This window comes from Pseudomonas sp. ATCC PTA-122608, assembly GCF_001952855.1.
Classification (GTDB): Bacteria; Pseudomonadota; Gammaproteobacteria; order Pseudomonadales; family Pseudomonadaceae; genus Aquipseudomonas.
This window is the reverse complement of the sequence record NZ_LPNO01000011.1, coordinates 1-115,343: the sequence shown is the minus strand read 5'-3', so window position 1 is coordinate 115,343 and position 115,343 is coordinate 1. Positions and strand designations below refer to the sequence as shown.

Annotated in this window: 92 protein-coding genes and 2 riboswitches (1 of these 94 running past the window's edge); of the genes, 39 read left to right on the top strand and 53 right to left on the bottom strand. The window is 60.7% G+C overall.

The features are described from left to right. Positions 1–64, top strand: partial view of a sodium:solute symporter gene (locus tag AU074_RS11960; protein ID WP_076014897.1) — the 3' portion only. The gene continues 1,469 nt to the left of window position 1, outside the view; 64 of the gene's 1,533 nt are visible here — the last part of the coding sequence; its start codon lies beyond the left edge, outside the window; it ends in the stop codon at positions 62–64. 2 nt (positions 65–66) lie between these two features. Here the strand turns inward: AU074_RS11960 and AU074_RS11955 are convergent, their stop codons facing one another. The 6 genes from AU074_RS11955 to AU074_RS11915 all read right to left on the bottom strand — a co-directional run bounded on the left by AU074_RS11955 (position 67) and on the right by AU074_RS11915 (position 12,804). Further along, complete coding sequence (locus AU074_RS11955) at positions 67–1,965, bottom strand: FAD/NAD(P)-binding protein (protein WP_076014896.1); 1,899 nt, start codon at positions 1,963–1,965, stop codon at positions 67–69. A gap of 33 nt (positions 1,966–1,998) precedes the next feature. After that, positions 1,999–3,450 (bottom strand): MFS transporter, encoded by a 1,452-nt coding sequence (locus AU074_RS11950; RefSeq protein ID WP_076014905.1) that lies wholly within the window; start codon positions 3,448–3,450, stop codon positions 1,999–2,001. A gap of 5 nt (positions 3,451–3,455) precedes the next feature. Continuing rightward, positions 3,456–3,650, bottom strand: coding sequence for an MbtH family protein (locus AU074_RS11945; RefSeq protein WP_076014895.1), 195 nt, complete (start codon positions 3,648–3,650; stop codon positions 3,456–3,458). Next, positions 3,643–5,076 (bottom strand): thioesterase domain-containing protein, encoded by a 1,434-nt coding sequence (locus AU074_RS33235; RefSeq protein ID WP_159442633.1) that lies wholly within the window; start codon positions 5,074–5,076, stop codon positions 3,643–3,645. The genes AU074_RS11945 and AU074_RS33235 overlap by 8 nt, the downstream gene beginning before the upstream one ends. Further along, a complete protein-coding gene (locus AU074_RS11920) occupies positions 5,000–10,576 on the bottom strand; it encodes a non-ribosomal peptide synthetase (protein WP_076014894.1) in 5,577 nt (1,858 codons plus the stop codon). Before AU074_RS11920 ends, AU074_RS33235 begins: the two co-directional genes overlap by 77 nt. 410 nt (positions 10,577–10,986) lie before the next feature. After that, positions 10,987–12,804: a sigma-54-dependent Fis family transcriptional regulator gene (locus AU074_RS11915; RefSeq protein ID WP_076014893.1), complete on the bottom strand. Its 1,818-nt coding sequence runs from the start codon at positions 12,802–12,804 to the stop codon at positions 10,987–10,989. 338 nt (positions 12,805–13,142) lie between these two features. Here AU074_RS11915 and AU074_RS11905 point away from each other — a divergent pair, with 338 nt between their 5' ends. The 6 genes from AU074_RS11905 to AU074_RS11880 are packed head-to-tail and all read left to right on the top strand — an operon-like array spanning position 13,143 to position 19,069. Next, entirely contained in the window at positions 13,143–14,237 is a 1,095-nt protein-coding gene (locus tag AU074_RS11905; protein ID WP_003218524.1) for an ABC transporter ATP-binding protein, read from the top strand. Next, positions 14,237–15,334 carry an ABC transporter ATP-binding protein gene (locus AU074_RS11900; RefSeq protein WP_076014891.1) on the top strand — a complete coding sequence of 366 codons (1,098 nt, stop codon included), beginning with the start codon at positions 14,237–14,239 and terminating at the stop codon, positions 15,332–15,334. Before AU074_RS11905 ends, AU074_RS11900 begins: the two co-directional genes overlap by 1 nt. Beyond that, positions 15,331–16,197 (top strand): carbohydrate ABC transporter permease, encoded by an 867-nt coding sequence (locus AU074_RS11895; RefSeq protein ID WP_010173085.1) that lies wholly within the window; start codon positions 15,331–15,333, stop codon positions 16,195–16,197. The genes AU074_RS11900 and AU074_RS11895 overlap by 4 nt, the downstream gene beginning before the upstream one ends. Positions 16,198–16,207: 10 nt before the next feature. Continuing rightward, positions 16,208–17,008: a carbohydrate ABC transporter permease gene (locus AU074_RS11890; RefSeq protein ID WP_003218530.1), complete on the top strand. Its 801-nt coding sequence runs from the start codon at positions 16,208–16,210 to the stop codon at positions 17,006–17,008. 10 nt (positions 17,009–17,018) lie between these two features. Then, entirely contained in the window at positions 17,019–17,291 is a 273-nt protein-coding gene (locus tag AU074_RS11885) for a DUF2160 domain-containing protein (RefSeq protein WP_010173082.1), read from the top strand. 35 nt (positions 17,292–17,326) lie between these two features. Further along, complete coding sequence (locus AU074_RS11880) at positions 17,327–19,069, top strand: ABC transporter substrate-binding protein (protein WP_076014890.1); 1,743 nt, start codon at positions 17,327–17,329, stop codon at positions 19,067–19,069. Positions 19,070–19,209: 140 nt separating this feature from the next. On the opposite strand, the gene AU074_RS11875 is transcribed toward AU074_RS11880, so the two are convergent. From AU074_RS11875 to AU074_RS11845, 7 genes are all read right to left on the bottom strand, one after another. After that, a complete protein-coding gene (locus AU074_RS11875) occupies positions 19,210–20,850 on the bottom strand; it encodes a BatD family protein (protein WP_076014889.1) in 1,641 nt (546 codons plus the stop codon). Further along, complete coding sequence (locus tag AU074_RS11870) at positions 20,847–22,589, bottom strand: tetratricopeptide repeat protein (protein ID WP_076014888.1); 1,743 nt, start codon at positions 22,587–22,589, stop codon at positions 20,847–20,849. Before AU074_RS11870 ends, AU074_RS11875 begins: the two co-directional genes overlap by 4 nt. After that, on the bottom strand, positions 22,586–23,674 hold the full coding sequence (locus AU074_RS11865) for a VWA domain-containing protein (protein WP_063029404.1): 1,089 nt from the start codon (positions 23,672–23,674) through the stop codon (positions 22,586–22,588). Before AU074_RS11865 ends, AU074_RS11870 begins: the two co-directional genes overlap by 4 nt. Further along, complete coding sequence (locus AU074_RS11860; protein WP_010173073.1) at positions 23,667–24,161, bottom strand: DUF4381 domain-containing protein; 495 nt, start codon at positions 24,159–24,161, stop codon at positions 23,667–23,669. Before AU074_RS11860 ends, AU074_RS11865 begins: the two co-directional genes overlap by 8 nt. After that, on the bottom strand, positions 24,158–25,090 hold the full coding sequence (locus tag AU074_RS11855) for a DUF58 domain-containing protein (RefSeq protein WP_003218540.1): 933 nt from the start codon (positions 25,088–25,090) through the stop codon (positions 24,158–24,160). The genes AU074_RS11860 and AU074_RS11855 overlap by 4 nt, the downstream gene beginning before the upstream one ends. A 5-nt stretch (positions 25,091–25,095) precedes the next feature. Then, a complete protein-coding gene (locus AU074_RS11850) occupies positions 25,096–26,055 on the bottom strand; it encodes a MoxR family ATPase (RefSeq protein WP_003218556.1) in 960 nt (319 codons plus the stop codon). 310 nt (positions 26,056–26,365) lie between these two features. Continuing rightward, a complete protein-coding gene (locus AU074_RS11845; protein ID WP_076014887.1) occupies positions 26,366–26,722 on the bottom strand; it encodes a hypothetical protein in 357 nt (118 codons plus the stop codon). 468 nt (positions 26,723–27,190) lie between these two features. Here AU074_RS11845 and AU074_RS11835 point away from each other — a divergent pair, with 468 nt between their 5' ends. After that, complete coding sequence (locus AU074_RS11835; RefSeq protein ID WP_076014885.1) at positions 27,191–32,050, top strand: NAD-glutamate dehydrogenase; 4,860 nt, start codon at positions 27,191–27,193, stop codon at positions 32,048–32,050. A 194-nt stretch (positions 32,051–32,244) separates the two neighbouring features. On the opposite strand, the gene AU074_RS11830 is transcribed toward AU074_RS11835, so the two are convergent. The 3 genes from AU074_RS11830 to AU074_RS11820 all read right to left on the bottom strand — a co-directional run bounded on the left by AU074_RS11830 (position 32,245) and on the right by AU074_RS11820 (position 35,109). Then, positions 32,245–32,931 (bottom strand): GntR family transcriptional regulator, encoded by a 687-nt coding sequence (locus tag AU074_RS11830; protein ID WP_076014884.1) that lies wholly within the window; start codon positions 32,929–32,931, stop codon positions 32,245–32,247. 17 nt (positions 32,932–32,948) lie between these two features. Next, positions 32,949–33,653 carry a FadR/GntR family transcriptional regulator gene (locus tag AU074_RS11825; RefSeq protein WP_003212959.1) on the bottom strand — a complete coding sequence of 235 codons (705 nt, stop codon included), beginning with the start codon at positions 33,651–33,653 and terminating at the stop codon, positions 32,949–32,951. A 145-nt stretch (positions 33,654–33,798) separates the two neighbouring features. Next, complete coding sequence (locus AU074_RS11820) at positions 33,799–35,109, bottom strand: C4-dicarboxylate transporter DctA (protein WP_076014883.1); 1,311 nt, start codon at positions 35,107–35,109, stop codon at positions 33,799–33,801. 232 nt (positions 35,110–35,341) lie between these two features. Between AU074_RS11820 and AU074_RS11815 the strand changes: the two genes are divergently transcribed. Continuing rightward, a complete protein-coding gene (locus AU074_RS11815) occupies positions 35,342–35,971 on the top strand; it encodes a DNA-3-methyladenine glycosylase I (protein WP_076014882.1) in 630 nt (209 codons plus the stop codon). Here the strand turns inward: AU074_RS11815 and AU074_RS11810 are convergent. From AU074_RS11810 to AU074_RS11770, 9 genes are all read right to left on the bottom strand, one after another. Continuing rightward, complete coding sequence (locus AU074_RS11810) at positions 35,968–36,369, bottom strand: cupin domain-containing protein (protein WP_076014881.1); 402 nt, start codon at positions 36,367–36,369, stop codon at positions 35,968–35,970. The two genes, AU074_RS11815 and AU074_RS11810, sit on opposite strands and share 4 nt — an antisense overlap. A gap of 84 nt (positions 36,370–36,453) precedes the next feature. After that, positions 36,454–37,887: a PLP-dependent aminotransferase family protein gene (locus AU074_RS11805; protein ID WP_076014880.1), complete on the bottom strand. Its 1,434-nt coding sequence runs from the start codon at positions 37,885–37,887 to the stop codon at positions 36,454–36,456. A gap of 59 nt (positions 37,888–37,946) precedes the next feature. Further along, the gene (locus tag AU074_RS11800; protein ID WP_003210776.1) at positions 37,947–38,714 is read right to left on the bottom strand and encodes an SDR family oxidoreductase; all 768 of its coding nucleotides are present in this window, start codon (positions 38,712–38,714) and stop codon (positions 37,947–37,949) included. 19 nt (positions 38,715–38,733) lie between these two features. Beyond that, positions 38,734–39,801, bottom strand: a complete 1,068-nt coding sequence (locus AU074_RS11795) for a phosphotransferase family protein (RefSeq protein WP_076014879.1) — start codon at positions 39,799–39,801, stop codon at positions 38,734–38,736. A 130-nt stretch (positions 39,802–39,931) separates the two neighbouring features. Beyond that, positions 39,932–41,788, bottom strand: coding sequence for a pilus assembly protein TadG-related protein (locus AU074_RS11790; RefSeq protein WP_076014878.1), 1,857 nt, complete (start codon positions 41,786–41,788; stop codon positions 39,932–39,934). A 90-nt stretch (positions 41,789–41,878) separates the two neighbouring features. After that, positions 41,879–42,829 (bottom strand): 2-hydroxyacid dehydrogenase, encoded by a 951-nt coding sequence (locus AU074_RS11785; RefSeq protein ID WP_076014877.1) that lies wholly within the window; start codon positions 42,827–42,829, stop codon positions 41,879–41,881. 130 nt (positions 42,830–42,959) lie between these two features. Continuing rightward, positions 42,960–43,496: a cysteine hydrolase family protein gene (locus tag AU074_RS11780; protein WP_076014876.1), complete on the bottom strand. Its 537-nt coding sequence runs from the start codon at positions 43,494–43,496 to the stop codon at positions 42,960–42,962. Positions 43,497–43,712: 216 nt separating this feature from the next. Further along, positions 43,713–44,309 (bottom strand): TetR/AcrR family transcriptional regulator, encoded by a 597-nt coding sequence (locus AU074_RS11775; protein ID WP_076014875.1) that lies wholly within the window; start codon positions 44,307–44,309, stop codon positions 43,713–43,715. Positions 44,310–44,361: 52 nt separating this feature from the next. After that, a complete protein-coding gene (locus AU074_RS11770; RefSeq protein ID WP_076014874.1) occupies positions 44,362–44,745 on the bottom strand; it encodes a tautomerase family protein in 384 nt (127 codons plus the stop codon). 252 nt (positions 44,746–44,997) lie between these two features. On the opposite strand from AU074_RS11770, the gene AU074_RS11765 reads away from it, so the two are divergent. Together AU074_RS11765 and AU074_RS11760 are read left to right on the top strand one after the other, a co-directional pair. Continuing rightward, entirely contained in the window at positions 44,998–46,275 is a 1,278-nt protein-coding gene (locus AU074_RS11765; RefSeq protein ID WP_076014873.1) for a serine/threonine transporter, read from the top strand. 80 nt (positions 46,276–46,355) lie between these two features. Next, positions 46,356–48,002, top strand: a complete 1,647-nt coding sequence (locus AU074_RS11760; RefSeq protein ID WP_076014872.1) for a SulP family inorganic anion transporter — start codon at positions 46,356–46,358, stop codon at positions 48,000–48,002. 45 nt (positions 48,003–48,047) lie between these two features. Here AU074_RS11760 and AU074_RS11755 read toward each other — a convergent pair whose 3' ends face one another. Then, on the bottom strand, positions 48,048–48,542 hold the full coding sequence (locus AU074_RS11755) for a DUF934 domain-containing protein (protein ID WP_003210798.1): 495 nt from the start codon (positions 48,540–48,542) through the stop codon (positions 48,048–48,050). Continuing rightward, a complete protein-coding gene (locus tag AU074_RS11750) occupies positions 48,526–50,184 on the bottom strand; it encodes a nitrite/sulfite reductase (RefSeq protein ID WP_076014871.1) in 1,659 nt (552 codons plus the stop codon). Before AU074_RS11750 ends, AU074_RS11755 begins: the two co-directional genes overlap by 17 nt. A 450-nt stretch (positions 50,185–50,634) precedes the next feature. Between AU074_RS11750 and AU074_RS11745 the strand changes: the two genes are divergently transcribed. After that, on the top strand, positions 50,635–51,714 hold the full coding sequence (locus tag AU074_RS11745) for an ABC transporter substrate-binding protein (protein WP_076014870.1): 1,080 nt from the start codon (positions 50,635–50,637) through the stop codon (positions 51,712–51,714). Positions 51,715–51,720: 6 nt separating this feature from the next. On the opposite strand, the gene AU074_RS11740 is transcribed toward AU074_RS11745, so the two are convergent. Further along, complete coding sequence (locus AU074_RS11740) at positions 51,721–51,939, bottom strand: DUF2970 domain-containing protein (protein ID WP_076014869.1); 219 nt, start codon at positions 51,937–51,939, stop codon at positions 51,721–51,723. 47 nt (positions 51,940–51,986) lie between these two features. Continuing rightward, a complete protein-coding gene (metH, locus tag AU074_RS11735; protein ID WP_076014868.1) occupies positions 51,987–55,697 on the bottom strand; it encodes a methionine synthase in 3,711 nt (1,236 codons plus the stop codon). 164 nt (positions 55,698–55,861) lie between these two features. Here metH and AU074_RS11730 point away from each other — a divergent pair, with 164 nt between their 5' ends. The 3 genes from AU074_RS11730 (at position 55,862) to nfuA (ending at position 59,901) form a co-directional block, all read left to right on the top strand. Continuing rightward, positions 55,862–58,153 (top strand): fatty acid cis/trans isomerase, encoded by a 2,292-nt coding sequence (locus tag AU074_RS11730; protein ID WP_076014867.1) that lies wholly within the window; start codon positions 55,862–55,864, stop codon positions 58,151–58,153. An 81-nt stretch (positions 58,154–58,234) separates the two neighbouring features. Further along, on the top strand, positions 58,235–59,257 hold the full coding sequence (locus tag AU074_RS11725) for an acyltransferase (protein WP_076014866.1): 1,023 nt from the start codon (positions 58,235–58,237) through the stop codon (positions 59,255–59,257). A 59-nt stretch (positions 59,258–59,316) separates the two neighbouring features. Next, positions 59,317–59,901, top strand: a complete 585-nt coding sequence (gene nfuA / locus AU074_RS11720) for a Fe-S biogenesis protein NfuA (protein ID WP_003210817.1) — start codon at positions 59,317–59,319, stop codon at positions 59,899–59,901. Between the two features lie 1,217 nt (positions 59,902–61,118). On the opposite strand, the gene cobM is transcribed toward nfuA, so the two are convergent. The 5 genes from cobM to fabF form a co-directional block, all read right to left on the bottom strand. Next, positions 61,119–61,865 (bottom strand): precorrin-4 C(11)-methyltransferase, encoded by a 747-nt coding sequence (cobM, locus tag AU074_RS11715; RefSeq protein WP_076014865.1) that lies wholly within the window; start codon positions 61,863–61,865, stop codon positions 61,119–61,121. An 83-nt stretch (positions 61,866–61,948) separates the two neighbouring features. Beyond that, positions 61,949–62,341 carry a cobalamin biosynthesis protein gene (locus AU074_RS11710; RefSeq protein ID WP_076014864.1) on the bottom strand — a complete coding sequence of 131 codons (393 nt, stop codon included), beginning with the start codon at positions 62,339–62,341 and terminating at the stop codon, positions 61,949–61,951. Then, positions 62,338–63,036, bottom strand: coding sequence for a CbtA family protein (locus AU074_RS11705; protein WP_076014863.1), 699 nt, complete (start codon positions 63,034–63,036; stop codon positions 62,338–62,340). Before AU074_RS11705 ends, AU074_RS11710 begins: the two co-directional genes overlap by 4 nt. A gap of 11 nt (positions 63,037–63,047) precedes the next feature. Further along, complete coding sequence (locus AU074_RS11700; protein WP_003217883.1) at positions 63,048–63,236, bottom strand: CbtB-domain containing protein; 189 nt, start codon at positions 63,234–63,236, stop codon at positions 63,048–63,050. 95 nt (positions 63,237–63,331) lie between these two features. Continuing rightward, positions 63,332–63,548: riboswitch (cobalamin riboswitch) on the bottom strand. A 36-nt stretch (positions 63,549–63,584) separates the two neighbouring features. Continuing rightward, positions 63,585–64,853, bottom strand: coding sequence for a beta-ketoacyl-ACP synthase II (gene fabF, locus AU074_RS11695; protein ID WP_076014862.1), 1,269 nt, complete (start codon positions 64,851–64,853; stop codon positions 63,585–63,587). Positions 64,854–64,966: 113 nt separating this feature from the next. Here fabF and AU074_RS11690 point away from each other — a divergent pair, with 113 nt between their 5' ends. The 5 genes from AU074_RS11690 to AU074_RS11670 all read left to right on the top strand — a co-directional run bounded on the left by AU074_RS11690 (position 64,967) and on the right by AU074_RS11670 (position 72,278). After that, the gene (locus tag AU074_RS11690) at positions 64,967–65,485 is read left to right on the top strand and encodes a helix-turn-helix domain-containing protein (RefSeq protein ID WP_076014861.1); all 519 of its coding nucleotides are present in this window, start codon (positions 64,967–64,969) and stop codon (positions 65,483–65,485) included. Then, positions 65,482–65,684: riboswitch (cobalamin riboswitch) on the top strand. It overlaps the preceding gene by 4 nt. A 92-nt stretch (positions 65,685–65,776) precedes the next feature. Further along, positions 65,777–66,838 carry a cobalamin biosynthesis protein CobW gene (gene cobW / locus AU074_RS11685; RefSeq protein WP_076014860.1) on the top strand — a complete coding sequence of 354 codons (1,062 nt, stop codon included), beginning with the start codon at positions 65,777–65,779 and terminating at the stop codon, positions 66,836–66,838. 3 nt (positions 66,839–66,841) lie between these two features. Then, complete coding sequence (cobN, locus tag AU074_RS11680) at positions 66,842–70,624, top strand: cobaltochelatase subunit CobN (RefSeq protein ID WP_076014859.1); 3,783 nt, start codon at positions 66,842–66,844, stop codon at positions 70,622–70,624. Beyond that, positions 70,624–71,622 (top strand): ATP-binding protein, encoded by a 999-nt coding sequence (locus AU074_RS11675; protein ID WP_076014858.1) that lies wholly within the window; start codon positions 70,624–70,626, stop codon positions 71,620–71,622. The genes cobN and AU074_RS11675 overlap by 1 nt, the downstream gene beginning before the upstream one ends. Further along, positions 71,547–72,278, top strand: a complete 732-nt coding sequence (locus AU074_RS11670) for a VWA domain-containing protein (RefSeq protein WP_256576879.1) — start codon at positions 71,547–71,549, stop codon at positions 72,276–72,278. Before AU074_RS11675 ends, AU074_RS11670 begins: the two co-directional genes overlap by 76 nt. 38 nt (positions 72,279–72,316) lie before the next feature. Here AU074_RS11670 and AU074_RS11665 read toward each other — a convergent pair whose 3' ends face one another. Then, the gene (locus AU074_RS11665) at positions 72,317–73,360 is read right to left on the bottom strand and encodes a DUF1853 family protein (protein WP_076014857.1); all 1,044 of its coding nucleotides are present in this window, start codon (positions 73,358–73,360) and stop codon (positions 72,317–72,319) included. Positions 73,361–73,504: 144 nt separating this feature from the next. Here AU074_RS11665 and AU074_RS11660 point away from each other — a divergent pair, with 144 nt between their 5' ends. From AU074_RS11660 to pepN, 6 genes are read left to right on the top strand one after another with little or no spacing between them, the layout of a single operon-like run. Next, positions 73,505–74,395 (top strand): NAD(+) kinase, encoded by an 891-nt coding sequence (locus tag AU074_RS11660; RefSeq protein ID WP_003217892.1) that lies wholly within the window; start codon positions 73,505–73,507, stop codon positions 74,393–74,395. Then, complete coding sequence (locus AU074_RS11655) at positions 74,392–75,366, top strand: metallophosphoesterase (protein ID WP_173860375.1); 975 nt, start codon at positions 74,392–74,394, stop codon at positions 75,364–75,366. Before AU074_RS11660 ends, AU074_RS11655 begins: the two co-directional genes overlap by 4 nt. Beyond that, positions 75,363–76,238 (top strand): rhomboid family intramembrane serine protease, encoded by an 876-nt coding sequence (locus AU074_RS11650; RefSeq protein ID WP_076014855.1) that lies wholly within the window; start codon positions 75,363–75,365, stop codon positions 76,236–76,238. Before AU074_RS11655 ends, AU074_RS11650 begins: the two co-directional genes overlap by 4 nt. Before the next feature lie 15 nt (positions 76,239–76,253). Continuing rightward, a complete protein-coding gene (locus tag AU074_RS11645) occupies positions 76,254–76,514 on the top strand; it encodes a YeaC family protein (RefSeq protein WP_003217900.1) in 261 nt (86 codons plus the stop codon). Further along, a complete protein-coding gene (locus AU074_RS11640) occupies positions 76,511–77,341 on the top strand; it encodes a DUF2797 domain-containing protein (RefSeq protein ID WP_076014854.1) in 831 nt (276 codons plus the stop codon). The genes AU074_RS11645 and AU074_RS11640 overlap by 4 nt, the downstream gene beginning before the upstream one ends. A 13-nt stretch (positions 77,342–77,354) precedes the next feature. Further along, a complete protein-coding gene (gene pepN / locus AU074_RS11635) occupies positions 77,355–80,012 on the top strand; it encodes an aminopeptidase N (RefSeq protein WP_076014853.1) in 2,658 nt (885 codons plus the stop codon). A gap of 121 nt (positions 80,013–80,133) precedes the next feature. Here pepN and AU074_RS11630 read toward each other — a convergent pair whose 3' ends face one another. Continuing rightward, positions 80,134–81,189, bottom strand: a complete 1,056-nt coding sequence (locus AU074_RS11630; protein WP_076014852.1) for an aldo/keto reductase — start codon at positions 81,187–81,189, stop codon at positions 80,134–80,136. 184 nt (positions 81,190–81,373) lie between these two features. Here AU074_RS11630 and AU074_RS11625 point away from each other — a divergent pair, with 184 nt between their 5' ends. From AU074_RS11625 to AU074_RS11610, 4 genes are all read left to right on the top strand, one after another. After that, entirely contained in the window at positions 81,374–82,090 is a 717-nt protein-coding gene (locus tag AU074_RS11625; protein WP_076014851.1) for a YafY family protein, read from the top strand. Between the two features lie 51 nt (positions 82,091–82,141). Continuing rightward, entirely contained in the window at positions 82,142–82,483 is a 342-nt protein-coding gene (locus tag AU074_RS11620; RefSeq protein WP_076014850.1) for a nuclear transport factor 2 family protein, read from the top strand. 22 nt (positions 82,484–82,505) lie between these two features. After that, positions 82,506–83,639 carry a cell division protein ZapE gene (zapE, locus tag AU074_RS11615; protein WP_076014849.1) on the top strand — a complete coding sequence of 378 codons (1,134 nt, stop codon included), beginning with the start codon at positions 82,506–82,508 and terminating at the stop codon, positions 83,637–83,639. 91 nt (positions 83,640–83,730) lie between these two features. Continuing rightward, the gene (locus AU074_RS11610) at positions 83,731–84,222 is read left to right on the top strand and encodes a GNAT family N-acetyltransferase (protein WP_076014848.1); all 492 of its coding nucleotides are present in this window, start codon (positions 83,731–83,733) and stop codon (positions 84,220–84,222) included. A 97-nt stretch (positions 84,223–84,319) separates the two neighbouring features. Here the strand turns inward: AU074_RS11610 and AU074_RS11605 are convergent, their stop codons facing one another. The 4 genes from AU074_RS11605 to AU074_RS34050 form a co-directional block, all read right to left on the bottom strand. After that, complete coding sequence (locus AU074_RS11605; protein ID WP_076014847.1) at positions 84,320–84,535, bottom strand: hypothetical protein; 216 nt, start codon at positions 84,533–84,535, stop codon at positions 84,320–84,322. A gap of 150 nt (positions 84,536–84,685) precedes the next feature. Next, positions 84,686–86,935, bottom strand: a complete 2,250-nt coding sequence (locus AU074_RS11600) for a TonB-dependent siderophore receptor (protein WP_076014846.1) — start codon at positions 86,933–86,935, stop codon at positions 84,686–84,688. A gap of 155 nt (positions 86,936–87,090) precedes the next feature. Further along, the gene (locus AU074_RS11595) at positions 87,091–88,833 is read right to left on the bottom strand and encodes a phosphoethanolamine transferase CptA (RefSeq protein WP_076014845.1); all 1,743 of its coding nucleotides are present in this window, start codon (positions 88,831–88,833) and stop codon (positions 87,091–87,093) included. 155 nt (positions 88,834–88,988) lie between these two features. Continuing rightward, positions 88,989–89,165: a DUF6026 family protein gene (locus tag AU074_RS34050; RefSeq protein ID WP_159442632.1), complete on the bottom strand. Its 177-nt coding sequence runs from the start codon at positions 89,163–89,165 to the stop codon at positions 88,989–88,991. Between the two features lie 244 nt (positions 89,166–89,409). Here AU074_RS34050 and gnd point away from each other — a divergent pair, with 244 nt between their 5' ends. Genes gnd through AU074_RS11580 form a run of 3 tightly spaced genes read left to right on the top strand, consistent with a single transcriptional unit; the run spans position 89,410 to position 92,758 of the window. After that, the gene (gene gnd / locus AU074_RS11590) at positions 89,410–90,417 is read left to right on the top strand and encodes a phosphogluconate dehydrogenase (NAD(+)-dependent, decarboxylating) (RefSeq protein WP_256576881.1); all 1,008 of its coding nucleotides are present in this window, start codon (positions 89,410–89,412) and stop codon (positions 90,415–90,417) included. Beyond that, positions 90,414–91,937 (top strand): glucose-6-phosphate dehydrogenase, encoded by a 1,524-nt coding sequence (gene zwf, locus AU074_RS11585; RefSeq protein ID WP_076014843.1) that lies wholly within the window; start codon positions 90,414–90,416, stop codon positions 91,935–91,937. Before gnd ends, zwf begins: the two co-directional genes overlap by 4 nt. Beyond that, entirely contained in the window at positions 91,934–92,758 is an 825-nt protein-coding gene (locus AU074_RS11580; protein WP_076014842.1) for an HAD family hydrolase, read from the top strand. The genes zwf and AU074_RS11580 overlap by 4 nt, the downstream gene beginning before the upstream one ends. Before the next feature lie 137 nt (positions 92,759–92,895). Here AU074_RS11580 and AU074_RS11575 read toward each other — a convergent pair whose 3' ends face one another. Continuing rightward, positions 92,896–93,156 (bottom strand): hypothetical protein, encoded by a 261-nt coding sequence (locus AU074_RS11575; protein ID WP_063029505.1) that lies wholly within the window; start codon positions 93,154–93,156, stop codon positions 92,896–92,898. A 342-nt stretch (positions 93,157–93,498) separates the two neighbouring features. Here AU074_RS11575 and AU074_RS11570 point away from each other — a divergent pair, with 342 nt between their 5' ends. Beyond that, on the top strand, positions 93,499–94,827 hold the full coding sequence (locus AU074_RS11570; protein WP_076014841.1) for a sigma-54 dependent transcriptional regulator: 1,329 nt from the start codon (positions 93,499–93,501) through the stop codon (positions 94,825–94,827). 167 nt (positions 94,828–94,994) lie between these two features. On the opposite strand, the gene AU074_RS11565 is transcribed toward AU074_RS11570, so the two are convergent. From AU074_RS11565 to AU074_RS11535, 7 genes are all read right to left on the bottom strand, one after another. Beyond that, positions 94,995–96,308 carry a transporter gene (locus tag AU074_RS11565; RefSeq protein WP_076014840.1) on the bottom strand — a complete coding sequence of 438 codons (1,314 nt, stop codon included), beginning with the start codon at positions 96,306–96,308 and terminating at the stop codon, positions 94,995–94,997. A 49-nt stretch (positions 96,309–96,357) separates the two neighbouring features. Then, a complete protein-coding gene (locus AU074_RS11560) occupies positions 96,358–97,104 on the bottom strand; it encodes a hypothetical protein (RefSeq protein ID WP_076014839.1) in 747 nt (248 codons plus the stop codon). A gap of 37 nt (positions 97,105–97,141) precedes the next feature. Continuing rightward, entirely contained in the window at positions 97,142–97,822 is a 681-nt protein-coding gene (locus tag AU074_RS11555) for a C39 family peptidase (RefSeq protein WP_076014838.1), read from the bottom strand. Positions 97,823–97,884: 62 nt separating this feature from the next. After that, positions 97,885–98,640, bottom strand: a complete 756-nt coding sequence (locus AU074_RS11550) for a hypothetical protein (protein WP_076014837.1) — start codon at positions 98,638–98,640, stop codon at positions 97,885–97,887. Between the two features lie 72 nt (positions 98,641–98,712). Next, entirely contained in the window at positions 98,713–99,261 is a 549-nt protein-coding gene (locus AU074_RS11545; protein WP_076014836.1) for an adhesin, read from the bottom strand. Then, positions 99,261–99,719 (bottom strand): hypothetical protein, encoded by a 459-nt coding sequence (locus AU074_RS11540; RefSeq protein WP_076014835.1) that lies wholly within the window; start codon positions 99,717–99,719, stop codon positions 99,261–99,263. Before AU074_RS11540 ends, AU074_RS11545 begins: the two co-directional genes overlap by 1 nt. A gap of 319 nt (positions 99,720–100,038) precedes the next feature. Further along, a complete protein-coding gene (locus AU074_RS11535; RefSeq protein WP_076014834.1) occupies positions 100,039–101,034 on the bottom strand; it encodes a FecR family protein in 996 nt (331 codons plus the stop codon). Between the two features lie 151 nt (positions 101,035–101,185). Here AU074_RS11535 and AU074_RS11530 point away from each other — a divergent pair, with 151 nt between their 5' ends. Next, on the top strand, positions 101,186–101,455 hold the full coding sequence (locus AU074_RS11530) for a PepSY domain-containing protein (RefSeq protein ID WP_076014833.1): 270 nt from the start codon (positions 101,186–101,188) through the stop codon (positions 101,453–101,455). 41 nt (positions 101,456–101,496) lie between these two features. Here the strand turns inward: AU074_RS11530 and AU074_RS11525 are convergent, their stop codons facing one another. Next, complete coding sequence (locus AU074_RS11525; protein WP_076014832.1) at positions 101,497–106,617, bottom strand: dermonecrotic toxin domain-containing protein; 5,121 nt, start codon at positions 106,615–106,617, stop codon at positions 101,497–101,499. A gap of 170 nt (positions 106,618–106,787) precedes the next feature. On the opposite strand from AU074_RS11525, the gene AU074_RS11520 reads away from it, so the two are divergent. After that, positions 106,788–107,825 carry an Ldh family oxidoreductase gene (locus AU074_RS11520; RefSeq protein WP_076014831.1) on the top strand — a complete coding sequence of 346 codons (1,038 nt, stop codon included), beginning with the start codon at positions 106,788–106,790 and terminating at the stop codon, positions 107,823–107,825. A gap of 40 nt (positions 107,826–107,865) precedes the next feature. Here the strand turns inward: AU074_RS11520 and AU074_RS11515 are convergent, their stop codons facing one another. Further along, on the bottom strand, positions 107,866–108,186 hold the full coding sequence (locus tag AU074_RS11515; protein WP_010172915.1) for a YqjD family protein: 321 nt from the start codon (positions 108,184–108,186) through the stop codon (positions 107,866–107,868). 176 nt (positions 108,187–108,362) lie between these two features. On the opposite strand from AU074_RS11515, the gene AU074_RS11510 reads away from it, so the two are divergent. Further along, positions 108,363–108,614 carry a hypothetical protein gene (locus AU074_RS11510; RefSeq protein WP_003217960.1) on the top strand — a complete coding sequence of 84 codons (252 nt, stop codon included), beginning with the start codon at positions 108,363–108,365 and terminating at the stop codon, positions 108,612–108,614. Here AU074_RS11510 and AU074_RS11505 read toward each other — a convergent pair. The 3 genes from AU074_RS11505 to AU074_RS11495 form a co-directional block, all read right to left on the bottom strand. Then, the gene (locus AU074_RS11505; RefSeq protein WP_173860373.1) at positions 108,589–109,512 is read right to left on the bottom strand and encodes a LysR family transcriptional regulator; all 924 of its coding nucleotides are present in this window, start codon (positions 109,510–109,512) and stop codon (positions 108,589–108,591) included. The genes AU074_RS11510 and AU074_RS11505 overlap by 26 nt on opposite strands. A 56-nt stretch (positions 109,513–109,568) precedes the next feature. Beyond that, the gene (locus AU074_RS11500) at positions 109,569–110,858 is read right to left on the bottom strand and encodes an MFS transporter (RefSeq protein WP_076014829.1); all 1,290 of its coding nucleotides are present in this window, start codon (positions 110,856–110,858) and stop codon (positions 109,569–109,571) included. Between the two features lie 67 nt (positions 110,859–110,925). Next, on the bottom strand, positions 110,926–112,314 hold the full coding sequence (locus AU074_RS11495; RefSeq protein WP_076014828.1) for a M20 family metallopeptidase: 1,389 nt from the start codon (positions 112,312–112,314) through the stop codon (positions 110,926–110,928). Between the two features lie 119 nt (positions 112,315–112,433). Here AU074_RS11495 and AU074_RS11490 point away from each other — a divergent pair, with 119 nt between their 5' ends. Both AU074_RS11490 and AU074_RS11485 read left to right on the top strand, forming a co-directional pair. Further along, on the top strand, positions 112,434–113,318 hold the full coding sequence (locus tag AU074_RS11490) for a LysR family transcriptional regulator (protein ID WP_076014827.1): 885 nt from the start codon (positions 112,434–112,436) through the stop codon (positions 113,316–113,318). 109 nt (positions 113,319–113,427) lie between these two features. Next, positions 113,428–114,354 (top strand): carbon-nitrogen hydrolase family protein, encoded by a 927-nt coding sequence (locus AU074_RS11485; RefSeq protein ID WP_076014903.1) that lies wholly within the window; start codon positions 113,428–113,430, stop codon positions 114,352–114,354. Positions 114,355–115,343 lie beyond the last annotated feature (989 nt).

The following is a 115,343-nucleotide window of genomic DNA, read 5'->3' as shown; positions in this document are numbered from 1 at the left end:
GTTGTTTGAGATGGCGGCGCCGAGACGGCAAGTTACAGCCGATGCGACACCGCTGATGAGCTGAACCTAATTGCCCGATGTGCCCGGGGCCAGTTCCTTATAGATATCCCTGGCGACATCGTTGGCATCCATTCCTAGGCCTTTGCCATATTGCCCGGGACGAATAATGCCCACCTGCATGAACCAGCGGGTGTGCTCGGTGGGAATCCCCAGGACATATAGGTCTTTTTCCGCGCACTCGTGGCGGTCCAGCGGGTGAAATGGCGACTCGCTGATGGCCACGCCTCCAGTGTCATAGGGAGGGCCACCGACATTGACATAGCTGTGCCAGATACCGTCTCGAATCAGCTGGCGAGTGAGCTCGGAGCGATCGTTTGCGATATCGGTCTTGGGAATGCGAGCGTCAATCAGATTATCCACCTTGACGTCTGAGCCGGTGACGCAGGCCGAGGAAAAGACAAACGTGCCGGTGCTCTCGTCGGTAGTGACTTCAGTGCGTGGCCCAATGATATGCAGCAGGCCTTGTTTCAGGAGGGCCAGCAATTGCTGGGACCGGTGGATCGGCGTGCCAGCGCTGAGGAATGACAAGGGGTGGCTGGCATGGGCCACGAAGTCTCTATGGGACCGGGACTCAAGTCCGGTGAAATCGACGGCCAGGCGCTGAATGGCCCGAGTATCTCGAAGTACTTCCATGGCTGCCTTGAGTGGATTGATCACGTTACCTTGCAAGGCTTCCTCCAGGTCGCGCGCCACCAACGCTGACAAGGCCTGTTCAAAGGCCTGGGGGCTGCCGAACTCGCGGTCGATGAAGGGCCATGCCTTGCGTTCCAGATCCAGAAGCGGTGTTGTCTCTAACGCGAACTGCCGCAAAACGTGCTTGATAAGTCCCAGTGGGTCACTGAAACGGTTGACTGAGCTTGAGACTTGCTCGACGAAGTCCAGGCTCGCGGCATGTCCGTATTGTTGTTCGATAAGGGTCCGAAAGTAGACCAGGTTTACCTCTGCGAGAATCCATGGGTAGATGTCCCGCTTGAAGTCCAGCAGGCCGGAACAACGCAGCCCGAGGACGCGCTCGCTGGTAAATAGAATGGGGGTGTAGGAGAAATTCACGCTGCGCTGCTGGAGGCCGCGTACCGGGATTGGTACTCCGCTGCGTGACCCGGCAACGATCAGCGCGGGTTCCCTGCCCGATGCCAGGTACTGCAGTCGATTACTTGGCAGGGTTGTGAATACACCGCCCCGACCGACTGTCAACATCATCAATACATCGTAAAACGATAAGCCCAGCCCCAACACGCCCACCCTGTCCCCGGCAGCGATAGTGCTCAACGGCATCTGCGCGGCCGGTTGCGCTGGAATATAGGTCAACGCTGGATGCCGGTCCGCAAAGTCCTGCAGTTGCCGTTGATCCGGTCTCGGGATTTGGCTGGCGTGCCCCGTGCACAGCACCACTTTGTTGGCCGGCAGTTGGGCGCCAGTGTCGAGTTGAAGCCGATAAATGCCTTGGTCTTTTTGCAGAGCGTTCACCGTTGACTTAATCGCAATAATCCGCAGGTGAGAGGGCAGCTGTTCCTGCGTCGCCTGGAATACAAATTTAAGGTATTGGCCATAGACCTTGCGTGCCGGGTAGAACACATCACCCACGTGGATACCCGCTGGTTCCAGCACCTGGCTGTAGATCCACTGCTTCATGGATGGCCCATGTCCCGCCCGGGCAGGCCCATCGTCGGGCGCTCCCGAGAACATTGCGATTTCATCGATGGAGTTGTCCATCAGCAAGCAGTCGGGCTGATCCGTTCGCCAGATTTGCCCGCAGCCAACTTCGGTGGCGTCAATTGCATAGATATCGACGGGACGTTTCTCGCCATTGTGCACCAGCAATGCCACCAGTCTTTCAATCACTGTGACACCTCGGGGGCCTGTACCGATCACGGCAATTGCGTAGGGGGTTTCTTCCAGTTCCATGGGAGCGCTCTCCAATCGGGGCATCTACTGTCGTTACTGTGAATCGTGGCGCTGCGTTCTGCGCCTTATCAATACGGTGATCCATACACCTAGGCCAACACAAACCAGCAGCAGCGATATCAACGCGAATAATGCGACTTGCAGCGCCTGTCCATAAGCAACGGGCCCCGAGTCGGTGCCAAGGGCTGAAAAAAACAGGCCGCCCAGTAACGCTACGCCAAAGGCAGAACCAATCTGCAGGGTGGAGATGATCAGCCCCGACACAAGCCCGGCCTGTTCCCGTGTCGCTTCGACGAGAATGACGCGGGTGATGGAGGGCAAGACGATGCCGTGTCCGATCCCGGCAACCAGCAAGGCTGCATATTGTTCAGCGCCAGGCAGAGTGCCTGTTCCAACCTGAATGGCCAGTGCACCAAAGCCGCCGCACATGAGCAGATAACCGATGGGAACGACCCAGTACCCACTGTGCTTGACCAGTATTGGTGTCAGCAGTGGCCCGACAATAAAGCCGCAGGCGAAGGGAATCAGCAGCAGGCCCGCATCCATTGCACTCCAGCCCAGGCCGGCTTGCAGGTAGATGCCAAATGCGAGGAAAAACACCCCGTCGGTGTAGAACAGAAAACCTGCGATCAACCCCAGCACGATCACCGGCTCAGCGAAGACCTTCAAATCGATCAGTGGGTCGCCGCCACGTGCAGCGACCTTTGATTCGACGCGAATGAACGCCCATAGCAAGGGTACGCTGAGCATAAGGGTGATAATCGTCCAGGCGGGCCAGCCTTGTTCGGCTCCTTGGGTGAGTGGGTAGATCACCATCACCAGGACTGCTGTTAGCAGTGATACGCCGACCAAGTCCAGCCTGGCATGCCGACTGGCGCGGCTTTCCGGCACCCAGAAATACGCGGTCAATAGCACGATTGCGCCAACGGGCACATTGACCAGGAAAATCGCGCGCCAGCCTAGGTCAAGCACGTTGAGGTCGATCAGTACGCCACCGCCCATCTGGCCGACGATCGCCGCTACCCCGAAGACGAAGCCGTAGACGGCGGTGATCCGGGTCTGATGTTCAGCGCGAAATACCGCGCGGATCGAGGCCAGTACTTGTGGCGCCATGATTGATGCCGAGAGGCCCTGGAGCACCCTGCCAGCAATCAATGCATCGGGGCTGTGGGCTAGGCCGCACAGCATTGAGGCGCATATAAACGTACCCACCCCGAGCAGGAAAAGCCGTTTGCGACCATAGCGGTCACCCAGCCGTCCTCCGGTAATCAAGCCGACGGCGTATGCGCAAGCATACGCGGACACCACGAGTTGCAACTGGGCGTCGCTGGCGTGCAGGTCGGTCCGTATCGCGGGCAGTGCGAGGTTGACGATGAAGTAATCCAGCGGTGGCAGAAAGGCCCCAAGTAGCAGGGAGAACAGCGCGAACCCGTGGGCTCGCCCCCAATTTGCGCTGAGGTCAGGGCCGGTGCGCGTGCCCGCCATATCGTTCACGCGGGGTCCTGCGCGTTCATTTCATGCCATTCGCGGTCGGTGAAGTCCAGGCAGTCCTGACGCGGTGCGGGGCCGAACGCGGTGGTCCAGCCCTCCGGCCTGGGCAATGTTTTCGGCCAGAGTGAATGCTGATTTAAGCTATTGGTCAGCACGAAAAAGTGTGCGTTTGGGTCGTCAAAAGGGTTATCCATGAGAGTTTTCTCCTGAGTGGGGTGGCGTTTCATGATGAAAACGCTGCAGGTACCGCTGAATCTCACCGGCAATGATTGCTGCGGGACCAAGGCGCAACATCTCTTCATGCCGGCAATCGAGGGTTTTGATCTTTAACGCGCGACCTGTAAAGGCACTCCACTGCAATTGGGCGCGATGTTGGGAGGGCGTCGTATGGGATGAGGAAAAGAATAGGATGTCGATGTCCAGTTGCGTCGGCACATACGTCTTCATCAATGCCTCGTGGTAATGACTTATTTGCGCCTCGCGAGAGGGGGACGCGACGTTGGTGCCGTTGTTTGGCGAAATGGATAATGAGTTCTGCATATCTTTGTTCTGCGGGCTGACGTCGAGAATCGCCAGCAGCCCGACGTGTTCGCCCATGGCTCGCAGTTGCGCAGCGGCGCAATAAGCCACTAGCCCTCCAAAGGACCATCCTAGTAGATGGTAAGGCCCGCTGGGCTGAGCCCGTTGTATATGCTCGATGTAAAACGCAGCGGTCGCCTCGATACTGGGCAGTGCGTGATTAACATCAGCCAGCAGGGGGGACTGTAGGCTGAACAATGACTGCTCTTGCGCAAGATGGGAGGCGAGGCTAGCGAAACTCCAGCCGTGGCCTTCCTTGGGATGAAAGCAGAACAGCGCAGGTGAACGGTTGCCGATGTGCAGTGGCAACAGCACATCGGACAGCTCAGCAGGAGACCGGGGTGAGGTGTTGTCGCTCAAACTGATGGCGACCAATTCAGCGAGGGTCTGAGCCTTGAACACGTCCGCCGGGCAGAGTGAGTAGCCTGCGGCTTTTGCCAGGTGCACCAGTCGCACGGCTCGGATGCTATCGCCACCCATATCGAAGAAGTTGTCGTCCGGGCTCTGAGGGGCAGCGTCGAGCACCTGGGCAAAGAGCGCTGCAAATGTTTGCTCATGTTCGTCCATGGCCCGTGTCGCAGGCTGGGATACCGGGTTTGCCGCGGGCAGGGCGCTCCGATCGATTTTTCCGCTGGGGCCTACAGGCAGGTTCTTCATCATCACAAATACTGCGGGGACCATTTGACGAGGCAGACGTATTTCGAGGAACCGTCGCAGCGCCAGTTCTTGCACATCGCAGGCCCCGTGGCATACCACGTAGGCTACGAGACGCGGTTCGCCCTGGCGGTCGGTATCGAGTATGACGACCGTTTTTGCGATGTCAGGGTGTTCGGCCAAACGTGATTCGATCTCCCCTGTTTCTATTCGGTGCCCCCTTAACTTGACTTGGCCATCGTTGCGCCCGAGGAACACCAGGCGGCCGTCCGCCGCCCATTTCCCCCGGTCCCCGGTGCGATACATCCGGCTACCGGAGGCGCCAAAGGGGTTGGCGATAAAGCGTTGCGCCGTCAGGGCAGGGCGGCGGTGGTAGCCGCGTGCCAAGCCGGTACCCGCGATAGATTTCCCCTGCCATGCCGGGCGGAACGGGTTGCAGCCAGTTATCCAGCAAATACACCTGGGTGTTATGAATTGGACGGCCCAAGGTGGGGCGCTGGCCGTTTGGCAAGGGGCAGACCATTGACCAGACCGTGGTATCCGTAGGCCCATAGAGGTTGGTCAAGTGCGCGCCGGTGTGTGTCAGGTAGTCGGCCAGATCGGGCGCTAGGGCCTCTCCGCCGCACAGGATGCTCAAGGAGGCGGATGGCGTCCAGGCTGCCTCGCGCAACATCTGCCAGGTGGTGGGGGTTGCTTGCATGACGGTGGCCTGGTGTTGCTCGATGGAGGCCCGCAATTGCTCGGGATCACTGACTACTATGGCCGGAATCAGCACCACGCGGGCACCGTGGAGCAGCGGCAAAAACAGCTCAAGGACGGAAATGTCGAAGGAGACTGGCGTGCAGGCCAGCACCACATCGTCTTGCGTAATGCCAGGCTGGGAAGCCATGGCATCAAGGAAGTTAGCCAGCGCCAGGTGTGTGATCACCACGCCCTTGGGGTTACCCGTCGAGCCTGAGGTGTAAATGACGTAGGCCGGATGCTCGGCGCGTAACGATGGCAGTGGCTCAGGGCTGGGTAGATGAGTCGTTTCGGGGCGAGCTAGCGCCTCGATTGACACCAGCGTCAGGTCCCCGGCGGCTTGGGTCAGCCGTATTGAGGCCGCGGCGTCAGTGATGATCAGCGCGGGTTTGGCATCTTCAATGATGTAGGCGATCCGTTCCGCGGGATAACCTGGGTCGAGTGGCAGGTAGGCAGCTCCGGTTTTGAGTACCCCAACCAAGGCGGGCAGCAAATCACCACCGCGAGCCAATGCAATACCCACCAGCGCTCCAGGCTTGGCCCCGGCTGTACGTAATCGTCGGGCGATGAGGTTGGCCCGGCGGTTCAGTTGGTCATAGGAAAGGACGCCGCTGGCGTAGACGACGGCTACGGCATCCGGGGCCCGCCTCTGCTGTGCCTCAAACAGGTCTATGAGCAGGCCTCCCGGCGTCGGCCAATCGGTGCCATTCCAGTCCAGGACCAGGCTCTGGTGTTCTTCCTGCGTCATTATGGAGGGGGTGTTAATGGTTTGCCGTGGGTCATCGCAGAAGGCTTCGAGCAAGAGAAGGAATCGCTGGCTGAGGCCGCGAATGGTGGCGTGCTCGAAGAGCTCGGTGGCGTACTCGATTGTGCAGGTCATGCCCGCTGCGCCACTATTTGGTGCCAAGTCTTCTTTGAAGTCCACCACCAGGTCGTATCGCGCTGCGCCTGAGGTGACGGGCCGCAAGGTGCTGGTCAATGTCGGCAGGTCCAGGCTTGGCACCCGGGAGTCCTGAAGAGTTAGCAGCACCTGGAACAGGGGATGGTAGGCCATTGAGCGTTCCGGGTTGACGGCTTCGACGACGTGTTCGAATGGCACTTCCTGATGGGTGTACGCAGCCAGGCTGGTTTGCCGTACGCGCTCCACAAGCTCGAGGAAAGCGGGGTCGTCCCGCGTGTCTATACGCATCACCAACGTGTTTACGAAAAAGCCCACACTGTTCGCCAGATTTGCCGCTGCACGACCTGCGACCGCTGTCCCCAGGAGAATGTCTTCACCGGACCCCATTCGGGTCAACAGCGCAGCAAAGGCCGCCTGCAGCAGCATGAACAAGGTGCTGTGATGGGACCTCGCCATATCGATCAGGTGGGCATGCAGCCGAGGGGTGATCTCGAACGACAGCACGTGCCCCTCATGGCTGCGCGCCGCGGGCCGGGGGAAATCAGTCGGCAGGTTCATCAGGGAGGGAGCCCCGGATAGCGCTTGGGTCCAGAAGGCTAGCTGGCGCGCCAGTGGGCTCTCAGGGTCCGATGCGTCTCCCAGGGATTGGCGCTGCCAGATTGCGTAGTCGGCGTATTGCACGGGCAACTGTTCGAGAGGCGCGAGACTTGCGCCTGCCCGTGCTCGATAAAAGTGTGACAACTCATCCAGCAAAGGGTTGATTGACCAGCCATCCACGGCGATGTGATGCACCACCATTAGCAGCACATGGTGCTTCTCGTCCTGGCTATACAAGCGGCATCGAAACGGCAGATCAGTTGCCAGGTGAAAGGGCTGTTCGATCAACTGCTTGATCAGCGCGTCGAGAGCCTGGTGCTCGCACTCAAGGTGAGTAAAATCGATCGAGTAGCTTGCGGCAGCCAAGATCTTTTGCACGGGTTCTCCCGCTTCATCGACGACCAGCAAGGTACGCAGTACTTCATGGCGTTGCAGCAGGTCTGAAAGCGCGTCGCTCAGGGCCTGTGTGTCGACCCGGCCCGTCAAGTCAAAGGCAAGCGGAACGTTGTAAGCCGCATGGGTACCTTCGATCTGGTTCGACAGCCACATGCGATGCTGGGCAAACGATAGTGGTACTTCAGCCTTGCGCGGTTGTGCGATCAGCCTCTCTGTCCGGGCGTCTCCGTACTCCAGGTTCTCGGCCAGTTCGTCAAGTGTGCGCGCCTCGAAGAGAACCCGGATCGGAATCTCGGTTCCAAATTGTTCGCTGAGGGCGTTGGCCAGGCGTGTGGCAGACAGCGAGTCGCCACCCAGGTCAAAGAAGCTATGGGACATGTCCACATGTGACAGGCCCAGTATCTCGGCCACGATCTTCAGCACAGTGGCTTGTTGCGCAGACGTTGCCAACGATGAATGGGTGGCCAGACTGAACACCGGGGGAGGAAGGGCCTTGGCGTTGAGCTTGCCGTTGGCGGTCAGAGGCATCTGCGCGATGCTTGAGATCATGTTGGGTACCATATGCGCCGGCAGTTGCGTGCTGACCCAGGTACGCAGTTCCTTGTTCAGGGCCAGGTGCTGACTGGCGGCATTTGGATTATTGGCCATTCTCTGTATGGCCTGTCGGCTGACAAAAACGTTCACAGGCGCTTTGCCTTGTAGCGCGTGAACCTTGAAAAATACCGTATCGAACCGGCTTTTTTCGTTGCTGTTCCAAGTGCTGATGGCTTGGTATCCCAATTGTTCTGCGAGCACATGCAGCTCTTCCGGTTCAACGCTTTCCTGCACCAACGTGGATACCTCAGCAGACGACGGATCGAGTCGTTGTTCCCATGCCCTGGGTTGGGAAAGCCTGCGATTGGGAATGTCCTGTACACGAAGGAAGGGGAGCTGAGCAGTGTTCAACTTCTGGGCGAGCCTGGCGAAATTGTCGACCTGCGTGACCCATGGGAGGCAAGGGATATGCTCCAACGAGATCGTTGGCGTCCCTGACTTATAAATGATCACATCATATCGGTAGTGCATCAGTTCATTGGCGGTGCGGCTGCGCTTAAGCCGGATATCTACGCCTGCCACGTCTCCCAGTGCACGCTCAAGTTGGGTAAAGAACTCTGGGCGCAACAGCAGTTCGTTTTCTCGGAATATAACGTCTTCTATAAGTGCTTGTGCTCTTTTCGAGAAAAGCGCTTCGCCAGGATACTGTTCCGCCACAATTTGACTTGCGAAGTAGTTCAGCAAGGATAGGTTTCTGATATCTCCAATAAAAATTTTTCCACCCGGTTTGAGCAGGTTCAAACCGCCCACAATAACCTCCTTAAGGTAAGTGTCGCTAGGGAAGTATTGAATGACAGAGTTAATAATTAGTGTGTCAAAAAAATCGCGAGGAAACCCCTGCGTGTCGTGCGCGGGCTGGTGATGAAAGTGTACTTTTTGTTTTAGCTCCGGCTGATCTTGTATTGTCAGCTTCAAGTGACTTATTGTCGTCTCGGATAAGTCGCTTGCGTAGTACGTAGTGCAATGTTGGGCAACTTCCTGGAGCAGTAATCCAGTGCCCACACCTATTTCAAGTACGTGTTCGGGGTGCAGTGCCAAGATGCTTTGAACCGTCAGTTTTTGCCATTCGAACATCTGCGTGAGAGGAATGGGCTTGTGGTCATAGCTGCTGTTCCAACCGGTAAAAGCACTAGTGTCATCCGCCTCGTCAACCTGGCTGTAGGTTTCTTCGTATAACGAACGCCAGGATTGTATGCGCTCTGCTTCACGGGTGCTGTTGTCGACTTCTGCATGGGGCACGATATAGCCGATCAGGCGGACCTCGCCCTGTGCGTCAGGATGCGCTACGACGGCGGCCTGGCTGACCTTTTCATGCTTGAGCAAGCAGGCCTCAATTTCACCCAACTCGATCCTGAATCCGCGAATCTTGACTTGCTGGTCGGCCCGGCCGAGGTATTCCAGCGAGCCGTCGGGCAGGTAGCGGGCCAGGTCACCAGAACGGTACATACGTTCACCGGGCGCCTGGAATGGGCACGCGATGAACCGTGATGACGTTAAGCCGGGCTGATTGAGGTAACCGCTGGCGACACCCGATCCCGCGATATACATTTCTCCTGTCTCTCCCGGTCGGACGGGTTGCAGGGCAGGGTTGAGCAGGTAGACGTTCCAGCCTGGGATAGGCTCACCAATAAAGCTTTTGCTCTCTTCATTCGACACGTCCAGGGTGACATCACGCAACGTGACATGGACGGTGGTTTCCGTAATGCCATACATATTGACCAGCCGTATTGCCGTGCCGTTGCGCTCGCGCCATGCGCGCAATCGGCCGGTCTCAAGGGCTTCGCCACCGAAGATCAGGGCACGCAGGCTCAAGGGGGCAGCGGGCGCCGTTTCACTGGCCTGCGCTTGGTCAAGTTGATAGAACGCTGAGGGTGTTTGGTTCAGTACGGTCACTTTTTGCGCCGCGAGCAACCGGAGAAACGCCTTGGGTGATCGGCTGATCGAGTAGGGTACGATCACTAGCCGAGCACCGGTGAGCAGTGCTCCCCAAATTTCCCAAACCGAAAAATCAAACGAATAAGAGTGAAACAGTGTCCATACGTCGCTGGACTGCCATTGATAGTGCTCGTCAGTTGCCTGCAGTAGCTGCAACACATTGCGGTGGGGAACAATCACCCCTTTGGGGTTGCCGGTAGAGCCGGAGGTATAGATCACATAGGCGGTATGTGGCGGCAATACCCGGTGTGACCCGGAGCTTTGCGCAAGGGGGCTTGCCATTCCGGGTGGGTCGTTGATACAGATAAAATGGCTGTCGGGTGCGATCGCCTTTAAAGTTGCAAGCGTGGAGCGGTCGGTGACGATGCAGGCGGGGTGGGCATCGCTGATCATGTACCCGATCCGTTCTGCGGGGTATTGCGGGTCGAGGGGTAAGTAGGCCGCGCCACTTTTCAGGATGCCAATAATGGCGCTGACCAAGTTCGCCGAACGGGGAAGTGCCAAGCCCACCAGATTGTTTATGCCTATACCTGCGGATGTAAGGCGGTAACCCAGTTCATCGGCACTTATATTGACTTGGCTGTAGGTCAGCGAGCTGTGCTCATGGATCAATGCAATGTTGGAGGGTGCTTCTTCGACACGCCGCTCAAAGAGCTGCGTCAAGGGTGAACTGTGAGGGAGTGTGCAGTTTTCAATATGCTGTTGAACGGTGGAATAGGGCACGTTCTTATCCTCCTTGACGGTATTCTAGATAAACGCTTCAGTTCCTGTATCAGTCAGTCGCTTATCAAATTTTGCATATATATGCTCATGCAAAATATATGAAACCATAAATTGTGGTGGCAGCCGGTTTCTCTCTTTTAGATTTATTGGATTCGATGAGTAATGATCTTTACCCTGGCCCCCAATGCCGTCAAGGTCAAGTGTGGAAGCAGTCAAAAAAAGAATTTTCCTTCACGAGCGTCGGAACTAACTGAAATCCTTAGAGATAAAGAGAGGGTTTTACTTATCCTAAAAATTAAAAACTACTGAAGGACCTTTGTTGCAGCGCTGTGAACATGGTTTCCAACAAGAGCCATATCCTGAGTTTCACTGGGTCGGTTCCCACCGGTTTAACCGTGTTCCCGATCAGGTCATTGGTTCTGGCGCAGGCGTTTGTATAAGGTATTACGGCTAACCCCCAGCTCCCGAGACAGAAGGGAGATATTCCCACCCACCGCCTTCAGCCGCTCATTCAAGTCCAGACTGTCATCCACTGCATCACACACCGGCACCACCCCATTCAAATCCACAAAAAAATCATCCGGCAAATGTTCCACTCGAATCGGCTGCTCTTCCGCCATGGCCAGCGCCACCTGCAACACGCTGCTCACCTGGCGCAGGTTCCCCGGCCACGGATGCTGTTCAAACAAGGCCAGCACCTCATCACTCAAGCCCGCCCACTGGGTCGGTTCGCGATGCTGTTGCCACAGCTGCTTGAACAACGCCTGTTTATCAGTGCGCTCCCGTAGCGGCGGCAGTTCCAGGGTCAGGCCACCGATGCGGTAATACAGGTCTTCGCGAAAACGCCCGAGCTGTACTTGCTCCCGCAGCGAGCGGTTGGTGGCGGAGATGATCCGCAAATCCACCGGGTACAACTCGCTGCTACCCACCGGTTGCACACAGCGTTCCTGCAATACCCGCAACAGACGGGCCTGGGTCGGCAGCGGCATGTCGCCGATCTCGTCGAGGAACAACGTGCCTTTGTCTGCCTTGCGGATCAGCCCGATGCTGCCTTTCTGGTTGGCGCCGGTGAACGCGCCTTTTTCGTAGCCGAACAGTTCCGACTCCACCAGTTCGGCAGGGATCGCTGCGCAGTTGACGGCGATAAACGCTTGTTGGCTGCGGGAACTGGCCTGGTGCAGGGCTTTGACGAACACTTCCTTGCCGACGCCGGTTTCACCGTGGATCAGCAACGGGATGTCTTTTTCCAGCAGGCGCTCGGCCTGACGTACCGCCTTTTCCACCCGGGCGTCGCCAAAGTGCAGGGTCTTGAGGCTGATGGCCGTGGGGGCGGGTTCGCTGGTTTTTTTGGTTTCGACAAACACACGGGCCTGGACCGGCGCCTGCCTGGGCCGTTTCAACAGGCATTGGAAGCGGTTGCGCCCGGCGGCTTGCAGCGAGAAGGGCAGGCCTTCGGGCTGGTTGAGCAGTTCCAGCAGCGAGACCTTGAACAGGCTGTCGATCAGTACCCGCGACAGGCTGATGCCCAGCAGGTTATCGGCCCGGCGGTTGGCTGACAGTACCTGGCCACTTTCATCAAAGATCAGCAAACCCGCCCATTGGCTATCAAGGTTGTTCAAGCCGGTATTGAACGTCAGCTGGAAATGCTCACCGCGAAACAGGTTGAGGATCAGCCGGTTCTCTACGGTCTGGCTCATCATCTTGACCATGCCGAGGGTATGGGAGGGCGGCAGGTAGCTGTCGCTGGAGACATCCAGCACCGCGATGATTTCCCGCTGCGCATCGAAGATCGGCGCCGCCGAGCCGGTCATGAAGCGGTTGGCCTTGAGGAAGTGTTCGTCGTGTTCGATATGCACCGCCTGGGCACAGGCCAGGGCGGTGCCGATGGCATTGGTGCCGCTGGAGCGCTCCATCCAGCTGGCGCCGGCGCTGAAGCCCCGGGCCAGCGTGGGTTCGATAAAGCGTTGGGTGCCCCAGGATGTGAGCACCTGGCCCTGGTTGTCGGCGAGCATGATCAGGCAGTTGGAGTTGCTGAGGATGTTCTCGTAGTAGGGCAGCACTTCCTGGTGGGTGGTTTGCACGAGGGAATGCTGGCTTTCCAGCAACTGGCTGACGCCTTCTGCGGGCAGTTGGTCGAAGCTTGGCGTGCTCTGATGATCCAGGCCATAAGCCCGGCAGCGGCGCCAGGAGTCCTGGATGATGGCATCGTGCGCCAGCGGTGTGCTCATGGCGGTGACCCTGTCTTATTGTTGTTTTGGGCTCTATCTCTATCTATGTAGGAGCGAGCTTGCTCGCGAAAAACTTCAGGGCGCCGCGTTCATGCTGGATGAGCGCGTTATCGTTGACGTTCTTCGCGAGCAAGCTCGCTCCTACAAAGTGTTGTTCAGAACTGTTCATTGTCAACCCGCCGATTGTTCAGTTGTTCAGCCTGATCTGTTCATTTTTGTTCAGAGGCGAATCGGCTTTTTACCTAACCCGTTGACCGGCCTGGGTTTTGGGTTTTTGGCACGGAACTCGCTCTGTGTTGTTCCTGCCAGAACCATTCCAATAATAAAAAGGTCGTGTCATGTCATTGACCCTGGAGCACGTCACTCGCGTTGTCGAAGGCCAGACCTGGATCGACGACGCCAACCTGCGTTTCGAAGCCGGTTCCTTCAATGTATTGCTGGGCCGCACGCTCTCCGGCAAGACCAGCCTGATGCGCCTGATGGCCGGCCTGGATAAGCCCGACAGCGGGCGCATCCTGATGAACGGCGTCGATGTCACCCAGAAGCCGGTGCGTTTGCGCAACGTGTCGATGGTCTATCAACAGTTCATCAACTACCCGACCATGACCGTGTTCGAGAACATCGCCTCGCCGCTGCGCCAGGCCGGTGTGTCTGCCGAGCAGATCCAGAGCAAGGTTCTCGAAACCGCGAAAATGCTGCGTATCGAGAAATTCCTCCAGCGTCATCCCCTGGAACTCTCCGGCGGCCAGCAGCAACGCACGGCCATGGCCCGGGCGCTGGTCAAGGACGCCGAGCTGATCCTGTTCGATGAGCCCCTGGTGAACCTGGATTACAAGCTGCGAGAAGAACTGCGCCAGGAAATGCGCGAGCTGTTCAAGGCGCGCCACACCATCGCGATCTACGCCACCACTGAACCCAACGAAGCCCTGGCCCTGGGCGGCACCACCACGATTCTGCATGAGGGCCGGGTGATCCAGAGCGGCAAGGCGGCCGAGGTCTATCATCAGCCGCAAACGGTGCTGGCGGCCGAGCTGTTTTCCGAACCGCCGATCAACCTGATGCCCGGGCGTATCAGTGGCAACGAAGTGAGCTTCGCCAACTTCGTGCACTTTCCGCTGAACGTTGACCTGCGGCCCATCGGCGAAGGCGAGTTTCGCTTTGGCGTGCGTCCCAGCCATATCAGCCTGGTGCCGAGCAACGACGATGACCTGGAGCTGGCGGTGACCGTAGAGGTCGCCGAGATCAGCGGCTCGGAAACCTTCCTGCACGTGCGCAGCGAACACTTCCTGCTGGTGCTGCACTTGCCCGGCGTGCACGAGTACGACGTCGACGCGCCGATCCGCATCTATATCCCTACCCACAAATTGTTTGTGTTCGATGGCCAGGGACGTTTGGTCCAGGCTCCGGGCCGACGTGTCGCGAGGGTTGCCTGATGGCCGAGATCCATTTGCAGAACCTGGCCCACAGCTACAGCTCAAAGCCAAACGGCCCCGAGGACTACGCGATTCGCGAGATGAACCACGTCTGGGAGCAGGGCGGCGCCTACGCGTTGCTCGGGCCGTCGGGCTGCGGCAAGTCGACCTTGCTCAACATTATCTCCGGCCTGCTCAGCCCGTCCGAAGGCCAGGTGCTGTTCGACACCAAGGTGGTGAACGAGCTGACCCCGGAAAAACGCAACATCGCCCAAGTGTTCCAGTTCCCGGTGGTGTACGACACCATGACCGTGTTCGACAACCTGGCCTTTCCCCTGCGAAACCAGGGCATGGCCGAGGCGAAGATTCACAGCAAGGTGCAGGAAATTGCCGAGGTACTCGACCTGCAGAACCTGCTGGGCAAAAAGGCCCGCAACCTCACCGCCGATGAAAAACAGAAAGTCTCCATGGGTCGCGGGCTGGTGCGGGATGACGTGTCGGCGATCCTGTTCGATGAACCGCTGACGGTGATCGACCCGCACCTGAAGTGGAAGCTGCGGCGCAAGCTCAAGCAGATCCACGAGCAGTTCAACATCACCATGGTCTACGTGACCCACGATCAACTGGAAGCCTCGACCTTCGCCGACAAAATCGCAGTGATGTACGGCGGGCAGATCGTGCAGTTCGGTACGCCCCGGGAGTTGTTCGAGCGGCCGAGCCACACCTTTGTCGGCTATTTCATCGGCAGCCCGGGAATGAATCTGATTGAGGTGCAGGCAGAGGCGGGCGGTGTGCGCTTTGCCGGGACACATCTGGCGTTGCCCGAGGCGTTGCAGCTGCGTATTGGCGAAAAGCCCTACAAGAAGCTGCAGGTCGGCATCCGCCCGGAATTTATCCATGTGTGGGATGAGCACAATCCCGACGCGCTACAGGCACAAGTCACGCATGTCGAAGACCTCGGCACCTACAAGATCATGACCCTCAACCTCGATGGCGCACCGTTGAAGGTGCGCCTGGCCGAAGACAAGCCGGTGCCCGAGGGCCAGGCGTCCATCAGCTTTCCTGGGCAATGGTTGATGGTGTATGCCGATGACTACTTGCTGGAGGTGCAGCCATGAACAAGGTGCAGAACAACAAGGCCTGGTGGCTGGTATTGCCGGTGTTCCTGCTGGTGGCTTTCAGCGCGGTGATCCCGATGATGACCGTGGTCAACTACTCGGTGCAGGACATCTTCGACCAGTCCAGCCGCTACTTCGTCGGCGCCGACTGGTACAAACAGGTGCTGCTGGACCCGCGCCTGCATGACTCGCTGCTGCGCCAGTTCATCTACTCCGCCTGTGTGTTGTTGATCGAGATACCGCTGGGCATCGCCATCGCCCTGACCATGCCCACCAAGGGTCGCTGGTCCTCACTGGTGTTGATCGTGATGGCGATTCCGCTGCTGATTCCGTGGAACGTGGTCGGCACCATCTGGCAGATCTTCGGCCGCGCCGACATCGGCCTGTTGGGTTCAACGCTCAACGCCATGGGCATCAGCTACAACTACGCGGCCAACACCATGGACGCCTGGGTCACGGTGCTGGTGATGGACGTGTGGCACTGGACGTCCCTGGTGGCGTTGCTGTGTTTTTCGGGGCTGCGGGCGATCCCGGATGTGTACTACCAGGCGGCGCGAATTGATCGGGCGTCCAGCTGGGCAGTGTTCCGACATATCCAGCTACCGAAGCTGAAAAGCGTGCTGCTGATCGCGGTGATGCTGCGCTTCATGGACAGCTTCATGATCTACACCGAGCCGTTTGTGCTGACGGGCGGCGGGCCGGGGAATGCCACGACCTTCCTCAGTCAGACCCTTACCCAGATGGCCGTAGGCCAATTCGACCTGGGCCCGGCGGCGGCGTTTTCCCTGGTGTACTTCCTGATCATCCTGTTGGTGTCCTGGCTGTTCTACACCGCCATGACCCACTCCGACGCCAACCGCTGAGGCCGCCAACATGAGCAAGCGCAAGCTGATCCCGCTGCTGGTCTACATCCTGTTCCTGCTGGTGCCTATCTACTGGCTGCTGAACATGTCCTTCAAGAGCAACACCGAAATCCTCGGCGGCCTGACCCTGTTTCCCCAGGACTTTACCTTTGCCAACTACAAGGTGATTTTCACTGACCCGAGCTGGTACACCGGCTACCTCAACTCGCTGTACTACGTCAGCCTCAACACGGTGATTTCCCTGAGTGTGGCGCTGCCGGCGGCCTACGCGTTTTCACGCTACCGCTTCCTGGGCGACAAGCACCTGTTCTTCTGGCTGCTGACCAACCGCATGGCGCCGCCGGCGGTGTTTTTGCTGCCGTTCTTCCAGCTGTATTCCTCCATTGGCTTGTTCGATACGCATATCGCGGTGGCTCTGGCTCATTGCCTGTTCAACGTGCCGCTGGCGGTGTGGATTCTCGAAGGATTCATGTCCGGCGTTCCCAAGGAAATCGACGAAACGGCCTACATCGATGGGTACAGCTTCCCCAAGTTTTTCGTAAAGATCTTCATCCCGCTGATTGGCTCGGGAATCGGCGTCACCGCATTTTTCTGCTTCATGTTTTCCTGGGTCGAACTCTTGCTGGCGCGCACGCTGACCTCGGTGAACGCCAAGCCTATTGCGGCGGTGATGACGCGCACGGTGTCGGCCTCCGGCATCGACTGGGGCGTGCTGGCGGCGGCGGGGGTATTAACCATCCTGCCGGGCATGCTGGTGATCTGGTTTGTTCGCAACCACGTGGCCAAGGGCTTTGCCCTGGGCCGGGTCTGAGGAGTCGATGATGGAATGGATGGCCTGGACCACCCCGACCGCACTGTTCTTTGCCGCGATCGGCCTGCTGCTGGTGGGCATGACGACCTGGGAATTGCGCTCGCCGAGTATCCCCCGGCGCGGTTTGTTACCGATCAGCACCACCCGTGGTGATCGCTTGTTTATCGGTCTTCTCGGCAGCGCCTACCTGCATTTGTTGGTGATCGGCGTAACCGGCTGGAGCATCTGGGTGGCGTCCGCGCTGTCTCTGGTGTGGCTGTTGTCTGTGATGCGTTGGGGCTAGCTGCCCCTTTTGAACCCCAAAACCAGGAGGTCTCTATGTTCGATAAAAACAATAAGCTGCGACATAGCATTTCATTGGCGGCCGTGCTGGCGCTCAGCGGGCTCAGTGCTGCGGCCTGGGCGGATGCTTATGAAGACGCTGCGAAAAAATGGATCGGCAGTGAATTCAAACCGTCGACCCTCACCGAAGCCCAGCAACTCGAAGAGCTGAAGTGGTTTATCAAGGCTGCGGAGCCGTTTCGCGGGATGAAGATCAACGTGGTGTCGGAAACCCTCACCACCCACGAATACGAGTCCAAGGTGCTGGCCAAGGCTTTCAGCGAAATCACCGGGATCAAGCTGACCCACGACCTGCTGCAGGAAGGCGACGTGGTGGAGAAACTGCAAACCCAGATGCAGTCCGACAAGAATATCTATGACGGCTGGGTCAACGATTCCGACTTGATCGGTACGCACTTTCGCTATGGCAAGACAGAATCCATCACCGACCTGATGGCCAACGAAGGCAAGAACTTCACTTCGCCGACCCTGGACATCAAGGATTTCATCGGTATCTCGTTCACCACCGCGCCGGACGGCAAGATCTACCAATTGCCCGACCAGCAGTTCGCCAACCTGTACTGGTTCCGCGCCGACTGGTTTGAACGGGCGGACCTGAAAGCCAAGTTCAAGGAAAAGTATGGCTATGAACTGGGCGTGCCGGTGAACTGGTCAGCCTACGAAGACATCGCCAAATTCTTCAGCGAGGACGTCAAGGAAATCGACGGCAAGCGCGTCTACGGGCACATGGACTACGGCAAAAAAGACCCGTCCCTCGGCTGGCGTTTCACCGATGCCTGGTTCTCCATGGCCGGTGGCGGCGATAAAGGCCTGCCCAACGGCTTGCCCGTAGACGAGTGGGGCATTCGCGTGGAGGACTGCCACCCGGTGGGCTCCAGTGTCACCCGTGGCGGCGACACCAACGGCCCGGCGGCAGTCTTTGCCACGCAGAAATACGTGGACTGGATGAAGGCCTACGCGCCACCGGAAGCGGCGGGCATGACCTTCTCCGAATCCGGTCCGGTGCCATCCCAGGGCAACATCGCCCAGCAGATTTTCTGGTACACCGCGTTTACCGCCGACATGACCAAGCCGGGCCTGCCGGTGGTGAACGCCGATGGCACGCCGAAGTGGCGCATGGCGCCATCACCCGTCGGGCCTTATTGGGAAAAGGGCATGAAGAAGGGGTATCAGGACGTGGGCTCCTGGACCTTCCTCAAGTCGACACCCGAGAAGCAAAAACTGGCGGCCTGGCTTTACGCCCAGTTCGTGACCTCGAAAACCGTTTCGCTGAAGAAAACCATCGTTGGCCTGACACCGATTCGTGAGTCTGACATCAACTCCCAGGCCATGACCGACCTGGCGCCGAAACTCGGCGGGTTGGTGGAGTTCTACCGCAGCCCGGCCCGCGTGGAGTGGACCCCGACCGGCACCAACGTGCCGGACTATCCACGGTTGGCACAATTGTGGTGGAGCCATATTTCGGAAGCGGCCAGCGGAGAGAAGACGCCGCAGCAGGCACTGGACGGGTTGGCCAAGGATCAGGACGCGATCATGACGCGCCTGGAACGCTCCAAGGTGCAGCCGATTTGCGGGCCTAAGATGAACGAGGAACGGGACGCGCAATACTGGTTCGACCAGCCGGGTGCGCCGAAGCCTAAGTTGGCGAATGAGAAGCCACAGGGTGAAACGGTTAGCTATAACGAGTTGCTCAAGTCGTGGGAGGCGGCGCGCAAGTAACCCAGACGCAGGAGATCAAAAATGTGGGAGCGGGCTTGCTCGCGAAGGCGGTGGATCAGTCAGCAGATATGCGACTGACAGACCGCTTTCGCGAGCGAGCCCGCTCCCACATTTGATTGGTGGCGCCTCAGAAAAGAGGTCTACTTGGGATACAGCGGCGGCAAGCTGGTGCTGTCCCCCGCAGGGTCCTGCTCACGCTCCGCCATCGGAATTGCCTTCACCGCCCGCCACAATTCCTCACCCTGCCAATACTGGCCACTCTCGCTGTACAGCGCGCCGTTCAACCCGTCCAGCGCATCCGACAACGGCACAAACCGCGCCGCCATATCCGCCAGGGTTTCCGGTTGTTGCCGTGCCCAGGCATCCAGTGCCTGACGCGTGGCCTGCGGGTCATTGGCCTGGCTCGCCCGCTTGAGGTCGTCCAGCAAGGTGCGCGGGCTTGGGCCGGTTTGCGCGGCACGCAGGATTGCCGGCTGCCAGCGCGCACGCCACCACAAACCGAAGCCCAGCAGGGTGGTGCAGGCCAGGATCAGGCTGGTCAGTTGCCAGACCCACAGGCTGTCATTGTCCGGCGCGGTGATCACCGTTGGGCTGGCCGGCGTGTCGACGATCAGGCTCGGGTTGGTCGCCACTTGCAGGGTGCGCGCCGGCAGGCTGGTGCGTTCCAGGTGGTCTTCGTGGGTGTTCCACCACACCACTTCCACCGCCGGCAGTTCCAGTGCGCCGACACGGTTGGGCACCAGGGCTTCGCGGTCTTCACGGCTGCCGATCAGGCCACGGTCGTTGTTCTGGTTGCTCAGCACCGGTTGGTCCGGGTAGCGGCGCAGGCCGGGGATGTCGCTCAGCGCCAGCGGCGGCAGTTGCGCGCCGGCCAGGCCTTCGGCTTTCAAGGTGAGGCTGCGGGTCAGGGAGTCGCCGACCTGTACGTGATCGGGCTCGGGGTTCCAGCTTTCCGTCAGCGTCAGGCTGCGTGCCGGCAGCCAGGGAGTGTCGGCCGGGTACATTGCCGGCTTGGCCTTGACGGTCAGCGACAACTCCGGCGAGCTGACGTGGATCAGTTTGCCGGGCTTGGAGCCTTGGGGGTTGTTGTCCTGGGCGGGCCGGGGCTCTACCAGGGTGGCGCTGAACGTCTGCGTCGGAATGGTCAGCGTGCCGCTGTGCTGCGGGTAGATGGCATAGCGGGTTTCGATCACGCCATGGCGTATGCCGTTGATGACTTTTTCGTAGGTGCGCGACTCGCCCAATTGTTCGATGCGTGTATCGGCAACCTGCAACGGCGTGAGGCTGCTGTCGTCGTACAGCGACACCGAGTGGTAGACGCGCACGGTCAACAGCGCCTGGGCCTGGACGTAGACGCTGTCCTGATCGAGGTTGGTTTCGATGAACACCGGGGCCAGTTGGGCCTCGGGGTTCTGGCTGACGGTTTCCACCACTTGCAGGGTGATCGGCTGGGTCTTGAGTTCGCCGATCTGCAACGGTGGAATCACCACGGTGCCGTTCTGCCTGGGCAGCAGGGTGATGATCCAGCGGGTGGTGGCGTGGTTGTCGCCGGCCAAGGTGGTGAGCTGGTTGATCTGACGGGTGCCGCTGACTTCAAACAGCGGGTCGAGTGGCGCCAGGTCCGGTTTGCCGAACAGCGTGACATCGTTGGACTCCACCGTCAGTTCCACCGTCTCCCCGGAATTGATGCGGCTGCGGTCGACACTGGCCACCAGGCCGGCTGCCTGGGCCTGACTGGCCCACAACGCGAGGGTGAGAAGAAGGGTGGTGCAGCGGTTCATCGAGTCTTGTCCTGATGTTGTTGCTGTTCATACCAGAATTTACGTCGCAGCAGCTCGCCGGGGTTGTCCGGGATCTGCCGCAGCCATTGTTCCAGGGCCTGGCGCTGTTCGCCTTCAAGGGTGCCGTTTGCGGGGCGCAGCGGCGGGGTGGTGGTTTGCTCATCACCCAACTCGCTGCCGGGTACCTCGTTGCTGCCGGCGTGGGGCGTGGCCCCGGTTTGCGTGTCGGTCGCGCCGGGCTGGCCCTGGCCTTGAGACGTCTGCTCGCCACCGGTGGCGGTCTGGCTGCTGGCGCCAGGTTGCGCAGTCTGGCCGGGTTGCGTGGTTTCGTCATCCTCGTTTTTTGCCGGTTTGGCCGGCTCGGTTTTTTCCGGTTCCTGCTGCATCAGGCTTTCCACCAGCGCTTTGTTCTTCAGCGCCGGCTGCAAGTCGGGCTGGGCTTCGAGGGCTTGTTCGTAGGCGTCGATCGCCGCCTCCAGCTCGCCGCTTTTGGCCAGGGCATTGCCTCGATTGTAGTGGGAATAGGCGTCGCTGCCCTCGGCAAACCGCTTGGCAGCTTCGGCATAGTTGCCCGCTTCATACAGCGCGACGCCTTGCCATTGCGGGTCTTCGAAATGCTCGGCAGCCTCGGCCGGGCGTTTTTTCTTCAGCAGCAGTTGGCCCTGTTGGTCGGGGCGCAACCACAGGTCCTGGAAGTCGAAGGCATAGCTGGGCTGCGGCGCGCCCAACAGCAGCAGCGGCAGGAAGAACAGCCAGCCACGGCGCCCGGCGCAGGCGGCCAGCAGCAACAGCGGCAAGAGTAGCCAGTAACCCTGGTCGGCCCAGGTGTCGAGGTGCAGCAGTTGGCCGTCATTGCGCAGGCTTTGCGGGCCGTCCAGCAGGCCGAGGTAGCGCAGGTCCTTGTCGTCCAGACGGGCCTGGCGGTAGCGACCGCCCATTTCGCTGGCGAAGGCCTTGAGGGTCGGGCTGTCGAGACGCGGTACGAGGATTGCGCCCTGGGCGTCCTTGAGGAATTCGCCGCTTTCCTGGGTCACCGGCGTGCCTTCACGGCTGCCGATGCCGAGGATCGACAAGCTTGGCGCCTGGTTGCTTTGCAATTGCAGGCGGATGCCCTGGCGCTCCTGCTTGGACAACGACGAGCCGATCAGCAGCAGCCGGCCCTGGCCGAGACCGCCATGCTTGAGCAGGCTCAGGGCTTTTTCCACCGCCAGATCGGCGCGGTGGCCGGGCTCGGGCATGATCGAGGGGCGCAGGGCTTCCAGCAGGTTATGGCTGGTGGCCAGGTCGTCCGAAAGCGGCACCAGGGTGTGGGCGCTGCCGGCGTAGACCACGATGGCAGTCTGCGCATCGCTGCGGGCCTGGAGCAAGTCGAACAGCTTGCGCCGCGCCTGTTCGAGGCGGCTGGGCGGGCTGTCGGTGGCGAGCATTTCCGGGGTCAGTTCCAGCAACACCACCAGCGGGTCGGAGGGTTTCTGGCTGGGCTGCTCGACGCGCTCCCAGCTCGGGCCGAGCAACGCCAGCACGGCCAGCAGCCAGGCGATGCCGAGCACGACCCACGGTGATTTGCTTTCGCGGCCACTGCCGCCGCTGAGCAACGCGGCATGGAACGCCGGCGGCAGAATCATCTGCCAGCGCCCGGCACGTTTCTGCCGGTGCCACAACTGCCACAGCAACCAGCCGAGCAGCGGCAACAGCAACAGCCACCAGGGGCGGAACCAGTGCGGCCACAAGGCGATCATCGACGCCTCCGCAAACGCAGGCGTTTGAGGCGTTCGCGCCATTCAGGATTGGGTTGCAGGAAACGGCCCTTGCTCGAGAGTTTGTTGAACAGCCGTTGCAGGGCGTTATCCGGCCAGCGCTCCTGGATTACCAGCAGCATGCTGAGGATCAGCGCCAACGCCAGCGGCGCGCTGTACAGCGCTTGCGCAGGGCGCGCCTGAGTCGGTTGCTGGGCCACGGGTTCAAGCTGGTCGAGGGTTTCCTTGACCTTCAACAGTTCATTGCCGTCGCGGGCGCGGAAGTAGCGGCCGCCGGTGGCCTCGGCGATGGCCTTGAGGGCCGGCTCGTCAAGATCCAGGCTCGGGTTGACGCCGAGGACGCCCAGGGAGCCGGTTTCCTCGGGGTCTGCGCCGATGCCGATCGGGTAGATTTTCACGCCTTCTTCAGCAGCCAGGCGGGCGGCGGTCAGCGGGTCGATTTCGCCGGCATTGTTGGCGCCGTCGGTGACCAGGATCAGCACTCGGCTTTGGGCCGGACGCTGGCGCAGGCGCTTGAGGGCCAGGCCGATGGCGTCGCCTATTGCGGTGTTTTTACCGGCGATGCCGATTCGTGCTTCATCGAGCCAAGTGCGCACGGTGCGTCGGTCAAAGGTCAGCGGCGCTTGCAGATAAGCCTGGCTGCCGAACAGGATCAATCCCACGCGGTCACCTTCGCGGCCTTCCAGGAAATCCCCCAGCAGGTGCTTGACCAGGCTCAGGCGGCTGACGTCCTCGTCCTGCCATTGCATGTCGGGGAAGTCCATTGAGCCGGAAACGTCCACGGCCACCAGCAAGTCGCGGCCGCTGGCTGCAATCGGCAAGGGTTCGCCGAGCCATTCCGGGCGGGCGGCGGCGGTCAACAGCAGCAGCCACAGGAACACGAACGGCGCTTGCTGGCGCCAGCCCGGCAGGTTGACCCGCGCACGGCGGCGGGCCAGGCCTTCGAGGTCGCTGAGGAAGCTGACTTTCAGCGCCGGCTCGCCACTGTCGGCCACCGGCAGGATGAGGCGCAGCAACCACGGCAGTGGCAACAGGGCAAAGATCCACGGCCAGGCGAACTCAAACATGTTTGCGAATCCAGGTGTCGACGGCTTGGGTCAGGCCGGCGATGGCCTTGTCGTCGAGTTTGCATTCGGGCTTGTAGGCACCTTCCACCAGCACCATCCAGCGAGTCAGGCCGGCAGCGGGGCAACGGTTGTCGAGGAATGCCAGCCACTTTCGGCCGTTTAGGGTGTGGCTCTGGCTGTAGGGATAGTCATTGCGGCACAGACGTTTGAGCAGGCCGTTGAGTTGTTGCAGCCAGGCACCGGCCGGCGCGCCGTCGTAGGGTTTGGGCATCAGGGCCAGCTCGGCGAGGGCGGCGATGCGCAACGGGTCCAGGGGCTGTTCGGCGCGGGCCAACGGGCGCTTGGCCGGCAGGAAACGCCGCAGCGACCACAAGCCCCAGCCCGCCAGCGGGAGGATCAGCAGCAACAGCCACCAGCCCGGCGCCGGCGGCCAGAAGCCGATCACCGGCGGGGCGATCAGGGGTTGCAGTTGGTCGAGGCTGCTCATTGCTTTTTAACCGGGCGTTGCGGGTTCAGGTATTCGCGCAGTTGCTCGACCATTTCACCCTGGGTACTCAAGGGCATCAACAGCACCCGCAGCTTTTGCGCGAGCAATTCCCAACGTGCGCTGCGGGCTTCGGCCTGGGCCTTGTAGGCCTGGCGCAGGTCAAAATTCAGGGTGTCCAGCTCCAGTTGTGCGCCGCGCTCGGCGAAACGCAGCAGCCCGGCGGCGGGCAGGGCGTGGTCCAGAGGGTCGGACACCGGCAACAGCAGCAGGTCGCAATGCCGCGACAACAGGCTCAGCTGTTGCTCGGCGCCTTCGGTCAGGGCGCGCTCGTCGCAGATCACAATCACCAGGCTGCCCGGGCGCAAAACTTCCCGGGCCCGGCGCAAGGCCATGCCGAGGGCGTCGGCCTCCGGGCGGCGTTCGGTGTTGAGGCTCTGGTTGACCCGCACCAGACGGTTGAGCAGTTGCAGCAGGCTTTGCTTGCTGCGCCGGGGTTTGATTTCGTAGTGCTCGCTGTCGCCGAATACCAGCCCGCCGACCCGGTCGTTATGGCCCAGTGCCGCCCAGCCGATCAGGCTCGCCGCCTGGGCCGCCAGCACCGACTTGAACATCTGCCCCGAGCCGAAAAACAGCCGGCAGCTTTGTTCCACCATGATGAAGATCGGCCGTTCGCGCTCTTCATGGAACAATTTGGTATGGGGCTCCTGGGTACGTGCGGTGACGCGCCAGTCGATGGTGCGTACGTCGTCGCCAGCCTGATACACCCGCACCTGATCGAAGTCGACCCCGCGCCCGCGCAGTTTCGAGTGGTGCAGGCCGATCAGCGGGCTGCGCTGGCTCGGCGTGGAAAACAGCTGCACTTCCCGCACGCGATGGCGCATCTCGATCAATTCGCTCAAGGTGACACGGGTTCCATCGCCAGCGTTCATGGGCGTCAAGCGACGGCAACGACGTCGAGAATGCGTTGCACCACACGGTCCTGGTCGATACCGGCCGCTTCAGCTTCGAACGACAGAATGATCCGGTGACGCAGTACGTCGAACAGCACCGCCTGGATGTCTTCCGGGCTGACGAAGTCGCGACCGGCCAGCCAGGCGTGGGCCCGGGCGCAGCGGTCCAGGGCAATCGAGCCACGCGGGCTGGCGCCATAGGCAATCCACTCGGCCATTTCCGGGTCGAACTTGGCCGGGGTGCGGGTGGCCATGACCAGTTGCACCAGGTATTCCTCCACCGCATCGGCCATGTACAGGCCAAGGATTTCCTTGCGCGCGGCAAAGATCGCCTGCTGGCTGACCCGGCGCTCGGGCTTGGTTTCACCATTGAGCGCTTCGCCACGGGCTTGCTGCAGGATGCGGCGCTCGACAGCGGCGTCCGGGAAGCCGATTTTCACGTGCATCAGGAAACGGTCGAGCTGGGCTTCAGGCAGCGGGTAGGTGCCTTCCTGCTCGATCGGGTTTTGCGTGGCCATCACCAGGAACAACGGCGACAACTCGTAAGTGCTGCGCCCCACGCTGACCTGGCGCTCGGCCATGGCTTCGAGCAATGCCGACTGCACCTTGGCCGGGGCCCGGTTGATTTCGTCCGCCAGCACCAGGTTGTGGAAGATCGGGCCTTGTTGGAACACGAAGCTGCCGGTTTCCGGACGATAGATCTCGGTGCCGGTGATGTCGGCGGGCAGCAGGTCGGGGGTGAACTGGATGCGATGGAACTGTGCCTCGATCCCTTCGGCAAGCTCCTTGATAGCCTTGGTCTTGGCCAGGCCGGGAGCGCCTTCAACCAGCATATGGCCATCGGCGAGCAGGGCAATGAGCAAGCGCTCGATGAGTTTTTCCTGGCCGAGAATCTGCGTTGAAAGAAAGGTTCGCAGCGCAAGCAGCGCTTCACGATGTTCCATCGATGACGGTTCCTGGAGGGGTGAGACTGGGCATTGCGAAAAATGCCAGGCCTGGGGGCGTTACTTTAATGCATCGCAGGGGCTGGCGACTAACGGCGTGGGGGGTATTTTTGGGAAATGTGGGAAATTTCCGAAGATTTTGCCGACGGGCACCTGCCGTTGTGGCGAGGGAGCTTGCTCCCGCTGGGCTGCGCAGCAGCCCCAATAAGGCTGTCGAGTTTTTTCCAGGCAGAACGCAGTAGGCTGGTTTGGGGCCGCTTTGCAGCCCAGCGGGAGCAAGCTCCCTCGCCATATTGTGCGGGTTTGGCAGCTAGGCCCGGATATAGGTCCCGGTGCCCTTGAGAATGTTCTGCAGGGTTGCCTCCACTTCGGCCAGGTCCGACGCGGCGGTGCCGTGGGTGATTTCCAGATGATCGCTGCCGCCCAACGCATCGGCATCCGCTGCGCCAATTTCCACCAGCAACGTCGTGGCACTCAGGGTGATCTTCAGCCCGTCAAGGGTCGACGGCTCGTAATCCCAGGTGATCTCCACCTCGTCCTCATCCGGATAACGGGTCACCATGAACATCTCGCCCTTGTCGCCGTGGCAGCAGAGCATGGCCATGTTGTCTTCTTCGTCATCGCACGGGTTGACGATCAGGTGGGCGGTGGTGAGTTGCAATGGCATGGTTAATCCTGTCTGGGGGAGGGCGAAGCAGGGCAATTGTGCCATTACGGCGAATTTTGTGCTGCATCGTGTGTCAGACCTTTTGGCATGACCTGGCGGGCTAAATCAGTCATTTCCGATACTCGGCGCCCCGGGATTTCTCCGAAAACACCCGGTTGCCCAAGTCGCAACCCGCCAGCAGCGTGCCGATGACCGAATATGTCGCAGCGTCGCAAGCAGCCTGCTTCCTACACTCGTTAAGCTGCGCAACGGATGTGCCCTGCCGGGAGTCTGACCTGCCCGTCGTACCGTCACCTGGCAAGGTGCGCATCTTATGGAAGTTGAATGTGACCTCATTGTCTTGTCCAGCTTCACCCACCTGTCACTCTGAATTCGTTACTGTAGACCGCGAACAGAGCTGACGGTCTCCCCGCAAGGGGATAACACGCGACGCTTCCATCAATAACAAGCCCAAGCGGAGTACCACAGATGGCGTTCTTCACCGCAGCCAGCAAAGCCGACTTCCAGCACCAACTGCAAGCGGCACTGGCGCAGCACATCAGTGAACAGGCACTGCCACAAGTGGCGCTGTTCGCTGAACAATTTTTCGGCATTATTTCCCTGGATGAACTGACCCAGCGTCGCTTGTCCGACCTGGCCGGTTGCACCCTGTCTGCCTGGCGCCTGCTTGAGCGCTTTGATCACAACCAACCGCAAGTGCGGGTCTACAACCCCGATTACGAACGTCATGGCTGGCAATCGACCCACACCGCGGTCGAAGTGCTGCACCACGACTTGCCATTCCTGGTGGACTCGGTACGCACCGAGCTGAACCGCCGTGGCTACAGCATCCATACCCTGCAAACCACCGTGCTCAGCGTGCGTCGTGGCAAGAAGGGCGAGTTGCTGGAAATCCTGCCGAAAGGCACCCAGGGCGAAGACGTTCAGCAAGAATCGCTGATGTACCTGGAAATCGACCGTTGCGCCAACGCCGCCGAGCTGAGTGTCCTGAGCAAGGAACTTGAGCAGGTGCTGGGCGAAGTGCGCGTTGCTGTCGCCGATTTCGAACCGATGAAGGCCAAGGTCCAGGAACTGCTGGCCGGTATCGATGCCAGCTCGTACGTGATCGACGGCGAAGAAAAAGCCGAGATCAAGAGCTTCCTGGAATGGCTGGTGGGCAACCACTTCACCTTTCTCGGCTATGAAGAGTTTGTGGTACGTGACGAGGCGGATGGCGGTCATATCGAATATGACACTCACTCGTTCCTCGGTCTGACCAAGCTGCTGCGCCCGGGCCTGACGGCCGATGACCTGCGCATCGAGGACTACGCAGTGAACTACCTGCGTGAGCCGGCTGTGCTGTCGTTCGCCAAGGCTGCTCACCCAAGCCGCGTACACCGCCCGGCCTACCCGGACTACGTGTCGATCCGCCAGATCGATGCCACCGGCAAGGTCGTCAAGGAATGCCGCTTCATGGGCCTCTACACCTCCTCGGTGTACGGCGAAAGCGTGCGAGTGATTCCTTACATCCGTCGCAAGGTTGCGGAAATCGAACGTCGTTCGGGCTTCCAGGCCAAGGCGCACTTGGGCAAGGAACTGGCCCAGGTGGTCGAAGTGCTGCCCCGTGATGACCTGTTCCAGACCCCGGTGGACGAGCTGTTCAGCACCGTGATGTCGATCGTGCAGATCCAGGAACGCAACAAGATCCGCGTGTTCCTGCGCAAAGACCCGTACGGTCGCTTCTGCTACTGCCTGGCCTATGTGCCGCGCGACATCTATTCCACCGAAGTGCGCCAGAAGATCCAGCAAGTCCTGATGGATCGCCTGAAAGCCTCGGACTGCGAGTTCTGGACTTTCTTCTCCGAGTCGGTACTGGCTCGCGTCCAGCTGATCCTGCGGGTAGACCCGAAGAACCGCCTGGACATCGACCCGCTGCAACTGGAAAAAGAAGTGGTGCAGGCCTGCCGCAGCTGGCAGGACGACTACTCCAGCCTGGTGGTGGAAAGCTTCGGCGAAGCCCACGGCACCAACGTGCTGGCGGACTTCCCGAAAGGCTTCCCTGCCGGGTATCGTGAGCGTTTTGCGGCGCATTCGGCCGTGGTCGACATGCAGCACTTGCTCAGCCTCACCGAAGCCAACCCGCTGGTGATGAGTTTCTACCAGCCATTGGGCCAGGTTTCCGGTCAGCGCGAGCTGCACTGCAAGCTGTATCACGCCGACACCCCGCTGGCACTGTCCGACGTGCTGCCGATCCTGGAAAACCTCGGCCTGCGTGTACTGGGTGAATTCCCGTACCGCTTGCGTCATGCCAATGGCCGCGAGTTCTGGATTCACGATTTCGCGTTCACCGCCGCTGAAGGCCTGAACCTCGACATCCAGCAGCTCAACGACACCCTGCAGGACGCGTTCGTGCACATCGTCAACGGCGATGCCGAGAACGATGCGTTCAACCGCCTGGTACTGACCGCCGGCCTGCCATGGCGCGATGTAGCGTTGCTGCGTGCCTATGCGCGTTACCTGAAGCAGATTCGCCTGGGCTTCGACCTGGGTTACATCGCCAGCACCCTGAACAACCACACCGACATCGCCCGCGAGTTGACCCGGTTGTTCAAGACCCGCTTCTACCTGGCGCGCAAGCTCACCGCCGAAGACCTGGAAGACAAGCAGCAACGTCTGGAGCAAGCGATCCTCACGGCCCTGGACGACGTTCAGGTGCTCAACGAAGACCGCATCCTGCGTCGCTACCTGGACCTGATCAAGGCTACCTTGCGGACCAACTTCTACCAGGCGGATGCCAACGGTCAGAACAAGTCGTACTTCAGCTTCAAGTTCAACCCGCACGCCATTCCAGAATTGCCCAAGCCGGTGCCGAAGTTTGAAATCTTCGTCTACTCGCCACGGGTTGAAGGCGTGCACCTGCGCTTTGGTAACGTTGCACGCGGCGGCCTGCGCTGGTCTGACCGTGAAGAAGACTTCCGCACCGAAGTGCTGGGCCTGGTAAAAGCCCAGCAAGTGAAGAACTCGGTGATCGTGCCGGTTGGCGCCAAGGGCGGTTTCCTGCCGCGTCGCCTGCCACTGGGCGGCGGTCGGGACGAGATCGCGGCCGAGGGCATCGCCTGCTACCGCATCTTCATTTCCGGCCTGTTGGACATTACCGACAACCTGAAAGACGGCGCCCTGGTGCCTCCGTTGAACGTGGTGCGCCACGACAACGATGACCCGTACCTGGTGGTGGCAGCGGACAAGGGCACTGCGACCTTCTCCGACATCGCCAACGGCATCGCCATCGACTATGGCTTCTGGCTGGGTGACGCGTTCGCTTCCGGCGGTTCTGCCGGTTACGACCACAAGAAAATGGGCATCACCGCCAAGGGTGCGTGGGTGGGTGTGCAGCGTCACTTCCGTGAGCGCGGCATCAACGTCCAGCAAGACAGCATCACCGTGGTGGGCGTGGGCGACATGGCCGGCGACGTGTTCGGCAACGGCCTGTTGATGTCCGACAAGCTGCAACTGGTCGCGGCTTTCAACCACCTGCACATCTTCATCGATCCAAACCCGACCCCGGCCAACAGCTTCGCTGAACGTCAGCGCCTGTTCGACTTGCCGCGCTCGTCCTGGACCGACTACGACACCAGCATCATGTCGGAAGGTGGCGGTATCTTCTCGCGCAGCGCGAAGAGCATTGCCATCTCGGCGCAGATGAAAGAACGCTTCGACATCCAGGCTGACAAGCTGACCCCGACCGAACTGCTGAACGCCTTGCTCAAGGCGCCGGTGGACCTGTTGTGGAACGGCGGTATCGGTACTTACGTCAAGGCCAGCACCGAAAGCCATGCCGATGTGGGCGACAAGGCCAACGACGCCCTGCGCGTCAACGGCAACGAGTTGCGCTGCAAGGTGGTGGGCGAGGGCGGTAACCTCGGCATGACCCAATTGGGTCGTGTGGAATTCGGCCTCAATGGCGGCGGCTCCAACACCGACTTCATCGACAACGCCGGTGGTGTGGATTGCTCCGACCACGAAGTGAACATCAAGATCCTGCTCAACGAAGTGGTGCAGGCTGGTGACATGACCGACAAGCAGCGCAACCAGTTGCTGGCGAGCATGACCGACGAAGTCGGCAGCCTGGTGTTGGGCAACAACTATAAGCAGACCCAGGCCCTGTCCCTGGCCGCCCGCAAAGCCTTCGAGCGAGCTGCCGAGTACAAGCGCCTGATGAGCGACCTGGAAAGCCGTGGCAAGCTGGACCGCGCCATCGAGTACCTGCCTTCCGAAGACCAGCTCACCGAGCGTGCGGCCACCGGTAAGGGTCTGACCCGTCCGGAGCTGTCGGTACTGATCTCCTACAGCAAGATCGACCTCAAGGAAGCGTTGCTCAAGTCCCTGGTGCCGGATGACGACTACCTGACCCGCGACATGGAGACCGCGTTCCCGCCGAGTCTGGTGGCGAAGTTCTCCGAAGCCATGCGTCGCCATCGTCTGAAGCGCGAGATCGTCAGCACCCAGATCGCCAACGACCTGGTCAACCACATGGGCATCACCTTTGTTCAGCGGTTGAAAGAGTCCACCGGCATGAGCCCGGCGAACGTGGCCGGTGCTTACGTGATCGTGCGTGACATCTTCCACCTCCCGCACTGGTTCCGTCAGATCGAAGCCCTGGACCACCAGGTTTCGGCTGAAGTGCAACTGGCGCTGATGGACGAACTGATGCGCCTGGGCCGCCGTGCCACACGCTGGTTCCTGCGCAGCCGTCGCAACGAGCAGGATGCTGCCCGTGACGTCGCGCACTTCGGTCCGCACCTGGCGGCGTTGGGCCTCAAACTCGACGAACTGCTGGAAGGTCCGACCCGCGAAGGCTGGCAGAACCGTTACCAAGCCTATGTCGAAGCCGGTGTGCCTGAACTGTTGGCGCGCATGGTTGCAGGCACTACCCACCTGTACACCTTGCTGCCGATCATCGAAGCCGCTGACGTGACCGGTCAGAGCGCAGCGGACGTGGCCAAGGCGTACTTCGCCGTGGGTAGCGCACTGGACTTGCCGTGGTACCTGCAGCAGATCAGCGATCTGCCGGTGGGCAACAACTGGCAGGCCCAGGCCCGCGAAGCCTTCCGCGACGACGTGGACTGGCAGCAACGGGCGATCACCATCAAGGTTCTGCAAATGGCCGAAGCGCCGGAAGACATGGAAGCCCGCGTGGCCCTGTGGCTTGAGCAGAACGCGAGCATGGTGGAGCGCTGGCGCGCGATGATGGTGGAGATTCGTGCTGCGGTCGGTACGGACTACGCCATGTACGCGGTGGCCAACCGTGAGTTGCTGGACCTGGCGATGAGCGGTCAGTCGGTGCTGTAACGGGTCTGACTGAGCGTTAAAACAAAAAGCCCGGTATCGAAAGATGCCGGGCTTTTTTGTGTTTGATTATCGGGTGTTTTCTCAACTTGTGGCGAGGGAGCTTGCTCCCGTTGGGCTGCGCAGCAGTCCCGTTTTTGGGGACGCTGCGCGCCCCAGCGGGAGCAAGCTCCCTCGCCACAGGTAAAGCAGTATGATCAATTGCTACGTAGCAGCTTGGCTTCCAGATGATCCAGATGGTGGGTCATCAAGGTGACGGCTGTACCGGCATCGCCTTGCTCCACCGCATCCACAATCGCCCTGTGCTCCTGCCACGCGCAATACGTGCAGGCCTTGGCCTCAAATTGCGCAATCGCCAACGAGGTCAACGGCACCAGGCTGTTGAGAAACTGCGCCAACGGCGCGTTACCCGCTATCGCCGCCAGTTGCAGGTGAAACTCCCCGGAAAGCCGAATCGCTGGCCCGCGTTGGTCGCGCTCGATGCATTCCCGCTCCCGCGCAATCAACTCACGCAACTGTCGTACCTGCGCTGGCTCCGCATTGGCACACGCCAACTGCACCACGGTGATTTCCGTCAGGCGCCGGGCCTCGAGAATCTGCCGGGTTTGTTGGGCATCGGGTGCCGCCACCTGGGCCCGGTGGTTGGGCCGCAGGATGATCACTTGCTGGTGCGACAGCCGCGCCAGCACTCGGCGAATCACGCTGCGGCTGACGCCAAAACTCTGCCCGAGGCTCTCCTCGGTAAAACGGCTGGCGGGGGCGATGCGTTGCTCGAGAATGGCGTCAAACAGTGCCGGGTAGATGTCGTCCACCGAGAGTTTCGGCTTGCCCACCAGGCGCAACGGCGTAAAGGGGAAAGGGGTGTGCAGGGCGTGAGCGGTCATGCGCGGTCTCCTGGAAGTCAGCTACCCAGATGGTCATCCGGGATGTTCAAGCGAATGCCCATGCGCAAGCCTTCCTGCAGGATATGCCGGCGCATTTCGGCGCTGGCCAGGGCGCTGTTTTTGTTGCGGATCGCCCGCACCACGGCGTCGTTTTCCTGCAAGCGTTCCGCGAGGTGTTCGGGGGAGTTGCGCAGCACCTGGGCGCTTTGCTTGAGGGCATTGCTGGTCTGTTGCACCACGTTCTGGAAGATCGGGTTGGAGGTCAGGGCGAACAGTTCTTCGTGGAACGCGATGTAGGCGTTCATCCCGGCTTCGCTGTCGCCGGCGTCGAGGGCTTCGCGCATGTCCATCAGGGTCAGGCGCAGTTGCCCGACTTCCTTGCTGCTGATGGATTGCGCCACTAAACCTACGATAAACGGCTCGAGGGTGTAGCGCAGTTGCAGGATGTCTTCGAGGCTGGCGTCGGCCACGCCGCTGTCCTGGGCCTGGGATTCGCTGAGGGTGGTTTCCAGCACCACCACGCCCTTGCCGGGCATGGAACGCACCAGGCCGAGGGTTTCGAGCACGATCACCGCTTCGCGCAGGCTTGGGCGGCTGATGCCCATTTGCTCGGCCAGTTCACGCTGGCCGGGCAGCATCTCGCCGCGCCGCCACTGACCCCTCGCCAGGGCGGCGCGCAGTTTTTCTACCACTGAATTGACTACGGTTGACGAGGTGATCACGTGTGGCTCCCTTTAAATTGGACTGTCTGCTTTGTGTGGCGAGAGAGCTTGCTCCCGCTGGGGCGCGAAGCGGCCCCAAAAAATGGGCCTGCTGCGCAGTCCAGCGGGAGCAAGCTCCCTCGCCACAGGGGATGAGTCAGTCTCATCAGAACTCTTGGTGGGCAGGCAAGACCGGCTTCTTGGCCTGGAATGCATACCCTTGTTGCCCGTCCAGCACCTTGTTGGCGCGCTGGATATCGATGTCTTTTTCCCATCGGGCGATGGCCACGGTGGCGACGCAGTTGCCGATCAGGTTGGTCAGCGCCCGGCCAATGCCCATGAACCAGTCCACCGCCAACACCAGCACCAGGCCCACCACCGGAATCGCTGGAATGGCCGTGAGTGTGGCCGCCAGAATCACCAGTGCCGAGCCCGGTATCCCGTGGGCGCCCTTGGAGGTGATCAGCGACACCAGCAGGATGGTCAGCAGGTCGGTCATCGACAGCGGTGTGCCGGTGGCGTTGGCGATAAACACGATGGCGAGGGTCAGGTAGATCGAAAAACCGTCGAGGTTGAACGAGTACCCGGTCGGAATCACCAGGCCCACGGTGGAGCTGCCAATCCCGAGGTGCTCCAGTTTACGCATGATTTGGGGCAGCACTGCGTCGGAGGAGGCGGTGCCCATCACTATCAACAGCTCTTCCCGCAGGTACTTGAGCAGCGGCAGCATCCGCAGGCCCGACAGGCGCATCACCAGGCCGAGAATCACCGCGACGAACAGGAAGCAGGTGAGGTAGAACAGGCCCACCAGGCTGCCCAGGTGTTGCAGGGAATCCAGGCCATAAGTACTGGTGGTGAAGGCGATGGCGCCGAACACGCCGATGGGCGCCAGGCGCACGATCATGCCCATGATGCGGAAGATCACGTGGCTCAGTTCGTTGATCAACCGCGAGATGCCGGAGGCAGCTTCGCCCACCAGGTTCAGCGCGCTGCCGAACAGCACCGAGAACAACAGCACTTGCAGCACGTTGTTGTCAGCGAAGGCGCCGATCACCGAGTTGGGGATCAGGTCCATCAGGAATTGGCTGGTGCCCTTGATGTGCTGGCCTTTGTCGGCCAGTTCATTCAGGCCGGCGGACGACAGTTGTTCCAGGTGGATATTGGCGCCAGTGCCGATCCCGGTGCTGAACGCCATGATCAGGCCGATCACCAGGGCCACGGTGGTCAATGCTTCGAAGTAGATCACCGACTTGAGGCCGATGCGTCCGACTTTCTTCAAGTCGCCGGCGCCGGAAATACCGCTGACCACCACGCAGAATACGATCAGGCCAATCAGCATTTTGATCAGCTTGATAAAGCCGTCACCCAGGGGTTTGAGTTGCGAGGAAAATTCGGGAAGGGCGAGGCCGCAGATTATGCCGATGATCAGGCCAATCACGACTTGCAGGAAAATCGAACGCGAGCACCATCTGAGCATGGGGAGGATCTCTATTCGGTGCCCTGGTGGGTCCAGGGCTTAATTGTTGTGGTCTGACCGGTATGTCCAGTGCGGGGCCAGTCTACGCTCGGATTTTTTCAAGTCGCAAGTAAATATTACGTGGATGGCCGGTCCCGGTCTGACCAGTGGGTATGTAAGGTCTGTGCTTGAGCGGTTGGCGGCGGGAATTTTTTTTCGCTTATCATCCGCAGCTTGGCCAAACAGGTGAGCTATGGATATTCCGGGACTGACGACGGATGAGAATGGCCTGACGCGCTGTACATGGCGCATGGCCGCAGTGGAATACCCGGATTACCACGACCACGAATGGGGCGTGCCGGTGGCTGATGACATTGCGCTTTACGAGAAGATTTGCCTGGAGGGTTTTCAGGCGGGCATGGCGTGGATCACCATCCTGCGCAAGCGCGAGGCGTTTCGACGGGCGTTCGAGGGCTTTGATTTTCGCCGGGTGGCGCAGTACACCGAGCAGGATATCGAGCGGCTGATGGCCGACCCGGGTATCGTGCGCAATCGCGCCAAGATCGTGTCCACCATCAACAACGCCCGGCGCGCTTGTGAGCTGGTGGATGAGACCGGTTCGCTGGCGGCGTGGTTGTGGTCATTTGAGCCGCCCGCCGACGAGCGCCCGGCGCAGGTCGACCTGGCGTACTGGACGGCCAACCCGACTTCAGCCGCTTCAACGCGCTTGTTCCAGGCCCTGAAAAAGCGCGGCTGGAGCTACGTGGGGCCGACCACGATGTATGCGTTCATGCAGGCGATGGGCATGGTCAACGACCACCTTGAAGGCTGTATCTGCCGGCAGCAGATCGAAGATCGGCGCCGGCAATTCAAACGGCCTTAGTGTGGCAGCGGTGTGAGTACGTCGGCCTTGTCGTCCATCACCATCACCACCAGCAATTTCGCCGGTTGGGTCTGGCTGGCATTGCTCGATTCAAAGTGCCGCGAGCCAGCCGGTTCGTAGAACGATTGGCCGACCTTGTAGGTGATCGCCTTCTCATCGTTGACCCGCGAGGTGATTTCACCCTCCAGCACGTAGGCCACGGCAGTGCCGGTGTGGCTGTGGGGCACGGTCGCCTGGCCCGGGGCGTAGTCCACGGTGAGCATCACGGTTTTCTTGCCGGGGACGTTGGTCAGGGCGTGTTCCTGCAAGACGTTGATCTTTTCCTGGTTGTATACCGGGTCGTGGGCAAAGGCGCTTAACGAGGCCAGCAGCAGGGTGGTGCCGAGCAGTACTTTCATGGTGAGGCTTCCGAGTGAGTCGAGACCCGTTCACCCTAGGCCCCGATCCGGATTTGACCAATAGCCAATCCGGCGGAAATTCCCTCAGCCAATCTGTTGCAGGATGTCCCGCACCACGTCCAGCGCCGGGTCGATGTCCAGGGTTTCGATCGCGCCAAACCCGATCTTCAGCCCCTCGCGTACCGGTGTGTCGTGAAAAAACACGCTCAGCGGATAGAGCCCCACGTCCGCCTCCCGTGCCAGTCGGGTGAGCTGCGGGATATTCACCGGCACCTTGCACAGTGCGGCCAGATGGAACCCGGCCACGGTGGGCACCACTTCGAACCACGGCGAGAGGTCCCCCGCCAGGCGCTGCAGAATCCGTTCCCGGCGCCCGGCATACACCCCATGGCAGCGCCGAATGTGCTTGAGCAGGTAGCCTTCGCTGATGAACTTGGCCAGGGCCCATTGCGGCAGGGTGGAGCTGTGCTGGTCGGTGAGTTGCTTGGCCTTGAGCACCGCGCCAAAAATCGCCGGCGGTAACACCGTGTAGCCCAGGCGCAACTCCGGCAGGAGGGTTTTCGAGAAGGTCCCGACATAGGCGACCACACCGCGGGTGTCCATGCTTTGCAGGGAATCGGTGGGGCGGCCCTCGTAGCGGAATTCGCTGTCGTAGTCATCCTCGATCACGATGGCGCCCAGCGCCAGCGCACGTGCCAGCAACGCTTCACGGCGCAGCACGCTCATGGGCATGCCCAGGGGGAACTGATGGGACGGCGTCACGTAGATCAGCCGCGTGCCGTCGGGAATCAAGTCGACCCGCAGGCCGTGCTCGTCCACCGGCACGCCCACCACGGTCGCCCCCATGGCGTCGAACATCAGTCGCACCGGGGGGTAGCCGGGGTCTTCCATGGCGACGACGCTGCCCGGCTCCAGCACCACGCGGGCGATCAGGTCGAGCGCCTGCTGGGCGCCGTTGGTGACTACGATGTCGTCTTCGCTGCACCTGACCCCACGGGAAAACGCGATATGCCCGGCGATTGCACTGCGCAGGGCCGGCAAACCTTCAGGCCGGCTGTAGAAGCCGCTGTCCTGTGAGATACGACGCAAGGCATCGAGGGTGCAGCGCCGCCATTCATCCTGGGGGAACTGGCTGCGGGCCGTGGCGCCGCCGATAAAGTCCCGGCTCGGGCGGGTCTCACGGCTGGGGTGGCCCATGGGAGCGGGAAGGGCCTGCCACTTGGCCAGGTTGGCGGCGCAGGCGAGGTCGGCGGCACTTTGCAGGTGTTCGCGGCGCGTGGCCCAGGCGTTGACGAACGTGCCACGGCCGATCCTGCCGACCAACAACCCTTCGTAGGTCAGCGCCGCGTAGGTGTCTGAGACCGTCTTGCGCGACACGCCCAGTTGCAGGGCCAGCAAGCGGCTGGGAGGCAATTGCGACCCGGCCACCAGTTGTCCCGACTCAATGGCCGTGCGCAGTTGCTGGTAAAGCTGTTCGGCCAGGTCCTTGCGGCCCTTGATAACGACGTGCAGTTCCATGGTTCATCCAGAGGCAAGCAATCACCCGCAAGATTACCGCAAGTCACCCGCCAGCCGAATCAGGACAGGAAACCGCCGTCCACATTCAGCGAAACGCCGGTGGTGTAGCTCGACGCATCGCTGGCCAGGTACAGCACCGCGCCGGCCATTTCGCTCGGGTCGGCCACACGCTTGAGGGGAATCTGCGCCAGGGCCATTTTCAGGATCGAGTCGTTCTTCACTAGCGCCGAGGCGAACTTGGTGTCGGTCAGGCCCGGCAGCAGCGCGTTGCAACGAATGCCGAACGGTGCGCATTCCTTGGCGAAGACTTTGGTCATGTTGATCACGGCGGCCTTGGTCACCGAGTAGATGCCCTGGAACACACCCGGCGAAATCCCGTTGATCGACGCCACGTTGATGATGCTGCCACCGCCGTTCTCGCGCATCAGCTTGCCGGCTTCCACCGACATGAAGAAGTAGCCACGAATGTTCACGTCGACAGTCTTCTGGAACGCGCCCAGGTCGGTGTCCAGCACGTTGCAGAACTGCGGGTTGGTGGCGGCGTTGTTGACCAGGATATCCAGGCGGCCGAACTGTTCGCGGATCGCGGCAAACACGTTGGTGATCTGTTCCATTTCGCCGATATGGCAGGCGATGGCGGTGGCCTTGCCGCCGTCGGCGATAATCGCGTCGGCCACGTGCTGGCAGCCGTCGATCTTGCGGCTCGACACGATCACGTGGGCGCCTTGCTGGGCCAGCAACTTGGCGATGGCTTCACCGATACCGCGGCTGGCGCCGGAAACGAAAGCGATCTTGCCGTCGAGGTCGAACAGTTGAGTCTTGGACATGGTTTTTCCTTGAAGAGGGTCAGAGGGAAGACTGTTTGATGACGTTCAGGCTCATCTGCTCCAGCAGCTTGTTCATATGAATGAACTGCGCAAAGCGTTTGTCCTGGGTCTGGCCATGGAAGAAGCGGTAGTAGATCTGCTGCACGATGCCGGCCAGGCGGAACAGGCCGTAGGTGTAGTAGAAGTCGAAATTGTCGATCTGGATCCCGGAGCGTTCGGCGTAGTAGTCGACGAACTGGCGGCGGGTGAGCATGCCGGGAGCGTTGCTTGGCTGGCGGCGCATCAGTTGCACCGGCGCCGGGTCGGCCGCTTCGATCCAGTAGGCGAGGGTGTTGCCCAGGTCCATCAGCGGGTCGCCGAGGGTGGTCAGCTCCCAGTCCAGCACGCCGATGATCTGCATCGGGTTATGCGGGTCGAGGATCACGTTGTCGAAGCGGTAGTCGTTGTGGACGATGCTCGAGGTGGGGTGGTCGGCGGGCATCTTGTCGTTGAGCCAGGCACGCACGGCTTCCCAGCTCGGCGCGTCAGGGGTCAGGGCCTTTTCGTAACGGTCGCTCCAGCCGCGAATCTGCCGCTCCACATAACCTTCAGGCTTGCCCAGGTCGGCCAGGCCGCAGGCGGTGTAGTCGACCTGGTGCAGCTCGACGAACTTGTCGATAAAGCTTTTGCACAAGGCTTCGGTTTTCGCCGCGTCCAGGCCCAGTTCCGGCGGCAGGTCAGAGCGCAGGATGATCCCGTTGACCCGCTCCATCACGTAGAACTCGGCGCCGATCACCGACTCGTCGGTGCAGTGCACATAGGCTTTGGGACAATACGGGAAACCGTCCTTGAGTTGGTTGAGAATCCGGTATTCGCGGCCCATGTCGTGGGCGGACTTGGCCTTGTGGCCAAAGGGCGGGCGACGCAGCACGAATTCCTGGCCGGGGTATTCCAGCAGGTACGTCAGGTTCGAGGCGCCACCCGGGAACTGGCTGATGTTGACGCTGCCACTCAAGCCCGGGATATGGGCCTTGAGGTAGGGATCGATGAGGCTGGCATCAAGTTCTTCGCCGGGGCGAATCTGGGTCGATTGGTCATTAAGCGCCATGCTTATCCCTTCTGCTTATTCTTAAGGCCTTGGACTATTGGCTAATCTAATGCGCGCGGCCGCCCAGCCACAAGGTTGGGGCGGCTTAATAGGTTAGCGTGTTGGCCGATGATCAGCGGGCTTGATGTGTTCAGATCACCAGAATTGCGCGCCCGCCGGGGCTGCAGGACAGGTTGGCACCTATTTCGACTTTCGCCAGGTCTACGCCCAAACCGGCAAGAAGGTTGTTGACCAATGGGTCGAGGAGCGGGCTGAGCACCCCGGAGATGATGCCGGTGAGGAGATTGAGCACGCCCGTCACCAGGCCGACCACCAGATTCAGCACCAATCCCAAGAGCCCGCCTTGTGTAGGTGGATGGTTGATCAACTGGATGCCACTGAGGGTGTTGCTCAAGCTGCCTACCACGTTACTCGAACTGAAACTGAAGTAGGCGGGGGGCTGCTTCACCTCGGGCGGCGACGCGTAGGTGTGATTGCGAGTGGTCTTGGCCACGCTGCTGTCGACTCTCAGGCTGATGCCGCCTACGCCATAGGGTTGCCGAGGATCGCAGACGCCCTTGCTGCAGGTTCGTATGCCCAGGTCGAGCAATGGAAACTCGTCGACACTCAGCGGGGCGGTGGAAGAAAACAGGTTTTTCGGGTCGATCTGGCCGACCATCAACCGCACGGCAGATGTGGTGCCCACCACCGACAACGATTTGTCCGCAGGCCCGTTGCAGCGATAACCGGTCACCTCGCTACTGCCGCTGGCCGCCTCCAGGGCCACGTCGAGTTGGGTGCCGATTTTCGGATCCAGGGAGCTGCCCAACAACAGCCCCAGCAGGCCTGTCACTCCGCTTACCACATCGTTCAGCACGCCGACCACGGGCAAGTTCACGGAGATCAAGGTTCTGACTTGCGCGGTCCTGACATAAATCGGCTGGGTGGCGATCAGCTTCGGGTTGCCGATGGCGGATATCTGCGCCGGTTCAATCACCTTGGTCTTGACCGTGATATTCAGCAATCCCAGCACATCCACCGGCAGCTCCACCGCCACGGCGTTGTACTTGTTCGACAGTTGCACAAACCCCTGGATCAGGTTGAACAGTTGCAGGTTGACGTCCAGGGCGCTCTTGTCGGTGCCGTTCTGGATGGTCAGCAGGTCGCCCAGGTGCAGGATCTTCGTGCCGGGAGCAATCAGCTTGATCGCTTCCAGGTTATTGATCACCACCTTGACCGCATCGCCCCCCAGCTTGAGAACATCAATTGCGGCCTGGATCAAATCGCCGACGCTGGCGTTGGTCTTGAGCAGTTCGTCGTAGTTGCCGGCGCTGACCTTCAGTTGAATGGCCAACGCTTCCAGGTAGCTGAGCAGGCTGATATCGGTGTTGATCAACCCCTCCCAGCCCACCGCGTTGATTTGCAACTTGCCCCCCAGCAGCCCGCCGATCAGCGCGTTGAGTGCTGCGGACTTGGTGCTGTCGACGGTCAACAGCGTGCTGCGAATGGTCAGCACGGCGACCGGCGGCGCGGGTACTGCGGCCACGGCCACTGCCTGCAACTGGATGGTCGACTCGAAAGGGCCGGGGGAGAACAGCATGAAGAGACCGTTGGCGATGCTGGTGACCACGCGATGGGTGGCGATGACCTGAATCGCATCGGCTTTTGAGGGATTGGGACTGAAGGTGCGCATGAAGTCAGCGCCGGTGACCAACGTGCCGCAGGCGGTGGCCAGGGTACGGTTTTCGTTGATTGGGAAGTTATTGCGGGTCGCGCTTTGGATCGCGAATTGCGCGGCGTTGGTATTCGGGGAGACGCAGGCGCCGCCGCGGGTCACCACCTCCAGCGCAGCGGTGTCGGCAATCCGTTGCAGCTTGCGCTTTTCCAGGTACAGCCGGCCGCTGTCGACCACCAGCAGCAGAAACAACAGCGCAATCGCGAGGGTCATCGCGCCCATCAGACCTATCGCACCGCGTTGGCGGGCCGGGCCGAATCCATGGCAAACCATCCTGCGTTCCTTCGCCGGTCCTGCACCGGCGTCCTGAGCGTCCCCGCAAGCAGTGTAGTCAGGATTTGGATGATTGCTGGCTATTAGCCATTATTTCTTCGGTGGCAGTGTCACGGGCGTCAGTACGGGCCGGCCGGCGAAGTATTCCAGCAAGTTGTCTGCCACGCGCTGCACGGTGTCATGGGCAGCTTCCGGCGACAGGCCGGCGACGTGGGGCGTGAGCACGGTGTTGCTGAGGAGCTTCAAGGCATCCGGCACTTTGGGTTCATCGTCGAACACATCCAGCGCTGCGCCGCCGATGCGCCGTTGCTCCAGGGCGGTGATCAGGTCGGCAGTGACTATCACGCTGCCGCGGCCGATGTTCACCAGAAAACCATTGGGGCCAAGGGCGTCGAGGGCCTGGCGGTCGATCAAATGCCGGGTGCTGGCGCCGCCCGGCGTGGCCAGGATCAGGAAGTCTGAAGCCCGCGCCAGTTCCACGGCAGTGGCGCAGTAGGTGTAGTCGACGTCCTCGCGGGGCTGACGGTTGTGGTAACTCACTTCCATGCCAAACCCCAGCGCTGCACGCTTGGCGATCTCCAGGCCTACGGCGCCCAGTCCAAGAATGCCCAACTGCTTGCCGGCGAGGGAAGGGCGCATCACCTTGGGCCATTCGCTGCGCCGTACCGCAGCGTCTGCCCGGGGAATGTCACGCACCAGCGACAGCAGCAGAGCCATGGCGTGGTCGGCTACCGACGGTGCATTCACGCCCGCGCCATTGGTGACCACGATCCCACGGTTGCTGGCGGCTTGCAGGTCAACGTGTTCATAGCCGGCGCCGACCACGCAGATGATCTCCAGCAGCGGCAGCGCGGCGATTTCCTCGGCGTACAAACCCAGCGGGCCACGGGTCAGCACCGCCTGGATCTGCCCGCCGTGGGTCTTGATTGCCTTGGCGCGTTCGGCCGGGGTCGGCGCGAGGATCACGTGAAAGCCATTGCCTTCGATGATCGGCAGGTAGTCGTTGATGGTTTCAACCAGGACCAGAACGGTGACGGGCATGCGAGGGCTCTTCCTGAAGGGTTTGAGGGGTTGAGTATGCGACATTTTGTCGGAATGAATCCCGCGACAGGCGAAGAAAAATCGGACGCCCGCCGGGCATTGATACTCCGGCGGGCGTTTCAGGGGGAGGTTAAAAGCAGATATCTGCCGCCTTCACACGCTTCACAAACGCCCCAGCCAAGGTTCCATTGTGATGCTCGATAATTGCCTCGGCCGATAACGCCGGAGTGTCCATGCAGGTATGGCCATCTTCCGGCAGCACTACCGAGAACCCCAGCTCGACGGCCACTCGGCACGTTGTGTCGATGCAGTACTGGGTTTTCATCCCGACGATCACCAGTTCATTCACCTGTGCCGCCGCCAGTTGCTGCGCCACCTCGGTGCCGAGAAAACAGCTGGGCCGGGTTTTATTGAAAACCGTGTCGCGAGCCTCATCAACCTCCAGCGCTGGCCAGAGCTGCCATAACGGGCTGCCCGCCTCGATGGGCGAACCCGCCGGGCCGGTGTGGCGCGCTGCAAAAACCGGCACGCCAGCGTGTCGCGCTCGTTGAATCAACTGGTTGATGTTGTCGAGTACGCGCTGGCGTTCGTAGGGTTTTTGCGGACCATCGTACAGACCGGTCTGCATGTCGATGACCAGCAGGGCGGGGCGCTTGTTGTCAGGCATGGTACTGCTCCTTGTGGTTGCCAGATGGCGGAGCAATAAAAAGGCCCCGTCCATTGCTGGCGGGGCCTTGGGTAAATCCGGGTGGCTTAGTTTGCGCGCCACTCACAGCTACCACACGACCCGCCAAAAGCGGTCGTGGTGGTGGTGCGGGTGAGGGCCTGCTGAATAAGGTTCATGGGCCGATCATGCTGGCGCTGGCGTTTGGATGTCAACGCATCAACCGAGGTTTTTTTCCGGGATCAGGAGATTTCTGGCAGCGGCGAGGAATTCATCGGACAGGCTATTGCCTTTGGTCGCACGGGCCAGGGTGAGGGCGCCGACCATCATCGCGTACTGGGCAATGGCGGCTTGCCGGTCACCTTCGGGTGTTCCGGTTGCCTGGGTAGTGGCCAGGATTCCCATGGACGCTTCAAAGCCCTGGATAAAGCTGCGTTGCAACGCGCTGTCGACGGCTTCATGGCACATCTCCCCGGCAAACGCCGCCACCGGGCAACTGTCCCCGGGGTTGTCACGATTGGCCGCCGACAGATACGGATCAATCAACGCCAGTCGCGCCGCCTCGGGCTCAGGGCTTTGCTCGAGCCTGGCCTGCCAACGCAGGCTCGATTGTTCGAACGCCCGGTTACAGGCTTCCGTGGCCAGCGCCTCGCGGGACTCGAAGTGGCCGTAGAAACCGCCATGGGTCAGCCCGGCGGCGGCCATCACGTCCGACACGCTGATGCCGTGGATGCCACGCTCACGAAACAGCCGCGTGGCGGCCTCGACGATGATTTCGCGGTTGAGTTCGGCTTGTTTGCGGGACACGCGTGGCATCGGGGGCTCTCTGGATCAGGTTGTGGCAGGAATAGGCGGCATCATAAAACGTTTAGCTGGCGTACTGCGCAATCCCGTTGCCGAACGACCAGTTTTCCCTCTTGACCTCCACCAGGCTGATAAACACGTCTTCGAGGCGTACCGCGAGTTCACGGTTCAGGCTCTCGGCGATGGTCTTGTACAACAGCTTTTTCTGCTCGGTGCTGCGGCCTTCGTTCAAGGTGATCTGGATGATCACCAGGTTGTCGCTGCGCTGGATACCCAGGTACTCAGGGTCATAGATGAAGTGGTGTTCATCGTGCTCGGTGAGGATCTGGAAATTGTCGTGCTCGGGCACGCCGATGGCCGTGTGCATGGCGTTATAGATCAGTACGCCGACGCGTTTGGCGTAGGTGACGTCGGGGTTTTTCCGAAGGTCTATGCGCACGATTGGCATGGCAGATATTCCAGTGAGAGGCGTGGCATTAAAAATACATGACAGCTGGAATTTATAAAATAGATTTTTAATGAAATATAAAAACGGTACTCATCAAACCTCTCCAATCACCTGCTCCGCACAACCATTCCTCAGCTAAGTCTTTGCTTATTCAAGCGAATCCCGGACAATCGCGCCCCTGTTTCGGTCGTGGCGCTGCCTGTCAGGTTTTTCTGACTCGCCCCGACTGAGTGAATGCGGAGATCCGAACGGATGAATGATCAGGCCAATAGCGTCGACGAACGCTACGCAACGACACCTGCAACCCTCACAAGCTGGAGCCGCCAGGACACCACCTGGATGCTCGGGCTGTTCGGTACGGCCATCGGCGCCGGCACCTTGTTCCTGCCGATCAACGCGGGCCTTGGCGGCTTCTGGCCGTTGGTGATCCTCGCGCTGCTGGCGTTCCCGATGACGTTTTTCGCTCACCGTGGCCTGACCCGCTTTGTACTCTCGGGCCGTGAAGGCTCGGACATCACCGACGTGGTCGAGGAACACTTCGGCCTTAAGGCCGGAGCCGCGATCACCTTGCTGTACTTCTTCGCGATCTTCCCGATCCTGCTGATCTACAGCGTGGCGCTGACCAACACCGTCGGCAGCTTCATGGAGCATCAACTGCACATCGCACCGCCACCGCGGGCGATCCTGTCGCTGGTGCTGATCCTCGGCCTGCTGGCCGTGGTGCGTTGTGGCGAGCAGGTGATCGTCAAGGCCATGAGCCTGATGGTGTATCCGTTTATCGTTGCCTTGCTGTTCCTGGCGGTGTACCTGGTGCCGCACTGGAATGGCGGCATCCTCAGCACCGCCAGCACCGTGCCGGCCCCGTCGGCGCTGCTGCATACCCTGTGGCTGGCAATTCCGGTGATGGTGTTCTCGTTCAACCACTCGCCGATCATCTCGGCCTTTGCGGTGGACCAGAAGCGCCAGTACGGCGAACACGCTGAAGAACGCAGCTCGCAGATCCTGTCCCGGGCGCACATCCTGATGGTGGTGATGGTGCTGTTCTTCGTGTTCAGTTGCGTCCTGACCCTGTCCCCGGCGCAGTTGGCCGAAGCCAAGGCGCAGAACCTGTCGATCCTGTCGTACCTGGCGAACCACTTCAGCAACCCGACCATCGCGTTCGCCGCGCCGTTGATCGCGTTTGTGGCGATTGCCAAGTCGTTCCTGGGCCACTACATCGGCGCCAGTGAAGGCCTCAAGGGCCTGGTGCTCAAAAGCGGCCGTCGTCCCGCTGCCAAGACCCTGGACCGTATGACGGCTGCCTTCATGCTGGTGGTGTGCTGGATAGTCGCCACTCTCAACCCGAGCATCCTCGGCATGATCGAGACCCTGGGCGGGCCGATCATTGCGTCGATCCTGTTCCTGATGCCGATGTACGCGATCCGCAAGGTACCGGCGATGGCCAAGTACCGTGGCCAGGCGTCCAACGTGTTTGTGACGGCGGTGGGCCTGGTGGCGATTACCGCGCTGATTTACTCGCTGATGTCCTGACAGCACCCGGTTTCAGTGCAATGATCACGGCCAATTCGCAGACTGCGGATTGGCCGTTTTTTTTGCCAGGGAATTAGGGATTGAACATCAAGCCTGAGAGCGACTCCACGCCGAACCGTGCACAAGACTTGCTGGCCGGCCTGTCCATCGCCGGCTTGCTGCTGCCCGAGGCCGTGGCCTATTCCAGCATCGCCGCGTTGCCGCCCCAGGCAGGCGTGATTGCCTTGTTCGCCGGGTTACTGTGCTACGGCCTGTTCGGTACCAGCCGCTTCGCGATCGTCTCCGCCACGTCATCCTCGGCGGCGGTGCTGGCGGCAGCCACCGCGACGCTGGCGGGGGACGACCCGACACTCAGGTTGAGCCTGGCAATGGGCCTGGTAATGGTGACCGGGGCGTTTTTCCTCCTGGCCGGGTTGCTCAAGCTGGGCGGGCTGACCTCGTTTATCGCCAAGCCGGTGCTGCGTGGCTTTGCCTTCGGGCTGGCGTTGACGATCATCCTCAAGCAACTGGCCAGCGTGGTGGGCGTACACCTGACCGATAACAACCTGATTCGCTTCCTGCCCCAACTTCTGGAGCAATTGCCGCGCTGGAACTGGGCCGCCGCAGCTGTCGCGGGTGTCGCATTGCTCTTGCTGTGGCTGTGCGCGCGGGTCCGGCGCCTGCCGGGGGGACTGCTGGTGGTGATCCTCGGGATAGCCGCCGGCCAGTGGCTGGATTTGCAGGCCCATGGCGTGGCGTTGATCGGTGTGATCGACCTGCGCCTGGAGTTTGCGCACCTTCCGGTGTTGCCGTTCGCCGACTGGCTGCGCCTGGGGGAGTTGGCGTTTGCCATGGTGATGATTCTTTACGCCGAGTCCTACGGCTCCATCAGCTCATTCGCCCTCAAGCATGGCGACCGCGTGTCATCCAATCGCGACCTGCTGGCGCTGGGGGCCGCCAATCTGCTGTCCGGGCTGTTTCAGGGTATGCCCGCCGGGGCCGGTTACTCGGCGACGTCGGCCAATGAGGCAGCGGGCGCCAATTCTCGACTGGCGGGGGCGGTCGCGGCGCTGGTGGTGTTGCTGATTGTCCTTACAGTGCTGCCGTTAGTTGCACTGACGCCGGAGCCGGTGCTCGCCGCCATCGTTATCTACGCCTTGGGTCGGGGTTTGAGCCTGCAACCCTTGGGCCGCTATTTCTCCTGGCGGCGCGACCGGTTGCTGGTGATTTGCGCGGTGGCGGCGGTGTTGGTGCTCGGCGTGCTGGACGGTCTGCTGGTGGCGGTCGGCATCAGCGTGGTGTTGATGCTGCGCCAGATGTCGTCGGCGGATGTGCGTGAGCTGGGGCGCATTGACGGTGGGCATGATTTTGTCGACTTGCTGCATCACCCGAGCGCCGAACAGATCCCGGGTGTTCTGATCGTGCGGCCCAGCGAAGCGCTGTTCTTTGCGAATGCCGAGCGAGTGCTGGGGGCGGTGTTGAGCCTGATGCGGCACGCTACGTTCCCGGTGCACACGGTGGTGCTCAGCCTGGAAGAATCGCCTGACCTCGATGGCACCACCATCGAGGCGTTGCAGGCGTTTTTCGTCCAGGTGCAAGGGGAGGGCAAGTGCCTGGTGCTGGCCCGCGTACGGCATGAGGCACAGGAGGTGTTGCAGACGTTGCCTGAAGCGTGCGCGCCGCAGGTGCTGATCAGCGGGTTGAGTGTCGATGGTGCGGTGCAACTCGCGTTGCAACCCACCGCCTGAATGCAAAAAGCCCCGAATAGTCGGGGCTTTTTATTGAAGCGAGGCTTAACGGCGGCGGAACAACGGCAACGGTTCATCCGTCGCCGCCTGGTACGTCACCGAGAAATCCTTGAGGCTTTCCAGCGCTTCATACGGGTCTTTGTCTGCGCGCAAGGCGAAGGCATCGAACCCGCAACGGCGCAGGTAGAACAACTGGTCGCGCAGCACATCACCAATCGCCCGCAGCTCGCCCTTGTAACCATAACGGTCACGCAGCAGGCGGGCGTTGGAGTAGTTGCGACCGTCGGTGAAGGCCGGGAAGTTCAGGGCGATGACCTGGAAGTGCTCCACGTCATCACCGATCTCTTCGGCTTCTTCATCGGCGTCCAGCCACACACCCAGGCCGCCGTCGCGGGCCTTGAGGGCGTGAGCGTGCTCGCGCCACAGGGCCAGCGGCACGATCAGGTCGTCGCAGTTGGAGATGCCATCGAAGCTCGCGTCCTTGGGCAGCAGGTGCCAGGTTTCGTCGAGGACTTCGTTGTTCTTAATGATTCGCTGCATAGACGCGCTCCTTGAACAGGTCAATGCCGATGCGCTGGTAGGTGTCGATGAAACGCTCATCTTCGGTGCGCTGTTCAACGTACACGTCGATCAGCTTGCCGATCACGTCAGGCATGACTTCCTGGGCGAAGGACGGGCCGAGGATCTTGCCCAGGCTCGCATCGCGGCTGGCGCTGCCACCCAGGGACACTTGGTAGAATTCTTCGCCTTTCTTGTCCACGCCCAGGATGCCGATGTGGCCGACGTGGTGGTGACCACAGGCGTTCATGCAACCGGAGATGTTCAGGTCCAGCTCGCCGATGTCGAACAGGTAGTCCAGGTCGTCGAAACGGCGCTGGATCGATTCGGCAATCGGGATCGACTTGGCGTTGGCCAGGGAGCAGAAATCGCCGCCCGGGCAGCAGATGATGTCGGTCAGCAAGCCGATGTTCGGCGTGGCAAAACCCTGCTCGCGCAACTCGCCCCACAGGGTGAACAGCTGAGACTGTTCGACGTCGGCGAGGATGATGTTCTGCTCGTGGGAGGTGCGCAGTTGGCCGAAGCTGTAGCGCTCGGCCAGGTCGGCGACGCCGTCCAGTTGCTTGTCGGTGATATCGCCCGGTGCAACACCGGTAGGTTTCAGCGACAGGGTCACGGCCACATAGCCCGGCTTCTTGTGAGCCAGGGTGTTGCGGGTGCGCCAGCGGGCGAAACCCGGGTGCTGCTGGTCGAGCTCGGCCAACTCGGCGTCCTGATTGCTCAGGGCCTTGTAGTCCGGGTCGACAAAGTGTTTGGCGACGCGGTGCACTTCGGCTTCGGTCAGGGTGGTCTGGCCGCCGCGCAGGTGCTCCATCTCGGCGTCGACCTTCTGGGCAAACACCTCAGGGGTCAGCGCTTTGACCAGGATCTTGATCCGGGCCTTGTATTTGTTGTCACGACGGCCATAGCGGTTGTAGACCCGCAGGATCGCGTCGAGGTAGCTCAACAGGTCCTGCCACGGCAGGAATTCGTTGATGAACGCACCGACCACCGGCGTACGGCCAAGGCCACCGCCGACGAGAACACGGAAGCCCAACTCGCCCGCCGCGTTATGCACCGGCTCCAGGCCGATATCGTGCACTTCGATGGCTGCGCGGTCCGAGGTCGAGCCGTTGATGGCGATCTTGAACTTGCGCGGCAGGTAGGCGAATTCCGGGTGGAAGGTGGTCCATTGACGGACGATTTCACACCATGGGCGCGGGTCGATCAGCTCGTCAGCGGCGACGCCGGCGAACTGGTCGGTGGTGACGTTGCGCAGGCAGTTACCGCTGGTCTGAATGGCGTGCATCTGCACGGTGGCCAATTCAGCCAGGATGTCCGGCACGTCTTCCAGGGCCGGCCAGTTGAACTGCACGTTCTGGCGGGTACTGATGTGGGCGTAGCCTTTGTCGAAGTCGCGGGCAATCTTGGCCATCATGCGCGTCTGACGGGAAGTCAGTTGGCCATAAGGCACGGCAACCCGCAGCATCGGCGCAAAGCGCTGAACATAAAGGCCATTTTGCAGGCGCAGAGGGCGGAACTCTTCTTCGCTCAGTTCGCCTGCCAGATAGCGTCGGGTCTGATCACGGAACTGCTTGACGCGGTCCTCGATGATGCGCTGATCGTATTCGTCGTATACGTACATATAGGTCCTGTTCTCGGCAAATCTGCGCGCACGGCCGCGCACTCCCAACGGAGCCGGCGCACGATACCAGTTTGCGTTTATGCGCAAAAGTGATGTTTGAGTATATGCAAATAACCAAATCGACTAATGAGAACCGTTATCGCGATACCCACATTTGTCATGCGGGCAATCATGATCTTTACTGTGCTCGTGTCTTTATGCAATCACCTATAAAACCGACAAGAGGCGATGCTATGAGCAATCCGACCAAAGCCCGCAAAAGTGACAGCAGTGTCGATGCCTGGGCCATTCTGTTCTTGATTATCCTGGTGGTTTCCACTGCCGTGTTCTGGGTCAGCCATCAATAAAAGGACGTTACCGAGCCCTGCTGCCCGACAATCGGCAATTAGCCGAGATTGATCGGCCCGATGCCATTATCATGGGCCGTCATTTCCAAGGGCTCAGACAACGATGTTGAAGGTTCTCTGCAAGTGCTTGCTGGTGCTGAGCATGCCGTTCTGGGCTGTTGCCCAGGCGACGTCGGTGGTGTTTCTCAACCCTGGCAATTCGACTGAGGCCTTCTGGGTCAGCTACGCGCAATTCATGCAGGCCGCCGCCAGGGACCTCGGCCTGGATTTGCGTGTGCGCTATTCCGAGCGCAACCCCGAGGCCACACTGGTGCAGGCCCGTGAGGCGTTGCAAGGCACAGAGCGTCCGGACTACCTGGTGCTGGTCAACGAGCAGTACATCGCGCCACAGATCCTGCGCCTGTCCCAGCGCAGCGGGGTCAAGCTGCTGATCGTCAATAACGCCCTGACCGCCGACCAGACTCAACTGCTGGATGCCGGCAAATACCCCAACTGGATCGGCAGCATGGTGGCCAACGATGAAGAAGCCGGCTACCTGATGCTCAAGGAACTGCTGCGCCTGCATGGCCCGGTTACCGAAGGCCAGACACTTGACCTGCTGGCGTTCTCCGGCGCCAAGACCACCCCTGCGGCGCAACTGCGTGAGGAGGGCCTGCGCCGGGCACTGGTGGATTACCCCCAGGTGCGCCTGCGCCAGATGGTGTATGGCGAATGGAGCCGCCAACGCGCCTTCGAGCAGGCCACGCAGTTGTTCAAGCGCTACCCGCAGACGGCACTCGTATGGTCAGCCAATGACGAGATGGCGCTGGGCGCGATGGATGCGCTGCAAGAAGACGGGCGCACGCCGGGAAAGGACGTGTTGTTCAGCGCGGTAAACAGCTCGCCTGAAGCCCTCCAGGCACGGCTCGATGGCCGGCTCAGTGCGCTGGTGGCGGGGCACTTTACTGTCGGCGGCTGGGCGATGGTGGTGGTGCATGACGATGCCTTGGGGCTGGAGATGGCCGGGCATGGCGGGCGTGAGCGCAAGCTCGGGCTATTTCAATTGATCGACCCGGCCCTCGCCGCCCAGCTATTGCAGGTGCATGGGCGCGAGGATTACGGGGTGGATTTTCGCGCGCTGTCAGCGCAGGGCAAGCCGGCGGATTACCGTTACCCGTTCAGCCTGCAACTGCTGATGCGTTGACCGGATTCAAACGCCGGCCAGGTGCAACACCAGCTTGACGATGCCAAACAACGTCAAGGCAAAGACGGCGGTGAACAGGATGCCCAGCACTACAAAGTGGCTGGGCTTGCCGTGGGTGAAGTCGCGGGCACGGTTTTTCCCGCTTTGCACGCCGAAGGCGGCGGCCATCACGCTGTGGAGCATTTGCCAGAAGGTCGGTGGCTTGTGGTTGGCTGGATCGTCCATACATCCCCCAGTGAAGGTGTGTATGGACAGCATAGTCAATCCAGCGATTAGTTGTCGTAACCCAGGTTAGGCGCCAGCCAGCGCTCGGTCACGCTCAGGTCCTGATCCTTGCGGGCGGTATAGCTCGCCACTTGGTCCTTGTCGATCTTGCCTACGGCAAAGTACTGCGCCTGCGGGTGAGCGAAGTACCAGCCGCTGACGGCTGCCGCCGGGAACATCGCGTAGTGCTCGGTCAGGAACACGCCGCTGCGACCCGCGTGCATTTCGCGGGCTTCAGGGTCCAGCAGTTGGAACAGCTGGGCTTTCTCGGTGTGATCCGGGCACGCCGGGTAACCCGGGGCAGGGCGGATGCCGCTGTATTGCTCCTTGATCAGTGCTTCGTTATCCAGCACTTCGTCCTTGGCGTAGCCCCAGTGTTCTTTACGCACTTGCTGGTGCAGCCACTCGGCGCACGCCTCGGCCAGGCGGTCGGCCAACGCTTTAACCATGATCGAGTTGTAGTCGTCGCCAGCGTCCTGGTAAGCCTTCGCCACTTCTTCAGCGCCGATGCCGGCGGTGGTGATAAAGCCACCGATGTAGTCGGTCACGCCGCTGTCTTTAGGCGCGACGAAGTCGGCCAGGGAGAAGTTCGGCTTGCCGTCGGTCTTGATGATCTGCTGGCGCAAATGGTGCAGCTTGGCAATCGGCTGGCCATCGTCGCCGTAGACTTCCAGGTCATCGTCCTGCACCTGGTTGGTCGGCCAGAAGCCGAACACGGCGCGGGCGCTGATGAGTTTTTCGTCGATCAGCTTCTTGAGCATTTCCTGGGCGTCGGCGTACAGCGAGGTCGCGGCTTCACCCACGACTTCATCGGTGAGGATGCGCGGGAATTTGCCGGCCAGGTCCCAGGAGATAAAGAACGGCGTCCAGTCGATGTACTCGGCCAGGACGTTGAGGTCGATATTGTCCAGCACTCGGGCACCGGTAAACGTCGGCTTGACCGGCGTGTAGCTGCTCCAGTCGAACTGCGGCTTCTTGGCTATGGCGGCCGGGTAGCTCAGGCGCTCGGTGCGGGCGCTGCGGTTGGCGGTGCGCTCGCGAACGTCGATGTATTCCAGGCGGGTTTTTTCAACGAACGCCGGCTTCAATTCCTTCGACAGCAATTGCGTTGCCACGCCCACGGCGCGGGAGGCGTCGGTGACGTAGATCACTGCGTCATTGCTGTATTTCGGCTCGATCTTCACCGCCGTGTGGGCCTTGGAGGTGGTGGCGCCACCGATCATCAGCGGCAGGTGGAAATCCTGGCGCTGCATCTCGCGGGCGACGTGCACCATCTCGTCCAGGGACGGGGTGATCAGCCCGGACAGGCCGATGATGTCGCACTTCTGTTCCTTGGCCACCTGCAGGATTTTCTCGGCCGGGACCATCACGCCCAGGTCGACGATGTCATAGCCGTTGCAACCCAGCACCACGCCGACGATGTTCTTGCCGATGTCGTGCACGTCGCCCTTCACCGTGGCCATCAGGATCTTGCCCTTGGCTTCCGGTTTGTCGCCCTTTTCCAGCTCGATGAACGGGATCAGGTGGGCCACGGCCTGCTTCATCACCCGGGCGGATTTCACCACCTGGGGCAGGAACATTTTACCGGCGCCAAACAGGTCGCCGACGATGTTCATGCCGGACATCAACGGGCCTTCAATCACTTCGATCGGGCGCTTGAACGACTGCCGGGATTCCTCGGTGTCTTCGACGATGTGGGTGGTGATGCCCTTGACCAGCGCGTGTTCCAGGCGCTTGTTGACTTCCCAGCCACGCCATTCTTCAGTCTCGGCTTCCCTGACGCTGCCGTCGCCTTTGTACTTGTCGGCAATGGCGAGGAGGGCGTCGGTGCCTTCCGGGGTGCGGTTGAGCACCACGTCTTCCACCGCGTCGCGCAGCTCGGCCGGGATCTGGTCGTAGATCTCCAGCTGTCCGGCGTTGACGATACCCATGGTCAAGCCGTTGCGGATCGCGTACAGCAGGAACACCGAGTGGATCGCTTCACGCACCGGGTTGTTGCCACGGAACGAGAACGACACGTTGGACACGCCGCCGGAAGTCAGCGCATACGGCAGCTCGTCGCGGATGTAGGCGCAGGCATTGATGAAGTCGACGGCGTAGTTGTTGTGCTCCTCGATACCGGTGGCGACCGCGAAGATGTTCGGGTCGAAGATGATGTCTTCCGGCGGGAAGCCGACTTCATTCACCAGGATGTCGTATGAGCGTTTGCAGATTTCTTTCTTGCGCGCTTCGGTGTCGGCCTGGCCGGCTTCGTCGAACGCCATTACCACCACCGCCGCGCCGTAACGCTTGCACAGCTTGGCGTGGTGAATGAACTGCTCCACGCCTTCCTTCATGCTGATGGAGTTGACGATGCCCTTGCCCTGGATGCACTTCAGGCCGGCCTCGATCACTTCCCACTTGGAGGAGTCGATCATGATCGGCACGCGGGAGATGTCCGGCTCGCCGGCAATCAGGTTGAGGAAGGTCACCATGGCCTTCTTCGAATCCAGCATGCCTTCGTCCATGTTGATGTCGATCACCTGGGCGCCGGCTTCCACCTGCTGCAGGGCGACTTCCAGGGCTTCGGTGTAGTTGTCTTCACGGATCAGACGGGCGAAGCGGGCGGAACCGGTGATGTTGGTCCGCTCGCCGACGTTGACGAACAACGAGCTGCGATCAATGGTGAACGGTTCCAGGCCCGACAGGCGGCAGGCCTTCGGAATGTCCGGGATCGGGCGCGGTGCGTAACCGGCCACGGCCTTGGCGATGGCTTCGATGTGGCCCGGCGTGGTGCCGCAGCAACCGCCGACAATATTGAGGAAGCCGCTCTGGGCGAACTCTTCGATGACCTTGGCGGTTTCCGACGGCAGTTCGTCGTACTCGCCGAATTCGTTGGGCAGGCCGGCGTTCGGGTGGGCGGAAACGTGGGTGTTGGCCTTGTTCGACAGCTCTTCCAGGTACGGGCGCAACTCGCTGGCACCCAGGGCACAGTTGAGGCCCACAGACAAAGGCTTGGCGTGGCTGACCGAGTTCCAGAAGGCTTCGGTGGTCTGGCCCGACAGGGTACGGCCGGAGGCGTCGGTGATGGTGCCGGAGATCATGATCGGCAGTTCGACGTTCAACTCCTCGAACACGCCCTGTACGGCGAAAATCGCGGCCTTGGCGTTGAGGGTGTCGAAAATGGTTTCGATCAGGATCAGGTCGGCGCCACCCTCGATCAGGCCCTTGGTGGCTTCGGTGTAGTTTTCCACCAGCTCATCGAAGGTCACGTTGCGGTAGCCGGGGTTGTTTACATCGGGCGACAGCGAGCAGGTACGGCTGGTCGGGCCCAGCACGCCGGCGACGAAACGCGGCTTGGCCGGGTTTTCCAGGGTCTTGGCGTCGGCGATCTTGCGCGCCAGGCGCGCGCCTTCTACGTTTAACTCGTAGGCCAGGTCTTCCATGCCGTAATCGGCCATGGAAATGCGCGTGGCGTTGAAGGTGTTGGTTTCCAGGATGTCGGCGCCGGCATCCAGGTAGGCTTTTTCGATGCCGCCGATCACGTCCGGGCGGGTGATCACCAGCAGGTCGTTATTGCCCTTGACGTCGCTCGGCCAGTCGGCGAAGCGTTTGCCACGGTAGTCCTGCTCTTCCAGCTTATAGCTCTGGATCATCGTGCCCATGCCGCCGTCGAGGATCAGGATGCGTTCCTTGAGGGCTTGGTGGAGGGCTTGCAGACGAGCGCTACGATCGGGCATGGGACTACTCTGGTCAGGTATTACGGAGGGCGAAGATCATAACAAACCTGTGCGCTTTTAGAGCATGTGCAGGGTTTGCATGAATATCGCTCATGTTGGCGAGGGTGTTACATCGGTAGAATCGCCAGGTTTTTCACCGTACGCATCGAACCGGGACCGGGAACATGTCACTTCGCCTCATCGTCAGCGCCGCTTTTGCGCTGGTCGCCAGCACCGCACAGGCAGAAGGTCCCGCTCCGGCGATCTCTTATACCCGTGATATTCAGCCGATCTTCACCGAGAAGTGCGTGGCCTGCCACGCCTGCTATGACTCGGCCTGCCAGCTAAACCTCGGCAGTGCTGAAGGCGCCGCACGTGGCGCGACCAAAGTGCCGGTGTACGACGGCGAACGCAGTCTTGCCAGCCAGCCCACCCGTTTGTTCTATGACGCCTTCGGCAAGGCCGCGTGGCAGCAGAAGGGTTTCTACTCGGTACTCGATGCCCAGGGCAGCCAGGCCGCACTGATGGCGCGCATGCTGGAGCTGGGGCATAACGCACCGTTGCAGCCCAATGCCAAGCTGCCTGACGACATCGTGCTGGGCCTGAACCGCGAAAATACCTGCCCGATGCCGGGCGAGTTCAACGCCTACGCAGGTAGCCATCCCAAGGAAGGCATGCCGCTGGCCGTCACCGGCCTGACCGACCAGCAGTACCAAACCTTGCAACGCTGGCTGGCCTCCGGTGCACCGATCGACGAACAAGGCCTGGCACCGACTGCCCAGGAAGCCCTGCAAGTGCAGCAATGGGAAAACCTGTTCAACCAGCCCGGCGCCCGGGAAAGCCTGGTGGCGCGCTGGTTGTTCGAGCACCTGTTCCTCGCCCATATCTACTTTGAAGGCGGTGAGCCGGGGCATTTCTTCCAGTGGGTGCGTTCGCGCACCCCGAGCGGGCAACCGATCGACCTGATCAACACCCGTCGCCCCAACGACGACCCGGGCACTCAGGTGTACTACCGCCTGTGGCCGGTGCAGGGGGTGATCGTGCACAAGACCCACATCACCTATCCGTTCAGCGCCGAGAAAATGGCCCGCATCAAGTCGCTGTTCTACACCGATGACTGGCAGGTGAACGCGTTGCCGGGCTACGGGCCTGGCCGGCGAGCCAACCCGTTTGAGACTTTCGAGGCGATTCCGGTCAAGGCGCGCTACCAGTTCATGCTGGATAACGCCGAATACTTCGTGCGTACCTTTATTCGCGGGCCGGTATGCCGTGGGCAAATCGCCACGGACGTAATCCGCGACAACTTCTGGACCCTGTTCCAGGACCCCGACCACGACCTGTACATCACCGATGCCCGCTACCGCGGCCAGGCCACGCCGTTGCTGGCGATGCCGGGGCAGATTGACGATGTGGGCAGCGTGCTCAGCCTGTGGCTTAAATACCGCGACAAGCGCAACGAATACGAAGCGCTGCGCCGAGACAGCTATGCCGACCTGCCACCGCCGAGCTGGGCGTCCCTGTGGGCGGGCAACGATAACGCCTTGCTGAGCATCTTCCGCCACTTCGACAGCGCCTCGGTGACCAAGGGCTTGATCGGCGAGGTGCCGCAAACGATGTGGCTGTTCGACTATCCGCTGCTGGAGCGCACCTACTACCAGTTGGCAGTGAATTTCGATGTGTTCGGCAACGTTTCCCATCAGGCCCAGACGCGCTTGTATTTCGACCTGATCCGCAACGGCGCCGAGCAGAACTTCCTGCGCTTGATGCCGGCGGATTCGCGAGATGATTTCCTCGACGATTGGTACCAGAACAGCGGCAAGGTCAAGCTATGGATGGACTATGAAGCCATTGACGATGACAAGCCCACTGGCCTGACGCTCGATGAAAAAGACCCCAAGCGCGACTTCGCCAACCAGTTGCTGGCCCGTTACGGCGACTTGAACGCCAGCCCGGACCCGATTAACCGTTGTATCAGCGCCTATTGCTCACGCCGGGGCATTGATCCTGCGCTGCAGGACGCCGAACAGGCCCTGAGCCGCCTGACCAATCGCCCGGCGGCGGGGCTCAAGGTGATCGACCAGTTGCCGGAAGCGACCCTGCTGCGCATCGAAACCCGTAGCGGCAAACGTGAGATCTACAGCCTGCTGCGCAATCGCGCCCACAGCAACGTGGCCTTCATGCTCGGTGAGGCTTATCGCTATCAGCCCGGCCTGGATACAGTGACTATCTATCCCGGGGTGCTGAGCAGCTATCCGAACTTCATGTTCAACATTCCGGCGCAGCAGGTACCGGAGTTTGTCGCTGCCATGGAGAACGCCAAGGACGCCAATCGCTTCGAGAAGATCGTCGACCGTTGGGGCATTCGCCGCAGCCATCCGCAGTTCTGGCAGTACTTCCACGACCTGTCGCAGTACCTCCACGAAACCACGCCGCTGGAAGAGGGCGTGCTGGACATGAACCGCTACGAGAATCTTTGATCGACCTTTGACCGTCGACGGCTGTCCCAAGCCAGAGGCACCTGAATAATCGGTGTCGAGGGTTGGGAGAGCGGGTCGACGATGTTGATTTCAGTACAGGCACTGCGCGCCCTGGCGGCCTGGACCGTGGTGGGTCATCACTTCATGCAGATTTTCTTTGGTTTCCAGGCCGACTCGGCGCTGGGGCACCTGTTTGTCGACAAGGGCGCGGCGGGCGTGGACGTGTTCTTCGTCATCAGCGGCCTGGTGATCTTCCTCTCCACCGAGAACAAACAGCTGCCGCCCTGGCGATTCCTGCTGTATCGCCTGCTGCGGATCGTCCCGGCGTACTGGTTCTACACGGTGCTGATGGCGCTGCTGGTGGTGTTTGCCCGGCCGGTGTTGCCGGACCAGAGCGTCGATGCGGCTCATGTGTTGATGTCCTTGCTGTTTATACCTTCCGAAAACCCCGGTGGTTATGGGGTGTACCCGACCTTGAATGTCGGCTGGACCCTGAACTACGAAATGCTCTTCTATGTGCTGTTTGCCTGGGCGCTGCTGTTTCGCCGGCAGTGGCGGGTGCTGGTGGTGGGCGCGTTGTTGTTCGCGGTGTGCCAGGCGTGGACGTCGTTTGGCTGGATCAGCGATTTTTATCGTTCGGACATCGTGTACGAGTTCTTGCTGGGGATTGGCATCGGCATGCTGTACCGCAAGGGCTGGATTCGCCCCGGCCTGTGGCTGCCGCTGGCGGGTATTGCCGGTGCGCTGTTGGCGATTTATCACTGGCCGGCATCACCTCGCGCCCTGAGCTGGGGCTTGCCGAGTGCGGTGCTGGTGGTGGCCTGTATTTCGATGGAACGCTATTTCGAGCGCAGCCGCCTGCTCAAGGTGATGGGGGACTGTTCCTATTCGGTCTATCTGATGCACGTGCTGGTGCTGTCTGCCGGTGGTTTTATCGCCCAGCGTTATGGGGTGAATGCCTACGTGATGCTCGGGATATGTGTGGTGCTGATTGCCCTTGGGTCGCTGGCCAGCTATCACTGGCTGGAAAAGGGCAGTTATCGTCGGCTCAAAGGCTGGTTCGATGGCGACGAACGGTTAGTGCTTTCCCGACAAAAATACTAGGACTTTGTACCTCGGTAATAATTTGGCGTAAACTGCCGGCAAGCCTGCGAGGAGTTTCCATGACCGCTATTACCATTACCGACGCCGCCCACGATTACCTGGCTGATCTGCTGTCGAAGCAGAACACCCCGGGCATCGGGATCCGCGTCTTTATCACCCAGCCCGGCACCCAGTACGCAGAGACGTGCATTGCCTACTGCAAGCCGGGAGAAGAAAAACCTGAAGATACGGCGTTGGGGCTGAAAAGCTTCACGGCGTATATCGATGCATTCAGCGAAGCGTTCCTTGACGATGCGGTGGTTGATTACGCCACTGATCGTATGGGTGGCCAACTGACCATCAAGGCGCCGAACGCCAAGGTACCGAACGTTAATGCGGATAGCCCGATTAACGAGCGCATCAACTATTACCTGCAGACCGAGATTAATCCCGGGCTGGCCAGCCACGGTGGTCAGGTGAGCCTGATTGATGTGGTTGATGATGGTATTGCTGTGTTGAAGTTTGGTGGCGGTTGCCAGGGCTGTGGCCAGGCGGACGTGACCTTGCGTGAGGGGATTGAGCGTACGCTGCTTGAGCGGGTTCCGGAGCTGAAGGGTGTGCGGGATGTGACTGACCATACGCAGAAAGAAAACGCCTACTACTAAGGGTGTTCGCTGTGGATGTGGAAAAAACGGCGCCTCGTGAGCGCCGTTTTTTTATGGTTTGGATTCAGTGGGTTGCGTGAGGGTTGTGAGGTTTTGGGTTAGGTATGTTGTGTACATATCCGTTGCTGCGGTAACGGCGGCTTATGGTTCCGCTCTTACAGCGGGTCACTTTTGGCAAACGCCCGGAATGCCGGCCCAGCCAAAAGTAACCAAAAGGTCTTTGCCCCACCACTCGGTGCCTCGCTTGGGCTCGGCATGCCCGCACTCCGGCTCGGCTCCGCGGGCCGCCGCGACGGGCCATCCATGGCCCGGCGCGGCTAAATCGGCTTCCCTGCCGATTTACCCGCTCCACCGTGCCTACTTGCGGCCATCGTGGTTAACGGGGCGCCTAAGATCAAGATCAAAAGCAGATCAAAAGCAAGAGCACAGCGGCCTACAGGCCGGCTTGCTTCTCTGTAGGAGCGAGCTTGCTCGCGAAAAACCTGAGACCGCCGCGTTCATCCAGAATGCCAGCGTCATCGTTAACGACCTTCGCGAGCAAGCCCGCTCCCACATTTGGACCGTGCCCGCTTTAGCTTTTGATTCTGCTGTTGCTGTTGCTTCACCACACTCAAGCCGGCCTGTAGGCTGCTGTGCTGTTGATCTGCTTTTGATCTCGATCTTGATCTTAGGCGCCCCGCCCACGGGCCGGCTTGAGTGTTAAAAGCAAAAGCAAAGCTGCTTTCCTGTAGGAGCGAGCTTGCTCGCGAAAAACCTGAGACCGCCGCGTTGAATCAGGATGCCCACATCATCGTTAACGACCTTCGCGAGCAAGCCCGCTCCCACATTTGGACCGTGCCCGCTTTAGCTTTTGATTCTGCTGTTGCTGTTGCTTCACCACACTCAAGCCGGCCTGTAGGCCGCTGTGCTCTTGATCTGCTTTTGATCTCGATCTTGATCTTAGGCGCCCCGTTAAACCACGCTGGCCGAACGCAGGCAGTACGGAGCGGGTAAACCGGCAGGACGCCGGTTTAGCCGCGACGGGGCAGGGACGCCCCGTCGCGGCGGCCCGCTTCGTGCTGCCGGAGTGCGGGCACACCGAGCCCAAGCGAGGTGCCGAGTGGTGGGGCAAGAGCGTTTTGCTTACTTTTGCGCTGTTCAAAAGTGAGCCGCTGTAAGAGCGGAACCATAGGCGGCCGTTAAAAAAATAACGGATATGTACACCACCACTAACCCCCTCAGGGCCGATACAAATGCGCATGCCCCGCACGATACAACGACGACTCACCAAAACTGTCACTGGCCAAAACCCGACCCACCACAATCAACGCCGTACGCCGAAACCCCTTGGCCGCCACCTTCCCGGCAATATCCGCCAGCGTACCAATGGCCCAATCCTGATCCGGCCAGGTCGCCCGATGCACCACCGCAATCGGACAATCCTCCCCATAGTGAGGCACCAACTCAGCCACGATCTTCTCCAGATGACTCACCCCCAGGTGAATCGCCATGGTCGTCCCATGCTGCGCCAAACTACTGAACGCCTCACCCTCAGGCATCGCCGTCTTATCCGCATACCGCGTCAAAATCACACTCTGTGCGATGTCCGGCAACGTCAGCTCAGCCTCCAACAACGCCGCACACGCCGCCACCGCCGTAACCCCGGGAATGATCTGAAACCCAATCCCCAACTCCCGCAAAAGCCGAATCTGCTCCCCAATCGCCCCGTACAAACTCGGATCCCCGGAATGCACCCGAGCCACATCCTGGCCTTTCTCATGGGCCGTCTTGATCAGCCCAATGATCTGCTCCAGATGCAGCTCCGCACTGTTAACCACCAGTTCAGCCCGATGCCCCTCAAGCACCGCCGCCGGCACCAGCGAACCGGCGTAGATAATCACCGGGCAACTGCGAATCAGCCGCTGCCCCTTGACGGTGATCAGTTCCGGGTCGCCTGGGCCTGCGCCGATGAAAAAGACAGTCATGGATTCATTCCTGTGAAAAAAAGCACGCGAGCAGCCCTCCAGATGAAGATTGCTCATGATCAAAGCTGACGATTATCGGGAATTCAGCCGGCGCAAGCCAATGCAAAGGTGGCCTGGGCGGTTTTTTTGCGGGCGATCAGCAGAGTAGCAGGGCCTTGGGACAGGTGTTCTGCGAGGGCCAGGGCGGCACTTTCCGCGATGCCGTAGCAGCCGGTATGAGCAAAAACCGTCTCGGACTTATGGCTCAGTCGATCTTCATAGGGCGCCAATTGCGCCGCACTGAAAAACGTCAACGACAACTTCAGAACCTGAGCCAGTGCCAGCAACCCCGGCTCATCCTGTTTGCGATCAAGACTGGCCAGCGCAGTGATGCGCTGGCGCTCAATGCCACCCTCGGCGAGGGCGGCATTGAACAGGTCTAGCAGGGCGTCGACAGAACACCCCCGCTGGCACCCCAGGCCAACCGCCAGGATCATGCCGAATACTGACCATCACGGTTACGGCGAAACAGCCAGGCACTGATCAACCCCAGCGCCAGCCAGAAGGCAACGTTGGTCAACTGCGAGGCAATCTTGAACTGAGCTTCCAGGGCTTCCGGCGCCAGCATCGAGTGGACTTCCGGCTGTGGTGCGCCAATCACATGAGGCACCGCCAGGATCGCCACGCCCAGGACTTTCAGCAGCCAGTTGCGACCGAATACGATCAGCGCGATACCGGCAGCGGTGGAGCCGGCGGTGCCGATCCACCAGATTTGCCGTTGCGCCAGGTCTGCAGCCGCAGTGCCCGGCAATTCAGGCGGCAAGCCCAGGGTCGGCGCCAACACAAAAGTGGCGTAACCGGCCAGGCCCCACAGCAAGCCTTGCGCCGTGCGGGTCGGTGCACGCAAGGTGTACAGGCCGGCAAGCATCAGGGCAAAACCCACTGCAACCACAAGGTTACCGCCCGTGGTCGACAGCACACGCTGCCAGCCATCTTCCGGTTCCCAGGCTTCGGCGTCGTGGGTGTGGGCCGCAGCGCCGGCATGCTCATGCACTTCGGTGGCCGCGGGAGCCTTTTCGAAGGTTTCCGCCTGCAGAATCAGCGGGGCGACCCAGAAGCTTTGCAGCAAGGTCAGCAGCAAGGCGGCCAGAAGACCGGTGAAACCTGCGGTTTGGGCAATACGCTTGATCATGTCGGCAGGTCTCAGTGGCACGGGAACGCGGCGCTGTGGCGGGTATCGTGGGCGGCGTTGTGTACCGCTTCGATGTGCGAGAAACCGGCGAAATACACCAGGCACGCGCCGAGGATCGACGCACCAATGGCGGCGGTCAGGCGTTGGCTCAGGGTGGCGGTGGTGCTGGCGGTAGAGGCGGTGCTGCTGATGATCGACATGGCGCGTCCCTTCAGGGTTTCAGGGTGCACGAGCGCATGAAAACCCCGCGAGCCAGGCACGCAGGGTTCTGAACAGCGCCCGCCCACCGCGGGTTTGTTATCTGAATTTTTCGGGCCGGTCTCCGGGCTTGCGAGGGGCCTGGGCCTTGAAAACATCACCTTCCCATGCCGTAGAGACACAGTGGATTTGATGTTTCACTCGCTTACCGTTGCGGGGGCAGCACCGGACTCGTCACGCCCTTGAGTAAAGGAACATGACTCACCGGTTTCCCGTTTCACCCTGTGAAGGGCACCCGAAACAAGATGCGTAGGAGAGCATGGGCGGGCGATGGGCGTCAAATCGCCGCGTTAACCCCAGCGTTTGAACAACACACTGGCATTCACGCCACCAAAGCCAAATCCATTGGATATCGCGTATTCAATCGGTAACGGCCGGGCTTGGCCTCGGACCATATCCAGCCCTTCGGCAGCGGGGTCCGGGTTGTCCAGGTTGAGGGTGGCCGGGGCAATCTGGTCGCGCAGGGCGAGCACAGTGAAGATCGCCTCGATCCCGCCCGCGGCGCCCAACAGATGGCCGGTCGCCGACTTGGTGGCGCTGATCGCGACGCTGGCATTTGCACCGAACAGCGTATTGATCGCCGCCAGCTCGCCGTTGTCACCTACGGGGGTCGACGTGGCATGGGCGTTCAAGTGCTGGATCTGTGCGGCGCTGATCCCTGCTTGCGCAATCGCGATCTCCATCGCCCGGCGCGCACCTGAGCCATCTTCCGGCCCCGAGGTCATGTGATACGCATCAGCACTGGTGCCATAGCCCACCAGTTCCGCGATGGGCGTGGCGCCGCGAGCCAGCGCATGTTCCAGCTCCTCGATGACCAACAGCCCGGCACCTTCGCCCATCACAAACCCATCGCGGCCTTGATCGAACGGGCGCGAAGCCAGTGCCGGCGTGTCGTTGTAATCGCTGGACAGCGCACGCGCCGCAGCAAATCCGCCGAGGCTGACCCGGTGGATGCAGGCTTCGGCGCCGCCACACACGGCGATGTCGATTTCCCCTGCACGGATCATGCGCGCGGCATCACCAATCGCCTGTACGCCGGCGGCGCAAGCAGTGACGGGGGAGCCCAGCGGACCTTTCAGTTGATGCTGGATCGACACATGCCCGGCCGCCATGTTGCCGAGGAATGACGGAATCGTGAACGGCGACAGGCGCCGTGGTCCTTTGCTGTCAGCGGTGCGCACGGCTTCTGCAATCGCCGGGAAACCACCCACGCCGGAAGCGATAATGGTCGCGGTACGTTCCTGCTGCGCTGCCGTTTGCGGATTCCAGCCGGCCTGTGCCAGGGCTTCCTGGGCGGCGGCCAGGGCAAACACGATGAACCGGTCCATCTTGCGCTGCTCTTTCGCCGGGATGACAGTGTCCGGGTCAAAGCCGGCTTCAGGGTCCTGGTTGCGGTCCAACACCTGGCCGCCGATGCTGATTGCCAGGTCGCCGACCAATGCCTCGGGTAGCCTGCGAATTCCGGATTCACCGGCCAGCAGGCGTTTCCAGGTCTGTTCCACGCCGGTTCCCAGCGGGGTCACTGCACCCATGCCGGTCACAACAATTCGCTTACTCATGATCGCTTAGCTCCGCAAATTTCAGGTTGGTAGCATTGCATGGACGAAGCTATCATTATGAAAGTAACATCCGATAGCTTAAATTTCCGGGGCCGCCCCACAGAGGAACTGCAATGCAACGTAAGTCGCTGGTGAATGCCGAATGCCCGGTAGCCCGTGGAGTTGAACGGGTAGGCGAGTGGTGGAGCATCCTGATCATGCGCGACGCGCTGCAGGGCCTGCGCCGTTTTGATGAGTTTTCCCAAAGCCTGGGAATCGCTCCGAACATGCTGACTCGCCGGCTCAACAGCCTGGTGGACGCGGGGCTGTTGGAGCGCAGGCAATACAGCGAGCGGCCGCCACGTTTCGAGTACGTGCCGACGCCGGTCGGCGAGGATTTCCGGGTGGTGATCATGGCGTTCGTCGGTTGGGGCAACCGCCATTTCGCCAACGAAGGTGAAAGCCTGCAATTGGTCGACCGGGAAACCCGGCGCCCGGTGGAAGTGGCGGTGGTGGACGCCGACGGCGCGCGCGTGTCCGTCGAGCAATGCAGCGTTCAAGCCGGGCCTGCCGCCAGCGAGGGCATGCTGCAGCGCCTGGCGCTGCTTCGCGCCAAACGCTCGGACATTGACCCGTCCCTGCGCACTGCGTAGCCTTGCACCTTCGAGGTTCTTCGGCCCAGGCCGAAGCTAAGAAGGGAACGCGGTCAATGCCGCGGCTGCCCCCGCAACTGTAAAGGGTTTATCTGACTGCCACGCCACTGCCTGAACAAGGCGGGAAGGCGCAGCCAGCGCCGGCCTCACCGCCGGCAAGCCCCAAGCCAGGAGACCTGCCTCGCAACCGATTTTCTACTTCAACCGGGCGGGGTGATCCGGTGGCGAATTCTGCTTCTGCGCACCCGCGCAGGGCCACTCGTCCCGTATGCCCGCCCCAAAGGGCATCCGATGAAAACACTGGCCAAACTCCCCGTCACCATCGTTACCGGCTTCCTCGGCTCGGGCAAGACCACCTTGCTGCGCCACATGCTGGATAACGCCCAGGGGCGCCGCATCGCGGTGATCGTCAACGAGTTCGGCGAGTTGGGCATTGACGGCGAAATCCTCAAGCAATGCTCCATCGGCTGCACTGAAGAAGAAGCCAACGGCCGCGTCTACGAATTGGCCAATGGCTGCCTGTGCTGCACGGTCCAGGAAGAGTTCTTCCCGGTGATGCGCGAACTGGTGGCCCGTCGCGGCGACCTCGACCATATCCTCATCGAAACCTCGGGACTGGCCCTGCCAAAACCCTTGGTCCAGGCGTTCCAGTGGCCGGAAATCCGCAGCGCCTGCACCGTTGACGCCGTGATCACCGTGGTTGACAGCCCAGCCGTGGCCGCCGGCACGTTCGCCGCCTTCCCGGACCAGGTCGACGCTCAGCGCAAGCTCGACCCGAACCTGGACCACGAATCGCCACTGCACGAGCTGTTCGCCGACCAACTGGCCAGCGCCGACCTGGTGATCCTCAACAAGTCCGACCTGATCAGCCCTGAAGACCTGGCCCGCGTGCGCCTGGAAGTGGCTGAAGAGCTGCCGCCAGCAGTAAAAATCATCGAAGCCAGCAGCGGTCGCCTGCCGCTGGATGTGTTGATTGGCCTCGGTGCGGGCTCCGAAGAACACATCGACAGTCGCCACAGCCATCACGATCATCACCACGAAGGTGAAGACGACCACGATCACGACGCCTTCGATTCCATCTCCATCGAACTGCCCCAGGCCGACGAAAGCCTGCTGCTGGACGCCCTGACCCAACTGGTGGTCAAGCACGGCATCCTGCGGGTCAAGGGTTTCGCCGCGATCCCGAACAAGCCGATGCGCCTGCTGATCCAGGGCGTGGGCACGCGTTTCGACAAGCATTTCGACCGCGCCTGGCGCGCCGATGAGCCGCGCGCCACGCACCTGGTGCTGATCGGCCAGGAACTGGACGCCGCCTTGCTCGAAGCGCAACTGCGCGCCGCCCTCAGCGTTTAACCCATGCACCTGCTCAGGACCCAGCCCGGCGGTTTCGTTTCGGATGACAACATCGCCGACCTTGGACAGACTCCCGCCGAGCTGGTGATCCTGTGCAGCGGTGATTCCAGCCTGGCGCTGCTGGCCGAAGCGGCCCAGCAGCTGCCCGAGGATTACCCGAGCCTGCGCCTGGCCAACCCGATGCAGGTGCAGAACCATGCTTCGGTCGACCTGTATGTGGATGAGGTACTGCGCCACGCCAAGGTCATCCTGATTTCGCTGCACGGCGGCATCGGTTATTGGCGCTACGGTATCGAGCGCCTGGTGGAATTGGCCGAGCGCGGCGTGCAGCTGATTCTGGTGCCGGGGGACGACCGCCCGGACCCGGAACTCAGCGGCCTCAGCACCGTGGGTGCCGTGGGTGCCGAGGCGCGTGACCGGCTCTGGCACTTCCTGCGCCAGGGCGGCTTGGGGAATGCGCTGGATTTCTATCGTTACCTGGCGGCCAGCTACCTTGGCCGAGATTACGCCTGGGACGAGCCGCAAACCTTGCCGCGTACGGCGATTTATCACCCGCACAAAGCCAATGCCCGTCTCAACGATTGGCAGGCCGACTGGCAAGCTGATTTTCCGGTGGCGGCGGTGCTGTTCTACCGCTCGCATTTGCAGGCGGCCAACACCGGCTTTATCGATGTTTTTTGCCAACGCTTGCAGGCCGCGGGTCTTAACCCGTTGCCGATGGCGGTGGCCAGTTTGAAAGAGCCCGGCTGCCTGACGGTGGTCGAGGACTTGCTGGACGAGGTGCACGCCGCGGTGATTCTGAACACCACCGGCTTTGCCCAATCCAGCCCCGAAGCCCCGCACCTGCGGCCGTTTCGCCGCAATATTCCGGTGATCCAGGCGATTTGCGCCCAGGACAACGAGCCCGGCTGGCAGGCCAGCGAGCAAGGCCTCGGCCCACGGGACCTGGCGATGCACATCGCGTTGCCGGAGCTGGACGGGCGCATCATCAGCCGGCCCATCAGCTTCAAGGACCTGGCCTGGCGCAGCGAGCGCAGCCAGTCGGATGTGGTGTGCTATCGCGCGCAGCCGGAACGCATGGACTTCGTCGCCGAACTGGCGCGGCGTTGGGTCGAACTGGCGCGGGTACCGAATGGCGAAAAACGTATCGCGCTGATCCTCGCCAACTACCCGACCCGGGACGGGCGTATCGGCAATGGTGTGGGGCTCGACACGCCAGCCGCTGCGCTGAACATCTTGCGCGCATTAAAGAATGAAGGTTATCCGCTGCCGGACGTCCTGCCGGAAAGCGGCACGGCGCTGATCCAGGAACTGTTGGGCGGTGTCAGCAACGACCTGGACAGCCTCGACCTGCGTCCGTGTCACCAAAGCCTGGCGCTCGACGACTACGAAGCGATGTTCAACTGCTTGCCCGAGTCCAACCGCCAAGCGGTTTTGGCACGCTGGGGCACACCCCACACCGATCCGATGTTCCGCGACGGCCGCATGATGATCGCCGGCCTGCGTTTCGGCCTGACCTTCGTCGGCATCCAGCCGGCCCGGGGTTACCAGGTCGACGCCAGTGCGGTCTACCACGACCCGGACCTGGTGCCGCCCCATGGCTACCTGGCGTTCTACTTCTGGTTGCGCCAGACCTACGGCGCCCACGGCGTGATCCACGTTGGCAAGCACGGCAACCTGGAGTGGCTGCCGGGCAAGGGGGTCGGGCTTTCCGAAAACTGCTGGCCGGACGCATTGCTGGGGCCGCTGCCGAATATCTACCCGTTTATCGTCAACGACCCGGGCGAGGGCGCCCAGGCCAAGCGCCGCACCCAGGCGGTGATCATCGATCACCTGATGCCGCCGCTGACCCGCGCCGAAACCTATGGGCCGCTGCGCGACCTGGAGCTGCTGGCCGACGAGTATTACGAGGCACAACTGCTCGACCCACGACGTGCCCGCGAGCTGCAAAAGGACATCCTCAAGCTGGTGCGGGAAACCCGTATCGACCAGGAACTGGCCCTGGACGAAAACCTCAACAGCGATGCCGACGCGGCGATCTGGCTGCCGCGCCTGGACACTTACCTGTGTGACTTGAAGGAGTCGCAGATTCGCGATGGCCTGCACATCTTTGGTGAGTCGCCCGAGGGCCGTCTGCGCATCGACACCTTACTGGCCTTGCTGCGCATTCCGCGTGGCGATGGTCGTGGGCCGCAATCGAGTCTGCTGCGGGTATTGGCCAAGGCTTTTGAGCTGGGCTTCGACCCGCTGGACTGCGCCCTGGCCGAGCCGTGGACCGGGCGCCGGCCATTGGTGCTGCAGAAGATCGACGCGCAATTGTGGCGTACCGCCGGCGACACCCGTGAACGCCTGGAGCTGTATGCCGCGCGCCTGATCGAGCAGGCCCTGGAAGGTGCGGTGGAACAGCTTGAAGAGCCCGGCTGGGAAGACGTCAAGTCGGTGATCGAGAGCCTGCGCATCGTCGTCGCGCCGCGCCTGGATGCTTGCGGCCCGGCGGAAATGCGCGGGTTGCTGGATGCACTGAGCGGGCGCTTCGTCCCGGCCGGGCCCAGCGGTGCGCCGAGCCGGGGCCGCCTGGACGTGTTGCCTACCGGTCGTAACTTTTTCTCGGTGGATGTGCGCAATCTGCCAACCACCACCGCCTGGCGCATCGGCTTCCAGTCGGCGAACCTGATTCTTGAGCGTCACCTGCAAGACCATGGCGATCACTTGCGCCAACTCGGCCTGTCGGTGTGGGGCACCGCCACCATGCGCACCGGCGGCGACGACATTGCCCAGGCCATGGCGCTGATGGGTGTGCGCCCGGTGTGGGCCACGGGCAGCCAGCGGGTGGATGACTTTGAAATCCTGCCGATCAGTCTGCTGGACCGGCCGCGCGTCGACGTGACCTTGCGCGTGTCGGGGTTCTTCCGCGATGCGTTCGCCAACCTGATCCGGCTGTTCGACGCGGCGGTGCAAGCCGTGGCGGCGCTGGACGAGCCCGACGACCTGAACCCCCTGGCCGCCAAGGTGCGCAGCGAGCGCGAAGCGTTGCGCCTGTCGGGCCTGGACGAGGAAGCGGCGGCGAAGCAGGCCGGCTGGCGGATCTTCGGTGCCAAGCCCGGTGCCTATGGTGCCGGCGTGCAGGGCGCGATTGACGGGCGCTTGTGGCAGAGCCGCGAAGACCTGGCCGAGGTCTACCTGAACTGGGGCGGCTACGCCTATGGCGGCTCCGACGAAGGCACCGCCGCCCGCGAACAGTTTGCCCAGCGCTTGAGCCAGGTGCAGGCGGTGTTGCAGAACCAGGACAACCGCGAGCACGACTTGCTCGACTCGAATGACTACTACCAATTCCAGGGCGGCATGCTCGCTGCCGTGGAAACTCTGAGCGGCGACAAGGCCGCCAGCTATCATGGTGACCACAGCCAGCCGGACCTGCCGAAGATCCGCACGCTGAAGGAAGAGTTGAACCGGGTGATTCGTGCCCGGGCGGCCAATCCGAAGTGGATCGAAGGGGTAAAGCGCCACGGCTACAAAGGCGCGTTCGAGATGGCCGCGACCGTGGACAATCTGTTCGCGTTCGACGCCACCACGGCGCTGATCGACGATCATCAATACGCGTTGCTGGCGGACGCCTATTTGCTGGACCCGGACACCCGGGCCTTTGTGCAGCAGCACAACCCGGATGCCCTGCGGGACATGACCGAACGCATGCTCGAAGCCCAGCAGCGCGGCATGTGGCAGGAACCCGGGGCGTACCGCGAGGCGTTGGAAAACCTGTTGTTGGATATAGAAGAAGGCAGTTGATGACCGATCTCCCGCATTTCCCGCTGTCCGCCGTTGTCGGCGCCGACGACTTGAAACTGGCCCTGTGCCTGACCGCCATCGACCCGAAAATCGGCGGCGTGCTGATTGAAGGCCCGCGCGGCATGGCCAAGTCCACCCTGGCCCGTGGCTTGGCAGACCTGCTCGCCAGCGGCCAGTTCGTCACGCTGCCGTTGGGCGCTACCGAAGAGCGTCTGGTGGGCACACTCGACCTGGACGCGGCGCTCGGCGAAGGCCGCGCACAGTTTTCCCCCGGCGTACTGGCCAAGGCCGACGGCGGCGTGCTCTACGTCGACGAAGTCAATTTGCTGCCCGATCATCTGGTGGACCTGCTGCTGGACGTGGCCGCCAGCGGCACCAACCTCATCGAGCGCGACGGCATTTCCCACCGGCATTCGGCGCGCTTCGTGCTGATTGGCACCATGAACCCTGAAGAAGGCGAGTTGCGCCCGCAATTGCTCGACCGGTTTGGCTTCAACGTGGCGTTGAGCGGCCACACCCAGCCGGCCGAGCGTGGGCAGATCATCCGTCGTCGGTTGGATTTTGACAGCGACCCTCAGGGTTTCTGCGGGCAATGGGCCGACCAGCAGGCCGCGTTGCGTGAGCGCTGCACAGAGGCGCGGGCGTTGCTGGAGAGCATCCCGTTGGATGACCAGGCGCTGGCGCAGATCACCGAACGTTGTTTTGCTGCGGGCGTCGATGGCTTGCGCGCCGACCTGGTCTGGCTGCGCGGCGCCCGTGCCCATGCCGCCTGGCGTGGTGCGACGGCCATCGGCGATGAAGATATCGAGGCCGTTGCGGAATTTGCCCTGCGTCACCGGCGCCAGGAGCAATCACCGACTTCGACGCAGCCGGGTGGCGGTCAATTACCCAAGCCCAATGATTCAACAGAAGGCCAGGGCCAATGGGGCGACATGCCCGCGCCTGCGCTGGCGACGGGTGCTCGCCGGGACGTGCCCACCTGGCCAAAAAAGCCCTAGGCATCCGCCCCAAGCCTAAAGCGGGGGCGGATGCACGGCCCAAGGCGGGTCGACTGGACAAGGGCAGGCGAGGGCCGGCGCGCAGCGCGGCCGAAGGTTCGATCAACTGGCCGGGCACCTTGCTCAGCGGGCGGCCGCAACGCCGTGAAGATCTGCTGTATCAATTGCGCAGCCGCACGCCCCATGAACTGTGGCTGGTGATTGTGGATGCTTCGGCGTCCACCCGGCGGCATCAGGCGCTGAGTGATGCCAAGGGTTTGCTGGCCCAACTGTTTGACGACGCCTACCGGCAACGGGCGCGCATGGCGTTGCTCACCGCGAGTGGACAGTCGCCAAAGTGGCAGGTGCAGGGATTAAAGGCGGCAAAAGGGCTTGGTCATTGGCTTGATGGCCTCGGTGCAGGCGGCGGCACGCCGTTACTGGCAGCACTGAGCGAAGCGGGGCATTGGTTGTTGGCTCGTCGTAAGCGTTACCCGGTGGAGCAGCAGCGGTTGCTGGTGATCACCGATGGACGACTGAAAGATGTGGCAGGGCTGCCGCAGCTGGACTGCCCAGGATTGCTGGTGGACATCGAGCGCGGCCCGATCCGCTTGGGGCGCGCGAAAGCGTTGGCTGCCGGGCTGCAAGTGGATTATCGGCACATCGATCACCTTTAATAACCCCCCGTAAATTCGTCCGTAGCAGCTGTTGAGCTTCAGCGAGGCTGCGTCGGGCGCGACTCTGAGATGGGGGATGACTCGGCAACGGTGGTGCTGCCGACGCAGCCTCGCTGGCGCTCGACAGCTGCTACGGGGGTGCCGGGTACGTTCGGCCACAGATCCGCCACCAGGAACAGCCGTTCGGCTTCTTCCCATTCTCCTTCGCTGTTTTCCACCAGGCGCACCAGCAATTGCGCGGGCGCCATGGGGTCCAGTTCGGTGAGCCAATCTCGCATCCGGGCCGCATCCCAAGCTTCATCCGCCGGGTAGTGCGCCGGTGCCAGCCACGCGTGGCGGGGTAGCGGTTGCCAGCGACCGGCGGGGCTTTGCTCGATAAACCGTGACCAATCGCGCTGATGCAGCCAGCGGCCATTCAGGTGCTGCGGATGCGCGCCCACCGGCGCTTGCGCCATGCCGGGCCATGGGTAGAGCAAATACCCGCCCAGCCATAGATGCGCGTCAAATCTCTGGATATCCAACGCCGCCAGTATTTCGCGGCTTTCCGGCCGGGCGGAAATCGGCAATTGATGCTGCGCCAGATGAGCCAGCTTGCGGTCAAGCCGGTCATGACAGCCCGGGCCCAGCCATTGCGCGGTGTCCCGGCCGTCGCCGTCCTGGGGCCCGAGATAAAGTTTGATCGCCAGTTCCAGGTGGTGCACGCCGTCACGGTCGCGGAGCAGCATGTCCAGCTCGCCCAGGGTGTGCCCGGCCTGGCGGATCGGCAGGTTGGCCGCGAGCAATTCCACGCCCGGCGCATGCTGCACGGCGAATTGCCATAGTCGTTCGTAATACAGGCCCAGCCGACGGGTACGTGCCTGGCTCAGCCAATGCAGCAAGGCGCTGCTGTCCTGGTCCAGCTGGCGCAGCCAGTGTTCCAGCAAATGCGGGGCCTGCACCCAATCGCTGCCGGTCAGCGGGTGGCGTTGCGGCCAGGGTGTCTGCTCAAGCATCGGCGGGGCGAGCATCACCCACGCGAGGTCCCGCACCTCGGGGTGACGCAGTTGGCGGGGCAGGTGCTGTAAGTCAGTGAACAGAGTCATGGTCCGAGCATAGCCTTTTACAGCCGGGAAGGGGGCTGAGAACCGTTGTCGTCTGGGGTTTGCGGCGACAAAGGATTTTGTGTAACGCCGGCTTTCGCCCATAATCGTTCTTTTTTGCCAGAACCCGAACCCCGCAGGAGCCCCATGGAGCAATTTCGCAATATCGGCATTATCGGTCGCCTGGGCAGTACCCAGGTGCTGGACACCGTCCGCCGGCTGAAAAAGTTTCTGCTCGAGCGCCACCTGCATGTGATCCTCGAAGACACCATCGCTGAAATCCTCCCGGGCCACGGCCTGCAAACCTCGTCGCGCAAGATGCTCGGCGAAGTCTGCGACATGGTGATCGTGGTGGGCGGCGACGGCAGCCTGTTGGGCGCCGCCCGTGCGCTGGCGCGGCATAACGTGCCGGTGCTGGGGATCAACCGCGGGAGCCTGGGGTTCCTCACCGATATTCGCCCTGACGAGCTGGAAGTCGAAGTGGCCAAGGTGCTGGACGGCCATTACCTGGTGGAAAACCGCTTCCTGCTGCAAGCCGAAGTGCGCCGTCACGGCGAAGCCATCGGCCAGGGCGACGCCCTTAATGATGTGGTGCTGCACCCCGGCAAATCGACGCGGATGATCGAGTTCGAGTTGTACATCGACGGCCAGTTCGTGTGCAGCCAGAAGGCCGACGGCCTGATCGTCGCCACGCCTACCGGGTCTACGGCCTACGCGCTGTCTGCCGGCGGGCCGATCATGCATCCCAAGCTGGATGCCATTGTGATCGTGCCGATGTACCCCCATATGTTGTCCAGCAGACCTATCGTGGTCGACGGCAACAGTGAGTTGAAAATCGTGGTGTCCAAAGACATGCAGATCTACCCGCAAGTCTCCTGCGACGGGCAGAACCATTTCACCTGCGCCCCCGGTGACACCATCACCGTGAGCAAAAAGGCGCAGAAGTTGCGGTTGATTCACCCGCTGGATCACAACTACTACGAAGTGTGCCGGACCAAGCTGGGCTGGGGCAGCCGCTTGGGGGGTGGAGGCGACTGATGCTCGATCCCGCGCGTAGCTACGACCTGATTGGTGACGTGCACGGTTGCGCTCATACCCTTGAGCACTTGCTCGACCGGTTGGGTTACCACAAGCAGGGCGGCACCTGGCGGCATCCGTCGCGAATGGCGGTGTTCCTCGGCGATATCATCGACCGTGGCCCGCGCATTCGCGAGGCGCTGCACATCGTCCACGACATGACCGAAGCCGGCCAGGCGCTGTGCATCATGGGCAACCATGAGTTCAACGCGCTGGGCTGGAGCACGCCGGCGCCCCCGGGCAGCGGCAAGCAGTTCGTGCGTGAGCACACGCCACGTCATGCGCGGTTGATCCAAGAGACGTTGACGCAGTTCGAGCAGCACCCGGCGGACTGGCACGACTTCCTCGGCTGGTTCTACGACATGCCGCTGTTTGTCGATGCCGGACGGTTCCGCGTGGTGCACGCCTGCTGGGACAACGGCTTTATCGAACCCCTGCGCGCGCATTTCCCGGACGGCTGCATCGACCAGCACTTCCTGCAAGCCGCCGCCGTGCCCGGCAGTTTCGCCAGTAACGCCTTCGACCGCCTGCTGCGCGGCACCGACATGCGCCTGCCGGACGGTCTGACCCTGACCGGTGGCGACGGGCTGACGCGCTCGTTCTTCCGCACCAAGTTCTGGGAAGACGACCCGAAAACCTACGGCGACATCGTGTTCCAGCCTGATGCGCTGCCGGAACCGGTGGCAGCCACGCCGCTGTCGTCCACCGAGAAAAATTCCCTGCTGCGCTACGGCGTCGACGAGCCGTTGCTGTTCGTCGGCCATTACTGGCGCAGCGGCAAACCGGCGCCGATCCGTCCGAACCTGGCCTGCCTGGACTACAGCGCAGTGCTGTATGGCAAGTTGGTGGCTTACCGACTGGATCAGGAAACCCGCCTGGACCCGCGTAAATTTGTTTGGGTCGATGTCGAGCGCCCTGAGGTTATTGCATGAGTTCCGTGGCTGTATTACGCCTGCCGCTGGCGGTGGATTTGAGTGGTTTCGTCACGCTGCTGCAACGCATGCAGGTGCCCCATCGCGTCAGCGAAGAAGCCGGGGAGCAAGTGCTGTGGGTGCCCGATTCCATCAGCGAAGACGTGAAGGTTTTGTACCAGCGTTTTCCAGCTGGTGACCCGGACCAGCAACTGGATATTCCGGCACAGGCGGCGACGGTCAAGCGTCCGGGGTTTGTCCAGCAGTTGCGCCACAGCCCGGTGACGGGACTTATTCTGCTGCTGAGCATCATCGTCGGCGCCGTCACGCTGCTGGGGGATAATCTGCAAGCCATGAGCTGGCTGACGTTCCTGCCGTTCAGTGTGTCGGGTGAGTACCTGCACTTCACGCCGCTGGCCGACAGCCTTGCATCCGGGCAGTGGTGGCGGTTGGTCACGCCGATGCTGATCCACTTCGGCATCCTGCACCTGGCCATGAACGGCATGTGGTACTGGGAACTGGGACGGCGTATCGAGCTGCGCCAGGGCAGTATCAACCTGCTGGGCCTGACCCTGTTGTTCAGCCTGGTGTCGAACTACGCTCAATACTCTTTTGGTGGTCCTGGCCTGTTTGGCGGGTTGTCCGGGGTGCTGTACGGCTTGCTCGGGCATTGCTGGATCTATCAGTTGTTGTCGCCGAACCCGGCGTATCGCCTGCCTCGCGGGGTGTTGGTGATGATGCTGGTGTGGCTGGTGCTGTGCCTGTCGGGCCTGGTTTCGATGATCGGTTTCGGCGAAATCGCCAACGCGGCCCACGTGGGTGGCCTGGTGATGGGTTGCCTGACCGGTTTATTGGGTGGCTTGTACAGTCGCCGCAAAATGTCTCCTATTTAGTTAAGGAAGAGTCTTATGTCCTCTTTTGTCGAAATGATCGAAAACATCACCCCGGACATCTACGAGAGCCTCAAGCTCGCCGTGGAAATCGGCAAGTGGTCCGATGGCCGCAAGCTCACCGCCGAGCAGCGTGAATTGTCGTTGCAGGCAGTGATCGCCTGGGAACTGCAGAACCTGCCGGAAGACCAGCGCACCGGCTACATGGGCCCGCAGGAATGCGCCTCGAAGTCGGCGCCGGTGCCGAACATCCTGTTCAAGTCGGATGCCATCCATTGATTGAGATTGGCCGTGGTGCAGTCAGCAAGATGTCGGCGCAGTTGGGTGAGCCGACCGTTCAATACGCGTTTCGTCTGGGCGACATCGAGGTGCCGGTCAACCCGTTGATCGGCACCACCGTGCGCCTGGAATACCTCGGTGCGATCCTTTGCACCCATTGCGGTCGCAAGACCAAGACCAGTTTCAGCCAGGGTTACTGCTACCCGTGCATGACCAAACTGGCCCAGTGCGACCTGTGCATCATGAGCCCCGAGCGTTGCCATTACGACGCAGGTACTTGCCGCGATCCGGCCTGGGGTGAAAAATTCTGCATGACCGATCACGTGGTTTACCTGGCGAATTCGTCGGGGATCAAGGTCGGCATTACCCGCGCCAGCCAGCTGCCTACCCGCTGGCTGGACCAGGGCGCAAGCCAGGCGCTGCCGATCATGCGGGTTGCCACGCGCCAGCAGTCGGGCTTCGTCGAAGATCTGTTCCGCAGCCAGGTGGCCGACAAGACCAACTGGCGCGCGCTGCTCAAGGGCGACGCCCAGACGGTAAATCTTGCGCAGGTGCGGGACGAACTGTTCGCCAGCTGTGCCGAGGGTTTGCTCGGTTTGCAGGAACGCTTTGGCTTGCAAGCCATCCAACCGGTGACCGACATCGAACCGATCGAAATCCGTTACCCGATCGAGCAGTATCCTACCAAGATTGTCAGCTTCAACCTGGACAAGAACCCGATTGCCGAAGGCACGCTGATGGGGATCAAGGGCCAATACCTGATCTTCGACACCGGCGTGATCAACATTCGTAAATACACGGCCTACCAGCTCGCCGTGCATCAGTAGAAGGACGACAGACATGCGCACCGAACAGCCGAAGATGATTTACCTGAAGGACTATCAGGCGCCGGACTACCTGATCGACGAGACGCACCTGACCTTCGAGTTGTTCGAGGACCATAGCCTGGTCCACGCGCAGCTGGTGATGCGCCGCAACCCCGAGCGCGGCACCGGCCTGCCGCCGCTGGTGCTCGACGGGCAGCAGTTGGAGCTGGTGTCGGTAAACCTGGCCGACCAGGAACTGACCGACGCCGATTACCAGTTGAGCGACAGCCACCTGATCGTGCACCCCACCAGCGCAACCTTCACCCTCGACACCACGGTGAAGATCCACCCGGAAACCAACACCGCCCTGGAAGGCCTGTACAAATCCGGCGGCATGTTCTGCACACAGTGCGAGGCCGAAGGTTTCCGCAAGATCACTTATTACCTCGACCGCCCGGACGTGATGAGCGTGTTCACCACCACGGTGATCGCCGAGCAACACAGTTACCCGGTGCTGCTGTCCAACGGCAACCCGATTGCTTCCGGCCCTGGCGAAGACGGCCGGCACTGGGCGACCTGGGAAGACCCGTTCAAGAAACCGGCTTACCTGTTCGCACTGGTGGCCGGTGATTTGTGGTGCGTCGAAGACACCTTCACCACAATGACCGAGCGCACCGTGGCGCTGCGTATCTATGTCGAGCCGGAAAACATCGACAAGTGCCAGCACGCCATGAACAGCTTGAAGAAGTCCATGCGCTGGGACGAAGAAGCCTATGGCCGTGAGTACGACCTCGATATCTTCATGATCGTCGCGGTCAACGACTTCAACATGGGCGCGATGGAGAACAAGGGCCTCAACATCTTCAACTCCAGCGCCGTGCAGGCCCGCGCCGAAACCGCTACCGACGCCGCGCACCAGCGTGTCGAGGCGATTGTCGCCCACGAGTACTTCCACAACTGGTCGGGCAACCGCGTGACCTGCCGCGACTGGTTCCAGCTGTCGCTGAAGGAAGGCTTCACGGTGTTCCGTGATTCGCAGTTCTCTGCCGACATGAACTCGGCGACGGTCAAGCGTATCCAGGACGTCGCCTACCTGCGCACGCACCAGTTCGCCGAAGATGCTGGGCCGATGGCCCACGCGGTACGCCCGGACGGCTTTATCGAAATCTCCAACTTCTACACCCTGACCGTGTACGAAAAGGGCTCGGAAGTGGTTCGCATGATCCAGACCTTGCTCGGCGCCGAAGGCTTCCGCAAGGGCAGCGACCTGTACTTCGAACGCCACGACGGCCAGGCTGTGACCTGCGACGACTTTATCAAGGCCATGGAAGACGCCAACGGCGCCGACCTGACCCAGTTCAAGCGCTGGTACAGCCAAGCCGGTACACCACGCCTGGCGGTGAGCGAGTCCTACGACGCGGCGGCTAAAACCTACAGCCTGAGCTTCCGTCAAAGCTGCCCGGAAACCCCGGACAAAGTAGAGAAACTGCCGTTCGTGATTCCGGTTGAACTGGGCCTGCTGGACGGCAAGGGCGCGGGTATCGCCTTGCGCCTGGCCGGTGAAGCTGCGGCGGGCGCCACGTCCCGGGTGATCTCGGTGACCGAAGCCGAGCAGACCTTTACCTTTGTCGACATTGCCGAACATCCGCTGCCGTCTCTGCTGCGTGGCTTCTCGGCGCCGGTGAAACTGAGCTTCCCGTACAACCGCGACCAGTTGATGTTCCTGATGCAGCACGACAGCGATGGTTTCAATCGCTGGGACGCCGGCCAGCAGCTGTCGGTGCAGGTGTTGCAGGAGCTGATCGGCCAGCATCAGCAGGGCAAGGCGCTGGTATTGGATCAACGCCTGATCACGGCGCTGCGCACTGTGCTCAGCGACCAGAGCCTGGACCAGGCGATGGTTGCCGAGATGCTCTCGCTGCCGAGCGAAGCCTACCTGACTGAAATCAGCGAAGTGGCGGATGTCGACGCCATCCACGCGGCCCGCGAGTTCGCCCGCAAGCAATTGGCCGATAACCTGTTCGAAGGTTTGTGGCTGCGCTACCAGGCCAATCGCGACCTGTCGAAGAAAACCCCGTACGTGGCCGAGGCGGAACACTTTGCCCGTCGCGCCTTGCAGAACATCGCGCTGTCTTACCTGATGCTCAGCGGCAAGCCGGAAGTGTTGGCGGCAACCCTTGAGCAGTTCGACGCGTGCGACAACATGACCGAGCGCCTGACGGCGTTGGCGGTGTTGGTCAACTCGCCGTTCGAAGAAGAGAAGGCCAAGGCCCTCGCGGTGTTTGCCGAGAACTTCAAGGACAACCCGCTGGTCATGGACCAGTGGTTCAGCGTGCAGGCGGGCAGTGGTTTGCCGGGCGCGCTGGAGCGGGTCAAGGCGTTGATGCAGCACCCGGCGTTCAACATCAAGAACCCGAACAAGGTGCGCGCACTGGTAGGTGCGTTTGCCGGACAGAACCTGATCAACTTCCACGCGGCGGATGGTTCCGGTTATCGGTTCCTGGCGGATTTGGTGATCCAGTTGAACGGCTTCAACCCGCAGATTGCGTCGCGGCAGTTGGCGCCGTTGACCCGCTGGCGCAAGTACGACAACGCGCGGCAGGCACTGATGAAAGGTGAACTGGAGCGGATTCGCGCTTCGGGCGAGCTGTCCAGCGATGTGTTTGAGGTGGTGAGCAAAAGCCTCGCGTAACTGAGGCTGAGTACTGCATCTGTGGCGAGGGAGCTTGCTCCCGCGGGAGTGCGCAGCGCTCCCMAGATTTTGGGGCCGCTACGCAGCCCAGCGGGAGCAAGCTCCCTCGCCACAACGGGTCTTAGATAACCGGCGGCCAGCGCAGGTCTTGTGCATCATCGTCGGTATAGCGGGGGAAGCGCTCAGCGATCATCTCGTGTGGCACACCCAGCGGAATCGCGCTGGCAGTGTCCAGGCGGGCGACTTGCTCAGCCGAGAGTTGCACCGTCAGCGCGCCCAGGGTCCCATCCAGCTGTTCGCGAGTACGCGGCCCCAGAATCGGAATCAGCGCGGTGGTGGATCGACGGGCTTTTTCCCGTAGCCACGCGATGGCAATGTGAGTCGGCGTGGCGTTCAGCTCACCGGCAACCGCCAACAAGGTGTCGAGCACTGCCGTTTCCCGTGCGCTTTTTTCAGCGTGGACCAGAATCCCCAACTTGCTGGCGCGGGAGTCCTCCTGACTGTTGCGGTACTTGCCGGTGAGAAAACCACCACCCAGCGGTGACCACAACGTGGCAGCCAGGCCCAGCGCTTCGGCCATAGGCAGCAGCTCGCGGTCGGCGGTGCGTTCGGCCAGGCTGTATTCGGTCTGGATCGCTACCAGCGGCACAAAGCCGCGCACTTCGGCGAGCAGGTCGGCGCGGGCAATGCGCCAGGCAGGGAAGTTGGACAGCCCGGCATAGTGGATCTTGCCGGCCCGCACCAGGTCATCAAAACCCCGCAGGATCTCTTCCATCGGCGTGACGTTGTCGCTGATATGCGCCCAGAACAGGTCGATGTGATCGGTGTTCAGGCGTTTCAGGCTTTCTTCGACGGCGCGCACCATGTTCTTGCGGTTATTGCCGAGCTTGAGGGTGCCTTCGTCCTGAGGCTGGGTGCGCAAGGTGTACTTGCTGGCGATCACCAGGCGGTCCCGTTCCGACGCAATAAACTCGCCGAGCAGTACTTCCGATTGGCCGAACTGGTAGCCGTTGGCGGTATCAAGGAAGTTGCCGCCGGCCTCCAGGTAACCGTCGTAAATCCGCTTGGACTCTTCGCGCTCGGCGCCGTGGCCCCAGCCTGTGCCGAAGTTGGCGGTACCCAAGGCCAGCTCCGAAACCCGCAGGCCGCTGCGACGGCCAAAGACTTTATTGCGCATACGAGAACTCCTGACGCTGTGGTTGATTTAAATGTTTTTCAACATCTATTAAATATGATGCGAGTCATATATTTCGTCAAGAGGGTTTTTTTGCCGTTGAAGGGAAGGGCGCCTGCTCCTGACACTTTCTGACAGAGGCCTCTGCTAAGCTTCGCCACCTTTCCTTTTCCGAGTGTGATCAAACGTGTCGCGTACCACTCGTCTGCTGACCTTGTTGCAAGTCCTGCGGGGCAAAAAACGCCCGGTGACCGCCGCTGTGCTGGCGGCGGAACTGGAGATATCCGAACGCACGCTGTACCGCGACATCGCCGAATTGACCGCCTTGGGCGCACCGATCTTCGGCGAGGCGGGCGTGGGTTACGTGCTGCGTGCGGGTCTGTTCCTGCCGCCGCTGATGCTCAACGCGGACGAGACCGAGGCCATCGTGCTCGGCTTGCGGTATGTCGATCAGCGTGGTGATGACGTGCTGAGCCAAGCGGCGGCGAATGCCCTGGCGAAGATTGCTGATGTGCTTGATCCTGCGGCCCAGGAAGCCTTGCGCAATCCGACCTTGTTGCCCGGCCCGCCAGGATTTGGCTACCCGGAAAACCGCGTGCCGCTGAATGTGTTTCGCGAGGCGATTCGCGGCCAGGCCAAACTGCACATCGATTATGCCGATGCCAGCCAGACTGCCAGCCAGCGCCTGATCTGGCCCCTGGCCCTGGGCTTTCTCAACGAAGTGCGGGTGATCGTTGCGTGGTGCGAGTTGCGCGGGGCTTATCGCACCTTCCGCACCGACCGGGTAGCGGCTGCCAGCCTTCACGGCGAGCGTTATCCGGGACGTCGCAGCGACTGGTTGCGGGCCTGGCGCAAGCTGATGGAACAGAACGAATCCGGGCCATTCACTCCTGACAAGAACTGACACAGCACTGCTTTAGCATGGCTCCATAAATCACCAACAAGGAGCTGTCTCATGTCTCAACTCACCCCCGAACTGGCCCCGGCGATCGCGACCTATATTGCCGCCGCGAATACCGGCGACACGTCCTTGGTGGCCGACTGTTTCGCCGCAGATGCCAACGTGTTCGATGAAGGCGAGCACCAGGTCGGTACCGCCGCCATCGCCCGCTGGATGGAAGACACCGGGCGTCGCTACCAGCCCAAGGTCCAGGTGCTGAATGTGCAGCACCGCACCGGCAAGGTGCTGGTCAGCAACCTGATCACCGGCAGCTTTCCCGGCAGCCCGCTGGAGCTGCGTTATACCTTCCGCCTCAATGAGCAGGGCAAGATTTCCCGATTGGATATTTCCCTGTAGCCGTCATGGCATACTGCCGGGCATGACTTTCGACTCGCCACTCGCCGCCTACCAGCACGCCATCACCGAACAGGGTTTCGTCCCCGACGACGCCCAGCGTGAGGCGGTGCAAGCCCTGCAAGATTGCCATCAAGCCCTGCACCACGGGAATGCGCCCATCACCGGGGTGTACCTGTGGGGCCCGGTCGGGCGGGGCAAGACCTGGCTGATGGACCAGTTCTACCAAAGCTTGCGAGTGCCTGCCCGGCGCCAGCATTTCCATCACTTCATGGGCTGGGTGCACCAGCGCTCGTTCCAACTGACGGGCACCCACGACCCCTTGCAGGCCTTGGCCCGTGAACTGAGCCGGGAAGTGCGGGTGCTGTGTTTTGATGAGCTGTTCGTCAATGACATTGGTGACGCGATCATTCTCGGCCGGCTGTTCCAGGTGATGTTCGAGGAAGGCGTGGTGATGGTCTGCACCTCCAATCAACCGCCAGATCAACTGTATGCCGATGGTTTTAACCGTGATCGCTTCCTGCCGGGGATCGAGGCCATCAAGCAGCATATGCGAGTGGTTGCGGTGGATGGCGGGGAAGATCATCGCCTGCATCCGGGCACCACGCTGCAGCGTTACTGGGTCGATCAGCCTGAAGCGCTGGCCGGGGTATTTCGCCAGTTGAGCGAAGGGCAGGCGGTGAGCAGTGGCCCGGTCGCGGTCGGGTACCGTTCCGTCGTGGCCGTGCAGTCCAGTGAAACAGTGCTGTGGTGCCGCTATGCCGATCTGTGCGAACAGCCGCTGGCCGCCATGGACTTCATGCTGTTGTGTGATCGGTTCAAGGCCATTTTGTTGGGTGAGGTCCCCAACCTCAGCGCGCAAAAGCGTCCTGGACGAATCGCACGCGGTACGGAAGACGCCGCCCAACGAGTGGAGGCGGGTGATCGCGAGTTGCCGGAACTGTCCGTGCATGACGACAGCGTCCGGCGGTTCATTGCCTTGGTAGACGAGTGCTACGACCGCAAGGTGCCGCTGTACATCGAGGCCAGGGTTTCATTGGAAAGCCTCTACACCGAGGGTTACCTGGAGTTCCCATTCCGCCGCACCCTAAGCCGTTTGCAGGAGATGCAGTTGACGCGATTCGGCGATCCAGGCGTAATTTCACGCGGGCAAATGTAGTTAATCTCCTTCATCTAATGCCCACTCCACGCTTACAATCGAGCCCTTTTACGGGGACCGAGTCCCTGTTGCACCGTTAACGAGGAAGGAAATGGACACCCCAGACATCCTGGTGCTGCAAGCCAGCTACACCAATCCAGTACACGCCGAGGCCATTGGCCTGGTGCTCAATCATTATGCAGAAGACCCCATGGGCGGTGGCCAAAGCCTGCCGGCCGACCGTTTGCAGCAATTGCCAGCGGAGCTGGCCAAGCGTGCTCATGCGTTCAGTGTGCTGGCATTTGTCGGCGGTACGCCGGCGGGTCTGGTGAATTGCTTTGAAGGGKTTTCCACCTTTGCCTGCCGCCCGCTGGTCAATGTCCACGACGTGGTGGTGATGGATAAATTCCGCGGCCTGGGCTTGAGCCAGAAGATGTTGCAAAAGGTCGAGGAAATCGCTCGCCAGCGCGGCTGCTGCAAGATCACCCTCGAGGTGCTTGAAGGCAATGGCGTCGCACAGTCGGCGTATCGCAAGTTTGGTTTCGAAGATGCAGTATTTGATCCGGAGCATGGCCGGATGCTGTTTTGGAGTAAGCCGCTTTAATTAATGTTTATTTAATTAACACAAAAAAGGCGCCAGCAAGTGGCGCCAAATAAACCTTAGCTATCAGAGCGGAATAGCGCAGGGTATCGCGGGTAAATCAGGTGTTAGGTGTAGTGGTAGTTTGATCGGCAGTGGCGGGCTTTGCAGTCTTGCCGTCAGCCATTGCTGTTTGCTGGGCAGCGCCGTGAGTTTGTTCCTGAACGAAGGTGAAGTTGTTGTAGAACTCCTTCGAACGCTCTGAACCGCCTTCTGCGAAGGCTGCTACGGAGGTCATGGTCATCAGGCCAGCAAGGATAACAGTCGAAATTTTCATGGCAGTGTCTCATTAAGTGTGTTGGGTTCCGCGCGGTGTGTCAGCGGCGGGATGAGGAGACTATGGGCCAATGATATTAAGTAAGGGTTAACCTGGTGCTGACCGAAAGTTAACGATTTCGTTAACTTCCAATCTTTCGCAGCGATGAATTCAGAGCTTCCAGTCCAGTGCAAGGCTGATGGAGCGCGGGTCTCCCCAATACACGCCGTTATAAAAGCCGACACGCTCGTAATATTTTTTATCAAATAGGTTGTTGATATTAAGTGACGCCGACAAGTGGTCATCGAACTCATAGCGAGACATCAGGTTGACCACTGTATAGGCCTGCTGAGTGATTCGGGTCTGCTCCCTGATCAACGTTCCACTGGAGTCTCTGCCCACGGGGCGATAGGCAACGTCGTAGAAATCACTCTGCCAATTCACCGCGCCGCCGACGGTCAGCGCATGCCATTCGCCGGGCAGGCGATAGGCCGTGGACACCCGCAGCAGGTTCAGTGGCAGATTGGTGTTATTGCGCTGCTTGTCGCCGTTCAGGGAGTGGGTGTAGGTGTAGCCTGCGGTCAGGTTCCAGTCGGGGCGCACCTCTCCGGAAATCTCTACCTCGAAGCCCTGCACTTTGTTGCCTTTGCCGCCGGACGTGTAGAACTGCTCGCCAGTGTCCGGATCCGGTGGGGTCGAACTGTCCAGTTCCGCGACGTTGTCCTGCTTGCTCCAGAAGTACGCAGCCGCCAGGTTCAGGCGCTCTTCCAGCAGGCTGCCCTTGATGCCCACTTCGTAGTTGCTGCCCACCACCGGCTCCAGGTATTGCTTGCCGGCGTCGCGCTGCTCTTGCGGGTTGAAGATATCGGTGTAGCTGGCGTAGACGGTGTACTCAGGCGTCAGGTCGTAGAGCAGGCCGGCGTAGGGCGTCCACATGTCGTTGTGGGTCTGGCTGGATTTTGAGGTGCCGAGGAACTGGTCGGTGTCCTCATCATAGTTGTACGTGGTGCTCTCGATCTCCCAACTGCCATAACGACTGCCCACTATGGCATGCAGGCGCTCGGTCAGGTTCAGGCGGGTGGCCAGGTAGCCGGCCTTTTGGCGGGTGCTGCCTTGCGAGCCCTTGAGGCCGGTATTGGAGTCGGGGAATTTGCCGATCCCGCCCATGTGTTTCCAGTCGCCGATGCTGGTGTAATTCTTCGGCACCGGACCGTCGCGCAGGTGTGGCGAAGCATCGCGCTGCTCGGATTCGCCATACCCCACCATCAATTCATGCTCACGACCCAGCAGGGAATAAGAGCCGGACAGGTTCAAGTCGACCACGTCCATTTTTGAAGTGCCGATCATATGGCTGGTCCAGGCCGTCATGCCGCTGCGGTCGGCATTGGGAAAGCCTGAGCCGCCGTAGTAGACCTTGCCGTCCGTGTCGCTTTCGCGGTGGGTGTAGGCAGCCTTCAAATGCCAGTCACCGGCCAGCCGGTGGTCGAGGGTGGCGAAGGTGGTTTCGTCTTTCAGCGGCCAGGAACTCCACTTGGCCGCGATGTTGGCGGAGCGGGGCAGCTTGGCTTTACTGCCGTCACTGTTCCAGTAGGGCAAGGTGCCCCACGCGGTACCCTGCACGTGCTTGTTCTGGTAATCGAAGCCCACCGCCAGCACCGTGTCGTCGGTCAGGTCGCCTTCGAGGATGCCGTAGCCGACTTCCCGTTGCAGCGCGTAGTTGTCGCGATAGGACTGGGTGTCACGGTAGGCGAGCACCGTACGGCCCCGCAGGCGCCCATCAAACGCCAAGGGGCCGCCAACATCCAGGTAGCTGTAGTAATTGTCATCGGAGCCGCCACTGATGCCCGTCTTTGCCTGCCACTGGGCGGTGGGGCGTTTGCGCACCATGTTGACGGTGGCCGAAGGGTCGCCTGCACCGGTGGTCAGGCCGGTGGCGCCGCGTACCACTTCGATCCGGTCGTAAATAATGGTGTCGGCATCCGACTTCATGCGCCCGAAGGTGTTGAGCATGCCGTCAATCTGGAAGTTGCTGATGCCGTAGCCGCGTGAGGAGTAGCCAACCCGGTCGGAGTCCAGGTGTTGCACCACCACGCCGGTGGTTTGGCGCATGACTTCGGTGAGGGTATTGAGGTTGAAATCGTCCATCTGCTGGCGGGTGATCACCGAGACCGACTGCGGCGTTTCCTTGATGGACAGGTTCAACTTGGTGGCGGTGCTCATCGAGCCTGTGGTGTAGGCACCAGTGTGTTCGGTGTTGGCGCCCAGGCCCTCGGCGGTGATGCTGGTGCTGCCCAGTTCAAGGGCATTGGCCGGCGTGTGCGATTCCTTTTCAGGATCGGTTTCAGCCAGCAGCTCCGGGCTCAGCACCACGCTGAAAAGGCCCAGGGTCAAGGTCATGGAACGGGTAAAAGGCGCGAACATCGCGGCGAACTCCTTGTCGTCTATGAAAAATGCCATTGGCTCAAAGACGAAAGGAGGCGGGGAACTTTAGCGCTAAACGAGAATAATTATTATCTTGGTGTTGCTGCCAAGTCGGGTTTCACCGCATTGCGCAGGTGAAACCCGGGTTATGGGACCTACTTGATGACCACATCAGTCGAGTCGGTTTTCTTCGGCTTGATCAGGCTGAAGTCAATCAGGGGCTTTTGCTGGCGTTCGTAAGGATTGCCAATCAGCAGCGGCCGCGGCTTGAAGCTGTCACTGACCAGGCTCTTGCTGTGGTCCAGTTCATCAAAGCTCAACCCCGCCATGTCGGCCCAGGTATGGATCAACTGCGAGCTGCTGTAGGGCCGCTGCAAGTCACCACCAAAGCTCCAGTCGTGGCTTTCACGCCACTTGGGCGACGCGTAGGCCATGAACGGAATGGTGTACATCGGCGCCGTTGGCTTGCCTTCATTACGGCCCAGGGTGCTGTGGCCGGCCGAATCGAATACGTCTTCACCGTGGTCGGAGAGGTACAGCAGGAAGCCGTTCGGGTCAGTCTTGGCGTAGTCCTTGATCAGGCTCGATACCACGAAATCGTTGTACAGCACCGCGTTGTCGTAGCTGTTGTAGGTCGGCAACTGTGCGTCGCTGACCCCGGCAGGCACACCCTGGCGATCGGTGAACTTGTCGAAGGTCGGCGGGTAGCGATACTGGTAGCTCATGTGGGTGCCCAGCAGGTGCACCACGATGAATTTGCGCTCGGCGGTGTCGGACATCGCCTTGGCAAACGGCTCCAGCACGTCGCCGTCGTACTGGCGGGCGTTCTGGTTGCGGTTGTTGTTCAGGTACACCTGCTCGTCGGCCTGTTCGGAAAAGGTCGTGAGCATGGTGTTGCGCTTGGTCATGGTCTGCTGGTTGGTGATCCAGAAGGTCTTGTAGCCGGCCTGCTTCATTACGCTGACGATGGATGGCGTCTTGAGGTACAGGTCCGGGTTTTCTTCGTCAGCGAAGGTCAGCACCTGTTGCAGCGCTTCGATGGTGTACGGGCGCGGGGTGATGACATTGTCGAACACCGCCAGTTGGTCCCGCAGCTTGTCCAGTTCCGGCGTGGTGTTGCGCGGGTAGCCATACAGGCTCATGCGCTGGCGGTTGGTGGACTCGCCGATCACCAGCACCAGGGTCGACGGCTGGCCGGCCATGCTGTCCTTGAGGTTGGTCAGGGGCGGGATCTTGCTGGCGCTGGTCAGCATGCCTTGCATGTTGTCCAGTTGTTCGGTGTAGCGGCGGTAGGCGACGATCATCTGCCACGGCACGGCCGGCTCGATGCGGGTTTCAAAGCGGTCGATGGCCAGTTCCATGGTCTCGCTCTTGGCGATCTGCTTGACCAGTGGGTAACCGACGATGGCAATCACGATTGCCGCAGCCGCCAGCATGGCTTGGCCACGCGGCAGGTAAACCGGGCGTACGCGAGTCCACAGGAATACGGCCATGGCCGTGTGGGCAATGAACGCCAGCACGATCCACCAGGCAAAGTACTGGGTGGCATACTCGCCGGCTTCAGAGATGTTCGACTCGAACATGATGAAGATGACGCTTTGGGAGAATTCCTGCTGGTAGATGAAGAAGTAACCCAGGCTGGCCATGGAGCAGGCCCACAGCACCACGCCAATCAACCCTGCCACCAGGCGCGCGCGACGCGGGAACAGCAGCATCGGCGCCAACCACAGGGCGCTCATGAAAAATGCCTGGCGGAAACCGCTGAAGCCGGAGGTGCCGGTCAGCTGGATCAGCAGTTGGGTGATACCCGAGAAATACCAGAAGAACAGGAACATCCAGCCGAGGCCGGCCCAATCAAAACCTTTCGCAGACGTAGTGCTGCGTTTGAACATCGCCATCCAGCGCTCCAACCCGATAATTTTTCAGTGTCGACGCGCACGGACGCGCGCAACAGAGGGCCTGCGCACGTGGCGCGGCCCTATTCGGCGGGAGTATCGGGATGAGGATGTGAAAACTTCGTGAGTTATTCCTGAACGGTTCGTTCAGCTCACGTTCAGCAAAGTGCGGGCTGGGTGCCGGACGGTTGATTGAGCTGACCCTGCAAGTGCAAACGCAGGCGCATGACTTCCTGTTGCAGTTGGTCGCGTTCGTCTTTCAACTGGCGCAATTCATCACGGCGAATGGTGACGTAGAGGGTCTGTGGCGGACGGGTCATGTGTGCAGTGCTCATTGCTTACCTCGCAAATAGCCGGTGTATCGCGGTGCCAGAGCGCTTGATTCGAGGCTCTCGGCAACAGTCGGCGCAATTCTGAATTCTTTTTTAAGCGAAGGGAACTTTTTTATTTTTGATGGTCGCTGTGACTTTTTCCCCACTGAAGGCTAAAGGATGGCCACTTTTTGTCATGAAACTATGCCAATCCGCTCTGGACTAACCCTCATTAGCCTCATTGCGCTATAAACTGTGACACACATTTATTCGTAGTAAGGAGCATCAGCACATGCAACTGGGGATTATTGGACTAGGCCGCATGGGTGGCAACATTGCGCGACGCCTGATGCTCAATGGGCATACCACCGTGGTTTACGACCGCAATGAAGCATTCGTAAAAGGTTTGGCAGGCGAGGGCGCCACCGGCGTTGCCGACCTGGCGGGCCTGGTGGCCGGGCTGCAGAAGCCCCGGGCGATCTGGGTGATGCTGCCGGCAGGCGACCCGACCGAAAACACCATTGAAGAATTGAGCCATCTGCTGGAAGACGGTGATGTGATCATCGACGGCGGCAACACCTTCTATAAGGATGACATCCGCCGGGCCAAGGCCCTGTCGGAAAAAGGCCTGCACTATGTCGACGTCGGCACCTCCGGCGGCGTCTGGGGCCTGGAGCGCGGCTACTGCATGATGATCGGCGGCGACGCCGAGACCGTTAAGCTTCTGGACCCGATCTTCGAAAGCCTGGCGCCGGGCATCGGTAACATCCCGCGCACGAAAGACCGTTCTGCTGCAGCTGACAGCCGTGCCGAGCGTGGCTATATCCACGCGGGGCCTGCCGGCTCGGGGCACTTCGTCAAGATGATCCACAACGGCATCGAGTACGGGATGATGCAGGCCTTCGCTGAAGGTTTCGACATCCTCAAGACCAAGAATTCGGAGAGCCTGCCGGAAGACCAGCGCTTCGATCTTAACGTCGCCGACATCGCCGAAGTCTGGCGTCGTGGCAGCGTGGTTTCGTCCTGGCTGCTGGACCTGACCGCCGACGCCCTGGCCACCGATCCGAAGCTCGACGGTTATTCCGGCTCGGTTGCCGACAGTGGCGAAGGCCGCTGGACCATCGAAGCCGCCATGGAGCAATCGGTACCGGTACCCGTGCTGTCCAACTCGCTGTTTGCCCGCTTCCGCTCCCGCCAGCAAAGCACCTACGGTGACAAAATGCTTTCTGCCATGCGCTTCGGCTTTGGCGGCCATGTGGAGACTCCCAAAAAATGACCGCCAACGGCAAGAAACCCAAGGCCGAACCCGCTCCGCCCACCACCCTGTTTCTGTTTGGTGCCCACGGTGACCTGGTCAAGCGTCTGCTGATGCCGGCGCTGTACAACCTCAGTCGCGATGGGCTGCTGGGCAATGGCTTGCGCATTGTGGGCGTTGATCACAACGCCATCAGCGACGCCGATTTCGCCAAGAAACTCGAGGACTTCATTCGCACCGAGGCTGCCAGCAAGGTCAAGGGCAAGGGGGATGACGCCCTGGACCCGCAATTGTGGGCCCAGTTGGCCAAGGGCATCAGCTACGTCGAGGGCGACTTCCTTGACGATGGCACCTACGCCGACATCGCCAAGAAGATCGCTGACAGTGGCACCGGTAACGCGGTGTTCTACCTCGCCACCGCGCCGCGTTTCTTTGCCGAAGTGGTGCAGCGTCTCGGCGCTGCCGGCCTGCTGGAAGAAACCCCGGAGGCGTTTCGCCGGGTGGTGATCGAAAAGCCTTTTGGCTCGGACCTCGCCACTGCCGAAGCGCTGAACGCCTGCCTGCTCAAAGTGATGAGCGAGAAGCAGATCTATCGCATCGACCATTACCTGGGCAAGGAAACCGTCCAGAACATCCTTATCAGCCGTTTCTCCAACGTGCTGTTCGAGGCGTTCTGGAACAACCACTACATCGACCACGTGCAAATCACCGCCGCCGAAACCGTCGGCGTGGAAACCCGTGGCAGCTTCTTCGAACACACCGGCACGCTGCGGGATATGGTGCCCAATCACCTGTTTCAGTTGCTGGCGATGATCGCCATGGAACCGCCAGCCGCCTTTGGCGCCGATGCGGTGCGGGGCGAGAAGGCCAAGGTGATCGGGGCCATACGGCCCTGGTCGCTGGAAGACGCACGGGCCAACTCGGTGCGCGGCCAGTACACCGCCGGTGAAGTCGCCGGCAAGCAACTGCCGGGTTACCGCGAAGAGGCCAACGTTGCGCCCGACAGCAGCACCGAGACCTTCGTCGCCCTCAAGGTGATGATCGACAACTGGCGCTGGGTCGGCGTGCCGTTTTACCTGCGCACCGGCAAGCGCATGAGCATCCGCGACACCGAGATCATCATCTGCTTCAAGCCGGCGCCATACGCGCAGTTCCGTGATACCGAGGTCGATGAACTCAAGCCGACGTACCTGAAGATCCAGATCCAGCCGAACGAAGGCATGTGGTTCGACCTGCTGGCGAAAAAGCCCGGGCCGACCCTCGACATGGCCAATGTGGAGCTGGGGTTTGCCTACAAGGACTTCTTCGAGATGCAGCCGTCGACGGGTTACGAAACCCTGATCTACGACTGCATGACCGGCGACCAGACCTTGTTCCAGCGCGCCGACAACATCGAAAACGGCTGGCGTGCAGTGCAGCCATTCCTCGATGCGTGGAAGCAGGATGACGGCATCCAGGCCTACAAGGCAGGCGAAGATGGTCCGGCGGCAGCCGATGCACTCTTGGCCCGCGATGGCCGTAGCTGGCACAGCCTCGGATGAGCGACTTGCCGAGTCAACCCATCCGCTTTGTGTTGAGTGATATGGACGGCACGTTGCTGCATCCGGATCACAGCCTCAGTCAACGCACCATTGATACGGTTCGCGCCTTGCGCGCGGCCGGGGTGTTTTTCAGCCTGGCCAGCGGGCGACCACCCAAGGCCATGATGCAGCAGGTCGAAGCACTCGGTATTGACGTACCGATTGCCGGCTTCAACGGCGGCACGCTGGTCAATCCCGACGGCAGTATTCTGGTGGCGCATCACTTGCCGGCAGAAGCGGCGCTGGTAGCGCTGGCATTGTTTACGCCGCAGCCAGACGTGGAAGTCTGGCTGTTTGCCGACGGTGACTGGCTGCGCCGCGATCCTGGCGGGCCGATGGCGGTTCGCGAGGAACATGGCCTGGGTTATGGGGCAATCGTCGTGGAGAGTTTCGAGCCGTTCCTGGATCGGGTCGACAAGATTGTTGCGGCCAGTACCAATACCCAACTGCTGATCGAGCTGGAAGCGCAGTTGCAGCCGAGGGTCGAGGGTTTGGCTCAGGTGTCCCGCTCGCAGCCAGTGTTCCTGGATGTGACCGCCATGAAGGCCAACAAGGGCGAAGCCTTGAAGACCCTGGCTGCGCACCTGGGTGTGCCACTGGAACAGACAGCCGCCATCGGCGATGGCGGCAACGACCCGGCGATGTTTCACGTGGCAGGGTTGTCGATTGCCATGGGCCAGGCCGAAGAAGTGGTCAAGCGCCAGGCCAGCGTCGTGACCGGCAGTAATGTCGACGACGGTGCGGCGGAAGCCATTGAGCGATTTATTCTCTCGGCCGATTGATTGGCAACCACACTAATAAGTAGTCAGCTATGCAAAGTTGCAACTTGCATCGCTGACTACCTACTAGTGTTATTGCGGGTCAATATACTGCGCCGTCAAACGGCACACTTTCTGGTGCCGCCTCACGCGAGTTTCAGTTACTTGGGCATTGCCCAGGATTGCAACTGATAGCCATCTTTATCGAGTTCAGCGCGGGCCTGCAACAGCAAGTCCTCGAGCTGTGCCGGGTCGGAATAAGTGCTGGAAGACAGCTGCTTGCTACCGATACGGGTATTGGTGCGGTCGATGACGCTCAGGCTAAGGGCGCCGTTGCCATCGTGCCAGGCCACACATTGAAAGGGCTGGAAAGCACGGTCTGCGATCAAAAGAGCTTCGTTGATGCGGAGCGGGGCGTTCATGGGGTCTTCTCTCTAAATGCCCATTCAAGTGAAGCCGTTGGTTGGGCGTGCCTAACGACTGGTTACTTGTACTGATGCACGATCACCGGGTACAGGTCACATGTTAGAAGAAGATTTTTTAACTTTCCCTGATTAAAGTCATGTAAGGGGCTATGTTGAAAGCCTCATGAAAGTTATGCCGCGACAATTGACCGCACTCGACTGGAGGAAAAGGACAGGTTTGTGCGCGGCTTATAACGAATGGGTACAAAGGCCGCGTCAAAATCTTGATAGTGTTGCCAGCAGGGTTTACAAATAACTGTTTTTAAATAACTTTAACGATTTTGACGCCAAGGAATAGTCATGATTGTTGCACCTGCTCCGCGCCGTCTGCTTGTGGTCGATCCCTGTGATGACTGCCACGGGCTATTACCGGGCTTGCGTACGGCGGGGTGGGATGTGGACAGCTGTGCCCTCGAGTCGGTGGGTGAGCGCTCCTGCGATGTTGGATTGCTGCGCCTGCAGCCGTTTCATCTGGAGCGGCCCGAAGCGGTCAAGGAACTGATCAGCCGTAGCGGCACCGAGTGGATTGCCGTGCTTAACCAGGAAGTGCTGCGCCTGCAGAATGTCGGCGATTTTGTCTGCGAGTGGTTCTTCGACTTCCATACCTTGCCGTTCGATGTGTCCCGGGTGCAGGTCACCCTCGGCCGTGCCTTTGGCATGGCGCGCCTGCGGGGCAAGGGCAACAACGCGCCTGCCGGCCAGCCTGAACATGAGTTGCTGGGCGACAGCCGCCCGATTCGCGAACTGCGCAAACTGCTGGCCAAGTTGGCGCCGACGGAATCCCCGGTGTTGATTCGTGGCGACAGCGGCACCGGCAAGGAGCTGGTCGCCCGCACCCTGCATCGCCAATCCCAGCGCCACGCCAAGCCGTTTGTGGCGATCAATTGCGGGGCGATCCCTGAACACCTGATCCAGTCCGAATTGTTTGGGCATGAGAAGGGCGCCTTTACCGGCGCCCATCAGCGCAAGATCGGGCGGATTGAGGCGGCGCATGGCGGTACGTTGTTTCTCGATGAAATTGGCGACTTGCCCATGGAGCTGCAAGCCAACCTGCTGCGTTTTCTCCAGGAAAAACAGATCGAGCGCGTCGGCGGCAGCCAACCGATTCCGGTGGACGTGCGCGTATTGGCGGCCACCCACGTCGACCTGGAAGCCGCGGTTGCAAAGGGTACCTTCCGGGAAGACTTGTACTACCGGCTCAACGTCCTGCAAGTGGTGACTGCGCCGTTGCGCGAGCGTCATGGTGACGTGGCGATGTTGGCCAACCATTTTTCACACTTCTACAGCCAGGAAACCGGCCGGCGCCCCCGCAGCTTCAGTGAAGACGCGTTGGTAGCCATGGGCGAGCACGGTTGGCCGGGCAATGTGCGGGAGTTGGCCAACCGCGTACGGCGTGGCCTGGTACTGGCTGAAGGGCGGCAAATCGAAGCCGTTGATCTGGGACTGCAAAGCCAGCAGGCAATCGCGCTGCCGATGGCTACACTGGAGGATTACAAGCACCGTGCCGAACGTCAGGCGCTGTGCGATGTGCTCAACCGGCACAGCGACAACCTGAGTGTCGCGGCCCGTGTGCTGGGGGTTTCCCGGCCGACGTTCTACCGGTTGCTGCACAAACACCAGATCCGCTAGGGCGGGTAAACCGAAAAGCCCCGCAACGACCCTTATCGTTGCGGGGCTTTTCCTTGTCTGTAGGAGCGAGCGTGCTCGCGAAATTCGTTAACGATAACGCGGGGTTTCTGGAGCCCCGCGTTGCTCTCGGGTTTTTCGCGAGCAAGCTCGCTCCTACAGTGTTCTGTTTAGAAGTAGTACGGGAATTTCAGGCTGAAGGTAAAGTCCGGCGCATCATCCGTCATACCGATGGCCAGGTTCGGCACGATCGTCAGGTTGTCGGTTGCCGCGATCGTCATGCCGACGTTGAAGTAGCCGGCGTTGGCGTCGCTGGAAACCACCGATTGCCAGTCGCCGCCATCGGGCTTTAGCTTGCTCTTGCGTTGGATCAAGTCGGAGACCGAAAACGACATACTCATTTTCTCGTTGAGCGCAAAGGCCACGCCAACGCCGATCTGGAAGCTGTCTCCCAGGCGCACTTTGCCGCCGACTTTTTCATTGACTGTGGAACTGATGTCGTCAAATGAGTCTTCGAAGTTATGGGTGTAGGACAGCGACCCAAACAGCACCGCTGGGTCGAAAGTCTTGACCAGGGAGATGCCCGGCGTAATCGACCAGACGCCGTTGCCGGTGGGCAGGTTTTCCGGCACGTAAAGGTTGGTATTGTTAGGTGAACGTACCAACTTGATGCCAAACGGTTCTTTACCGGTAGGCGCCTTGACGCGCAGCGACACCACGGCATCCGGAAGGCTGGCCGTTTCGTCGAGGAATTTATAGGCCACGCCAAAGTTGACGTCGCCAATCGTCGGGTCACGACTGACCGACTCCTCTGATGTCGCCGTACCGGAACCGCCATTGGCACCACCGGACTGATAAGTCGATTCACGATAAACCACCGGTACGTTCACATCGAATTGCCAGCGGTTGTCGAGGTTGTAGCGCCCCGTTAAGTCCAGCGTCCAGTTGTCGGCCTTGATCCGGTCCAGGTTGATATTGCCCAGGAAGATCGAGTCCAGCGCCAGAAAACCGTTGAGGGTTAACTGACGGGCATCGTAACGAGCATAGGTAACACCGGTTTCAAAACTGAATTTTCCATCGCCGAAGAAGCCGCTCGCCTCGTTGTACAGGTTGCTCACACTCTGTGCCGGGGCCGAGTCGTCCTTGAGCGACTGCCCATAGGAGGCGCCGCCGCCTGCACCGCCCGAGGCGGCAGCTGCACCGACGCCGGGCGTGTTACCGGCCACCGTGGTGCCGCCTTTCTGGAAGTCTGCCGGGGATTTGGCCAGGCGTTTGGGGGGTGGGGCCGCCGGCTGGTCTTCAACCTGGCGTACCCGTTGTTCCAGCACCGCCAGTGCTTTTTGCTGCACTTCGTAGCGTTGCTTGAGTTCCAGCAATTCCTTTTTCAATGTGTCGATGTCGGTATCCGGCGCGGCATACAACATGGATGCGGGCAGGAGCGTGCTCAAGCAAATTACGGCACGTAACGATAGCGATCGATGCATGAAATAAGCCGTCCCTTTCTAATGCGCAAGTGTCGAGGCACAGCGTAGTTCAATAACCAAGGGTGCGTAGGCCTTTGAGTTGGTCCAGGTTGCAGTTCAGTACACCATTGTTCAAACCGTTGCTGCCCATGACCACGTTCAGTTGGGTCATGTTGTTAACGAAATTGCTGTTGCCCTGCAAAACGGTGCCCTGTAGCACATTGCCGCCGCCGATTTGCTGCACGCTATTACCTTGGTTGTGATTGGCTTGGATAGCCATTTGCAGGCCGCCATTGGCGGCTGAGACGCTGACGTTGCCAGCCCCACTGGTCCCCGTGACGGTACCGCCGGCCACCAGCACTTGCCCTGACTGCACAAGATTGGCCGGCGCCAGCCCATTTTCGTTGATGTTGATGCCGACGTTGTTGGTCGCCGTGTTGCCGTCGCCCGCAGCGCGCACGCTTTGAACCACGCCCTGGCCGGTGCCCAGTCCGGCGCCGCCAGTCACGGTGCCTGTGCCGGTGGTCTGACCGGTCCCGGTGCCCGTCCCGCCAGTGGTTTGTACATAGAATTGGGGGGTGATAGTGGATGAGTCGATCTGCATGCTGGCCTTGCCAGTGATCGAGTCGCCAACGGCGTTGGTCCAGGTGCTGCTCATCACGATGCCAAAGCTGATAATCCGCCCAGGCATCACATAGCGCCCGCGCAGTTCCGCCAATTCCGAATCCTTGACTTCAATCGGTTTAAATCCGGAGGAGGCATAAACAGGCATTGAGGCTACCAGGCACATGACCGTAAGCCAGCGGTAGGTGTTCATCTTTGGCTCCTGGAGCGTCCTGCTCCTTATTGCGCTTCTAGAAGAAGTCGCTCTGGATAAAACCGAAGTCCATCAGCTCTGCATCACCCACGGGCCTGAACTCATTCATTTTGTTTTTCGCCGTCAGGGGGGTGGGTGGGTCGAGCAGGATGTTGGTCTTGTCGTAGCCTTCACCGAGTACGGCGAAAACGATGCCGTTCCAGCCCTTGACGAAGTCGTCATGCGAATAGCGTTTATGCCCCAGCACCGGATCGCCGATATAGACCCAGTTCTTGTCCGCTCGCTGCATGACCACGAAGTGCTTGTAGCCGCGAATTTCCAGCAGTACCACGACGGGAATTTTCACGGTGACCAAGGTATCTGGCCCGATCTTGTAGCCCCGGGCACGCATGCCGATGCTTTCGAGGTAGCGCTTCATGTCCAGCATGGAGAAGCCTTGGGTACGTACCAAGTCCTGGTCAGCGTTGACCAGCATGCCTTTGATGATGTGTGCTTCGTCGACGTCCAGCCAATAGCCCTGACGCAGGATGGTTGCGAGTGCCGCAGCACCGCAGCTGAAATCGGTTTTCTGTTCCACCAGGTTGGCGAAGCGGCGCTCACGAATGCTCTCGACCTTTTTGAATATCACGCCACCGCCGGGCATGGCTGAAATTGCCATTTGCCCTGCCCAGGTCGGGCCGGTGAGCATTAACAAGAGGGTGAGCGTCACGAGGCGCATGATCGTCTGACCTGTTGGACACTGGAAATAGAAAAGGGCCTTGTCGCCAAGGCCCCGTTGCATCAGAAGCGAACGCCGCTGCCCGCTGCACATTGGGTGCAACCGCTGCCCAGTGTGAGGGTGTTGCTTTGTTGGTTGCCGGAACCTGCGGACACGTTGAGCCCGATGTTGCCGGAGCCGTTGTTGCCAGAGTTGTTCAGGCTGGCGTTGTTGCTGACATAGGTAGACTGGCCACCATAGCCATGGGTAGACGCGGCTGCGTTGAGGAAGTGGTTGTCCAACGATTGTTGCTCGGTGTTGGAAGCAGCGGCTACGTTGTTGCCGTCGGCAGTCACGATAGCCAGGTTGTTTTTCTGTTGGTTGCCTTGACCGGCTGCAACGTTGACGCCGGTGTTACCCGAGCTGTTGTTGGCCGAGTTGTTCAGAGACGCGTTGTTTTGCGTGCCTTTGTTGTCGAACTTGTTGTTTTGGCTTTCTTGATAGATGTCGGCGACGGCAAACACCGAAGCAGCATCATCGGCACTGCTGGTGATTGCAGCAGCATTGTCCTGCTGGTTGCCCGAGCCCGAAGCGGCGTTGGCGCCCAGGTTGCCGGAGTGGCCGTTAAGCGAGCCAGTGGCTGAGGCGTTGTTAGTGGTTTTAGTGTCGTCGAATTTGTTGTCTTTGCTGACTTGGGTATCCGTCACGACGGCAGCCACGGTGCCGGTCGCCACTGGGGTTGGGTGCCAGCCGCCGCCGCTACCACCTGCTTGTGCAGCAACAGCCATGAGCGCAGTCAGAGCGAAAACCAGTGGTTTAAGAGCCATTGTAGGTTTCATGGTGTATCTCCTTGCTTCTAATTAGTTGGTTAAGTGTTGGTACGGTCTAACTAACAAACACTGATCAAGCTGTTACTTGATAGTGATAGCCAGGGTGTTAGCCACTCGGTTCCCCACCCCCGCACTCTGGTTCACCTGTACCACTCCTCGGCTGCCGGTGAAGGCCTGGTCGCTGGTAACGACCTGGCGGCTGCCAGTGGTGGGGGTGAGCCCTGAGTCTGTTAACAGCGTCGTGTTCTGCTGCGACAAAACGCTGTCATCGATGCTTTGCGGACCCGGATTGATGCTGATCCGCACGGCATTGATCATCTGTGTATTGGCCCCGGCCGACTGGTTGACGCCCAGCACACCGTTGCCATTGCTGAAAGAGGAACCCTGGATCGCCGCGTTGGCGTTCAGGGAAGCATCGACTTTGCCATCGAGTTTCTGCACGAGTGAATCGTGGGCTTGTCCGCCGACGACGATGGCGCGACTGTTGATCTGCTGTTGCTGATTACCGGCAGACTGGTTGACCGAGGCGACGCCGCTGTATTGCTGGCCGCTGTTATCGATCGTTGCGTTGTTGTCGGCCATGGCCGATGTGCAACCCAGTGCGGCGATGATCAGCCAGGAGCGATTCATTACTGGCCCCCCATCATGCTGCCGATGTTGTTCAGCGGCGCCATGCCCCGCTGGATCGAACCATTGATCTGCCCGGCCATGCTGCTGCCACCACCGCCATGGCCGGCGGATGCGCCAGCTCCCAGGGTTGAGGTGCTTGCGCCCAGGCTGTTACTCAGGCCAGGAAGGTTGCCGCCGGGCATCATGGCGCGGGTGATACTGGAGCCGCTGCTGACCCCGGCGATGTCGAGGTCGCTGAGTTCGCCAGTCGTGGCGCTCAAAACTTGTTTGGAGGGGTTTGCATTGACAGTGCTGGGGTTGCGATCCGGGGCAAAGGAGGAGCGGCCAGCCATGTGGCCTTGTACGGTGCGACCAACCACGATGGTGCCGTCACCCGCGAGGGCCGAAAGACTCATGCTGGTGCTGAATACACAGCTGATCAGCAGTAGGCTCAGTGAGCCTGGATTGAGTGTTTTCACGGCAGCATTCCTTATTCTTTACGCTGACCCTAAACAGCGTTGTCAGGAAGAGAGCAGGAGCTGTGCCGCTTTTGAATTTATTAATAAATTCAAAGAGTTGGGAAGGATGAAAAAGAAAGGCAGGTGGAATGTGTTTCAACGGTGAGACAACAGGCCTGAGTTCAACTCACTCGGCAGCTGTCTCAGGAATGAAACACCGGCCGCCATAAACCTGGCAACCCGCAGCCGGCTGTCAGCTTAGCCGGTGCAAGTGTTTCAAAAGTGGACAGTTCCAGGCAGAGAACGTCCGTGGAGCAGGGCATGCGCCCTGTCCCCAGCATCAGCCCTTGGGTGTTTTACGCGGAATCGAATTAAGTACGGGGTTGCCGTCCTGGTTCTGGGTCAGGTAGACCGGCAGGACCTTGGGCAGGGAGGGGACGAGGTTGGACACCTCGTTGATGTTGTAGATACCACCAATGCGGATCGCGCCGGTACCGGCGTCGGCCAGCATCACCGGTTTGCTCAGGTAGCGGTTGATCAACGGCAACGCGTCGGCCAGGGCCAGGTTGTCGAGGATCAGCTTGCCGTCGCGCCAGGCCAGGGCCGTGTCGCCCGGGGCAATTGGCTGGGCCAGGGGGCTGGCGTCGCCACGGTTGTAGCTGGCCTGCATCCCGGGTGACAGGCGCAGGCCGCTGTGGAGGTCGTCGCTGCTCACCAGTACCGAGCCTTGCAGCAGCATCACCCGCACATGGTCTTCGTACTTCCAGACGTTGAACTGAGTGCCGGTCACCCGAACCTGACCGTCGCCGGCGTGGACAATGAAGGGGTGTTGCGGGTCATGGCTGACATTGAAAAACGCCTCGCCTTTTTTCAGGGTGACCCGGCGCTGGTCTTTGTAATGGCTGTAGACCAGCTCGGTGCCCAGGTTCAGTTCCACCTGGCTGCCATCATCGAGGGTGACCTGACGCAGGCTGTTTTCGGCTTCGTAATGCTTGTACGAGCTGGGCAGCCAGCCCGCTTCCCAGCCGGTAAAGGCCGCCATTGGCAAGGCCACCAGGCATACCGCCGCCGCTACCGCGTAGTTGCTAAAACGCTTGCGAGGCTGGAGTCGCACCACGGCAGGGGCCGGTTCGCTGCGGGGCAGGTGATCGGCAACGTCCCAGATTTCCAGCATCGCCGCGTATTCGAAGGCATGCAGTGGATGTGCATCGTGCCACTGCTCGAACGCCTGACGCTCGGCCGTCGTGCAATCGCCGGCGTGCAGACGCATGCACCAGTGCGCAGCGGCATCGGTGATGGCGTCATATTCGGCTTCTGAAAGGGACTTATCTGTCATTAACTCATCCTGATTTCCCACATTCTAACCTCCACAGCAGGACGGCGAGAACAGCCATCATGGCGAATGCACATCAATTGGAACTAATTCTCGTCTGCAAGGCCCTAAAAATCAGGACAGCTAACATTCAATCCCTGTATGGAGTACGAAAATGCTTAAGAAAACCTTAGCCGCCATCGTTGCAACCTCGGCCCTGCTCAGTGCCGGAGCCGCCCTGGCGGACAAGCCGGGCGCAGGCTGGATCACCATTGAAAAAGCCATCGAAACCGCCAAGACCAAGGCCGGTTACGTCGAGATCTATAAGATCGAAGCCGATAACGATGGCTATTGGGAAGGTGAGGGGCGCAAGTCCGATGGCATCGTCTATGAGTTCCGCATCGACGGTGCCTCGGGCAACGTGTTGCGTGACCAGAAAGACTGAATGAGCTGGCTGGGTGCAGGCGTGTAGCCTGCACCCGTTCTTTACGGCGTCCCTTCGGCAATCGAGGGCACGGCGTCCAGTTGGCGCCCTAGCGTTGTGATCAGCAAGGTCAATGAGTCTGCGTTATCCATTTGTGTGTTGAAGCGTTGAGTCAGGTTGGTTTTGAAAATTTCCCGTGCATTGCTCAAGTCCACGCCGCCTGTCGTGGTGAGAATCTGCTGCTTGATGTAGGCATCTTCCGGCTCCGTTCCGATATCAGTGCCTGCGGCGCCAAACGGGCTCGTCGACTTGAATAATTGCCCCATGGGCGTGCTCACCGAGTAGCCATTTTCCTGCAGGTCTCGCAGTCGTTTTTGAAGATCGCGACCGGCTGGGGTTTCTACTTCGATCAGGTCGGCAAACGGTGATACCGAATTGAGGTAGGCCACGTCGGCAGTACGGCTGACGATATGGGTCAGTTCATGAATTAACGTGGTGGCGCGCGCATGGGATTGTCTATCGAAGTAACTGATCAAATGCCCTTCGAACTCGCCCGTAGGCGCGGTAAAGAAGTTTTCGGTGAGGTAGATGCGCCGATCCGGATCGTCGTCGATGGTAAACGCCCAGTGCCGTTCGGGTTCGGCAAGGTGAACACCGGAGACGAAGCGCCGGGAGTTGAGTGAGTAGAGTGACGGCTCCAGCACCTCATCGAGGATTGCGGTGACGGTGTCCATGAGCTTTTGCGAAAGAGCTTCCGGAAAGGTCGGCGGGCCGGTGTCGGGGTTTATCGGGATACCAAAGAAGCGATTGATGAAGCGGTGGATTCGGGTCACGGGTGGGTATTTGTGATCGAGCAGTTTCAGGTTCTGCTGGCAGTTGTGCAGGTAAAAGGTTGCCAGGTCCAGTGCCTCGACGATCGCCTGGGCCCTGTGGGGCGCAACACGTCGAATCTCGGCCAGGCCTCGGGCTTCGACGTTCATCACCCGATCCACCTCTGACCTCACCCCCCGGCGTTCCATCATGGCGCTCCAACCCGGGCCGTGGCGGCGTACCGATGCACCAGGGTCCAGGATCCATTTGCGCTCGCTATCGAGGCGCACAAAAGGCCCCTTGGACCGTGCACTGAAAAGTCGCCAGTGCCCCTCAGCCTGTTTGGCTCGGTAGACCTTGCCGGCACACGGAAGATAGTGCCGATTGTCGGTAGTGGTGTAGACGCCGGAGTTGCCGACCTTCAGGCTCTCCAGGCTGGTGTCGCAGGCTTCGTACGCTTGCAGCCGGGTGCGGGCCTGGGCGGTGACATCGATGTCTTGCCAGGCGCTGGCTGTTTGTGTGGGCACGGGTTGTGCCGCGGCACTTGCTGTCGCAGGCTCATCCATCAACTCGCGTATTGAAGCCATTTGCGCCACACCGCCAATAAACGTCTCCAGCGCATCGCGCCAGCGGTGTTGCTGCAAGTCTTCGGCAGAGGTCTTGAACAGTTTGTAGCTTTGCCAGATCACCAGCGGCACCATCAGTTTGCCCGGCAACAACGCTTGCGCCTGTTGCAGGCCATGGGTAAACAACGCCTTGAGGGTGTCCCAGGCTGATCGGCCATTGGCCTGGGTTTGCTGTTCAAACAGGCTCGAAATCAATTCAATGTTGTCGCGGTACAACTGCTTGAGCGCGTGGCCCTTGATCGGATTGGACGCCAGCGTGATTTCGGAGGTTTTCCCAAACGTGCTGGTCCAGAGGTTTTTATACGTGGCTTGCTCAGCCGCTGGCAGGCGGCCGACCACCCAGTCCTGCAACGGGCCAGGCAGGTTGAGCTTGCGTATCAAATCCGCTTCGTTTTCAAACTCCTGGAACGCCTGGTGCGGACCGTAGGGCGCGTACATCACCAGCGGCGCCTTCTCGATGGTGTTGAACACGTACACCCCAAGGGCCTTGATGGTGCGGGCGCCCGCGGTGGCGATCAACTCCAGGGGACGGAGAGTCGAGGTCGCATTCTTGAGCGCTGCCCGGGCGACAGCATCCGGCATGTCGAGGACTTGTTCGATCAGGCTCAAGCCCGCGGGTGATAACAGTTCCTGCAGTTTCAGTGCGTGGGCGTTTTGCAGCAATTGCCAGGGCAATTGCCGTATAAAACGTTGCTCGCGTGCTTCGGCTCCCGGCTTGCCCGGCGTGAGTTTTTCGGCCAGGTAGGCCTTGTTGTCCTGCTCAAGGGGCAGGCGCGCGAGTATCTGGCGGACAATAGTGGGCGTCAGGCCAGTGGCCGTGGACTCCACATCGAACTCAGCGGCTTGCTGGCTGATGTGATTGAGTGCGTAGTCCACCAGGTTTTGCCGCTGGCCGGCCAACACCAGTTTGGGCAGGATGTAGACGTCTTGCGGGAGCACGTCATAGTCTTCCAACAGCTCCTCAAGTTTGCCGCTGAGGTACTGTGACAGTGGGACGAAACCGTCAAGGTAGTCATTGTTGCCGTCCAGGTTGTGGCGGTATTGCTCAAGTATTTCCACATGGCGCCGCTGTTGGCTGACCGCTGCCATCCCCAGCCAGGCCGGCAGTGATTGTTGCGCCATGAGGGTCTGGGCGATTTGCGAGGCGTGGTCCAGGTCGTTGGCCGGCAGCGCCTTTTCCAGTTCTTTGAGGCGTTCCAGCAACGCATCGCCTGACAGCTTCAGCGTCAGGCAGTGGGCCCGTTGTGCCTTGTAATGATCAATCCAGGACTGCTGGCGGTGTTGCGCGACCGCACCGTTGATCTGCATGAAATGGCCGAGAGGGCAGGGCTGGTGCGGCTTGAGATAGCGCGGATCGAGATTGGCCAGTAGCTGCATGCGCAGGGCCGGGGCGGCCAGCCGACGTTTCAGTTCCGTCTGCAATTGGCTGACATTGGCGAAACTCTCCAAGCCACGCGCCGGCGTCCATAATACTGCCCGGCCGGAGTGCGACGGGTCCAGCCCGCCGCGTTCGGTCAGCATCAGGCAGTGGGCGAGGGGCACCCTGTGCGTCAGGCCCTGGGGTTCGACGGTCAACGCATAGGCATCCGGGATGAATCCACCCAATCCCTGGCGCTGGCGGCGATCGGGGTGTTGAAGATCAAACACCGTTTGCACGATCGCCTCATCACGGGCGTCCAGGCTGTTGTTGAGGCGCCTGAGTCCGGCTTCGCCCCGGATCGCCACGGCCATGGCATGGGCCATCGGCTCCTTGAGCTGCTCCAGGTGTTCGCGAGGAATATCGGTGATGTTGTAGTTATGAAACTTGATCAGCGCGGCTTCAAGAATCGCGTTTGCTTGCGGTATGTCCAGGACGGTCAGTTTTTTTGCAACACCACTGCCTGCGCCGTCGTAAAGACCATAGCCCGGGGTTTGCGGAATCGGCTCGCGCCCGTGGATCAGGCGCGCAAGAAAGTAACTGCGCAGGCTTTGGCTTTCCAGGGGCGCAGTGGCTGGTTTGGCGCTTGCGGTGCCGGTGTATCGATTGACGTAGATCCTCCCAGGATCCCGGCCCGACAAACCCCTGCGACTGAACTCTGAGATGAGTGCCTGATTGACGGTGTTTTCCAAGGTGGGTTGGGCCCGTATCTGGGCGGCCAGCGTGTCCCGGATACCGAGCAACTGCTTTTGCAGCAGAGAGGCCCGTTCGGCGGCCAGTGACACCGGGCGGGTCGGGTCGGCCAGTACCGAGTGCGGCGTCCAGCGTCCCGCTGTATCCAGGCCCGGCAGGTGGCTGTCGACCATGTAGCGCACATCCAGCGCGTGGTCGACCAGGGCCGAGGGTTCTATGCCCGCGCGGGTGCGTCGGTACAGATCGAGGGCGTAGCGAAGGTTCTGTTGTTGCTTGCCAATGATGGCTTCGAACAGATGCTCAAACAGATTGCCGGCGATGGGTTTGCCGGAAAACTGCGGCACCTTGAAACCGATAAACAACGCCCGCTCCTCAAGTGACATCAGGTTGTACAGGTCGTCTTCATACCCTGGCGCCTTGACCATCGCCCTTAGGGCTTCCATCAGGTCGTCATAGCTCCCGAGGACTTGCAAGCCCTTGTCCGGGGTATAGAGAAAGGTCTGCGAATTGCCGATCATCAAGGTGCTGGCCAGCTCGACGACGTTGGTCGAATGTTCCCAGACCAGTACTTTCTCAAAGCGCAGTACGTGGCTGTTACGCAGAGCCTCTTTACCATCGGACTCGTAAAGCACAGCCAATGCCTGGCCTTGCTCGGGGCTGATGATGGATTGCTGGCGCTTGAGCAGCAAATCCAGGCGCCCATTGGCGGCCATAGCCTGGGCGAACCAGCCCCGGCGAGAAACACCCGGCGAAATCTCGGTGTTCCAGAATGTCTCCAGTGCACTGTGCAGGAACGGGATCAGTTGGCCGGCTGCTTGCTTGATCGCGCGCTCCCAGCGCTGCGTATCGCGGGCCTTGCGTTCAGGGTCCTTGGCGTCGGCGGGTTGCTTGGGATGGAAGAACTCCCGGGTTTGCCCCGCAGGCCAGGCCTGCTCACGATAGAACAACAGCACCGCGTCATTGATTTGCAATGAGTCGAGCCAACGAGGCAGCGCATCACCGGCAGGTTGCCTGGCAAAAAAGCTGACATGGGCTTCGCCGGCGTCGAGCCCTGGAAACAGCGGGCGGCAGATGCTTTCGAGCAGCTTTGAAAGCAGGGAACCCAATGCCGGGAGCTGTTTCAACTCAGCCAGCAATGCCTGGCGATTTTTACCCTGATAGTGCCTCAGGGTTTTTTCCTGCTCACCAAACACGTCATCGACCATGAACTCCGGCGTCAGCACCAGGCTATCGTCGAGTACCTGCGAGGCCTGCTGCATCAAGGGCAGGAAGCACAGGAGTTGCGTGGCGTCAGCCGGCTTTTTCAAACGCTCTTTCAGTGCTGTGAGTACGAGGGCCGGGCTGTCGAATTTCTCCAGGCCGCCGTACGGGGTGTAGAGCCAGGCATGGGGGTAGGCGCTGGTTGAACTCATCATGAAGCTGCCCGCCAGTTCGACTGCCTCGGCGGCACTTTTATTCAGCCAGATGCGCTGTGCAATCATCGGCGGCGACTGTTGGCGACGGCCAGCATCGCTGGCAAAAAACACCTTGCCGAGGAACTCGATGTCCTTGCTGTCGATGTTCAACTGACGTTCGCGGTCCAACGCCCTCCAGCCCACGCGCATGGCTTCGGGGAAAAAATAGGGAGTCTGGCTCATCACTGCGATCCTTGGGGAAGTACGACACTGGACGCTATCCAGTCTCGACGACCCCGGGGGCTAGATATGTCTGGCGCTCCCTGTCGACAGCCATGGGGCAAACCCTGTCTAATCGACGGACCGATTCTTGTACGCTGTTGCCCATTCCAATAATTAAACGGGAGCTTCAGATGTCTGCATCGCCTTTGGATGTCGAGTCTTCATCAGAGCGACTCAGTTTTGCGCAATTGACCGACCTGCTGCGCCAGGTATTCGTGCGCCATGGCACCTCGGCCGAAGTGGCCCAAGTGCTGGCCGAGAACTGCGCCAGCGCCGAGCGCGACGGCGCCCACAGCCACGGTGTATTCCGTATTCCCGGTTACGTCTCGACGCTGGCCAGTGGCTGGGTCAACGGCAAGGCTGTGCCGGTGGTCGAGGACGTGGCCAGCGGGTTTGTGCGGGTGGATGCCGGTAATGGCTTCGCCCAGCCCGCGCTGCAAGCCGCCCGCCCATTGTTGGTGGAGAAGGCCCGCAGTGCCGGGATTGCCTTGCTGGCGATCCATAACTCCCATCACTTCGCGGCGCTTTGGCCGGACGTCGAGCCCTTCGCCGAAGAGGGCCTGGTGGCCTTGAGCGTGGTCAATAGCATGACCTGTGTGGTGCCCCACGGCGCCGACCGCCCGCTGTTCGGCACCAACCCCATTGCCTTCGCCGCGCCCCGCGCCGATGGCCTGCCAATCGTGTTTGACCTGGCCACCAGCGCCATCGCCCACGGCGACGTACAGATTGCCGCGCGCAAGGGCGAGCGCCTGCCACCCGGAATGGGCGTGGACAGCCTCGGCCAGCCGACCCAGGACCCCAAGGCGATCCTTGAAGGCGGCGCGCTGCTGCCGTTTGGCGGGCACAAGGGTTCAGCCCTGTCGATGATGGTCGAATTGCTGGCCGCGGCCCTTACCGGTGGCAATTTCTCGTTTGAGTTCAACTGGTCCGATCACCCCGGCGCCCGCACGCCGTGGACCGGCCAACTGCTGATCGTGATCGACCCAAGCAAGACCGCCGGGCAGAGCTTCGCCGAGCGCAGCCAGGAACTGGTGCGACAGATGCATGCGGCAGGGTTGCGGCGTTTGCCGGGGGACCGGCGTCATCGCACACGAGCGAAGTCGCTGGCAGGCGGGATTGAGATCGAAGCGGCAGAATTGAGCCGGTTGCGGGTGTTGGCGCAGGCGTGAAGCGAGCTGCGCCCGGGGAGGGCGCAGCCGTTACATCAGATCAGTTGCGACGGCCCAGCAACAGGCCGACCACCAAGCCAAACCCGGCGGAAATCGCCACGGTCTGCCACGGATGGCCACCGATGTAGGTTTCAGTGGCATCCACCACCGGCTTGCTGCGCTCGCGCACGTTGGACACCGAATCCAGGGCTTGCTTGAGCTTGATAGCGACCTGCTCACGCAGGGTTTCACCTTCTTCCCCCACCAGTGACGCGCTGCTTTTGAGCAGCTTGTCTGATTCTTCGATCAGCGCGGTCAGTTCACTGAAGGCTTGATCCTTGATTTGTTCTTCGACGGCTTGGGCGGCAGATTTGCGGGCCATTGGGTTAACTCCTTGCGGGTGAATGTGGCAATGAATGCGCTTGATGAAGAATGGAGTGTTTGAAGCTGGCAAAAGTTGCAGGTTTTTTTCCTACGGTCAGCTTAGGTGAAATCCAGGCCAGGAAATTTCGACCTACAGTGTAAGATGTCACCCATTTGTGCAGCAGGTAATTCAACATGAGCTTCAATCTGGCCAACAAGCCCCTTGCCGAGCGCGCCGCGCTGGAAGATGAAAAGTCCCGTCTCTACGACCTGTGGCAAAGCAACCTGGGCAAAGCCAAGGGCGAGGCCGCCCGCCTGTTTGGCGAGCGCGCCAAGCGCAAGGGTAAATGGGCCGAATGGGTGCGTGCGGAACTGGACGGCATGTCACCGCCGGAGTTTTCCAACATGGTGCGCAGTGAAGTCAATCGCCTGATGGCGGCGAAGTAAGCGCAAAGCAGGCGACGATCGCCTCGCGCACCTTCAGCAGCAACGGATCGAGTTGCACTTGGGTGCGCCAGCCCAACTCCACCGGGTAACGCGGCAATGCCAGCGGGCAGGGCAGGACCTTCAGCCCGGTCATCTGCGCGATGGCCTGGGCCGCATGCCCGGGAATCGTTGCCACTGCCTGGCTGCCCTTGAGCAGAAACGGCAGCGCCGCGAAGTGTGTGGTTGAGGCGCCTACGTGCCGGCTCAGCCCCTGCGCGGCCAGGCCCTCGTCGGTAATACCGATAAACCCGCCGGATGACACCAACAGATGCTCACGCCTGACGAACTCGTCGAGGTCGATGGCCTGTTGCCCCGGGGCTAGGCTGGCGGGGTCCACCAGGCACGCATAATGCCCTTCCCCCAGCACCTGGCGGCTCAACCGGCGCTCGGCAAACCCGCCGGCAGTGATCGCCAGGTCCAGGCTGCGATCGAGCAGGGCGCCGGCAACGATCTGGCTGTGGGTCTGGCGGAAAATCAGTCGCAGCTTCGGCGCCCGCCGGGCAATCTCTTCAATCAGCCTGCGGCCGTAGGCGATCTCGAAATCATCCGACAGCCCCAGCACCACCGAACGGCCCTGATACTGGCTGCCCTGCGGGTCGACCATCGCCAGGCTTTGGCGGCAGCGATCCAGGGCTTCGCTGATCACCGGTTTCAACTGGTTGGCGCGCAAAGTCGGCGCCAGGCCTCGACCGGTGCGCACGAACAATTGGTCCCCATACACATCCCGCAGACGACGCAATGCTGCACTGATCGCCGACTGCGTCACGCCAAGGCGCAGGGCGGCGCGGCTGGCGCTGGATTCGTCGTGCAGGGCCTCGAAGGTTTTTAGCAGGTTGAGATCGACGTTGGCGATATTCATTGAGTTCATATCATGTGGCCTGGATATGTCCCGAATATATAACGTCTCGACAAGTGCTACACCAACCGCAACGTTCTCTTTGCCACCACGAGCGCGCCAATGCTGAGGGCTGCTGCCGCTATCAGGTAAAAACTCGGCGCCAGCTGCGAGCCGGTCAGCGCGATCAGCCCGGTTGCAATCACCGGAGCAAAGCCACCGAAGATCGTCACGGCCAAGTTGTAACTGAGTGACATCCCAGTGACTCGGGTGCGGACAGGAAACACATCCGCCATCAGTGATGCCAGCGGTGCGAAGTAAACGGCCTTGATCAACGCCATCATCGACACCACCAATAACAACGAGGTGGCGCTCGGCACTCTGTTGAGCCAGGCGAATGCCGGAAAGATTGCGAGGATGTAGATGCTCGAAGCCCACAACATGATTTTGATCCGGCTGACATAACCGGTGATGAACCCTACCACCGGCGTCACCACGGTCAGGATGAGCCCGCCCGACAGCGTGGCCAGAAAGCCTGTGGATTGGGGAATGTCCAAGGTGGTCGAGGCATAAGACGGCATGTACTTGATCATGAAGTTGGACGCCGTCGACACGATCAGCACGCCCATCGCCACAAGCAACAAGGTCTTCTGCGAGAGCAGCACTTCCCGCAACGGCCGGGAGCCCGGTTGGCTTTCCTTGAAGTCGGGCGACTCATCCACCGTGCGCCGTATGTACAGACCCACCGGGGCGAGGATCAGGCCGAAGAAAAATGGCACGCGCCAACCCCAGTCGAACATCTGTTGATCATTCAGGTTGATGGTCAAAAAGTAGCCGAACAATGAGGCGATGACCACGCCGAAGCCCTGGCTTGCAAACTGCAGGCTTGCGACAAAATTGCGGGTCTTTTGCGGTGCGTGTTCCATCATGAAGGCCGTGGAACTGCCAAATTCACCGCCTGCCGAGAAGCCTTGGAGCAGACGGGCCAACAGAATACCAATTGGCGCAATTATCCCGATGGCTGCATAGCTGGGCATCACCGCGATCATCGCAGTCCCTATCAGCATCAGCATGATGGACAGCGTCAACGCTTTCTTGCGTCCCTCCCGGTCGGCATAGGAACCGAGCACGGCGGCACCCAATGGCCGAATCAGAAACGAAAGGCCGAAGGTCGCAAAGGCAAGAAACAGCGAGAGGGCCGGGTCGGCGGCCGGGAAAAATACCTTGCTGATGGTCAGCGCAAAATAGGCGTACACCGACAGGTCAAACCATTCAAGGGTATTCCCGATCAAGGCCGCGCCGACGGGTTTCCAAAGGGGCGTTGCCTTTGCAACCGTGGGTGAACCGGTGGGGGACGATAACGCTGACATGCTTGACGCTCCTGATTTTATAAGGGGGTGAGCGGCAGATAAAAAGGGTCGAGCGGACCCCGATTTTTTATTGTGGTTTGACGGGGGCGAGGTGACCCAGGTCCCAGAAAAGCGAGGTCATGATTTGCAGCCCTTCGAGGACTACCGAGCCCAGCAGATGCTCATCCGGAGCATGTTGTGAACAGCCGGGGTAGGAGTGGGGTATCCACAAGGTAGGCAAACCCAAGATGTCAGCGAAAATATCGTTGGGCAGGGTACCCGCAAGGTTCGGTAACACGGCGATAGGCCGGTGGGTGACGTCGGCAATCGACTGCTTGGCGAAGCGCACCCACGGGTTGTCAGGGTCCAGTCGGCTGGCAGGTGTGCAACGGTCAATCACGATATCGACCTGTTGAAAACCCTCGGCGTCCAAGTGTTGGCGCAGCAGCGTTTGCAGGTTTTGCCAGTCTGTGCCCACCACAAAGCGTAATTGGCAATGCGCAATGGCGCGGGGTGGAATGGCGTTGACCGGTTTGGCTGGATTGCCTGCGGTAAACGCCAGGATCTCCAAGGTATTCCAGCCGAAGAGTCGCTCACCCAGCGTCAAGTCGGGCTCGCCCCAGTGCACGTCCAAAGGACGGCCCAGGGAATTCTGATCGATACCCAGGTCGCGGATGGCTTCGCGGACTGAGTCGGGTATGGCGCCAGGCACCAGCGTTCGGCAGCGAATACGACCGTTCTTGTCCACCAGGCTGGCCAGGGCATTGGCCAATACCACGGCGGGGTTGGACATCACGCCGCCCCAGTTGCCGGAGTGAAGGCCCTTGTCGCGCGCATTGACTTCAAGGGAAAACAGCGCAGAACCTCTGGAACCCAGGAATATCGTCGGGCGGCTGTCGTTCAAGCGCGGCCCGTCCGAGGCGATGAATACATCGGCCTGCAACAGCGCCTGGTGCGTTGTGCAAACCTCCCGCAGCCCGGGAGAACCGCATTCTTCGCCGGTTTCGAACAGCACTTTAACGTTGAAGCCCAAGCGCCCCTCGCGTTGCTTGATGACGTGTTCGAGGGCCGTCAGGTTGATGCTGTGCTGGCCCTTGTTGTCCGCGGTGCCGCGGCCATACCAACGATCACCTTCTACGGTCAACGCCCAAGGGCTGAGCCCCGCGCGCCATTGCTCGTCATACCCGAGCACTACGTCGCCATGTCCATACGTCAATACCGTCGGCAAATCAGCCCCTTCGTGGCGTGCTGCGAACAGCATCGGCCCTGCGCCCGAGGGGTTGTCGAGCCACTGGCATACGAAGCCCATTGCGATCAGCGCGGGTTGTATTTCCTGTTGCAGATACCGCGTCAGTTCGTGCGCTTGGCCGGGGTTCTGGCTTTCGCTGCGAATGGCGATCCGGCGACGTAAATCGGCTTCAAAATGGCCGTCGGCCAGGTACTGACGAACATTCGCGAGCGCTTGTTGCTTGGACATGACCGTTCCGGTGTGGGCTGAGATTCAATCCAATATAGAAGTCACGTATCGGTCTGTATATTGCTGTTTTTTGACGTTTGCCTTCTAATAAGTAGATGCTTTGGTGAGGGAGTCAAACTGTGGATTATCGTTATTTCCTGGCCGTGTTCGATACAGGCTCGCTGGCCGCTGCCGGCGAACGCTTGCACATTGCGTCCAGCGCTGTGAGCCGCCAGATATCCCTGTTGGAAGAAACCATCGGGGTGCCACTGTTTGAGCGCCGGCCAAGAGGCATGCAGCCAACCGCTGCCGGCAACGCCTTGGCCGACCACGCACGACGTGCCTCGCTGGAGGAGCAAAGCCTGCTGTCGGAGCTACGGGCGGGGGATTATCCCGGGGCGAAAGTAGTACGGTTGGTGTCCACCGAAGGATTGTCCCGCTACTTCCTGCCTCAGGTGCTGATCCGGCATTACCAGCAAAATCCCGCTTTCCAGTATGTGCTGGAAGTGATGTCGCCTCACGACTGCGCGGATAAAGTGAGGCGCGGCGAAGCCGATGTGGGGTTGGTATTCAGTACCGAGCCTATCGACGGTGTCGAAGTCCGGCATTCCAGCCGCTCGCCGATCCGCGCGGTGATGCGGGTGGGGCATCCATTGGCGACGCTCAAGCAGGTGCCTCTTCGGTCGCTGTCACCTTACCCGTTGGCGCTGACGCCAAAAGGCTCTACCCAGCGGCAGTTGTTCGACCTGGTTTGCCAGATGGAAGGGTTGTCGTTTAATCACGTGATGACCTGCAATTATTCGGGCGCCATCCATGAGTTCGTTCGCAACACGGACACCATTGCGTTTGGTGGGGCGATCAGTCATCGGGCGAATGGAAGCGACGAGCTGACGTCCGTAGCGCTGTCGAACCCGCAATTTTCGGACCGGTCGATTCAAGTCCTGACCATGCCCAAGCGCGCTTTACCGGTGGCCCTGGAGCTGTTTATCGAAACCCTGATCGGATCCCTGAAAGATTTGACTTGATGGGTGATGATATTTATCTGGCTCATATCAGTTAGCAGCGAAGTGGGCTTTATTCATGATTGCTGCTGGCCGGAGAATGGGCAACCCCCATTGATTCGGAGTGATCGTGATGCCCATTTCTACCGTGGCTGCGCTGCAAATCGGTTCCTTGCCCGGCGGCAAGGCCGAGACGCTGGAACAGATCCTGTCTTACGAGGACGAAATCCTGCGCAGCGGTGCGCAATTGGTGGTGATGCCCGAAGCGTTGCTCGGGGGTTATCCCAAGGGTGAAGGTTTTGGTACACAGTTGGGTTATCGCCTGCCTGAAGGCCGTGAAGCGTTTGCCCGATATTTTGCCAATGCGATTGATGTGCCAGGTGTGGAGACCGAAGCGCTGGCCGGGCTCTCGGCGCGCACCGGGGCGAGCCTGGTGTTGGGCGTGATTGAACGCAGTGGCAGCACGCTGTATTGCACGATGCTGTATTTCGAACCGGTGGGCGGGTTGGTGGCCAAGCATCGCAAATTGATGCCTACCGGCACTGAGCGGCTGATCTGGGGCAAGGGCGACGGCTCGACGTTGCCGGTGATCGACACGGCGGTAGGACGCATCGGCGGCGCGGTGTGCTGGGAGAACATGATGCCGTTGTTGCGCACGGCGATGTACGCCAAGGGCGTGGAGGTGTGGTGTGCGCCGACGGTGGATGAGCGGGAAATGTGGCAGGTGGGCATGCGGCATATTGCTCATGAGGGGCGGTGTTTTGTGGTGAGTGCGTGTCAGGTGCAGGCGTCACCCCAAGCGTTGGGCGTGGAGATTGCGAACTGGCCGGTGGATCGGCCTTTGATCGCGGGTGGGAGCGTGATTGTCGGGCCCATGGGGGACATTCTCGCCGGGCCGTTGCTCGGTGGGGCGGGGTTGCTGGTGGCGCGGATTGATACGGATGATCTGGTGCGGGCGCGGTATGACTATGATGTGGTTGGGCACTATGCCCGGCCGGATATTTTTGAGTTGACGGTGGATGAGCGGGTTCGGGCGGGGGTGCGGTTTATTGGTGACTGAGTACATATCCGTTTTTTCGGTAACGGCTACCTATGGTTCCGCTCTTACAGCGGGTCACTTTTGAAAAGCGCAAAAGTAACCAAAACGCTCTGCCCCGCCTGTCGGCACCTCGCCTAGGCTCGGTGTGCCCTCACTCCGGCATTGCTCCGCGGGCCGCCGCGACGGGCCATCCATGGCCCGGCGCGGCTAAACCGGCGTCCTGCCGGTTTACCCGCTCCGCAATACCTGCGTTCGGCCTCGGGCTGAATGGGGCAGTCAGATCAAAAGCAGATCAAAAGCAAGAGCACAGCGGCCTACCGGCCGGCTTGAGTGTGGTGAAGCAACAGCAAGATCAGAAGCTAAAGCGGGCACGGTCCAAATGTGGGAGCGGGCTTGCTCGCGAAGGTGGTTAACGATGACGCGGGTATCCTGATTCAACGCGGCGGTCTCAGGTTTTTCGCGAGCAAGCCCGCTCCCACAGAAAAGCAGCCCTGCTTTCGCTCTGGATCTTGCCTCTGCTTCTCACACTCAAGCCGGCCGGTAGGCCGCTGTGCCCTTGATCTGCTTTTGATCTTGATCTTAGGCGCCCCGTTAAACCACGCTGGCCGAACGCAGGCTTTGGAGCGTGGGTAACCCGGCAGGACGCCGGGTTAGCCGCGCTGGGCCAAGGATGGCCCATCGCGGCGGCCCACGCTCCAAAGCCGGAGTGAGGGCACWCCGAGCCYARGCGAGGWGCCGAGTGGTGGGGCAAGAGCGTTTTGCTTACTTTTGCGCTYTTCAAAAGTGAGCCGCTGTAAGAGCCATCCCTTTCAAGGTCTGTGTTTAAAGCCTTGTTTAAAAACATGTTTAAGTCCGTTTATCCGACTTGGCCGCCTTAAGCACCCTAGCTGTTGAGACATGCGCCCGTGCCGCCTTACCTTCAAGCCATTCCTTGGGCTTGGCGACTTTAGGACCGCGAGGGCTTTTCGCGACGGACTTGGGTTTGATCAACCTCGCCAGGGCCAGCAACC

Coding starts and splice junctions, on each gene's coding strand:
- AU074_RS11955 (WP_076014896.1), bottom strand. CDS start 1,965: ATGGAACTGGAAGAAACCCCCTACGCAATTGCCGTGATCGGTACAGGC.
- AU074_RS11950 (WP_076014905.1), bottom strand. CDS start 3,450: ATGGCGGGCACGCGCACCGGCCCTGACCTCAGCGCAAATTGGGGGCGA.
- AU074_RS11945 (WP_076014895.1), bottom strand. CDS start 3,650: ATGGATAACCCTTTTGACGACCCAAACGCACACTTTTTCGTGCTGACC.
- AU074_RS11915 (WP_076014893.1), bottom strand. CDS start 12,804: ATGAGCACACCGCTGGCGCACGATGCCATCATCCAGGACTCCTGGCGC.
- AU074_RS11905 (WP_003218524.1), top strand. CDS start 13,143: ATGTCATTGACCCTGGAGCACGTCACTCGCGTTGTCGAAGGCCAGACC.
- AU074_RS11900 (WP_076014891.1), top strand. CDS start 14,237: ATGGCCGAGATCCATTTGCAGAACCTGGCCCACAGCTACAGCTCAAAG.
- AU074_RS11895 (WP_010173085.1), top strand. CDS start 15,331: ATGAACAAGGTGCAGAACAACAAGGCCTGGTGGCTGGTATTGCCGGTG.
- AU074_RS11890 (WP_003218530.1), top strand. CDS start 16,208: ATGAGCAAGCGCAAGCTGATCCCGCTGCTGGTCTACATCCTGTTCCTG.
- AU074_RS11885 (WP_010173082.1), top strand. CDS start 17,019: ATGGAATGGATGGCCTGGACCACCCCGACCGCACTGTTCTTTGCCGCG.
- AU074_RS11880 (WP_076014890.1), top strand. CDS start 17,327: ATGTTCGATAAAAACAATAAGCTGCGACATAGCATTTCATTGGCGGCC.
- AU074_RS11875 (WP_076014889.1), bottom strand. CDS start 20,850: ATGAACCGCTGCACCACCCTTCTTCTCACCCTCGCGTTGTGGGCCAGT.
- AU074_RS11870 (WP_076014888.1), bottom strand. CDS start 22,589: ATGATCGCCTTGTGGCCGCACTGGTTCCGCCCCTGGTGGCTGTTGCTG.
- AU074_RS11865 (WP_063029404.1), bottom strand. CDS start 23,674: ATGTTTGAGTTCGCCTGGCCGTGGATCTTTGCCCTGTTGCCACTGCCG.
- AU074_RS11860 (WP_010173073.1), bottom strand. CDS start 24,161: ATGAGCAGCCTCGACCAACTGCAACCCCTGATCGCCCCGCCGGTGATC.
- AU074_RS11855 (WP_003218540.1), bottom strand. CDS start 25,090: ATGAACGCTGGCGATGGAACCCGTGTCACCTTGAGCGAATTGATCGAG.
- AU074_RS11850 (WP_003218556.1), bottom strand. CDS start 26,055: ATGGAACATCGTGAAGCGCTGCTTGCGCTGCGAACCTTTCTTTCAACG.
- AU074_RS11845 (WP_076014887.1), bottom strand. CDS start 26,722: ATGCCATTGCAACTCACCACCGCCCACCTGATCGTCAACCCGTGCGAT.
- AU074_RS11835 (WP_076014885.1), top strand. CDS start 27,191: ATGGCGTTCTTCACCGCAGCCAGCAAAGCCGACTTCCAGCACCAACTG.
- AU074_RS11830 (WP_076014884.1), bottom strand. CDS start 32,931: ATGACCGCTCACGCCCTGCACACCCCTTTCCCCTTTACGCCGTTGCGC.
- AU074_RS11820 (WP_076014883.1), bottom strand. CDS start 35,109: ATGCTCAGATGGTGCTCGCGTTCGATTTTCCTGCAAGTCGTGATTGGC.
- AU074_RS11815 (WP_076014882.1), top strand. CDS start 35,342: ATGGATATTCCGGGACTGACGACGGATGAGAATGGCCTGACGCGCTGT.
- AU074_RS11810 (WP_076014881.1), bottom strand. CDS start 36,369: ATGAAAGTACTGCTCGGCACCACCCTGCTGCTGGCCTCGTTAAGCGCC.
- AU074_RS11805 (WP_076014880.1), bottom strand. CDS start 37,887: ATGGAACTGCACGTCGTTATCAAGGGCCGCAAGGACCTGGCCGAACAG.
- AU074_RS11800 (WP_003210776.1), bottom strand. CDS start 38,714: ATGTCCAAGACTCAACTGTTCGACCTCGACGGCAAGATCGCTTTCGTT.
- AU074_RS11795 (WP_076014879.1), bottom strand. CDS start 39,801: ATGGCGCTTAATGACCAATCGACCCAGATTCGCCCCGGCGAAGAACTT.
- AU074_RS11790 (WP_076014878.1), bottom strand. CDS start 41,788: ATGGTTTGCCATGGATTCGGCCCGGCCCGCCAACGCGGTGCGATAGGT.
- AU074_RS11785 (WP_076014877.1), bottom strand. CDS start 42,829: ATGCCCGTCACCGTTCTGGTCCTGGTTGAAACCATCAACGACTACCTG.
- AU074_RS11780 (WP_076014876.1), bottom strand. CDS start 43,496: ATGCCTGACAACAAGCGCCCCGCCCTGCTGGTCATCGACATGCAGACC.
- AU074_RS11775 (WP_076014875.1), bottom strand. CDS start 44,309: ATGCCACGCGTGTCCCGCAAACAAGCCGAACTCAACCGCGAAATCATC.
- AU074_RS11770 (WP_076014874.1), bottom strand. CDS start 44,745: ATGCCAATCGTGCGCATAGACCTTCGGAAAAACCCCGACGTCACCTAC.
- AU074_RS11765 (WP_076014873.1), top strand. CDS start 44,998: ATGAATGATCAGGCCAATAGCGTCGACGAACGCTACGCAACGACACCT.
- AU074_RS11755 (WP_003210798.1), bottom strand. CDS start 48,542: ATGCAGCGAATCATTAAGAACAACGAAGTCCTCGACGAAACCTGGCAC.
- AU074_RS11750 (WP_076014871.1), bottom strand. CDS start 50,184: ATGTACGTATACGACGAATACGATCAGCGCATCATCGAGGACCGCGTC.
- AU074_RS11745 (WP_076014870.1), top strand. CDS start 50,635: ATGTTGAAGGTTCTCTGCAAGTGCTTGCTGGTGCTGAGCATGCCGTTC.
- AU074_RS11740 (WP_076014869.1), bottom strand. CDS start 51,939: ATGGACGATCCAGCCAACCACAAGCCACCGACCTTCTGGCAAATGCTC.
- metH (WP_076014868.1), bottom strand. CDS start 55,697: ATGCCCGATCGTAGCGCTCGTCTGCAAGCCCTCCACCAAGCCCTCAAG.
- AU074_RS11730 (WP_076014867.1), top strand. CDS start 55,862: ATGTCACTTCGCCTCATCGTCAGCGCCGCTTTTGCGCTGGTCGCCAGC.
- AU074_RS11725 (WP_076014866.1), top strand. CDS start 58,235: ATGTTGATTTCAGTACAGGCACTGCGCGCCCTGGCGGCCTGGACCGTG.
- nfuA (WP_003210817.1), top strand. CDS start 59,317: ATGACCGCTATTACCATTACCGACGCCGCCCACGATTACCTGGCTGAT.
- cobM (WP_076014865.1), bottom strand. CDS start 61,865: ATGACTGTCTTTTTCATCGGCGCAGGCCCAGGCGACCCGGAACTGATC.
- AU074_RS11710 (WP_076014864.1), bottom strand. CDS start 62,341: ATGATCCTGGCGGTTGGCCTGGGGTGCCAGCGGGGGTGTTCTGTCGAC.
- AU074_RS11705 (WP_076014863.1), bottom strand. CDS start 63,036: ATGATCAAGCGTATTGCCCAAACCGCAGGTTTCACCGGTCTTCTGGCC.
- AU074_RS11700 (WP_003217883.1), bottom strand. CDS start 63,236: ATGTCGATCATCAGCAGCACCGCCTCTACCGCCAGCACCACCGCCACC.
- fabF (WP_076014862.1), bottom strand. CDS start 64,853: ATGAGTAAGCGAATTGTTGTGACCGGCATGGGTGCAGTGACCCCGCTG.
- AU074_RS11690 (WP_076014861.1), top strand. CDS start 64,967: ATGCAACGTAAGTCGCTGGTGAATGCCGAATGCCCGGTAGCCCGTGGA.
- cobW (WP_076014860.1), top strand. CDS start 65,777: ATGAAAACACTGGCCAAACTCCCCGTCACCATCGTTACCGGCTTCCTC.
- cobN (WP_076014859.1), top strand. CDS start 66,842: ATGCACCTGCTCAGGACCCAGCCCGGCGGTTTCGTTTCGGATGACAAC.
- AU074_RS11675 (WP_076014858.1), top strand. CDS start 70,624: ATGACCGATCTCCCGCATTTCCCGCTGTCCGCCGTTGTCGGCGCCGAC.
- AU074_RS11670 (WP_256576879.1), top strand. CDS start 71,547: ATGGGGCGACATGCCCGCGCCTGCGCTGGCGACGGGTGCTCGCCGGGA.
- AU074_RS11665 (WP_076014857.1), bottom strand. CDS start 73,360: ATGACTCTGTTCACTGACTTACAGCACCTGCCCCGCCAACTGCGTCAC.
- AU074_RS11660 (WP_003217892.1), top strand. CDS start 73,505: ATGGAGCAATTTCGCAATATCGGCATTATCGGTCGCCTGGGCAGTACC.
- AU074_RS11650 (WP_076014855.1), top strand. CDS start 75,363: ATGAGTTCCGTGGCTGTATTACGCCTGCCGCTGGCGGTGGATTTGAGT.
- AU074_RS11645 (WP_003217900.1), top strand. CDS start 76,254: ATGTCCTCTTTTGTCGAAATGATCGAAAACATCACCCCGGACATCTAC.
- pepN (WP_076014853.1), top strand. CDS start 77,355: ATGCGCACCGAACAGCCGAAGATGATTTACCTGAAGGACTATCAGGCG.
- AU074_RS11630 (WP_076014852.1), bottom strand. CDS start 81,189: ATGCGCAATAAAGTCTTTGGCCGTCGCAGCGGCCTGCGGGTTTCGGAG.
- AU074_RS11620 (WP_076014850.1), top strand. CDS start 82,142: ATGTCTCAACTCACCCCCGAACTGGCCCCGGCGATCGCGACCTATATT.
- zapE (WP_076014849.1), top strand. CDS start 82,506: ATGACTTTCGACTCGCCACTCGCCGCCTACCAGCACGCCATCACCGAA.
- AU074_RS11605 (WP_076014847.1), bottom strand. CDS start 84,535: ATGAAAATTTCGACTGTTATCCTTGCTGGCCTGATGACCATGACCTCC.
- AU074_RS11600 (WP_076014846.1), bottom strand. CDS start 86,935: ATGTTCGCGCCTTTTACCCGTTCCATGACCTTGACCCTGGGCCTTTTC.
- AU074_RS11595 (WP_076014845.1), bottom strand. CDS start 88,833: ATGGCGATGTTCAAACGCAGCACTACGTCTGCGAAAGGTTTTGATTGG.
- AU074_RS34050 (WP_159442632.1), bottom strand. CDS start 89,165: ATGAGCACTGCACACATGACCCGTCCGCCACAGACCCTCTACGTCACC.
- zwf (WP_076014843.1), top strand. CDS start 90,414: ATGACCGCCAACGGCAAGAAACCCAAGGCCGAACCCGCTCCGCCCACC.
- AU074_RS11580 (WP_076014842.1), top strand. CDS start 91,934: ATGAGCGACTTGCCGAGTCAACCCATCCGCTTTGTGTTGAGTGATATG.
- AU074_RS11575 (WP_063029505.1), bottom strand. CDS start 93,156: ATGAACGCCCCGCTCCGCATCAACGAAGCTCTTTTGATCGCAGACCGT.
- AU074_RS11570 (WP_076014841.1), top strand. CDS start 93,499: ATGATTGTTGCACCTGCTCCGCGCCGTCTGCTTGTGGTCGATCCCTGT.
- AU074_RS11565 (WP_076014840.1), bottom strand. CDS start 96,308: ATGCATCGATCGCTATCGTTACGTGCCGTAATTTGCTTGAGCACGCTC.
- AU074_RS11560 (WP_076014839.1), bottom strand. CDS start 97,104: ATGAACACCTACCGCTGGCTTACGGTCATGTGCCTGGTAGCCTCAATG.
- AU074_RS11555 (WP_076014838.1), bottom strand. CDS start 97,822: ATGCGCCTCGTGACGCTCACCCTCTTGTTAATGCTCACCGGCCCGACC.
- AU074_RS11550 (WP_076014837.1), bottom strand. CDS start 98,640: ATGAAACCTACAATGGCTCTTAAACCACTGGTTTTCGCTCTGACTGCG.
- AU074_RS11545 (WP_076014836.1), bottom strand. CDS start 99,261: ATGAATCGCTCCTGGCTGATCATCGCCGCACTGGGTTGCACATCGGCC.
- AU074_RS11535 (WP_076014834.1), bottom strand. CDS start 101,034: ATGACAGATAAGTCCCTTTCAGAAGCCGAATATGACGCCATCACCGAT.
- AU074_RS11530 (WP_076014833.1), top strand. CDS start 101,186: ATGCTTAAGAAAACCTTAGCCGCCATCGTTGCAACCTCGGCCCTGCTC.
- AU074_RS11525 (WP_076014832.1), bottom strand. CDS start 106,617: ATGAGCCAGACTCCCTATTTTTTCCCCGAAGCCATGCGCGTGGGCTGG.
- AU074_RS11520 (WP_076014831.1), top strand. CDS start 106,788: ATGTCTGCATCGCCTTTGGATGTCGAGTCTTCATCAGAGCGACTCAGT.
- AU074_RS11515 (WP_010172915.1), bottom strand. CDS start 108,186: ATGGCCCGCAAATCTGCCGCCCAAGCCGTCGAAGAACAAATCAAGGAT.
- AU074_RS11510 (WP_003217960.1), top strand. CDS start 108,363: ATGAGCTTCAATCTGGCCAACAAGCCCCTTGCCGAGCGCGCCGCGCTG.
- AU074_RS11505 (WP_173860373.1), bottom strand. CDS start 109,512: ATGAATATCGCCAACGTCGATCTCAACCTGCTAAAAACCTTCGAGGCC.
- AU074_RS11500 (WP_076014829.1), bottom strand. CDS start 110,858: ATGTCAGCGTTATCGTCCCCCACCGGTTCACCCACGGTTGCAAAGGCA.
- AU074_RS11495 (WP_076014828.1), bottom strand. CDS start 112,314: ATGTCCAAGCAACAAGCGCTCGCGAATGTTCGTCAGTACCTGGCCGAC.
- AU074_RS11485 (WP_076014903.1), top strand. CDS start 113,428: ATGCCCATTTCTACCGTGGCTGCGCTGCAAATCGGTTCCTTGCCCGGC.